Annotated in this window: 99 protein-coding genes, 4 tRNA genes, 3 rRNA genes and 1 other RNA gene (2 of these 107 running past the window's edge); 63 read left to right on the top strand and 44 right to left on the bottom strand. The window is 62.4% G+C overall.

Translation table 11 applies throughout. From position 1 onward, the window contains the following. From CEW87_RS11465 to CEW87_RS11425, 9 genes are all read left to right on the top strand, one after another. Positions 1–156, top strand: the end of a protein-coding gene (locus CEW87_RS11465) for a heavy metal-binding domain-containing protein (protein ID WP_108973121.1). The gene continues 162 nt to the left of window position 1, outside the view; only the last 156 of its 318 coding nucleotides appear in the window; its start codon lies beyond the left edge, outside the window; its stop codon occupies positions 154–156. Further along, the gene (gene ruvC / locus CEW87_RS11460; RefSeq protein ID WP_108973120.1) at positions 153–722 is read left to right on the top strand and encodes a crossover junction endodeoxyribonuclease RuvC; all 570 of its coding nucleotides are present in this window, start codon (positions 153–155) and stop codon (positions 720–722) included. The genes CEW87_RS11465 and ruvC overlap by 4 nt, the downstream gene beginning before the upstream one ends. A gap of 100 nt (positions 723–822) precedes the next feature. Further along, a tRNA-Lys gene (locus CEW87_RS11455) sits at positions 823–898 on the top strand. Positions 899–1,299: 401 nt separating this feature from the next. Continuing rightward, positions 1,300–3,906: a cytochrome c gene (locus CEW87_RS11450; protein WP_234421513.1), complete on the top strand. Its 2,607-nt coding sequence runs from the start codon at positions 1,300–1,302 to the stop codon at positions 3,904–3,906. A 15-nt stretch (positions 3,907–3,921) separates the two neighbouring features. Beyond that, positions 3,922–4,839: a hypothetical protein gene (locus CEW87_RS11445; RefSeq protein ID WP_234421512.1), complete on the top strand. Its 918-nt coding sequence runs from the start codon at positions 3,922–3,924 to the stop codon at positions 4,837–4,839. Positions 4,840–4,950: 111 nt separating this feature from the next. After that, entirely contained in the window at positions 4,951–7,080 is a 2,130-nt protein-coding gene (locus CEW87_RS11440; protein ID WP_108973116.1) for a hypothetical protein, read from the top strand. Then, entirely contained in the window at positions 7,077–8,597 is a 1,521-nt protein-coding gene (locus tag CEW87_RS11435; protein ID WP_108973114.1) for a c-type cytochrome, read from the top strand. Before CEW87_RS11440 ends, CEW87_RS11435 begins: the two co-directional genes overlap by 4 nt. 14 nt (positions 8,598–8,611) lie before the next feature. Then, the gene (locus tag CEW87_RS11430) at positions 8,612–10,084 is read left to right on the top strand and encodes a hypothetical protein (RefSeq protein ID WP_234421511.1); all 1,473 of its coding nucleotides are present in this window, start codon (positions 8,612–8,614) and stop codon (positions 10,082–10,084) included. A gap of 198 nt (positions 10,085–10,282) precedes the next feature. Next, complete coding sequence (locus tag CEW87_RS11425; RefSeq protein ID WP_108950868.1) at positions 10,283–12,076, top strand: monovalent cation:proton antiporter-2 (CPA2) family protein; 1,794 nt, start codon at positions 10,283–10,285, stop codon at positions 12,074–12,076. 25 nt (positions 12,077–12,101) lie between these two features. Here CEW87_RS11425 and CEW87_RS11420 read toward each other — a convergent pair whose 3' ends face one another. Beyond that, a complete protein-coding gene (locus CEW87_RS11420; RefSeq protein ID WP_108973112.1) occupies positions 12,102–12,440 on the bottom strand; it encodes a DUF86 domain-containing protein in 339 nt (112 codons plus the stop codon). Positions 12,441–12,664: 224 nt separating this feature from the next. On the opposite strand from CEW87_RS11420, the gene CEW87_RS11415 reads away from it, so the two are divergent. The 26 genes from CEW87_RS11415 to CEW87_RS11290 all read left to right on the top strand — a co-directional run bounded on the left by CEW87_RS11415 (position 12,665) and on the right by CEW87_RS11290 (position 32,078). Then, positions 12,665–14,371 carry a SagB/ThcOx family dehydrogenase gene (locus CEW87_RS11415; RefSeq protein WP_199917004.1) on the top strand — a complete coding sequence of 569 codons (1,707 nt, stop codon included), beginning with the start codon at positions 12,665–12,667 and terminating at the stop codon, positions 14,369–14,371. Then, complete coding sequence (locus CEW87_RS11410; protein ID WP_234421510.1) at positions 14,368–15,213, top strand: ankyrin repeat domain-containing protein; 846 nt, start codon at positions 14,368–14,370, stop codon at positions 15,211–15,213. The genes CEW87_RS11415 and CEW87_RS11410 overlap by 4 nt, the downstream gene beginning before the upstream one ends. Positions 15,214–15,221: 8 nt before the next feature. Further along, entirely contained in the window at positions 15,222–15,545 is a 324-nt protein-coding gene (locus tag CEW87_RS11405) for a hypothetical protein (RefSeq protein ID WP_159098150.1), read from the top strand. Positions 15,546–15,587: 42 nt separating this feature from the next. Continuing rightward, on the top strand, positions 15,588–16,130 hold the full coding sequence (locus CEW87_RS11400; RefSeq protein WP_108973109.1) for a flavodoxin: 543 nt from the start codon (positions 15,588–15,590) through the stop codon (positions 16,128–16,130). A gap of 68 nt (positions 16,131–16,198) precedes the next feature. After that, positions 16,199–16,522, top strand: coding sequence for a (2Fe-2S) ferredoxin domain-containing protein (locus CEW87_RS11395; protein WP_108973107.1), 324 nt, complete (start codon positions 16,199–16,201; stop codon positions 16,520–16,522). 5 nt (positions 16,523–16,527) lie between these two features. Next, positions 16,528–16,791 (top strand): nitrogen fixation protein NifZ, encoded by a 264-nt coding sequence (locus tag CEW87_RS11390; protein WP_108977141.1) that lies wholly within the window; start codon positions 16,528–16,530, stop codon positions 16,789–16,791. Positions 16,792–17,081: 290 nt separating this feature from the next. Beyond that, positions 17,082–17,864, top strand: a complete 783-nt coding sequence (locus tag CEW87_RS11385) for a 4Fe4S-binding leucine-rich repeat protein (RefSeq protein ID WP_108973105.1) — start codon at positions 17,082–17,084, stop codon at positions 17,862–17,864. A 45-nt stretch (positions 17,865–17,909) separates the two neighbouring features. Beyond that, entirely contained in the window at positions 17,910–18,884 is a 975-nt protein-coding gene (locus CEW87_RS11380) for a hypothetical protein (RefSeq protein ID WP_108973103.1), read from the top strand. Between the two features lie 165 nt (positions 18,885–19,049). Then, a complete protein-coding gene (gene nifE, locus CEW87_RS11375; RefSeq protein WP_108973101.1) occupies positions 19,050–20,537 on the top strand; it encodes a nitrogenase iron-molybdenum cofactor biosynthesis protein NifE in 1,488 nt (495 codons plus the stop codon). 11 nt (positions 20,538–20,548) lie between these two features. Next, positions 20,549–21,940 (top strand): nitrogenase iron-molybdenum cofactor biosynthesis protein NifN, encoded by a 1,392-nt coding sequence (nifN, locus tag CEW87_RS11370; protein ID WP_108973099.1) that lies wholly within the window; start codon positions 20,549–20,551, stop codon positions 21,938–21,940. A 16-nt stretch (positions 21,941–21,956) separates the two neighbouring features. After that, positions 21,957–22,385, top strand: a complete 429-nt coding sequence (locus tag CEW87_RS11365; RefSeq protein WP_234418917.1) for a NifB/NifX family molybdenum-iron cluster-binding protein — start codon at positions 21,957–21,959, stop codon at positions 22,383–22,385. Continuing rightward, positions 22,382–22,825: a SoxR reducing system RseC family protein gene (locus CEW87_RS11360; protein WP_108973097.1), complete on the top strand. Its 444-nt coding sequence runs from the start codon at positions 22,382–22,384 to the stop codon at positions 22,823–22,825. Before CEW87_RS11365 ends, CEW87_RS11360 begins: the two co-directional genes overlap by 4 nt. Continuing rightward, the gene (locus CEW87_RS11355) at positions 22,822–23,307 is read left to right on the top strand and encodes a NifX-associated nitrogen fixation protein (RefSeq protein WP_108950859.1); all 486 of its coding nucleotides are present in this window, start codon (positions 22,822–22,824) and stop codon (positions 23,305–23,307) included. Before CEW87_RS11360 ends, CEW87_RS11355 begins: the two co-directional genes overlap by 4 nt. A gap of 60 nt (positions 23,308–23,367) precedes the next feature. Further along, positions 23,368–23,583 carry a CCE_0567 family metalloprotein gene (locus CEW87_RS11350; RefSeq protein WP_108973096.1) on the top strand — a complete coding sequence of 72 codons (216 nt, stop codon included), beginning with the start codon at positions 23,368–23,370 and terminating at the stop codon, positions 23,581–23,583. A 66-nt stretch (positions 23,584–23,649) separates the two neighbouring features. Further along, positions 23,650–23,937, top strand: a complete 288-nt coding sequence (fdxB, locus tag CEW87_RS11345; protein WP_108950857.1) for a ferredoxin III, nif-specific — start codon at positions 23,650–23,652, stop codon at positions 23,935–23,937. A 20-nt stretch (positions 23,938–23,957) separates the two neighbouring features. Then, positions 23,958–24,347, top strand: coding sequence for a hypothetical protein (locus tag CEW87_RS11340; RefSeq protein ID WP_108950856.1), 390 nt, complete (start codon positions 23,958–23,960; stop codon positions 24,345–24,347). 221 nt (positions 24,348–24,568) lie between these two features. Continuing rightward, the gene (locus CEW87_RS11335) at positions 24,569–24,892 is read left to right on the top strand and encodes a HesB/IscA family protein (protein ID WP_108973094.1); all 324 of its coding nucleotides are present in this window, start codon (positions 24,569–24,571) and stop codon (positions 24,890–24,892) included. A 15-nt stretch (positions 24,893–24,907) separates the two neighbouring features. Next, positions 24,908–25,798: a Fe-S cluster assembly protein NifU gene (gene nifU / locus CEW87_RS11330; protein ID WP_108950854.1), complete on the top strand. Its 891-nt coding sequence runs from the start codon at positions 24,908–24,910 to the stop codon at positions 25,796–25,798. 62 nt (positions 25,799–25,860) lie between these two features. Next, on the top strand, positions 25,861–27,084 hold the full coding sequence (gene nifS, locus CEW87_RS11325) for a cysteine desulfurase NifS (RefSeq protein WP_108973092.1): 1,224 nt from the start codon (positions 25,861–25,863) through the stop codon (positions 27,082–27,084). A gap of 28 nt (positions 27,085–27,112) precedes the next feature. Further along, a complete protein-coding gene (gene nifV / locus CEW87_RS11320) occupies positions 27,113–28,306 on the top strand; it encodes a homocitrate synthase (RefSeq protein ID WP_108973090.1) in 1,194 nt (397 codons plus the stop codon). A 5-nt stretch (positions 28,307–28,311) separates the two neighbouring features. Continuing rightward, positions 28,312–29,157, top strand: coding sequence for a serine O-acetyltransferase (gene cysE / locus CEW87_RS11315; RefSeq protein ID WP_108973088.1), 846 nt, complete (start codon positions 28,312–28,314; stop codon positions 29,155–29,157). Further along, a complete protein-coding gene (locus CEW87_RS11310; RefSeq protein WP_108973086.1) occupies positions 29,157–29,675 on the top strand; it encodes a hypothetical protein in 519 nt (172 codons plus the stop codon). The genes cysE and CEW87_RS11310 overlap by 1 nt, the downstream gene beginning before the upstream one ends. A 15-nt stretch (positions 29,676–29,690) precedes the next feature. Continuing rightward, on the top strand, positions 29,691–30,005 hold the full coding sequence (gene nifW, locus CEW87_RS11305; RefSeq protein ID WP_108973084.1) for a nitrogenase-stabilizing/protective protein NifW: 315 nt from the start codon (positions 29,691–29,693) through the stop codon (positions 30,003–30,005). A gap of 27 nt (positions 30,006–30,032) precedes the next feature. Further along, the gene (locus CEW87_RS11300) at positions 30,033–30,527 is read left to right on the top strand and encodes a nitrogen fixation protein NifZ (protein ID WP_108950848.1); all 495 of its coding nucleotides are present in this window, start codon (positions 30,033–30,035) and stop codon (positions 30,525–30,527) included. Next, positions 30,524–31,375 (top strand): nitrogen fixation protein NifM, encoded by an 852-nt coding sequence (gene nifM / locus CEW87_RS11295; RefSeq protein ID WP_108973083.1) that lies wholly within the window; start codon positions 30,524–30,526, stop codon positions 31,373–31,375. The genes CEW87_RS11300 and nifM overlap by 4 nt, the downstream gene beginning before the upstream one ends. A gap of 94 nt (positions 31,376–31,469) precedes the next feature. Next, positions 31,470–32,078, top strand: coding sequence for a hypothetical protein (locus CEW87_RS11290; protein WP_108973081.1), 609 nt, complete (start codon positions 31,470–31,472; stop codon positions 32,076–32,078). Between the two features lie 444 nt (positions 32,079–32,522). On the opposite strand, the gene rrf is transcribed toward CEW87_RS11290, so the two are convergent. From rrf to CEW87_RS11265, 5 genes are all read right to left on the bottom strand, one after another. Further along, positions 32,523–32,636 (bottom strand): 5S ribosomal RNA (gene rrf, locus CEW87_RS11285). Positions 32,637–32,761: 125 nt separating this feature from the next. Beyond that, positions 32,762–35,649: ribosomal RNA gene (locus tag CEW87_RS11280) — 23S ribosomal RNA — on the bottom strand. Between the two features lie 316 nt (positions 35,650–35,965). Then, positions 35,966–36,041 (bottom strand) — tRNA-Ala (locus tag CEW87_RS11275). A 27-nt stretch (positions 36,042–36,068) separates the two neighbouring features. Further along, positions 36,069–36,145: transfer RNA gene (locus CEW87_RS11270), tRNA-Ile, on the bottom strand. Positions 36,146–36,215: 70 nt separating this feature from the next. Next, a 16S ribosomal RNA gene (locus CEW87_RS11265) occupies positions 36,216–37,753 on the bottom strand. Together the 16S, 23S and 5S rRNA genes with 2 tRNA genes alongside form the textbook arrangement of a ribosomal RNA operon. A gap of 82 nt (positions 37,754–37,835) precedes the next feature. On the opposite strand from CEW87_RS11265, the gene CEW87_RS11260 reads away from it, so the two are divergent. Next, positions 37,836–38,057: a hypothetical protein gene (locus CEW87_RS11260; protein WP_108973079.1), complete on the top strand. Its 222-nt coding sequence runs from the start codon at positions 37,836–37,838 to the stop codon at positions 38,055–38,057. 105 nt (positions 38,058–38,162) lie between these two features. Here CEW87_RS11260 and CEW87_RS11255 read toward each other — a convergent pair whose 3' ends face one another. After that, positions 38,163–39,518 carry a hypothetical protein gene (locus CEW87_RS11255; RefSeq protein WP_159098149.1) on the bottom strand — a complete coding sequence of 452 codons (1,356 nt, stop codon included), beginning with the start codon at positions 39,516–39,518 and terminating at the stop codon, positions 38,163–38,165. A gap of 217 nt (positions 39,519–39,735) precedes the next feature. Between CEW87_RS11255 and CEW87_RS11250 the strand changes: the two genes are divergently transcribed. Further along, on the top strand, positions 39,736–40,530 hold the full coding sequence (locus tag CEW87_RS11250; RefSeq protein ID WP_108973075.1) for a thymidylate synthase: 795 nt from the start codon (positions 39,736–39,738) through the stop codon (positions 40,528–40,530). Further along, complete coding sequence (locus CEW87_RS11245) at positions 40,527–41,027, top strand: dihydrofolate reductase (protein ID WP_108973073.1); 501 nt, start codon at positions 40,527–40,529, stop codon at positions 41,025–41,027. Before CEW87_RS11250 ends, CEW87_RS11245 begins: the two co-directional genes overlap by 4 nt. 71 nt (positions 41,028–41,098) lie before the next feature. On the opposite strand, the gene CEW87_RS11240 is transcribed toward CEW87_RS11245, so the two are convergent. The 3 genes from CEW87_RS11240 to apbC all read right to left on the bottom strand — a co-directional run bounded on the left by CEW87_RS11240 (position 41,099) and on the right by apbC (position 45,253). Continuing rightward, positions 41,099–43,345, bottom strand: a complete 2,247-nt coding sequence (locus tag CEW87_RS11240; protein WP_108950842.1) for an arginine/lysine/ornithine decarboxylase — start codon at positions 43,343–43,345, stop codon at positions 41,099–41,101. Between the two features lie 143 nt (positions 43,346–43,488). Beyond that, positions 43,489–44,055, bottom strand: coding sequence for a dCTP deaminase (dcd, locus tag CEW87_RS11235; protein WP_108950841.1), 567 nt, complete (start codon positions 44,053–44,055; stop codon positions 43,489–43,491). A 106-nt stretch (positions 44,056–44,161) separates the two neighbouring features. Further along, positions 44,162–45,253: an iron-sulfur cluster carrier protein ApbC gene (gene apbC / locus CEW87_RS11230; protein ID WP_108973071.1), complete on the bottom strand. Its 1,092-nt coding sequence runs from the start codon at positions 45,251–45,253 to the stop codon at positions 44,162–44,164. Positions 45,254–45,408: 155 nt separating this feature from the next. Here apbC and CEW87_RS11225 point away from each other — a divergent pair, with 155 nt between their 5' ends. The 3 genes from CEW87_RS11225 (at position 45,409) to CEW87_RS11215 (ending at position 50,063) form a co-directional block, all read left to right on the top strand. After that, positions 45,409–45,996, top strand: a complete 588-nt coding sequence (locus CEW87_RS11225) for an OmpA family protein (protein ID WP_108973069.1) — start codon at positions 45,409–45,411, stop codon at positions 45,994–45,996. Positions 45,997–46,110: 114 nt separating this feature from the next. Beyond that, positions 46,111–48,252, top strand: coding sequence for a methionine--tRNA ligase (metG, locus tag CEW87_RS11220; RefSeq protein ID WP_108973067.1), 2,142 nt, complete (start codon positions 46,111–46,113; stop codon positions 48,250–48,252). A gap of 119 nt (positions 48,253–48,371) precedes the next feature. Beyond that, positions 48,372–50,063, top strand: a complete 1,692-nt coding sequence (locus CEW87_RS11215) for a SulP family inorganic anion transporter (RefSeq protein ID WP_108973065.1) — start codon at positions 48,372–48,374, stop codon at positions 50,061–50,063. A 21-nt stretch (positions 50,064–50,084) separates the two neighbouring features. On the opposite strand, the gene CEW87_RS11210 is transcribed toward CEW87_RS11215, so the two are convergent. From CEW87_RS11210 to hemC, 4 genes are read right to left on the bottom strand one after another with little or no spacing between them, the layout of a single operon-like run. Then, positions 50,085–51,266, bottom strand: coding sequence for a heme biosynthesis HemY N-terminal domain-containing protein (locus tag CEW87_RS11210; protein WP_108951536.1), 1,182 nt, complete (start codon positions 51,264–51,266; stop codon positions 50,085–50,087). A gap of 10 nt (positions 51,267–51,276) precedes the next feature. Next, positions 51,277–52,617, bottom strand: coding sequence for a uroporphyrinogen-III C-methyltransferase (locus CEW87_RS11205; RefSeq protein ID WP_108973063.1), 1,341 nt, complete (start codon positions 52,615–52,617; stop codon positions 51,277–51,279). 9 nt (positions 52,618–52,626) lie between these two features. Further along, the gene (locus CEW87_RS11200; protein ID WP_234421509.1) at positions 52,627–53,415 is read right to left on the bottom strand and encodes a uroporphyrinogen-III synthase; all 789 of its coding nucleotides are present in this window, start codon (positions 53,413–53,415) and stop codon (positions 52,627–52,629) included. A gap of 18 nt (positions 53,416–53,433) precedes the next feature. Continuing rightward, positions 53,434–54,390 (bottom strand): hydroxymethylbilane synthase, encoded by a 957-nt coding sequence (gene hemC, locus CEW87_RS11195; RefSeq protein ID WP_234421508.1) that lies wholly within the window; start codon positions 54,388–54,390, stop codon positions 53,434–53,436. A 123-nt stretch (positions 54,391–54,513) separates the two neighbouring features. On the opposite strand from hemC, the gene CEW87_RS11190 reads away from it, so the two are divergent. Together CEW87_RS11190 and ppc are read left to right on the top strand one after the other, a co-directional pair. Then, positions 54,514–54,942, top strand: a complete 429-nt coding sequence (locus tag CEW87_RS11190) for a thioredoxin fold domain-containing protein (protein WP_108973059.1) — start codon at positions 54,514–54,516, stop codon at positions 54,940–54,942. 34 nt (positions 54,943–54,976) lie between these two features. After that, positions 54,977–57,730, top strand: a complete 2,754-nt coding sequence (gene ppc / locus CEW87_RS11185; RefSeq protein ID WP_108973057.1) for a phosphoenolpyruvate carboxylase — start codon at positions 54,977–54,979, stop codon at positions 57,728–57,730. A gap of 185 nt (positions 57,731–57,915) precedes the next feature. Here the strand turns inward: ppc and CEW87_RS11180 are convergent, their stop codons facing one another. From CEW87_RS11180 to CEW87_RS11155, 6 genes are read right to left on the bottom strand one after another with little or no spacing between them, the layout of a single operon-like run. Further along, on the bottom strand, positions 57,916–58,323 hold the full coding sequence (locus CEW87_RS11180) for a type IV pilin protein (RefSeq protein ID WP_108973055.1): 408 nt from the start codon (positions 58,321–58,323) through the stop codon (positions 57,916–57,918). A gap of 3 nt (positions 58,324–58,326) precedes the next feature. Further along, positions 58,327–62,574, bottom strand: a complete 4,248-nt coding sequence (locus CEW87_RS11175; protein ID WP_108973053.1) for a pilus assembly protein — start codon at positions 62,572–62,574, stop codon at positions 58,327–58,329. Between the two features lie 10 nt (positions 62,575–62,584). Continuing rightward, a complete protein-coding gene (locus CEW87_RS11170) occupies positions 62,585–63,154 on the bottom strand; it encodes a pilus assembly PilX family protein (RefSeq protein ID WP_108973051.1) in 570 nt (189 codons plus the stop codon). After that, on the bottom strand, positions 63,151–64,173 hold the full coding sequence (locus CEW87_RS11165; RefSeq protein WP_108977138.1) for a PilW family protein: 1,023 nt from the start codon (positions 64,171–64,173) through the stop codon (positions 63,151–63,153). The genes CEW87_RS11170 and CEW87_RS11165 overlap by 4 nt, the downstream gene beginning before the upstream one ends. Positions 64,174–64,178: 5 nt before the next feature. Further along, positions 64,179–64,643 carry a type IV pilus modification protein PilV gene (pilV, locus tag CEW87_RS11160; protein ID WP_108973050.1) on the bottom strand — a complete coding sequence of 155 codons (465 nt, stop codon included), beginning with the start codon at positions 64,641–64,643 and terminating at the stop codon, positions 64,179–64,181. Continuing rightward, entirely contained in the window at positions 64,633–65,061 is a 429-nt protein-coding gene (locus tag CEW87_RS11155; RefSeq protein ID WP_159098148.1) for a GspH/FimT family pseudopilin, read from the bottom strand. The genes pilV and CEW87_RS11155 overlap by 11 nt, the downstream gene beginning before the upstream one ends. On the opposite strand from CEW87_RS11155, the gene CEW87_RS11150 reads away from it, so the two are divergent. The 7 genes from CEW87_RS11150 to CEW87_RS11115 all read left to right on the top strand — a co-directional run bounded on the left by CEW87_RS11150 (position 65,054) and on the right by CEW87_RS11115 (position 73,052). Continuing rightward, positions 65,054–66,262 carry a sensor histidine kinase gene (locus CEW87_RS11150; RefSeq protein ID WP_159098147.1) on the top strand — a complete coding sequence of 403 codons (1,209 nt, stop codon included), beginning with the start codon at positions 65,054–65,056 and terminating at the stop codon, positions 66,260–66,262. The two genes, CEW87_RS11155 and CEW87_RS11150, sit on opposite strands and share 8 nt — an antisense overlap. Beyond that, entirely contained in the window at positions 66,259–66,987 is a 729-nt protein-coding gene (locus CEW87_RS11145; RefSeq protein WP_108973044.1) for a LytR/AlgR family response regulator transcription factor, read from the top strand. The genes CEW87_RS11150 and CEW87_RS11145 overlap by 4 nt, the downstream gene beginning before the upstream one ends. Before the next feature lie 134 nt (positions 66,988–67,121). Continuing rightward, complete coding sequence (argH, locus tag CEW87_RS11140; protein WP_108973042.1) at positions 67,122–68,540, top strand: argininosuccinate lyase; 1,419 nt, start codon at positions 67,122–67,124, stop codon at positions 68,538–68,540. A gap of 6 nt (positions 68,541–68,546) precedes the next feature. Continuing rightward, positions 68,547–69,833 (top strand): serine/threonine-protein kinase, encoded by a 1,287-nt coding sequence (locus tag CEW87_RS11135; protein ID WP_108950825.1) that lies wholly within the window; start codon positions 68,547–68,549, stop codon positions 69,831–69,833. 370 nt (positions 69,834–70,203) lie between these two features. Beyond that, entirely contained in the window at positions 70,204–70,794 is a 591-nt protein-coding gene (locus CEW87_RS22420) for a hypothetical protein (protein WP_159098146.1), read from the top strand. Positions 70,795–71,029: 235 nt separating this feature from the next. After that, entirely contained in the window at positions 71,030–71,977 is a 948-nt protein-coding gene (locus tag CEW87_RS11120) for an HprK-related kinase A (RefSeq protein WP_108950822.1), read from the top strand. Then, complete coding sequence (locus CEW87_RS11115; protein WP_159098145.1) at positions 71,916–73,052, top strand: nucleotidyltransferase family protein; 1,137 nt, start codon at positions 71,916–71,918, stop codon at positions 73,050–73,052. The genes CEW87_RS11120 and CEW87_RS11115 overlap by 62 nt, the downstream gene beginning before the upstream one ends. Before the next feature lie 42 nt (positions 73,053–73,094). On the opposite strand, the gene grxD is transcribed toward CEW87_RS11115, so the two are convergent. The 4 genes from grxD to hemA all read right to left on the bottom strand — a co-directional run bounded on the left by grxD (position 73,095) and on the right by hemA (position 76,736). Continuing rightward, the gene (grxD, locus tag CEW87_RS11110; protein ID WP_108973035.1) at positions 73,095–73,421 is read right to left on the bottom strand and encodes a Grx4 family monothiol glutaredoxin; all 327 of its coding nucleotides are present in this window, start codon (positions 73,419–73,421) and stop codon (positions 73,095–73,097) included. Between the two features lie 88 nt (positions 73,422–73,509). Continuing rightward, the gene (gene prmC / locus CEW87_RS11105; RefSeq protein WP_108973033.1) at positions 73,510–74,346 is read right to left on the bottom strand and encodes a peptide chain release factor N(5)-glutamine methyltransferase; all 837 of its coding nucleotides are present in this window, start codon (positions 74,344–74,346) and stop codon (positions 73,510–73,512) included. A 2-nt stretch (positions 74,347–74,348) separates the two neighbouring features. Beyond that, positions 74,349–75,428: a peptide chain release factor 1 gene (gene prfA, locus CEW87_RS11100; protein WP_108973031.1), complete on the bottom strand. Its 1,080-nt coding sequence runs from the start codon at positions 75,426–75,428 to the stop codon at positions 74,349–74,351. A gap of 54 nt (positions 75,429–75,482) precedes the next feature. Further along, positions 75,483–76,736: a glutamyl-tRNA reductase gene (gene hemA / locus CEW87_RS11095; RefSeq protein ID WP_108973029.1), complete on the bottom strand. Its 1,254-nt coding sequence runs from the start codon at positions 76,734–76,736 to the stop codon at positions 75,483–75,485. 344 nt (positions 76,737–77,080) lie between these two features. Between hemA and CEW87_RS11090 the strand changes: the two genes are divergently transcribed. After that, positions 77,081–81,901, top strand: a complete 4,821-nt coding sequence (locus CEW87_RS11090; protein WP_108973027.1) for an NAD-glutamate dehydrogenase — start codon at positions 77,081–77,083, stop codon at positions 81,899–81,901. 42 nt (positions 81,902–81,943) lie between these two features. On the opposite strand, the gene CEW87_RS11085 is transcribed toward CEW87_RS11090, so the two are convergent. After that, the gene (locus CEW87_RS11085; RefSeq protein WP_108973025.1) at positions 81,944–82,405 is read right to left on the bottom strand and encodes a DUF3429 domain-containing protein; all 462 of its coding nucleotides are present in this window, start codon (positions 82,403–82,405) and stop codon (positions 81,944–81,946) included. Positions 82,406–82,611: 206 nt separating this feature from the next. On the opposite strand from CEW87_RS11085, the gene CEW87_RS11080 reads away from it, so the two are divergent. The 3 genes from CEW87_RS11080 to CEW87_RS11070 are packed head-to-tail and all read left to right on the top strand — an operon-like array spanning position 82,612 to position 85,564. After that, entirely contained in the window at positions 82,612–82,755 is a 144-nt protein-coding gene (locus tag CEW87_RS11080; protein WP_108973023.1) for a DUF2256 domain-containing protein, read from the top strand. Beyond that, positions 82,752–84,041 carry a DASH family cryptochrome gene (locus CEW87_RS11075; protein WP_108973021.1) on the top strand — a complete coding sequence of 430 codons (1,290 nt, stop codon included), beginning with the start codon at positions 82,752–82,754 and terminating at the stop codon, positions 84,039–84,041. Before CEW87_RS11080 ends, CEW87_RS11075 begins: the two co-directional genes overlap by 4 nt. Further along, positions 84,038–85,564 carry a cryptochrome/photolyase family protein gene (locus CEW87_RS11070; RefSeq protein ID WP_108973019.1) on the top strand — a complete coding sequence of 509 codons (1,527 nt, stop codon included), beginning with the start codon at positions 84,038–84,040 and terminating at the stop codon, positions 85,562–85,564. Before CEW87_RS11075 ends, CEW87_RS11070 begins: the two co-directional genes overlap by 4 nt. Before the next feature lie 212 nt (positions 85,565–85,776). Here CEW87_RS11070 and CEW87_RS11065 read toward each other — a convergent pair. Then, positions 85,777–85,852 (bottom strand) — tRNA-Phe (locus CEW87_RS11065). Between the two features lie 150 nt (positions 85,853–86,002). Here CEW87_RS11065 and CEW87_RS11060 point away from each other — a divergent pair. Both CEW87_RS11060 and CEW87_RS11055 read left to right on the top strand, forming a co-directional pair. Next, complete coding sequence (locus tag CEW87_RS11060) at positions 86,003–86,656, top strand: response regulator transcription factor (RefSeq protein WP_108973018.1); 654 nt, start codon at positions 86,003–86,005, stop codon at positions 86,654–86,656. Between the two features lie 3 nt (positions 86,657–86,659). Further along, positions 86,660–88,072 carry a sensor histidine kinase gene (locus CEW87_RS11055; RefSeq protein WP_108973016.1) on the top strand — a complete coding sequence of 471 codons (1,413 nt, stop codon included), beginning with the start codon at positions 86,660–86,662 and terminating at the stop codon, positions 88,070–88,072. Positions 88,073–88,165: 93 nt separating this feature from the next. Here the strand turns inward: CEW87_RS11055 and CEW87_RS11050 are convergent, their stop codons facing one another. The 8 genes from CEW87_RS11050 to CEW87_RS11015 all read right to left on the bottom strand — a co-directional run bounded on the left by CEW87_RS11050 (position 88,166) and on the right by CEW87_RS11015 (position 97,749). Then, positions 88,166–89,884: a cation acetate symporter gene (locus CEW87_RS11050; protein WP_108973014.1), complete on the bottom strand. Its 1,719-nt coding sequence runs from the start codon at positions 89,882–89,884 to the stop codon at positions 88,166–88,168. Continuing rightward, positions 89,881–90,189, bottom strand: coding sequence for a DUF485 domain-containing protein (locus CEW87_RS11045; protein ID WP_108973012.1), 309 nt, complete (start codon positions 90,187–90,189; stop codon positions 89,881–89,883). Before CEW87_RS11045 ends, CEW87_RS11050 begins: the two co-directional genes overlap by 4 nt. A gap of 173 nt (positions 90,190–90,362) precedes the next feature. Then, entirely contained in the window at positions 90,363–91,847 is a 1,485-nt protein-coding gene (locus CEW87_RS11040; protein ID WP_108973010.1) for a sensor histidine kinase, read from the bottom strand. After that, positions 91,822–92,508 carry a response regulator transcription factor gene (locus tag CEW87_RS11035; protein WP_108973008.1) on the bottom strand — a complete coding sequence of 229 codons (687 nt, stop codon included), beginning with the start codon at positions 92,506–92,508 and terminating at the stop codon, positions 91,822–91,824. Before CEW87_RS11035 ends, CEW87_RS11040 begins: the two co-directional genes overlap by 26 nt. A gap of 313 nt (positions 92,509–92,821) precedes the next feature. Continuing rightward, positions 92,822–94,474 (bottom strand): chaperonin GroEL, encoded by a 1,653-nt coding sequence (gene groL, locus CEW87_RS11030; protein WP_108973006.1) that lies wholly within the window; start codon positions 94,472–94,474, stop codon positions 92,822–92,824. Between the two features lie 53 nt (positions 94,475–94,527). Continuing rightward, a complete protein-coding gene (groES, locus tag CEW87_RS11025; RefSeq protein ID WP_108950805.1) occupies positions 94,528–94,818 on the bottom strand; it encodes a co-chaperone GroES in 291 nt (96 codons plus the stop codon). Positions 94,819–95,000: 182 nt separating this feature from the next. Then, positions 95,001–96,701, bottom strand: a complete 1,701-nt coding sequence (locus CEW87_RS11020) for an autotransporter assembly complex protein TamA (protein ID WP_234421728.1) — start codon at positions 96,699–96,701, stop codon at positions 95,001–95,003. Positions 96,702–96,747: 46 nt separating this feature from the next. Next, a complete protein-coding gene (locus CEW87_RS11015) occupies positions 96,748–97,749 on the bottom strand; it encodes a class 1 fructose-bisphosphatase (protein ID WP_108973002.1) in 1,002 nt (333 codons plus the stop codon). A 172-nt stretch (positions 97,750–97,921) separates the two neighbouring features. Between CEW87_RS11015 and CEW87_RS11010 the strand changes: the two genes are divergently transcribed. Next, on the top strand, positions 97,922–99,184 hold the full coding sequence (locus tag CEW87_RS11010) for a D-amino acid dehydrogenase (RefSeq protein WP_108973001.1): 1,263 nt from the start codon (positions 97,922–97,924) through the stop codon (positions 99,182–99,184). Positions 99,185–99,211: 27 nt separating this feature from the next. Here CEW87_RS11010 and CEW87_RS11005 read toward each other — a convergent pair whose 3' ends face one another. Continuing rightward, positions 99,212–99,706 carry a hemerythrin domain-containing protein gene (locus tag CEW87_RS11005; protein ID WP_108972999.1) on the bottom strand — a complete coding sequence of 165 codons (495 nt, stop codon included), beginning with the start codon at positions 99,704–99,706 and terminating at the stop codon, positions 99,212–99,214. Between the two features lie 182 nt (positions 99,707–99,888). Between CEW87_RS11005 and CEW87_RS11000 the strand changes: the two genes are divergently transcribed. Then, positions 99,889–101,076 (top strand): glycosyltransferase, encoded by a 1,188-nt coding sequence (locus tag CEW87_RS11000; protein ID WP_108972997.1) that lies wholly within the window; start codon positions 99,889–99,891, stop codon positions 101,074–101,076. Positions 101,077–101,086: 10 nt separating this feature from the next. Here CEW87_RS11000 and CEW87_RS10995 read toward each other — a convergent pair whose 3' ends face one another. The 8 genes from CEW87_RS10995 to dnaX form a co-directional block, all read right to left on the bottom strand. Then, on the bottom strand, positions 101,087–101,557 hold the full coding sequence (locus CEW87_RS10995; protein WP_108972996.1) for a ClpXP protease specificity-enhancing factor: 471 nt from the start codon (positions 101,555–101,557) through the stop codon (positions 101,087–101,089). 67 nt (positions 101,558–101,624) lie between these two features. Next, a complete protein-coding gene (locus CEW87_RS10990; protein WP_108972994.1) occupies positions 101,625–102,221 on the bottom strand; it encodes a glutathione S-transferase N-terminal domain-containing protein in 597 nt (198 codons plus the stop codon). Between the two features lie 107 nt (positions 102,222–102,328). Continuing rightward, positions 102,329–103,069: a cytochrome c1 gene (locus CEW87_RS10985; RefSeq protein WP_108972992.1), complete on the bottom strand. Its 741-nt coding sequence runs from the start codon at positions 103,067–103,069 to the stop codon at positions 102,329–102,331. Further along, the gene (locus CEW87_RS10980) at positions 103,066–104,334 is read right to left on the bottom strand and encodes a cytochrome b (protein ID WP_108972990.1); all 1,269 of its coding nucleotides are present in this window, start codon (positions 104,332–104,334) and stop codon (positions 103,066–103,068) included. Before CEW87_RS10980 ends, CEW87_RS10985 begins: the two co-directional genes overlap by 4 nt. A 3-nt stretch (positions 104,335–104,337) precedes the next feature. Then, entirely contained in the window at positions 104,338–104,931 is a 594-nt protein-coding gene (petA, locus tag CEW87_RS10975; RefSeq protein ID WP_108972988.1) for a ubiquinol-cytochrome c reductase iron-sulfur subunit, read from the bottom strand. Between the two features lie 186 nt (positions 104,932–105,117). Further along, the gene (gene recR, locus CEW87_RS10970) at positions 105,118–105,711 is read right to left on the bottom strand and encodes a recombination mediator RecR (protein WP_108972986.1); all 594 of its coding nucleotides are present in this window, start codon (positions 105,709–105,711) and stop codon (positions 105,118–105,120) included. A gap of 5 nt (positions 105,712–105,716) precedes the next feature. Continuing rightward, complete coding sequence (locus CEW87_RS10965) at positions 105,717–106,040, bottom strand: YbaB/EbfC family nucleoid-associated protein (RefSeq protein ID WP_108950793.1); 324 nt, start codon at positions 106,038–106,040, stop codon at positions 105,717–105,719. A gap of 30 nt (positions 106,041–106,070) precedes the next feature. Next, complete coding sequence (gene dnaX / locus CEW87_RS10960; protein WP_108972984.1) at positions 106,071–108,098, bottom strand: DNA polymerase III subunit gamma/tau; 2,028 nt, start codon at positions 108,096–108,098, stop codon at positions 106,071–106,073. Positions 108,099–108,531: 433 nt separating this feature from the next. On the opposite strand from dnaX, the gene CEW87_RS10955 reads away from it, so the two are divergent. Then, a complete protein-coding gene (locus CEW87_RS10955; RefSeq protein ID WP_108972982.1) occupies positions 108,532–109,422 on the top strand; it encodes a ZIP family metal transporter in 891 nt (296 codons plus the stop codon). 74 nt (positions 109,423–109,496) lie between these two features. On the opposite strand, the gene ffs is transcribed toward CEW87_RS10955, so the two are convergent. Further along, positions 109,497–109,595: signal recognition particle sRNA small type (gene ffs / locus CEW87_RS10950), an RNA gene on the bottom strand. Between the two features lie 148 nt (positions 109,596–109,743). Here ffs and CEW87_RS10945 point away from each other — a divergent pair. From CEW87_RS10945 to CEW87_RS10930, 4 genes are all read left to right on the top strand, one after another. Next, complete coding sequence (locus CEW87_RS10945) at positions 109,744–110,565, top strand: nitroreductase family protein (protein ID WP_108972980.1); 822 nt, start codon at positions 109,744–109,746, stop codon at positions 110,563–110,565. A 66-nt stretch (positions 110,566–110,631) separates the two neighbouring features. Continuing rightward, on the top strand, positions 110,632–112,041 hold the full coding sequence (locus CEW87_RS10940) for a nicotinate-nucleotide adenylyltransferase (protein WP_108972978.1): 1,410 nt from the start codon (positions 110,632–110,634) through the stop codon (positions 112,039–112,041). A gap of 150 nt (positions 112,042–112,191) precedes the next feature. Next, the gene (locus CEW87_RS10935) at positions 112,192–113,823 is read left to right on the top strand and encodes a BCCT family transporter (RefSeq protein WP_108972976.1); all 1,632 of its coding nucleotides are present in this window, start codon (positions 112,192–112,194) and stop codon (positions 113,821–113,823) included. 91 nt (positions 113,824–113,914) lie between these two features. After that, positions 113,915–115,343, top strand: the 5' portion of a protein-coding gene (locus CEW87_RS10930) for a DUF294 nucleotidyltransferase-like domain-containing protein (RefSeq protein ID WP_108972974.1). It continues 449 nt past the right edge of the window; 1,429 of the gene's 1,878 nt are visible here — the first part of the coding sequence; it begins with the start codon at positions 113,915–113,917; its stop codon lies beyond the right edge, outside the window.

The following is a 115,343-nucleotide window of genomic DNA, read 5'->3' as shown; positions in this document are numbered from 1 at the left end:
GCCGATGCGCGTGAAATGGCGATGGAAGAAATGGCAGAACAGGCGGCCAGGCTCGGCGCCAACGCCGTCGTCGGCATCGACATCGACTACGAAGTGCTCGGCCAGGACAACGGCATGTTGATGGTGTGCGTCAGCGGTACTGCGGTGGTGGTTTGAGCCAGCTCAGCCCGGGCGGCACGGCATCACGCACGGTTGCCACCCGCATCCTCGGCCTCGACCCGGGGCTGCGCATCACCGGCTTCGGCGTCATCGACGTACTCGGCAGCCAGTTGCGCTATGTCGCCAGCGGCTGCATCAAGACCCGTGACGGCGAACTGCCGGGGCGCCTCAAGACGCTGCTAGACGGTGTGCGCGAAGTCATCGCCACCTATGCGCCGGACATGGTCGCGGTGGAAAAGGTGTTCGTGAACGTCAATCCGCAGTCCACCCTGCTTCTCGGCCAGGCCCGCGGTGCGGTGATCTGCGGCGCGGTGTCATGCGATCTGCCGGTGGCGGAATACACCGCACTCCAGGTCAAGCAATCGGTCGTGGGTCACGGCAAGGCCGCAAAGGAGCAGGTTCAGCACATGGTCCAGCGTCTGCTCGCCCTCGACGCATCGCCGAGCCCCGACGCCGCCGACGCCCTCGCCTGCGCCATCTGTCATGCCCACGGCAGTCAGGGCATGGGCGCCATCGCAGGCATCGGCACACGTCGCCGTGGCGGCCGCATACAGGCATCCTGAGCAATTTTTTCGCCGAAAAGCTTGCATATGCAAAGGCTATTGGCTATTATGCGCGCCTCTCGACGGAACAACATCCGGCGACGCCAGTAAAAACGGCAATGGGGGTATAGCTCAGTTGGTAGAGCAGCTGACTCTTAATCAGTAGGTCCTAGGTTCGAATCCTAGTGCCCCCACCAAAGAATTCAAGCACTTAGGCCAATCCGAAAGGGTTGGCCTTTTTGTTTTCCGGCGCACGAAAACGGCCTGTGGACGCGCAGTCGTGATGTGCACTTTCGGCCCGGTCACAGACCTTGTCTCGCCCCCGCGTTCCGGCCGCTTTGCGCGCCCGCGCCCTGAAACGAGCACGCATGCGCCTTGCAAACGTGCTATTTCCGGCTATGAATGAAGTACAAGAAATACAGGATAGGTCTGCCGTGCCGATGATGCGGCAGTCCCCCAGAGCCGACAGAGCGATTTGCTGCGTGCGTTCGTGACCACGAAAACGGCTTGTTCCTGATCCGGGAATCGAGCCGACTTCATTTGGTCGGGGGCACGCGCCCCGGCTCTCTGGCGGCCCGCAAACACCGGAGAGCAAATCATGAGGCGTGCGCTTCTCGTTGCCACTCTGCTCGCTGCGGTTCTTGCCGTTGCGCTTCCTTTGTCAGCAACCACTCAATCAGGACCGGCTTCGACATCAGCGGCCATCGACGCCAGCCCGGCACAGTCCGGCGCCGCACCCGATGCTCCGCCCCCACAACTGCCACGTATCGACCATGCACAGGATGCCCCCTATTACGAGGCCTGTGCGCGTGAGGGACTCAACGCATCCGAGTGTGCGGGCCGGCTGATCTGGTTCAAGGCCACAGCGGGCAATGAACGCTTTCATACCTACGTTTTCCAGCAGCGCGTTGGCGTGCTGATCGACTGGTATCGCGTGCTGCGTGGTGACGAGCGCGACGACCGTTTCCGCGCCTGGGGCATCATCAACGACCCATCCTGCTGCACGCCGGGCGAGCCGGACTGCCCGGCGAAATCGCTCGACGAGACCTATGGCCTCGACTGGTGCCCGGGCGACGAGGAGTTGCTAGGCTATGTCGGACGCCAGGGCTACCGCGACCCCGCCTGCGATTTCCGCGACGCGCCGCTCGGAGCCGACGACCCCCACGGCCCCACGGATCAGCGCCAGCCGGCCTGTGACTTGCGCTTCGGCACCTCGACTGGCGCGCTTGGCATCCGCAAGTTTCCAAACCCGCGCTTCGACAAGGCGGCATGGACGAAGCTCAACGGCAGCGCGGGAAGCTGGGAAGGATACAACCGCCCGATCGCTGCCGCGGGCGGACACCGCGACGCTGCGCGCTCGCACTTGCAGGACGGTTCCATCGAGCCGCCCTTCCTCATCGGCACCGCCTGCGGCTCATGCCATATCGCTTTCGATCCGCTCAATCCGCCCAGCGACCCGGCGCATCCGAAGTGGGAGAACATCAAGGGGCTGATCGGCAACCAGTACACCCGCATTTCCGAAATCATGGTGTCCGGCATGGCGAGCAACACGCTGGAATGGCAGATGTTCGCCCACGCGCGTCCCGGCGCCTCAGACACATCTGCCATCCCGACCGACCAGGTCAACAACCCTGGCACGATCAACGCGCTGATCAACATCGCCAAGCGCCCCACCTTCGCCAACGAGTCGGTGCTGAAGTGGCGCAAGGTCGAGTCGTGCGGCGACGACAGCAAGGAGGCGAGTTGCTGGTGCGAGCCGGGCCGTGACGGCAAGTGCTGGCAGAAATCGCTGCAGCAGGAAACCGTGCATCACATCCTGAAGGGCGGCGAAGACTCGATCGGTGCGCTCGAGGCGATACAGCGCGTGTATTTCAACATCGGCTCATGCTCCGAGCAATGCTGGATGAACCATCTGTCCGATCTGCGCCAGATCGACCCGCAGCAACGTGGATTCGGTCAGACGCCCTTCGATATCGGTCAGTGCCGACGCGACTGTCCGAACTTCCGCGCGATCGAGGACCGGCTGCCCAACATCCTCGACTTCTTCATGTCTGCCGAGGCACACGTAACCGATTTGCGCGACGCGCGCGAGAACGCCCTGCGTGTGGCTGCCCCCGGCTCGCGCTACACCGAGCAGGACCTGATTGCGGATCTCGAACAGTCCTTCGGCAAGGGTGCCGTTGCGCAGGGTCGAAACATCTATGCAAAGACCTGCGCACGCTGTCACTCAAGCCAGCAGGAAGCTGCGGACGGTGGATTCACCAATGTCGACTTCCACAAACTCGACCTCGAAACCGGGCTGCGCCAGGACTGGCTCGGGAACGACCGGCCAACGCCGGCATCGGAGGTTGGAACCTTCCGTTGCCGCGCACTGCACGCGAACCACATGAGCGGGCACATCTGGCAGGAATACGGCTCCGAAACCTTGCGCGCGCAGCCACCCGACCCCAATGTGAAGGAAGCGGGCGATGGCGGGCGAGGTCATTACCGCAATATCTCGCTGATCAACCTGTGGGCGCATGCCCCCTTCATGCACAACAATGCGGTGGGGCCAGAGCTCTGCGGCAAGCCGCGCAATCCCGCCAACGCCTTTTACGCCAAGCGCCCGCGCTACGTGGATGGGAACAACAGGCTCCTCCCGGCCGACCAGCAGCCCGCGTGTTTCGAATATGACCCGAGTGTCGAAGGCCGCTTCCGCCTGTACGTCGAGTCGATGCGCGAACTGCTAAACCCGGCCCAGCGCATCCCCAAGGTGACGCTGCTCAGCGAAGACATCACCCTGCGCATGGGGCCTCGTCTGTGGGATGGCTCCGACAAGGAAACCCTGCTCGGCTTCGAGCTCACCATCCCGAGCGAAATCGAAGGCCGTGGGGTGACCGCCGGCACCATCGGCAATTTCCAGCACAAACAGTTCATCGTTGATCTGGTCAGGGCGAAGACGGCGCCGAAAGCCCTGCAGACCGAGCTCGCCGAGCGCCTCGGCGCCGAAGCCGGAAACAGGGTCTTCACCGACCTCAAGGCCATCACCGGCGAACTGGTCGGCAAACCGAATGCGCTGGTCGCGGCCCTGCAAGCGCGTCCTTACCTGATCAAACAGGCCTATAGCAGCTGCACCGCCGAGATCGAGAACGAGGGCCACCGCTTCGGCGAAGACCTGTCGGATGCGGACAAGAACGCGCTGATCGCCTTCCTTGCGACGCTATGACCCATGGGGAACGCCATGATCAAAACCACCCTCCTCTCGCGTGCCGCCTGTGTCGCCCTGGCGCTGGCCACCACATCCTGTGGCTTTTTCGACAGCGCCGACAAGGCCGCGCCGGAGATTCCATTCGCCCCCTATGCAGAGGGCTACGCGGGCAAGCCCGATTTCGCTCAGCTTGAATACCAGCATCCGATTTCGACTGCCGATCTGTACAAGATCACGCCCAAGAACCTGTCGTACCTGGACCAGGAGCAGGTCGACCAGATCTATGCGCGGCTCACGGCCGGCCCGATTCCGGATGGCGCCTTCGAGGGCGACCTGTTCTTTCCGCGCGGGACCAGCGGCAAGCTGAGGCTGTCCGAGATCGCGGGCGGAGGCCTGAAAGGGCTGCTGGTCAACATCGCAGGGGCCAAGCTGGATCTGGCAGGCGAAATCCTGTGGAAGGGAAAGGTGTTCTACCGCGGGGAGCGTGTGCTGCGCAATCGCATCGAGGATCTGACCACCCTGAAGAAGCTCGGACTGGTCGAGGAGAGCGCGGACAATCCGCTGCAGAAAGCAACGTTCAACGGCAAGGACCAATGGCTGCTGTTCCCCGCCAAGCTCTATTGCGGACAAAGCCTTCTCGACGGCAGGCGCGAGTCGATCATCATTGATTACGCCTTTACCGACGAGCTCCCAGCCTACAGGCGCATGCCCGACATGCTTGCCGGTCGCAACGGCTTTGCCATCCGCGACGAGATCCGCATGGTGTATCCGGGCTTCTACCTCGGTCGCGCCTACATGGATCGCGCCTTCGTGGTGAACTTCGTCCTCTACAACAAGGAGATTTCCGAGCAGGCACGGGAGGCCTTCATGAAGACGGGGAAGGTCGAGGAGGACTGCTGGGGTGGCACGCAGCAACGCATGGTGCAGGCAAAGGACGCGAGCCACGGTTGACGGCGAACGTGCGAAATCCGGCCGGCTCCTGATGAACGCCCCGAACAGCTTCTTCGGCACCACTTCGCAGCTTCATTGCGGACACCCCCGGCGACACTCTGGAGACGAAGCATGCTCCGCTCAGCCACCCGACGCGCACGGCTTGCCCCGGTACTGCATCTGGTGCTGTGCTGCGTACCCTTCGTCGCCTTTCACGCCGCCGCAGCCGGCCCCCCGGGCGAGGACCTGCCCCCGGCAGGCCGCTCCCTGTTCGACCGTCTCATTGCAAACGAAAGCAGCGGCGAGGCCGGCGTGCCTTTCCCCTTTGGCAGCCTGATGCAGCGCATCTCCGCCCACCTCGATCGCAGCGCCCCGTCCGGTGGTCTCTCCGTGGTCCTGATCCCGCTCGGCCGTTCTCTGCAGCGGCATGCCGCAGGCGACGCTGAAGCCTTTCGCTACCCCCGCGTGGTAGCGGCCGCGACCGGTGAGCCTCCCGCTGACGCATTACCCGGCCACCCCTATCTGAAGGACCGGCTCTACATCGCCTTTCACGAAAAAGCTGCTGCGCTTGAAGTCATCAGCTACAACGACGAAGCAGCCCGCTTCGAGTTTCAGCTGGTGCGCAACTATCGGGCGGGCGCCACGGCAGAAGTCGGCTATGCCAACCGCAGCCTGTGCCTGTCCTGCCATCAGAATGCCGCACCGATCTTCTCCCGTCAGTCCTGGGACGAAACCAGCGCCAACCCGGACATTGCTGCCCGTCTGGCCGCCACCGGGCAGTCGTATTACGGATTGCAGTGGCGCCACGGCGTAGACGTGCCCGATGCGATCGATGGCGGCGTCAGGCGTGCCAACCTGCTGGCCACCGCGCAACGGCTCTGGCAGCACGGCTGCGCCGCCGCAACACGTGACGACACCGTCCGTTGCCGCGCCGCCGCCCTGAAGCAGGCGCTTCGCTACCGCCTTGGCGGCGAGCTGCCGGCAGTCTTTGCGGCAGAGACCGAACACGCGCTGACCCGCCCCCTGCTTGCTGCCTGGCACGAGCGCTGGCCAGCGGGCCTGCCGGTTCCCGACCCGCAGGTACCCAATCGCCTGCCCTTCGCCGGCATTGCGCCTGGCGAGCGCGCGCCGGACAAGGATGAGCTCTATCGCTATGCCGACATCGGCAGCGCCTTCGACCCGCTTGCGCTGCGTGCGCCCCTCGAAACCTGGCAAGGCCGCGACGCCCGCGATGTGCGGCGCTTCGTGCAGGCCTTGTCGATGTTCTTTTCACGCACCGATGTCCTGCAGATCGAGGGGCGCCTTGCCAGCTCTGAAGACATCCCCGGCCGCAGCCTCGAGCTGAACTGCAGCGAACGCAAAAGCACCGCGCGTACCCGCCTTGATCTCGACTGCCGCGGCGATCGCGGCACGCTGATGCTGGCGCGCCTCGATCTGCAAGGCGGAGGGGTATCGGGCGGAAGTATCGACCGGCTGCAACTCGGAGACGGCAGCAGCATCGGCTCCGTCGAACTCCGCGCACCATCCCGGGCAAACGGCAGCCCTCTCCGCTTTGAACTGACGCGGGCCGGCGGGCGCGTGCGCACACGGGCCGGCGACGCCATCCGCCGTCTGCACGTGAGCCTGGCAACAGACAGCCGCCCCGCCCGGGCGACGCTCGACCTCACCTCCGACCTGGTCCCGCTCGATCTCGCCATCGATGCGCTCGCCGTGGCCACGATCGCGGGAACCAGCGACGCCCTCGATGACGCCCCGCTGCGCAGAACCGCCGTCCTTGCCCCACTGTTCGAGCACCTCGGCATGCAGCCGGTCATGGCTCGCAAGCACACCGCACTCGCCCCTGCGCGTTCGACCGAGGCCGGAGCACAGCGTGCAGGCGCGTGGCCGATTGATCTGCAGCCCTTCGCGCGTCAGTGCAGCCAGTGCCACGCAGACGCAACGGCGTTTCCGCCGGGCTTCCTGCACGGCGACGACACACAGATCCGGCGCACGCTCGATACCTGCGCCGAGCGCATGCTTTACCGGCTCACGATGAACCTGACGCCGATCGGCGCACGCTCAAAAACGCCGATGCCGCCCCCTGCGGCAGTACACGCCCCCGCGTTCGCTCAATCTGCAGACCTGCCAGCCATGCTCGGACAACTCGACGCGATGCTGAAAGCGCGTGGAAGTACATCCACCGCCGTCATGGCCCGGACCTACGCCACGCTCCCGCCCTGTCGATACAGCGCGACCGACACGGCACAAGGAGATCCGTCGTGAGTTCGGATGCCCGCCCGGACACCGGCAAGCGTTCAGGCCTGCGCTGGCTGTGGCGCCTGCTGCTGTGGCTGCCCTGGATATTGATCGGAGCCGGCGCCCTCTACGCAGCGCTGCGTTTCCTGCCGGACAGGGCCGTGACTTACGACGACCCGGTCGCGCATTTCAAGTACGGCTCCACCGGTGGCGAGCGTGAATCAGGCTTCCCGTACTGGATCTGGCGCGCGCTTCCGCAAGTGTGTGCCGAACACCTGCCGGGGCCCGGATACGCATCTCTCGGTCTGAGCTTCGAGCCCGGCCACGACCTGCCGGTAGGTGTTTCCATGCGACGCAACCTCGGCATCGACCGTGTCTTTCTCAACTGCGCAGCATGTCACGCCAGCACTCTGCGGGAAGCGCCGGACAGCCCGCAGCGCCTGATCGTCGGCATGCCGGCGCACCGCTTCGACATCCGCGCCTTCGAGTCCTTCTTCTTCAACTGTGCCGCCGGACCGAAATTCTCATCCGGTTTCATCGTGCCTGAGATCGACCGTCTCGCTGGCGGCATCGGCCTCATCGACCGTTACCTGGTCTATCCGATTGCCATCTCGCTGATGCGGGAGCGCCTGCTGATGCTGCGCGGGCGGTTCGACTTCGTATTCGAACAACCAGACTGGGGTCCCGGGCGGGTCGACACATTCAACTCGGCGAAGGTGCTGTTCAACTTCCCCATGAAACAGCTTCCCGCACACGAACTGCTCGGCGCGTCGGACTTTCCGTCGATCTGGAACCAGCGCAAGCGCACCACCCGGGACGACGGCCAGCGCATGGAGTTGCACTGGGACGGCAACAACACCCACGCCGAAGAACGCAACAAGAGCGCGGCATTCGGCACCGGCACCACGCCGCCGACCATCGATCTCGATGCCATCGCCCGCGTGGAAGACTGGCTGCTCGACCTCACCCCACCGCCCTGGCCGTGGGCAATCGACGCGGCGCTGGCCAAGCGTGGCGCACCGCTCTACGCGGCATACTGCGCCAGTTGTCATGGCGCCAGCGGCCAGGACTTCAGCGGTGCGGCAGTCGGCCATGTCACGCCCATTGCCGAGATCGGCACCGACCGTGCCCGGCTCGACTCCTACAGCCGCGATCTGGCGGTGAACCAGGGCACGCTCTATGCCGGCTATCCGCATCGCTTCCAGCATTTCCGCAAGACCCACGGCTACGCCAACATGCCGCTGGACGGCATCTGGCTGCGCGCGCCCTACCTGCACAACGGCTCCGTGCCCACGCTGCGCGACCTGCTGGAGCCGGCAGAGAACCGGCCGGTGCGCTTTCACCGTGGCAGCGACGTGTACGACCCGTTGCGGGTCGGCTTCGCATCCGACAGCGTCGCCGCTGGCAACACTCATCCACCCACCTTCCTCTTCGACACCACGCTCCCGGGCAACGGAAATGGCGGACATGAAGGCGCGGCCTATGGCACAGCGCTTTCCGCCGCAGACAAGGATGCGCTGGTCGAGTACCTGAAAACGTTCTGACAAGGAGCATCGCCATGCCGCACGTTGTCCGAACCACCTGCCGCGGACGCAGTCTGGTCGCTGCACTCGTCGTAATGCTGGCGCTGGGGGCCGCGGGTGCAGCATTCGCCTGGTACAAGTTCTTCCGCGAGGAACCGCAACCCGAGTGGGTGACCAGCAACCCGGACATGCGCTTCAAGTACGGCTCCATCGGCGCCGAGCGCGACGCGGGCATCCCTTACTGGATCTTCTACGTCCTGCCTCGCATCTTTCCCGACAAACTGCCCGGACCAGGGGGGTATGCCTCGTTTGGCGTGGTGTGGGAGGAGGGCCAGGAACTGCCGGTGGGCTTTTCCAAGAAGGTGGTCGGCTTCCCGCGCGTGGCGAATAACTGTGCGGCCTGCCATACCACCAGTTACCGCGAAAGCGCCGACGCTTCCCCCGTCTTCGTGCCCACCGGCCCCAACCACACGCTCGACCTCTGGGCCTTCTTCCGCTTTCTGATCGACTGCGCCAAGGACCCGCGCTTCAACGCCGACAATCTGATGGCGGAAATCCGCCTGGTCACGGAGATGTCCTTCGTCGACCGCCTGATCTATCGCTTCCTCATCATCCCCATCACGAAGAAGACGCTGCTCGAACGCGAGGCACAGTTCGCCTGGCTCTACCGTGAAGACTTCCCGCCCTGGGGGCGCGGACGCGACGACGCCATGAACCTGACCAAATACTTCATGATCCGCTGGCCCATGGACGACAGCTTCGGCCCCACCGACATGCCTTCGCTGTGGAATCTGGGCAAGTACAAGCCGGAAAACGGCATGCGCATGAACTTCGCCGGTGACAGCCACGACCCCTATTCCGTCATCATCGACTCCGCCCTCGGCCTGCTCGGCGCACCGCCCAAGGACAACGATGCGTTTCTAGCCCAGGTGCGCTGGCTGCAGGACTACGTGTCGGCCAAACAGGCCCCGGCCTATCCGTTCGAAATCGACCAGACACTGGCCACGCAGGGAATGCGCGTGTTCGACGGCAGCTGCGCCAGCTGCCACGCCTCGCCCCGCACCGGCACCGTCGTGCCGATCTCCGAGGTCGGCACCGACCCGAACCGTATCGACACCTGGAATGAGAAAGCCGCCCGCGAGGCCAATGCAGTCGTGCGCGACATGGGCATCGAGCGCCCCGGACTGGTCGAGGCCCCCCTGACCGGCTACGTCGCCGCCTTCCTCGACGGCATCTGGCTGCGCGCGCCCTATCTTCACAACGGCTCGGTGCCAACCCTGCACGATCTGCTCGAACCGGTCGCCAGCAGGCCCACCGTGTTCTGGCGCGGCTACGACCTTTACGACCCCGAGCGCGTGGGCTTCGTCGCTCAGGGCGCGGAAGCGGAGCGCATCGGCTCGCGCCATGAAACCGCCGCCAAAGGTGGCGGCAATACGGGGCACACCTTCGGTACGGACCTGAGCGCACCTGACAAACAGGCCCTCATCGAGTACCTGAAGACCCTGTAGATGGCGGCGGCTGCGCGCTTCTGATGCCGCTTCCGGCACCCGCATGACGCCGCGGCGCTTTATTCGAGCCGACGTCTGACTCAAATCGCGGCATAATCGAAACCCTCTGTTCCTGATCGCCGGCAGCGACCGGCGCTCGGCAGCCACCCCGCAAAGGGCCGGAGACTTCGGACTCCATACACACCCGAATCGATCTCAATGCAATCAGTCGCCACCTTCGCTGCACTGCTCGCCGTTGCTGTTTTTCTCGTTCCTTTCTTCAAGCGCGCGGGGCTCGGCACCGTGCTGGGCTACCTCGTCGCGGGGGTGCTGATCGGCCCCTGGGGTGCGAGCGTGGTGCACGACCCCGAGAACCTGCTGCATACCGCAGAGCTCGGCGTCGTGCTGCTGCTGTTCATCATCGGCCTTGAGCTTCAGCCCAGCCGCCTGTGGGCATTACGCAAGCCGGTGTTCGGGCTCGGCGCGCTGCAGTTCTTCGGCGTGGGCGCGCTGCTCATCGGAGTTGCCAGGCTGCTGGGGCTGAGCTGGTCCGAGTCCGTTCTGGCCGGTCTGGCGCTGGCCCTGTCGTCTACGGCATTCGTGCTGCCGACACTGGCTGAACGCAATGAACTGCATAGCCGCTACGGCCGCGAAACCTTCGCCATCCTGCTGTTCCAGGATCTGATGGTCATCCCCTTGCTGGCGCTGCTGCCCCTGCTCGGTGCCGACAAGCCGGAAGGCGGCGTGTCGCCCGTCGTGGGACTGGTGGTGCTGGGTATCGTCATCGCCATCGGGCGACCGGTGCTCGACCGCATCTTCCGCCACGTCAGCCGCATCGACAGCCGCGAGATGTTTACCGCCGCGGCGCTCGCCACCGCGCTCGGCCTTGCCCTGCTGATGGAGGCCAGCGGCCTGTCGATGTCGCTCGGCGCCTTCGTCGCCGGCGTGCTGTTGTCCGACTCGGACTTCCGCCACGAACTCGAAGGCTCGATCGCGCCCTTCCAGGGCCTGCTGATGGGTTTCTTCTTCATCGCGGTGGGGATGAGCATCAACCTCGGCATGATCGTGCAGCACCCGATCAATGTCATCGCCTTCACCTTCGGCCTGCTCGCAATCAAGGGCTTCGGCCTGTACGGCCTGCGCAGGATGGTTGGCGGTGCAGCCAAAGTGTCGCGCATGCAAGCGCTGGCGCTCGCGCAGTGCGGCGAGTTCGCCTTCGTGCTGTTCGGCGCGGCGCGGGCAAATTCACTGCTGCCGGTCGATGTCGTCGAACAGCTGACGCTGTCGGTCGCGCTGTCAATGGCCATCGCCCCGCTGCTGTTCATTATCGGCGACCGCATCAACGCCAGGGAAGCGGCCAACCAGCCGGAACAGCCTGCCGACGACATGCCCGACGAACCCAACCCCGTCGTGATCGCCGGCTTCGGTCGCGTCGGCCAGATCATCGGCCGCATCCTGCGCCTGCGCGGCGTGCCCTTCACCGCCCTGGACAAGGACCGCGACGAAGTCGACGTGGTGCGCCGCTTCGGCGCCCAGGCCTACTACGGCAACGCGGCCCACCTGGAAGTGCTGGACGCCGCCCGCGTCGGCGAAGCCAAGGTGTTCGTGCTGGCCATCGACGACATCGAAACCTCGCTGCGCTGCGCCGAACTCGTGCGCAAGCATTTCCCCCACGTGCAGATCGTCGCCCGCGCGCGCGACCGCTTCCACGCCTACCGCCTGATGGACCTCGGCGTCACCCTGCAGATGCGTGAAACCTTCAAGTCCAGCCTCGCCCTGGCCTGCATGACCTTCGAAGCCCTCGGCAAGCCCCCCGAGGTCGCCAGCCAGATCATCGACCTGTTCGCCCGCAACGACCAGGAACTGCTCAAGCGGCAACAGGCGCTGTACCACGACGAGAGCCAGCTGATTCAATCCACCAAGGATGCGCACATGGAACTGGTGGCGCTGCTGGAGCAGGAGCTCGCTGCCGCCGGGCCGCCGGAAGCGGAACCAGAAAGCCCGAAGGCCTGAGCCAGGTCTGCCGCGCGGGCCTGGCTCAGGCCGCCTGGCGGTAGACACGCATCCATTGCAGGATCACGGCGGCACCTTCGGATGCGGCCTGCCATTCGCGCTCGGCACACAAAACGCCGTGTGCCAGAGCGTCCCCCAGGTCCAGCCAGCCGGCCCAGTCCACCTCGGGCATCGCCGCACGGCCTTCGGCAGGCAATGCCGACGCGGCGTCGGCGATTTCACGCAGACACGCCAGCGTCGCTGTTCGCGTCAGGCGGCTGCGGGCGAAATCGTCGGCACTGAGGCCTTCGACCAGGGTCAGGATGTCGGTCGCGGCCTCCTCGACCCGAACAAGAATATCGGTACGTATCTGCGCTGCACTCATGCGTTTCAGCTCCGGGAAGTGGCGTTACCGGCGTTACCCAGCAAGTTGAGCGCCAGGCTGCAAGCCCCGTGCGCACAGCGCCGCCCTGTCGCAAAGCCGACAAACCACCTGCTCACACGACAGTTTCCACACATCCCCTCCCCTGCTGAACAGCGCTGAGCCCAGCATTCACGCGATCTGCACGCGCACGGCCGAACTGGTATCGGATTTGCAAGGTGCGGTGCATGAAGCGCACCGACTCCGCCATCCCGGCTTCCCCCCCGACGCAATCGGACAGCGACGTCGTCCGGCTGTATCACGCCCGCAGCAAACACCGCTTCGAGGCCTATGCAGCCGGACCGGCGATGCTCGACTGGGATGCGCAGCCCGCACCTTTCCGCCACTACGATGGCGCCCCGATAGTGGCACTGCCATTGCTCGGGGAGCCAGGAGCAGCGGCGCCGCTGCGGGCATTGCTGGACAAGCCCTTTCCCTGTGCAGGCGCCCCGCGCTGCCCGCAGAAGCCGGGGCTGGAGAGCATCGGCATGCTCTTGCACCTGTCGCTCGGCATCACCGCATGGAAGGTCATGGGGCCGGACCGCTGGGCGGTGCGCGCCAACCCCTCCAGCGGCAACCTGCATCCGGTGGAAGCCTGGCTGATCGCGCGGGACATTCCGGGGCTTGCCGACGGGGTGTATCACTACCGGCCCGAAGACCACGTGCTGGAGTGCCGTGCGCTGGACAGGACAACCGCATCGGACGCGCCGCTGCTCGGCCTCGCACTCAGCACCGCGATGTGGCGCGAGGCGTGGAAATACGGTGAGCGCGGATTCCGCTACTGCCAGCTCGACGTCGGTCACGCTGCCAGCGCCCTCGCGCACGCAGCGGCACTGCTGGGCTGGTCGCTGGCCGAGCAGCCCGTGCCCACTGCATGCCTCGCGCATCGGCTCGGTCTCGACCGCGATGCAGACTTTCCGGGCAGCCGTCACCCGCAGGTCGAGCGTGAAGAGGCCGAACTCCTGCTCGCCGTCGGACTTGACGGGCACGGACCGGCTCCCGCCACACAAGCCCTGCAGCCGCCGGCGGACGACACGCTATGGTTCGGACGCGCTTCGCAGCTGGACCCGCTGCCGCGCTACCGCTGGCCCCTGATCGACGACGTCGCGGCAGCAACCCGGCACCGGGCAGAGGGCACAGCCCCCGCCACTGTGGCGGTCGCGCCCCCCTGGCAGCCCTCGGCGCAGCTGGCCGGCTTCGACAGCAGTGCGGCCCGGACCATGCTGAGCAGGCGCAGCGCGCAGCGTTTCGACGCCTCGCACCGGATGAGCCGGGCAGCCTTTCATAGCGTGCTCCATGTCCTTGGCGACAGCATGCGTCCAAGCAGCCTCTGGCCCCATGCCTCGGGAATGGTGGCCGCGCTGTTCGTGCACCGGGTCGACGCCTGCGCGCCCGGGCTGTACCTGCTGACGGCCGACGGCTGCGATGATGCAGGCGCTTTCGCCACCTCCGGTGAGCACGTGGAAACCATCGGGGACGGCCTGACACTGCGCCTGCATCGCAAGCTTGAGCAGGTCGAGCTCCATCGCCTCGCGCGCAGCCTGCACTGTCATCAGGACATCGCATCCAACGCCTGTCTGGCGCTCGGCCTGATCTCGCCCTTTGACGACGTCATCGCTGCCGACCCTGCGGCCTACCGCGATCTGTTCCGGGTGGCCGGACAGACGGGACAAGCCCTCTACCTTCTCGCCGAACTCCTCGGACTTCGCGGCACTGGCATCGGATGCTTTTTCGACGATCCGGTCCACGAAGCGCTGGGCCTCTCCGGCAGCAGTCATCAGACCCTGTACCACTTCACCATCGGTCTGCCGATTGACGACGCAAGAATCGAATCCGCCCCGGCCTATCCCGCCGACCGCGCCCTGCATCAGCCCGCCAACCGGACCCCAACATGATGAACACCGAAACCCTGACCGCCTCCGAACCAAGCAGCCGCCAGGCTCACCGCATCTCCGCCGCGGATGCGGCCGACATGCTCCTGCGCCACAGGGACGGTGTGCTGCCCGCCCTTGCGGTGTTCGATGTGCGCGACGAAAACAGCTATCGCGCGGCGCATATCGACGCAGCGATCCGCCTCGCCGAGGCCACTTTTCCGCAGCAGATCCGGGGCCTGAACCGCACCACGCCGGTTCTGATCTACTGCTATCACGGCAATGCCAGTCGCACCTGGGCGCAGTGGTTCGCAGATTTCCGCTTTCCCGAAGTGTATAGCGTGGATGGCGGCTACCCGGCCTTCTCCGACGCACTCGCTACACGCAGCGCCGGCCAGCAAGGCACGCCGGTCGCAGGCATGGATGCCCGCGCCGACCTCCTCGCATTCCTGCAGACGCACGGGTTCGACCCTTTCGACCTCAACGCACCGCGCCAGCACGGCCTGACAGCGCTGATGCGCGCGGCCCTCGCGGGGCATGAGGGCGTGGTCGACGCCCTCCTCGCCTGCGGTGCAGACATCTCCCGCCGCAACATGGACGGCAACAACGCCCTCTGGCTGGCCTGCGTATCGGGCAATGCCGCGATCGTGCGCAGGCTCGTGCAGGCAGGCATCGACATCGACAACCGCAACGACATGGGTGCGACCTGCCTGATGTACGCCGCCTCGGCCGGCAAGGCCGAGATGGTCGCACTCCTGCTCGAGTGCGGCGCCGACCCGCAGGTGCTCAATTTCGACGACGCCCGCGCAGTGGACCTCGCCGCCACCCGCAGCTGCCTCCAACTTCTTCGCCACACGATCGGATGACCGCCGCCATGACCAGCTCGATGCCCCCCAAGTACCGCGCCCTCTCCCATTTGCTGAGCACCCTGGAACACGCGCTCGAAGACGGCCTGATCGAACTCGATGAACGCTGGCGCGACAACGAGGAAGCCGTCGGTCTGCTGCTGCCGGGAGACGCAGCGCTTGCAGCCTTCGTGTTCACCTACGGTCAGCCGCCCGGGCGCTATGGGGTCGAACTCTCATTCCCCGACGCGGGCAGCCCGCCGCCCGCCGAGCCGCTGGTGCGGGAGGAGCTCAGCCTGGCGCGCCTGCTCGGCGTTCTGCGCACCCATTTCGGGCTGCCGGAAGCCGCCTGAGCAACCCCAGCCAATCTCACTGATCAAGACCAGGAGCACAGCATGGCAAACATCGGCATCTTCTTCGGCACCGACACCGGCCGCACCCGACGCATCGCCAAATCGATCGCGAAGAAACTCGGCGATGCAGCCGCCGACCCGCTCAACGTCAACAAGGCGACGGCCGACGATTTCCTCGCCTACGACGCCCTGATCATCGGCACCCCGACGCTGGGCGACGGCGAACTGCCCGGCCTCGAGTGCGGCGCCCAGACCGCAAGCTGGGCCGAATTCCTGCCTCAGCTCGACGGTGCCGACATGAGCGGCAAGGTCGTTGCCATCTTTGGACTCGGCGACCAGGAGAAATACGGCAACGAATTCTGCGATGCGATGGCCGATCTCTACGACTGCGTCACCACCTGCGGTGCAAACGTGATCGGCACCTGGCCGGTCGACGGCTACACCTTCAAGAGCTCCCAGGCCGTGATCGATGGCAGTTTTGTCGGTCTCGCACTCGACCAGGACAACCAGCCCACGCTTACCGACGAGCGTGTCGATGCCTGGCTGGCCGGGATCACGCCGGCACTGATGGCTGCCGCCGGCTGAGCGCCCCCTGTCCACGCCCGCGCCATGCGCGGGCACCCCGGAACACCCCCATCGTAAGGGAGCCCATCATGGCAAAACCCAAGAAACACGTTCTCGTCTGCGTCCAGGGCCGCCCCGCCGGCCACCCCCGCGGATCCTGTCAGCAGAAGGGCTGCAACGAGGTCTATCAGGGCTTCATGGAAGCCTTTCAGGCCCGTAACCTGTGGGCGGACTACGCCGTGACCAATACCGGCTGCATCGGTCCCTGCTCCAATGGCCCGAGCGTGCTGGTGTATCCGGAAGGCGTGATGTACTCGGGCGTGAGTGCAGCCGATGTCGGCAGCATCATCGACGAGCATCTCATCGGCGACACGCCGGTCGAGCGCCTGCTGGCGCCGGCCAGCGTGTGGTGACCGCCATGAGCGCCGCATTCTGCTCACCCGGCGACGTCGTGTTCGCTCTCGACGCCATCCACAACGACGGCAGCATTCCCGATATCGACGCCGGCGCGCTGCTAGCTGCGGCCGGAACCCGTGGCGTAGTGGTGAAGACCGGTCATGTCGAGGCAGCCCCCGACATCGACATCATCCTGGTGCGCTTCGAGGGCGAGGACGATGTGCTCGGCCCCCCGGTCGGATGCCTGGTCGAAGAGTTGCGGCTGGAGCCCGTCCTCACCAGCTAGACTGCGCTCACTGCCTGCTTGCAAGCCATGGGGTGTGACCGTCCCCAGGTCACGCGCCATGGATCACCGCTGCGCCTGCGCCGCATCCCCAGCCCGGCCCCAGTCCCGATCTCTGTCGGGTTTCCGACAATCGGCACGCGCCGGGATGTCGCAATCGGCGCACTTGGCCGGCCCCCGCGCAGCCGGACGGGCCAATTCGCGTATTCGGACGCCTGGCACGCTGCTTGCGCAAGGAGTCCATCGCCCCAGCTCAGGAGGTGTCGGCACGCGCATGCCGTCCGACTCAGGCCATGAACCATCCGCACAAACCCGAGACCGGTGACTACACGCCGCCGGAGAACCCCTGCCCACGATGTGCGCTGCGCAACAGCCTGCTCGCCGAAGGCCGTTGCGCGCCCGGCGACGCCTGTCTGTTCGTCCACAGCGGACGCCAGATCGACCGCTTCCTGGCGCGCAACCCGGCCTTTGCCGAAGGCTGTCTCAGCGACGATTTCTGGGAGCGCCGCGCAATCGCGGTCCGCTATGCGCCCGCCGAGGCCGCAGGCCGGCTGATCGACGACCCTGACGAAACCGTCCGGCGCGCGGTGGCGGTACGCGCCGAAGGCGAAGCCCTGCTTCACCTTGCCCGCGACGAGGATCGTGAAGTACGGGTGACCGTTGCCACCCGCCTGCCTCCGTCCGAACTCGGGCGCCTGATGCGCGACCCCGACTATGCCGTGCGCCTGCAGGTGGCCCGTCGTCTGCCGCACGGCAGTCTGCCGCAGATGACCGACGATCCCGATCCTGTCGTGCGCAAGGAGATCGCCCGCCGCCTGCCAGCCTTCGCACTCAGCCGCCTCGCCCGCGACGCCGACCCGGAAGTCCGCGCCCTTGCGGCAGGCCGCATGCTGCCGAACGATGCCGCCACCATGCTCTCCGACCCGCACTGGCTGGTGCGCGCCGCGGCCGTTCAGCAGGCGCCGCTCGAGGCGCTGGCTGCCGTCTCCGACGACCCGGAAGAAACCATCCGTCTGCTCGTGGCCGATCGCCTGACCGATGCAGCGGAAACCCCGCAGTCCGCACCCGACCAGTAACACCGCCACACCGCCGATCATTCCAGAGCCCATCAAGGAAGCCACATGAACTACGTCCCGCTCGCGCCCCCGCCCAAGACCAGGCCGGACCTCGCCCTCGACGACACCTTGCGCTACCTGTGCGCCACCCTCACCCCCTTGCCTGGACACGCCCCCTTGCTGGACGCCCTGCGTCACACCGGCGGACCCGACTTCAGCCTGCGCCTTTCGCGCGGAGGCTGGTTCCGGCCCGGCCGCATCATCGACGCTCAGGGCGACACCGTCGCCGAGGATGCGCTCGCCTGGCTGGAGCAGCACTGGGCAGCGTGCGGCGAGGATGGCGCGGCATTTGCCGACGAGTTCGGCGACAGCGGCTTGCGGCTCACGCTGGATCAGGGTGTGAGCCACTACTTCGTCTGTCCTTGCGGCAGCGAACCCTCGGATTATCACCAGCTTGAACTCGAGGAACTGCAGGAAGTCATCAGCCACGAGGTGGGACCACGCCACACCCCGGCGGATGCCGTCGAAGCGCTGCTCGACCGCCCCGCAGGAAGCCCGCCACCACAGGTACTGGGCGCGCCGCGCTACCGCTTCCGCCGCCTCACCGATATGCGCGCCTTTGTCACCCGCATCGAGATGCAGACGGGCAAACCGGCTCCGGTGTTGCGCTTCCTGCGCGAGTGGTCGGAGAGCAGCTCGGGACGACAAGGACATTTCAGCGATCACTGGATCCTTGCGCTGTCGGAGCACCTCGACCGCTACCGTCAGACTCGCGCCTCTGCCGTTCCGGTTGCCGCACACGCCCCGCAGTGGCCGCATGCCCCAGGTGCGCGCGGCACAGCCCTGGCACAGCAACTGCACGACTACGACCGCGACGCCGGCTACGGATTTGCATGGTATTTCCACATGGTCAGTGCGCACCGGGTACCGCGCAGCATCACCCGCGAAGTGTTCAATGACCTGCAGGACGACATGGCATACCTGCCCGAGCGCGACGCCAGTCTGATCCACGGCTGGATGCACGACCCCTACGCCCTCTGAGCGCACATGCAGGCCGTGCGCTGTCGTGTCACGGCCTGCACATTGTCGGTTTCGCGACAACACGAACAAAGCCGTCTTCCCTTTTCTTTCAGTCACTTGTCAGCAGAAGTCAGTGCGGCACGGAGCTTGCAGAAGAAAGCTCATTCATGCACACGGAGCCTGACCGTGAAAGCCGCCGACATTGCCGAACTGCTGAACGAACCTGCCTGCACGCACAACAAGAAGGAGAAATCCGGTTGTTCGCGCCCCACCCCCGGCGCCTCGGCCGGCGGCTGCGCCTTTGACGGCGCGCAGATCGCCTTGCTGCCGATTGCCGACGTGGCCCACGTGGTTCATGGCCCGATCGCCTGCAGCGGCAACTCCTGGGACAACCGCGGCACCGCCTCGTCCGGCCCCACCCTGTACAAGATCGGCATGACAACCGATCTGTCGGAACAGGACGTGATCATGGGTCGCGGCGAGAAGCGCCTGTTCCACGGCATCAAGCAGGCCATCGACACCCATGCCCCCGCGGCCGTCTTCGTCTACAACACCTGCGTGCCGGCACTGATCGGGGACGACATCGAGTCGGTCTGCAAGGCCGCCAGCGAGCGCTGGAACGTGCCTGTGGTGCCGATCGACTGCGCCGGTTTCTACGGCACGAAGAACCTCGGCAACCGCATCGCCGGCGAAGCCATGGTGAAGCACGTGATCGGCACCCGCGAGCCGGAACCGGTCGCAGCCGAGCTGGTTCCACCGGGCATCACCATCCACAGCATCAACCTCATCGGCGAATACAACATCGCCGGCGAGCTCTGGTACCTGACCCCGCTGTTCGACGAACTCGGCATCCGCATTCTGTGCACCCTGTCGGGCGATGCCCGCTTCCATGAAGTCCAGACCATGCACCGCGCGGAGGTCAGCATGCTGGTCTGCGCCAAGGCCATGATCAACGTCGCACGCAAGATGGAAGAGCGTTACGGCATCCCCTGGTTCGAGGGCAGCTTCTACGGCATCACCGACACCTCGGCCGCGCTGCGCGAGATCGCCCGCCTGATCGGCGACCCCGATCTGGTCCAGCGCACAGAAGCGCTGATCGAACGCGAGGAGAAGCGGGTCCGTGCCGAACTCGACGCCTGGCGCCCGCGCCTCGAAGGCAAGCGCGTCCTGCTCTTCACCGGCGGCGTCAAATCATGGTCGGTGGTGTCGGCGCTGCAGGACCTGGGCATGATCGTCGTCGCCAGCGGCACCAAGAAATCGACCGAGGAGGACAAGGCCCGCATCCTCGAACTGATGGGTGACAACACCATCATGCTCAACACCGAGGGCGCGCGCGATCTGCTCAATGCGGTGTACGAACTGAAGGCCGACATCCTGATTGCCGGCGGACGAAACCTCTACACCGCGCTCAAGGCCCGCCTGCCCTTCCTCGACATCAACCAGGAGCGCGAATTCGGCTACGCCGGCTACGACGGCATGAAAGAGCTGGTGCGCCAGCTCGCCCTCACGCTCGAGTCGCCCGTATGGGCCGCCGTCCGCAAGCCCGCCCCGTGGTCGCAGAAAGCGATGGTGATCGCCGGACCCGAGATGGGAGACAGCCCGGATGGCGGCGACGAGCCCGATGCGCATGCCCACGACCATGACCACACCGCGCCCGCCGGCGCCGCTGCCTGAGGACGCCCGCCATGGCCGAAATCATCCGTCACCCCAAGGCACTCGCGGTCAATCCGCTGAAGTCGTCGGCACCGGCCGGCGCCGCGCTGGCCTTTCTCGGCATCAACCGCTCGATGCCGATCTTTCATGGCTCGCAAGGATGCACGGCCTTTGCCAAGGTCTTCTTCGTGCGCCATTTCCGCGAACCCGTGCCGCTGCAGACCACGGCCATGGACCAGGTCGCCACGGTGATGAACGCCGACGGCAACGTCGTGCAGGCGCTTGCCACGGTATGCGGCAAGAGCAAGCCGGCCCTGGTCGGCCTCGCCACCACCGCGCTGGCAGAAACCCAGGGCACCGACATCCGGCGGCTCGTGCATGAGTTCCGGGCCAAGCACCCCCAGTTCGATCACATCCCGGTCGCAGCAGTGAATACGCCGGACTTCGCAGGCTGTCTCGAGACCGGCTATGCGAGCGCGGTAAAGGGCATCATCGAGGCCACGGTGCCCGACACGGCAGGCAGCGGCCTTGTCGGCAAGCGCAAGAAACAGGTCAACCTGCTGCTCGGCGCCCACCTCACCCCGGGCGACGTCGAAGCGATCAAGGAGTGGGTCGAACTCTTCGGCCTGCGCCCGCTGGCGGTGCCCGATCTTGCCGACTCGCTTGACGGTCACCTGATCGCGGAAGACTTTGTCCCGGTCACGCTTGGCGGCACCACCCTCTCCGAGCTCGCCACCCTAGGCGAGGCGGTCGCAACGATCGTCGTCGGGCGCTCACTCAAAGGTGCGGCCGACCTGCTGGCGGAGCGCACCGGCGTGCCCGACCACCGCTTCGATGGGCTCATCGGCCTGGACGCCTGTGATCGTTTCACCGCCACACTGGCAGAGATCGCCGGCATTGCGGTGCCCGAAAAGCTCGAGCGTCATCGTGCGCAGTTGCAGGACGCAATGGTCGACACCCATTTCATGACCGGGCTGCGCCGGGTCGCGATCGCGGCCGACCCCGACCTCCTGCTGCAGCTTTCCGAGCTCTTTGCCGGCATGGGCAGCGAAATCGTCAGCGCAGTGTCGCCGATCAAGGCCGCAAGCCTCGCCGGCGTGGCCGCCGGGCAGGTGCATGTCGGTGACCTGGAAGACCTCGAAAACCTCGCCCGCAGCGCCCACGCCGAACTGCTGGTGTCCAACTCGCATGCCGCGGCAACTGCTGCGCGGCTCGGCGTACCGCTGCTGCGCGCAGGCATGCCGCAATACGACCTGGTAGGCGGCTTCTGCAAGACCTGGGTGGGCTACCGGGGTACCCGGCAAGTCCTGTTCGATCTGGCCAACCTGGTACTGCAACATCATGACTCCATCACACCTCACCACTCCCGCTACAAGCAGCCCGCCCCCTCCGCGCCGCAGACAGCTGCGGCTGGTGGGCACTGAACAGGCGAGACCACTCATGAATGGCGTACGCATTGCCTTTGCCAGCACCGACCGCAGCACGGTGAACCAGCACTTCGGCTCCACCGAGGCGTTTGCCATTTTCGAGATCGGTGCAGACACCTGCCAGCTGGTGGAGGTCACCGAATTCATCGATACCTCGCAGGACGGCAACGAAAACAAGCTGCCGGCGAAGATCGCCACGCTTGCGGGCTGCGCTGCGGTGTACTGCCTCGCCGTCGGCGCGTCGGCCGTAAAGCAGTTGCTGGCGGCCGGTGTGCAGCCGATCCGGGTCGAGGAAGGTCGTGCCATCGACAGCCTGGTCGAAGAGCTTCAGGCCGAACTGGCCAGCGGCCCCGCGGGCTGGCTGGCGAAAGCCATCAAGGACAGGCAGCCGGCCGACAGCAGCCGCTTCGACGAGATGGAAGCCGAGGGCTGGCAGGAATGATGCAACGCAGCGGAAAAGTCCTCAGCGTGACCGACGACGGCGTGACCGTTCGTTTCGAACGCGCAGCGGCGTGCGGAGGCTGTCGCGCGGAAAAAGTCTGCGGCACTTCGAACACGACCGATCTCGTCCTCAGCGCCGCGGGCTGCGCGTCGCGCGCCGGCGAAGAGGTCATGGTCGAGATCGATGGCGGCATGGCATTGCGGGCCCTGTTCGTCACCCACTTGCTGCCGGTCCTCGGCCTGCTCGCCGGCATGGCCTTCGCCAGCCTGATCCAGCTCACCGATGCGGGTATCGCCGGCCTCAGTTTCGCCGGCCTCGGCCTCGGGCTCATCGCCTCGCGGCGGGTCGCACGCCACCCTGCACTGCAGCCCGCCCCCCGAATCACCTCCGATCCACTCAACCCAACGCGTGCAAGCCTGCACCAGGAGTCAGACACATGATCAGCATCGACACCAGCACCGCCCCCGCCGCCGTTCTCAGCCCCGAACTCGCCGACACCGATTTCATCAAGGAGATGAACCGCCAGGCGCGCGCACTCGACAGCTACGGCACCTACGACGGCTGGCCGGTCGATCGCGTCCTCGCCCCCTATGTGCTGACCAAGGAACAGCGGCGCCAGATTCCGGTGATCGGCGACCCCGACGACGTCACCATTTCCCGCGTCAAGGCATTCCATAACGCGATCGCGGCCCTGATTGAAAAGGAGTGCGGACTGATGGCCGTGCCGGTGATCAACATCACCCACGAAGGCTTCGGCCGCGGAATGATCACCGTCGGCAAGCTCGTCGTACTCGACCGTACCCTGCGCGACGTGCATCGCTTCGGCTTCGAGTCTTTCTCCAAGATGAAGGACGAGGCCGACAAGCACCTGTCCGTTGCGCTCGAGATCATCGGCAAGTACCCGGAAGTCGCCGGACTCTGAGCAACGCCCCCCATCGCCCGCGCCGGCAGCAGGGCGCGGGCATACGCCAAGGAGATCGACATGACCGATGAAGAACTCAGGAACCTCGAGAAGGAAGTCCGCAAACTCAAGCGCAAATCGCAGGAATGGGCCTCGCAGCTGCATGACCTGGTTGAAGACCGTCTCCCGGCCGGCTACGAGGAACTGCCCACGATGTCCCAGTCTGCATACGACGCATGCAAGGCATGGGCTGACGCCAACGCGCGCCTGATGGCCGCGACCGAAACCGCAAGCTGATCACCCGCCGTCAGCCCGCAGCAGCAAACACGCTATCAACTGCACAACGAAACAGAGGAACACACCATGGATCCGATCACCGGTCTCACTCGCGGCGGCACTGCCTGGACCCCGGAGTTCGTTCTCGAGCTGGACGGCAAGAAGTGCATCGGCTGCGGCCGCTGCTACAAGGTCTGCCCGCGCGACGTTTTCGACCTCGTTGAACGTGACGACGACATGGACGACGATCTCGACGACGACAACATGATGGTGATGACGCTTGCCAATGCGCTCGACTGCATCGGCTGTGGCGCCTGTAGCCGCGTCTGCCCCAAGGACTGTCACACGCACGGCGCATCGCCGGTAATGGCGTAAACCGCCGGGCCGACGCGTCCATGAACGACCTCGCCCTTGTCCTCTATCACAAGCAGTCCACCAGCGCCCGTCTGCGTTTTGCACGCTTCGGCGACTCCATCGTGGCGGCACGCCTCGCCGCGCCCGCAGGCGATGGCGTGCTTCCGCACCCTGGAACCCTGACCGCCAGAGCAACTGACCGGTTGGGCCTCCCGGCCGGCGCCCTGCAGATCGACACCGAGTTCGAAGCCGACATCCTCTCGCCCGATGGCACGCTGACCGTGCGCCTGGCCCACTTCACCGACATCGACCCGCCGTTCGATGCGGTGGCCAGCGCCGACGGACGCTTCGTCAGCATCACCGAGATGAGGGGCATTCCCGACACCGAGCGCGACGTGCTGCGCCTGGTGTACGAGCACGTGATCGGCTGAACTGCGCTGCGGCCACCCTCACCCAGACAGCGGCGCAATGCCGCTGTTTTCCATTGTCGTGCCAGCACTGTAGGAAATGCGACAAAGCCCCCCAGCCGTCCCCTTCGCGACACAACAAGCCCCAAACAGGCCGTTAATAATCAGCACCTTACGCATCGCATCCGAGTGGCACGCGGTTTGCGATAGGTCTCCCAGAGCCCTTTCCAACCGGAGACCCGAACATGATCACGCTTACCCCCACCGCACTGAAAGCCGTCAGCCGTTTCATCTCCACCTCCGCCGACCCGGTCGCCGGACTGCGGATCCACGTGCAAGGCGGCGGCTGCTCCGGCCTGCAGTACGGAATGAAGCTTGAAGCCGAAAAAGGCGAGGACGACACCATTGTCGAATTCGACGGTGTCACGCTTTTCGTCGATCCCTACTCCGCCCCGATGCTGGCCGGCGTCACCGTCGATTTCGTCGAGTCGCTGAGCGGCTCCGGCTTCAAGTTTGAAAACCCCAACGCCTCGGCCGGCTGTGCTTGCGGCCAGTCCTTCTCAGCCTGAGCCCGGGAGACCGCCATGTGGGATTACTCCGAAACCGTCAAAGAACACTTCTACAACCCGCGCAATGCCGGCGCTCTGCCTGATGCCAATGCTATTGGCGAGGTCGGCTCGATCTCCTGTGGCGATGCGCTGCGCCTGATGCTGAAGGTGGACCCGAGCAACGAGACCATCACCGATGCCAGTTTCCAGACCTTCGGCTGCGGTTCGGCCATCGCCTCAAGTTCGGCGCTGACCGAGATCATCAAGGGCAAGACGCTCGACCAGGCACTGGAAGTCAGCAACCAGGACATTGCCGACTTCCTCGGTGGGCTGCCTCCGGAAAAGATGCACTGCTCGGTCATGGGCCGTGAAGCCCTGCAGTCGGCCGTCGCCAATTACCGCGGTGAAGTCTGGAGCGACGATCACGAAGAGGGCGCACTGATCTGCAAGTGCTTCGCCGTCGATGCGGTGATGATCGAAGACACCATCCGCGCCAACAACCTGTGCAGCGTCGAACAGGTCACCAACTACACCAAGGCCGGTGGCGGCTGTTCGTCTTGCCACGAAGGCATCGAGGAAATCCTTGCCAAGGTGCTGGCCGAGCGCGGCGAATCCTTCACCGCCGCACCGCCGCCGGAGAAAAAGCAGCCGGGCAAGCTCACCACCCTCGAGCGTATCCGCAAGATCGAGCAGGTCATCGAGAAGGCACGCCCGAACCTGCAGCGCGACCACGGCGATATCGAACTCGTCGATGTCGATGGCAAGACCATCTACGTGTCAATGAAAGGCGCCTGCTCCGGTTGCCAGATGGAAGCGGTCACGCTTGGCGGCGTGCAGGCCCAGATGATCGAAGCCCTGGGCGAGATCGTGAAGGTCATCCCGGTCAAGGCCACTGCCAAGCTGGCGCCGAACTCGCTGCCCGCCTGACGACACACCCCTCCCCACCCCGGTGGGGAGCATCCACACACGGTAGCCCCGCGGAGAGAACGATGAGCATCCCCAACCTGACCCCGATCTATCTCGACAACAACGCCACCACCCGTTGCGCCCCCGAGGCGGTAACGGCGATGCTGCCCTACTTCACCGAACAGTTCGGCAACCCGTCCTCGATGCACAGCTTCGGCGCCAAGGTCGGCCACGCGGTCAAGGCGGCTCGCACGTCGCTGCAGAAGCTGCTGGGCGCCGAGTTCGACTCCGAGATCATCTACACAGCCGGTGGCACCGAAGCAGACAACACCGCCATCCTGTCGGCCCTCAAGGCCAATCCGGAGCGCAAGGAAATCATCACCACCACGGTCGAGCACCACGCCGTGCTCCATCTGTGCGACCAGCTCGAGAAAGAGGGTTACACCATCCACAAGCTCAAGGTGGACGGCAAGGGCCGGCTCGATCTGAACGAATACGCCAAGCTGCTCAGCGACAAGGTCGCGGTGGTGTCGGTGATGTGGGCCAACAACGAAACCGGTACCTTCTTCCCCGTCGTGAAGATGGCTGAGATGGCCAATGCCGCCGGGGTGCTGTTCCACACCGACGCCGTGCAGGCCGTTGGCAAGATCCCGCTCAAGCTCAAGGACACCGCCATCGACATGCTGTCGCTGTCCGGCCACAAGCTGCATGGTCCCAAGGGCATCGGCGCGCTTTACCTGCGTCGTGGCGCGCGCTTCCGCCCCCTCCTGCGCGGCGGCGGTCAGGAGCGCGGCCGTCGCGCCGGTACCGAAAACGTACCCGCGATCATCGGCATGGGTGTTGCAGCCCAGCTCGCACTTGAGCACATGGAGCTGGAAAACACCTACGTTCGTGCGCTGCGCGACAAGCTGCAGGCCGGCATTCTGGCCGCCGTGCCGCACGCATTCGTCACCGGCAATCCGGACGATCGCCTGCCCAACACGCTCAACGTTGCATTCGAGTACGTCGAAGGCGAAGCCATCCTGATGCTGCTCAACAAGCAGGGCATTGCGGCATCGAGCGGCTCGGCCTGCACCTCAGGCTCGCTGGAGCCCTCGCACGTGATGCGTGCAATGGGCATTCCCTACACCGCAGCGCACGGCACCATCCGCTTCTCGCTGTCGCACGAGAACACCGAGGCCGAGATGGACCGGGTGATCGCAGCCGTACCGTCGATCATTGCCCAGCTGCGCAAGCTGTCGCCCTACTGGGGCGAGAACGGGCCGGTCACCGACCCGGAAAAGGCCTTTGCACCGACCTACGCCTGAGTTCACACCACTTCCGGACGAGAACGCCATGTCGACCCCGATCATCATCGACGACACCACCCTTCGCGACGGAGAACAGTCCGCCGGGGTGGCATTCACCCGCAGCGAGAAATGCGGCATCGCCGCCATTCTCGCGTCGATCGGTGTTCCGGAACTGGAGATCGGCATCCCGGCCATGGGCGTCGAGGAGTGCGATGACATCCGCGCAGTTGCGCACACCCTGAGCGATACGACGCACGACACGAAGCTGATCGTCTGGGGCCGGCTGACCGGCACGGATATCGATGCCTGCCGCAGTCTTCCGGTGCACATGCTGGAGCTTTCCGTGCCGGTATCCGACCAGCAGATCCGGCACAAGCTCGGCTCCAATCGCAACGAGGTTCTGCAGCGCATCGCACGCTGGGTGCCGGTGGCGCGCGATGCCGGGTTTGAAGTGGGCCTCGGCGGCGAGGACGCATCGCGGGCCGACCCTGCCTTTCTTGAAGAAGTGCTTGCCGCTGCCGAAGCGGCAGGCGCCCGGCGCTTCCGTTTCGCCGACACCCTTGGCGTACTCGACCCCTTTGCCACCTTCGACGCCATTGCCCGCCTGCGCGCGGCCAGCGCGCTGGAGATCGAGATGCATGCGCATGACGACCTCGGACTCGCCACCGCGAACACGCTGGCAGCGGTGCGGGCCGGTGCCAGCCATGTCAACACTACGGTCAATGGCCTTGGTGAGCGCGCCGGCAATGCTGCACTGGAAGAGGTTGCACTCGGCCTGCGTCAGTTCCACGGCCTGGGTGAGCTGATCGATTTCCGCCGTCTCCTGGACGCATCAACCGCGGTCGCACAGGCCTCGGGCCGGCCGGTGGGATGGAGCAAGAGTGTGGTCGGTGAAGGTGTCTTTACTCACGAGGCGGGCATTCACGTCGATGGCCTGCTGAAGGACCCCGCAAACTACCAGAACATCGACCCGGCATTGCTCGGACGCAGCCACCGGCTGCTGCTGGGCAAGCACTCCGGCAGCCGTGGCGTGGCAGCAGCCTATGCAGGCCTCGGCATCATGCCGGATGAAAACCAGTTGCTGTGGTTGCTCGCGCGCGTACGTGAATTTACCGGCCGGACCAAGCGTACGCCCGAACGTGCCGACCTGGTCGCGTTCTGGGATTCGCTTCAGGCCAGCCAGGCGGACTGGTTTCCGCAACCGTTCATGACTGCCCCCGCCATCCCTGCCGGAGCCTGATCACCATGGCCACAGAAAGCGCAACCATGACCGCAGAAAACCTCGTGCCCACCCCAAGCCTGCCAAGTCTTCTGCGGGAGGACATTCGCTGCGTGTTCGGCCGCGACCCTGCTGCCCGCACGACCTGGGAAGTGCTCACCACCTACCCCGGCGTTCACGCCCTGATCACCTATCGCATTGCCCACGCCTTATGGCTGCGCAACTGGCGCTACCTGGCACGCCTGACGAGCTTCATCGGCCGGGTCCTGACCAATGTCGATATTCACCCGGGCGCCCGCATCGGCCGCCGTTTCTTCATCGATCACGGCGCGGGCGTCGTCGTCGGCGAGACCGCCGAGATCGGTGATGACGTCACGCTTTACCACGGGGTCACCCTGGGTGGCACCACCTGGAATCCGGGAAAACGTCACCCCACACTCGGCGACCACGTCGTCGTCGGCGCCGGCGCGAAGATTCTTGGTGCCATCACCATCGGCAGCCGGGTCCGGGTAGGCGCCAACTCCGTGGTGGTCAAGAACGTACCTTCGGATCGCACTGTGGTTGGCATTCCTGCAAAAGTCGTGCGCAGGGAAGGTCCGATCCTGAGCCCCACGGACGAACTCAACCTCGATCACCACCTGATGCCCGACCCGGTGGGCCATACGCTCAACTGCCTGCTCGACCGCATCAAGTCACTCGAGTCGCAGATTTCGGGCCTGCAGGCCAACGCCGAAGCGCCTCCACCGAAGAAGCCCCGCACGACAATTCCAGTGGTCGCGGTCAGCAACATCGACTGCGAGGCCAATACCGACCAGGCCTGTCCCGAATGTGCCTGCCAGCCTGAGAACGAACTCACGTCGGAGACACGTTGATGGACCTGCTGCACTTTGATCCCGAACCCCTGTACTTCGAAGATCCGCTCCCGGACGGTGTGCTCGAACTGATCGAACGCGCCGGCGAACACTACGGCGCGCCCGAAGCCGAACAGGCGCTTGCCGAAGCGGGCCTCAAGGCGCCGGATCACCTGCTGGTCCTCGTCGCGCGTTACCGCTATCACTTCTACCGTCACCAGATGGCGGAAGCACAGCGGGTCGTGTGGCATGCGATCGACGTCAGTGGCGCACGGGTTGGACTACCCGCGGACGGCAGCGGTATCGACGCTGACAAGGTCGCCACCGCAGCACACCGGTCAATGACGCTGACCCGCTTCTATCTCTCTGCGCTGAAGGCCGCAGCCTACATCCGGCTGCGCGAGGGCGACATCGGTGGCGCCATCCAGATCCTTCAGCCTCTGGTGCAGATCGACGATGCCGACCGCCTCGGCAGCAAGGTTCTGCTTGACGTTGCACGCGCAGCAGAAGAAGCCTCCCAAACCCCAATCGCCATCTGAATACGGAGCCTGATCATGGACGAACTCACTCTTGACGAAGCAATGGAAGAACTGTCCGCTGCGGAGGACTTTCTGGAGTACTTCGGCGTCAGTTACGAGCCTCAGGTCGTGCACGTGAACCGTCTGCACATCCTGCAGCGCTTCCACGACTACCTCTCCAACAATCCGGTCGAAGGCGACGATCAGGTTCGCTACACCCACCATCGCAACTTTCTCGAGATGGCTTACCGCGACTTCACGGTTTCCGACGCGGTTACCGAAAAGGTGTTCTCGGTATTCAAGAAGGCCAGTGGCACGGCCTTTGTTCCCCTCGGCGCCGTCCAGCGCTGACCCGTCAAAACCAGCGAGGCCAAACTCATGCGTCCTGAATTCGATTATGGCGATGCCGTTCGCGTCACCCGAAACGTGCGTGACGATGGCACCTACCCGGGCATGGCCGTGGGTGATCTGCTGGTACGACGGGGTTCCACCGGCACCGTCATAGGCGTGGGCACCTTCCTTCAGGACCAGATCATCTACACCGTGCACTTTCTCGAGATTGACCGCATCGTCGGTTGCCGTGCCGAGGAGGTCATCGCAGCCGATGCGCCATGGGCGCCAAGCCGCTTCGAGTCGCGGGACAAGGTGCTCGCGGGAAAAGCCTTCTCCGTGCGTGGAGAGGTCGTCGTGGAGAAAGGCGCGATCGGCGAGATCATCCGTGTCGTGCGTGACATGCCGGAAGGCGTTCATTACCACATCAACTTCCCCGGCTACATGCTGTGCATTCCCGAGAGCTCAGTCGAGCCCCTGCCCCAGCCCGTATCACGACGTCGCATGCACGCCGATACAGCTGAAGAGGAGCCCGCACCGTGACGCCCGACGCCTACTATGAGCTCAAGGCCGCCCTCGCCCTGTTCGGACGGGACTGCAGTGCGCTGACCGCCGACGAGCGCGTTCGCGCGAAGAACGTTGCACGCCAGTACGCTTCAATCGAGACGGTCGTGCTATCGAGCGACGAGGCCAGCGGCGTCTGCCTCTCGCCAGGCGCGGTAAAGAAAGCGCTCGGCGAACTCCGGGATCGTCATCAGGATGCGGACAGCTTTGCGGCCACCCTCGCGCACGCAGGCCTGACTGAAAGTCTGCTCGCCGACGCATTGCGCCGTGACCTTCTCGTGGATGCTGTCATGGCAAAAGTTGGCGCCGCCGCCGGACAGGTTGGTGCAACCGAAGCCGAGATCTTCTACTACACCCATCTCGATCGCTTCCATACCCCGGAGCGCAGAACGGCCCGTCACATCCTGATCACCATAAACGAGAACTTCCCGGAAAACACGAGCGAACGCGCAGCACAGCGCCTGAGAGAGATCGCAGGTCGCCTGAAAGCCAAACCCGGCCGCTTCGAGGAGCAGGCCATCAAGCACTCGGAATGCCCAACGGCACTCAACGGCGGCCAGCTTGGGGAGATCCGCCGCGGGCAGCTCTATCCCGAACTCGATGAAGCCCTGTTCCATCTTGCCGCAGGCCAACTCTCCGACGTTCTTCGCTCCGAGATGGGTTTTCACATCGTGCGCTGCGACGCAATCCATCCCGAAGGCACCGTTCCCTACGCTGAGGTCGCCGAAACGCTACGTCAGCGTCTGACCGAAGAGCGCGCCAGCAAGGATGCCAAACGCTGGCTGGCGGGCCTGCTCAAGAAGACCAGGACACCAGCCGCGGGTTAGCTGCAACACGACGCAGCGTGGCAGGAAGACGCCGACCTCACCCGCCTCAGGCCGCCGTACAAACAAGGTTTATTCAACTGAAAAAGAGCACGACATGCTTCTGAAAACTTACGAAGAGAAAGGCCTGCTGTTCAACAGCAACTTCACCGAACCGGCAGGCCCGGCAGACACGTTTGCCTACCGTGGAGACCTCGTGCTGGTCGAGGGCGACGTTGCGGACGCATCGGGCCGCCGCAAACCACCAACGGCGACTATCAGACAATCCGTCCTGCTCGCGCAAGGTGACAAGCTGCTCCTCGCAGCCGGTCTCTTCGACGACATTGCACGCCTTCCTGTGTTCGTCAAACGCTATGGCGCCGACTTCTCACCGGAAATGCACGCAGTCTTCTTCGTGTCGAATATCGCCAAGCCGATGAAGCTCAAACTGGAAGGGATTGAATTCGCCCTGATCCCGCTTGAAGACGGCATGGTGTGGAACGAATTGCTCGATGAACTCGGCATTGAAAAGAGCGAACTGAAGGGACAGTCGGCCGGTGAAAAGGTCGCAACGGTCCACGCAGCATTCAAGTCCCACGCATTGAAAGGCGCCGAACTCACGCTCGAAGCTGCACTGGAAAGTACCATCGAAGTGAAGCGTGGTGGAGCGGCCCCGTCTGACGCAGGCGCCTCTGATCTCACCCACGCCAATTCGGGGCACCAATAATGGTGCCCCGTTTTCCATGCCGCGCAGTCAGGATCAGCAAAGCCCTGCAAGCGAAGCGCATGGGCACGAGCTCATGTTCTTGAATCACCGAACCCAGCTGACTCACACCAAAGGACTCACACCAAAGCTGCTGGCCAGAAGGATGCCAGCATCCAGAGCCGCAGCGTCTCGACTGACCGCGGGCAGAGCGTGCGTGGCGTTCCCGGTCAAAACCACACCTTTGACGCCTCACGTCAGGCAATGCACCCGGACGCTGCGCGAACATCGCGACTGGCACAGCCCGGCTGGCTACAGCGCCTGCGTATGTAACGTACGGATGGTGCTGGCAACGCAGGCAGAAGTTCACTCAATCCAAGGGATTCGCCTCCCGCGTTGCAGCGTTGTGAGCCGTAGATGGCAAAAACCCCGCTGAGAGTAATCTCAGCGGGGTTAAGCGTGTGGTTAGTCTGACGATGACCTACTTTCACGAGAACGAATCTCACTATCATCGGCGCGATCTTGTTTCACGGTCCTGTTCGGGATGGGAAGGGGTGGGACCAAGACGCTATGGTCGTCAGACTATGACTTGTCACCTGCGCGTTGCAGGCCAAAGCGGGAAGAAGTATATGGGTGTTGTGATTGCGTCGATGGTTGGGCGAATTTGCTTCGTCCAACAACGAGTATCGACTGTTTTGTAAGGTTATAGGATCAAGCCTCACGGGCAATTAGTATCGGTTAGCTTAACGCATTACTGCGCTTCCACACCCGACCTATCAACGTGGTGGTCTTCCACGACCCTTCAGGGGGCTCTAGGCCCCAGGGAAGTCTCATCTTGAGGCGAGTTTCCCGCTTAGATGCTTTCAGCGGTTATCTCTTCCGCACTTAGCTACCCGGCGATGCGACTGGCGTCACAACCGGTACACCAGAGGTGCGTCCACTCCGGTCCTCTCGTACTAGGAGCAGGTCCACTCAAACTTCCAGCGCCCACGGCAGATAGGGACCAAACTGTCTCACGACGTTTTAAACCCAGCTCACGTACCACTTTAAATGGCGAACAGCCATACCCTTGGGACCGGCTACAGCCCCAGGATGTGATGAGCCGACATCGAGGTGCCAAACTCCGCCGTCGATGTGAACTCTTGGGCGGAATCAGCCTGTTATCCCCAGAGTACCTTTTATCCGTTGAGCGATGGCCCTTCCATACAGAACCACCGGATCACTATGTCCTGCTTTCGCACCTGCTCGACTTGTCGGTCTCGCAGTCAAGCCTCCTTTTGCCATTGCACTATCAGTACGATGTCCGACCGTACCTAGGAGACCTTCGAACTCCTCCGTTACCTTTTGGGAGGAGACCGCCCCAGTCAAACTGCCCACCATGCACTGTTCCCGACCCGGATTCACGGGCCTGGGTTAGAACCTCAACGACACCAGGGTGGTATTTCAAGGTTGGCTCCACGAGAACTAGCGTCCCCGCTTCAAAGCCTCCCACCTATCCTACACAAGTCCCGTCAAAGTCCAATGCAAAGCTACAGTAAAGGTTCATGGGGTCTTTCCGTCTAGCCGCGGGTAGATTGCATCTTCACAAACATTTCAACTTCGCTGAGTCTCAGGAGGAGACAGTGTGGCCATCGTTACGCCATTCGTGCAGGTCGGAACTTACCCGACAAGGAATTTCGCTACCTTAGGACCGTTATAGTTACGGCCGCCGTTTACCGGGGCTTCGATCAAGAGCTTGCACCCCATCACTTAACCTTCCGGCACCGGGCAGGCGTCACACCCTATACGTCCACTTTCGTGTTTGCAGAGTGCTGTGTTTTTAATAAACAGTCGCAGCCACCGATTCTCTGCGGCCCCTTCGCCCTTCGGATGTACTCCTACAAGCTACCGGGGCATACCTTCTCCCGAAGTTACGGTATCAATTTGCCGAGTTCCTTCTCCTGAGTTCTCTCAAGCGCCTTGGTATTTTCAACCTGCCCACCTGTGTCGGTTTGCGGTACGGTCGATTCTAGACTGAAGCTTAGAGGCTTTTCCTGGAAGCAGGGTATCAACCACTTCGTCTCACAAGGAGACTCGTCATCACGCCTCAGATAATCCCCGCGGATTTGCCTACGGGGTACTCCTACACGCTTAAACCAGGACTTCCAACACCCGGCTGGCCTAACCTTCTCCGTCCCCCCATCGCATCTAGAACCGGTACAGGAATATTGACCTGTTTCCCATCGACTACGCATTTCTGCCTCGCCTTAGGGGCCGACTCACCCTGCGCCGATGAACGTTGCGCAGGAAACCTTGGGCTTTCGGCGAGGGTGCTTTTCACACCCTTTATCGCTACTCATGTCAGCATTCGCACTTCCGATACCTCCAGCATCCCTCTCGAGACACCTTCGCAGGCTTACGGAACGCTCCCCTACCACGTGTCATAAGACACATCCGCAGCTTCGGTTCATGGCTTGAGCCCCGTTACATCTTCCGCGCAGGACGACTCGACTAGTGAGCTATTACGCTTTCTTTAAAGGGTGGCTGCTTCTAAGCCAACCTCCTAGCTGTCTATGCCTTCCCACTTCGTTTGCCACTTAGCCATGCATTTGGGACCTTAGCTGGCGGTCTGGGTTGTTTCCCTCTTGACAACGGACGTTAGCACCCGCTGTCTGTCTGCCGTATATCACTTTGCGGTATTCGGAGTTTGCTATCGCGGGGTAGATCGCATTGACCCCCCCAACGATTACAGTGCTCTACCCCCGCAAGTGTCCGTACGACGCACTACCTAAATAGTTTTCGGGGAGAACCAGCTATTTCCGGATTTGTTTAGCCTTTCACCCCTATCCACAGCTCATCCCCTAATTTTTCAACATTAGTGGGTTCGGACCTCCAGTGCGTGTTACCGCACCTTCATCCTGGCCATGGATAGATCATCCGGTTTCGGGTCTACGCCCAGAGACTATGTCGCCCTTATCAGACTCGCTTTCGCTACGCCTCCCCTATTCGGTTAAGCTCGCCACTGAACGTAAGTCGCTGACCCATTATACAAAAGGTACGCAGTCACCCCACAAGGAGGCTCCCACTGTTTGTATGCATGCGGTTTCAGGATCTATTTCACTCCCCTCCCGGGGTTCTTTTCGCCTTTCCCTCACGGTACTAGTTCACTATCGGTCGATCACGAGTATTTAGCCTTGGAGGATGGTCCCCCCATCTTCAGACAGGATTTCTCGTGTCCCGCCCTACTTGTCGCACGCTCAGACCCGCCACCTAATTTTCACATACGGGGCTATCACCCTGTGTTGCCGGACTTTCCAGACCGTTCTGCTAATTAGATGGTTTAGTCGTGCAGGCTGTTCCGTGTTCGCTCGCCACTACTTACGGAATCTCGGTTGATTTCTGTTCCTGCAGCTACTTAGATGTTTCAGTTCGCTGCGTTCGCCTCCACGTACCTATGTATTCAGTACGGGATACTCCTTGCGGAGTGGGTTTCCCCATTCGGATATCGGGGGATCAAAGCTCCATTGCCAGCTCCCCCCCGCTTTTCGCAGGCTTGCACGTCCTTCATCGCCTGTGATCGCCAAGGCATCCACCACATGCACTTAGTCGCTTGATCCTATAACCTTAGACCCTCAGACTTTCGCCCAAAGATCCGGTCACAGGTCGAACTCGTTTGTGCGAACCTCGTCGCGCCGCTGACACAGCACGCGAGATTCAATGCAATCACGCTACCCGTGCAACGCATCTACTGATACGCTGCACATATATATACTTCTTCCACTTTGTTAAAGAGCGAGCCAATCGAGAAGTTTGACCTTCCCGAGAAGTCAGGCATAAACACCAGAATCTTTCCTGGCCATGCATGACTGACTTCTCGAACCTCGTTGTGTGTCTGACTACTGTCTGACTAGCGTCTGGTTTGCATCAGATACTGGTGGAGCTTGTCGGGATCGAACCGACGACCTACGGCTTGCAAAGCCGCCGCTCTCCCAGCTGAGCTAAAGCCCCATTCTGACCAACGCACCTTCGATAGTTTGGTGGGTCTGGTTGGGTTCGAACCAACGACCCCCGCCTTATCAAGACGGTGCTCTAACCAGCTGAGCTACAGACCCTCACACTCGAGGCTCTTCGCTTGAACAACCGATAAGTTGTGGATACTTGACCACTGCGACCTTTCTCTTGAAAGGAGGTGATCCAGCCGCACCTTCCGATACGGCTACCTTGTTACGACTTCACCCCAGTCATGAATCTCACCGTGGTAAGCGCCCCCCCGAAGGTTAAGCTACCTACTTCTGGTGAAACCCACTCCCATGGTGTGACGGGCGGTGTGTACAAGACCCGGGAACGTATTCACCGCAGCATGCTGATCTGCGATTACTAGCGATTCCGACTTCACGTAGTCGAGTTGCAGACTACGATCCGGACTACGATCGGCTTTAAGAGATTAGCTCCACCTCGCGGCTTGGCAACCCTCTGTACCGACCATTGTATGACGTGTGAAGCCCTACCCATAAGGGCCATGAGGACTTGACGTCATCCCCACCTTCCTCCGGTTTGTCACCGGCAGTCTCATTAGAGTGCCCAACTAAATGATGGCAACTAATGACAAGGGTTGCGCTCGTTGCGGGACTTAACCCAACATCTCACGACACGAGCTGACGACAGCCATGCAGCACCTGTGTTCTGGCTCCCGAAGGCACCAAGTGATCTCTCACAAGTTCCAGACATGTCAAGGGTAGGTAAGGTTTTTCGCGTTGCATCGAATTAATCCACATCATCCACCGCTTGTGCGGGTCCCCGTCAATTCCTTTGAGTTTTAACCTTGCGGCCGTACTCCCCAGGCGGTCAACTTCACGCGTTAGCTGCGTTACTCAGAAAGTTACCTCTCCGAACAACTAGTTGACATCGTTTAGGGCGTGGACTACCAGGGTATCTAATCCTGTTTGCTCCCCACGCTTTCGTGCATGAGCGTCAGTACAGGCCCAGGGGGCTGCCTTCGCCATCGGTGTTCCTCCACATATCTACGCATTTCACTGCTACACGTGGAATTCCACCCCCCTCTGCCGTACTCTAGCCTTGCAGTCACAAACGCAGTTCCCAGGTTAAGCCCGGGGATTTCACATCTGTCTTACAAAACCGCCTGCGCACGCTTTACGCCCAGTAATTCCGATTAACGCTCGCACCCTACGTATTACCGCGGCTGCTGGCACGTAGTTAGCCGGTGCTTCTTGTCAAGGTACCGTCATCCGACAAAGATATTAGCCTTGCCGTTTTCTTCCCTTGCGAAAGAGCTTTACAACCCGAAGGCCTTCTTCACTCACGCGGCATGGCTGGATCAGGCTTGCGCCCATTGTCCAAAATTCCCCACTGCTGCCTCCCGTAGGAGTCTGGGCCGTGTCTCAGTCCCAGTGTGGCGGATCATCCTCTCAGACCCGCTACAGATCGTCGCCTTGGTGAGCCTTTACCTCACCAACTAGCTAATCTGACATCGGCCACTCCAATCACGTGAGGTCCTAAGATCCCCCACTTTCCCCCTCAGGGCGTATGCGGTATTAGCTACGCTTTCGCGTAGTTATCCCCCATGACTGGGCATGTTCCGATGCATTACTCACCCGTTCGCCACTCGCCGGCAGGTGCAAGCACCCCCGCTGCCGTTCGACTTGCATGTGTAAAGCATGCCGCCAGCGTTCAATCTGAGCCAGGATCAAACTCTTAAGTTTAATCCTACAAAGTACTCAAAATCATTTTACTGACATATGAGCACCTAATCTTTGTGAAACTCAAAACTGCCTAAGCAGTTTCATGGCCACAGCGATCAAGCACCCACACTTATCGATTGTTCAATTTTTTAAAGAACCGCTGCAGTTCCTGCAGCAGAGAAGCGAGATTATGATCAACTTAACTTATCTCGTCAACCCCTGTTTTCGTTTTATTTCAATAACCGCCGAAACAACAAAAACAGAAATCCGCTTCAAAAACACCTGCAAAAACAACCGCTTTCCTGCCATCACCCCGTTTCGCTAACTGCGTTTCGCGGTGAAGAGGTGCGCATTATAGACACCCCATGAACTAATGCAAGAAGAAAATGAAAATAAATTCAAAGCCGCCTATTGATAGGACTGGAACCGATCAGAGCACCTGATAGGCGCGGAGTTCAAAGCCCTGCCCGGCCATCGATCCTTCGAGTTGTTTGAGCTTGGAAACCCGCCCCTCTGCATTCACGAAGAGCGGGGCTCCTTCACGCAATACGCCCACAGGTGCGATGACCCTGACCGCCTCGCCCCTTTGTACCGGATCGCAGAAGAAGAGTTCGACCGGGACGCGTCCATCATCGACCCGCACCAGTTCGGGGCGGACGGACAAGGTTTCGATCCCGACCTCGGCGTCGCCCTTGGCAAAGCGGACGCGGCGCACGACACCAAGGTGCCAGCTCACCCCATCCTTGGGACGAAACGCAAGGAGTTCACCGGCCTCCGGCACTGGCTGAGTCTCTTCCTTGTAGATAAGGGCACCAACGCCGCCACGACTCAGATCGGTTATGAGCCATGCGCGGTTAGCCACCTCGCCCCTGGCTTCAAAGAGACCTTTGACGTTGACGTATCCCCGCACGACGAGCAACTGGCCGTCGACGATGTGGCGCTTGAAACGCCTGACAGGCGGGCGTGCCGACCAATGACGGCGCAGATGCAGGGCGGCGTCGCGCAACAGGCGCGGCTCGTGACCGGCAAGAACCGGGGGCAGCACCCCTCTGATCAACTGACCATGGAGCTCGGCGAGAAACTCGGCTGCGCCCGCCGGATGAAAGTACCAGACCGGCGCCGCAAAGGAACGAGACAAACGGACCGGCGTCGGTGAGGCGGGCGGATTCACAACGTAAAGGGCGCCATGCGCGTCACCGCGTCGCACCGAAAGAAAGGGCAGCACAAGGTCCACCAGGCGGCAAACCCCCACGGCACCCACCTGCTGCAACTGATCGAGCGCTGCAGACTGATAGGCAAGGGCCCGCAAATACTCGCGAACCACGCCGCCATCATCCGCGCTTGCCTGAACGCTGTCGACATCAGCGGACTCAACGAACAGCTGCCCGAGCAGCGCCCAGACATCAGGATCAGGGACGTGGCGATCGACGAGCTCCCAGCGCACGAACTGTGCGGCAATGCGCGCAAATCCCAGTGCTACGGCCGGCGGCAGCTTTTCACCCTGCCCCGCTACGAACGCCTGATAGGCCGAAAACACCTCGCCGACAGATTCACGTACGGCGCAGATCCATACACTCCAGTCCACATCCGGGCTGTGGCCGTCGCTCTGGAGCACGCCAAGCGGGACACTCTCATTGATGGCCCCGAAGAAATCGTCAATGAAGGCTGAGATTTCAGCCGATGCGTCGGCGGGCAGATGCTCCGGGCGCAACTGCACACACAGGATCTGCGCAGCCTCCTTGACGGCAGCAACAGGATCGCGGGTCGGGGCATGCCTCCTTCCCAAGGTAAAATCAAAGATGTCGCCCCTGCTTTTCACTGCCTTTCCTCCAGCGCCATCGGCAAGCGTATATCCCGGCGCGCGCCCGCCCATCGACGGCGCGCACCGTGCGAGCAATATCCTGACTCGCATACATACCCATTTGTCACAAACTGTGCAAGACCTCGCTACCGACAAGCCGTCCGTCAGCGGGTAGAATCCGGAACTTTAACCGGAAACAGCCATGAACCAATACCTCGACCTGATGCGGCACGTGCTCGAGCATGGCGATCGCAAGACCGATCGGACCGGCACAGGCACCCTGTCCGTATTCGGATGGCAAATGCGCTTCCCGCTCAGCCAGGGCTTTCCGTTGCTCACGACCAAGAAACTTCATACGCGCTCGATCATCCACGAATTGCTCTGGTTCCTGCAAGGCGACACGAATATTCGCTACCTGAAGGAAAACGGTGTCTCGATCTGGGACGAATGGGCTGATGAAGCGGGCGAACTCGGACCGGTATACGGAAAACAGTGGCGCCGATGGGAAACCGCGGACGGCCGCAGCATTGATCAGATCTCGCAAGTGGTCGAGGCGATCAAGCGCAATCCCGACTCGCGCCGTCACCTGGTGTCGGCCTGGAACCCTGGGGAAGTGGACAAGATGGCGCTGCCGCCATGTCACGCGCTGTTCCAGTTCTACGTTGCGAACGGCAAGCTTTCGTGCCAACTGTATCAGCGCAGCGCCGACATCTTCCTGGGCGTGCCCTTCAACATTGCGTCCTACGCCCTGCTGACGCTCATGGTGGCGCAGGTCTGCGATCTCGTACCGGGAGACTTCATCTGGACAGGCGGAGACTGCCACCTCTACCTCAATCACCTTGAGCAGACAAAAGAGCAGTTGTCCCGCACACCCCGGCCCCTGCCGACACTCGCGATCAACCCCGAGGTGAAGGACCTGTTCGCTTTCCGCTTCGAAGACTTCACCCTGAGCGGCTACGACCCACATCCCCACATCAAGGCACCGGTCGCAATATGAGCAGCAAACCGGAAATCATCCTGATCGCCGCAGTCGCCCGCAACGGCGTGATCGGCAACGAGAATGCACTGCCATGGCGACTGAAGGGTGATCTTGCGCACTTCAAGGCCGCCACGACCGGACACCCCGTGCTCATGGGCAGAAAGACCTGGGAGTCGCTCGGCCGCCCGCTTCCCGGGCGACGCAACATGGTCATCACCCGCAACGCTGATTACGTTGCTGCAGGCGCTGAGATCCATCCGGATCCGGAGAGTGCGCTGTGGGCGCTCGCTGAACTGCCGCGGGTGTTCGTGATCGGCGGCGCAGAGATCTACAGACAGATGCTGCCCATGGCCAACACGCTGATGCTGACGGAGGTCGCTGCCGACGTTCCGGGCGACGCACGCTTCCCCGCGTTTGACCGTGAGCACTTCGTCGAACTCAGCCGCCGGTCGTGCAAGGCAGACGCTGACAATGATCACGACTACGATTTCGTGGAGTACCGGCGAAAGGATTGAACCCGGACGCGTAAACGGAAAAGGGGCCGCAGACACGGCCCCTTTTCATTGCGCTGAAATACCGGAACGACTCAATCCAGACGCACGCAATCCACACAGTAGCGGCCATCCTCACCCTTCACCAGACCGTGGATATCGGTCTCGAAGCCGGGGAAGCGACCGTTGAAGTCACGCGCAAAACGCAGATAGCGCACGATGGTGGCGTTGAAGCGCTCGCCCGGAATCAGCAGCGGGATGCCCGGCGGATACGGCGTAAGCAGTATGGCCGTCACACGCCCCTCAAGCTCCTCGATCAGCACACGATCAATCTCGCGGTGCGCCATCTTGGCGAAGGCATCGGTCGGCTTCATTGCCGGCACCATGTCCGACAGGTACATCTCGGTCGTCAGTCGCGCAACGTCGTTCGCCTTGTAGAAGGAATGGATCTCGTTGCAAAGATCCTTCAGTCCGACACGCTCGTAGCGCGGGTGCTTGGCGATGAACTCGGGCATCACGCGCCACAGCGGCTGATTGCGATCGTAATCGTCCTTGAACTGCTGCAACTCGGTCACCATGGTGTTCCACCGCCCCTTGGTGATACCGATCGTGAACATGATGAAGAACGAGTACAGTCCGGTCTTCTCCACGATGATGCCGTGCTCGGCCAGATACTTGGTCACGATTGCAGCAGGAATCCCCGTGTGATCGGAGAAGTCGCCCTCCATGTCCAGTCCCGGCGTGATGATCGTCGCCTTGATCGGGTCGAGCATGTTGAAGCCCGGTGCCAGATCGCCGAAACCGTGCCAGCGATCGCCGGCATTCAGCATCCAGTCTTCGCGCTCACCCAGGCCTTCCTCGGCAAGGTACTCCGGCCCCCAGACCTTGAACCACCAGTCGGAGTCGCCGAACTCGGCGTCCACCTTGCGCATCGCGCGACGGAACTCGACCGCCTCGGACAGCGATTCGTTTACCAGTGCGGGGCCTCCCGGCGACTCCATCATTGCTGCCGCAACGTCGCACGACGCGATGATCGCGTACTGCGGCGACGTCGAGGTGTGCATCAGATAGGCCTCGTTGAAGACATCGCGGTCGAGCTTCCGGGTCTCCGAGTCCTGCACTAGGATCTGCGACGCCTGCGACAGCCCTGCGAGCAGCTTGTGCGTGGACTGGGTGGAGAACACCATCGACTCCTGACACCGCGGGCGGCCTTCGCCGATGGCATGGTAATCGCCGTAGAAGTCGTGGAACGCGGCATGCGGCAGCCAGGCTTCGTCGAAGTGCAGCGTGTCGATCTGACCGTCAAGCATCTCCTTGATGGTTTCGACGTTGTACACCACACCGTCGTAGGTCGACTGGGTGATGGTCAGGATGCGAGGCTTCTTGTTCTTGGCTTCGCGTGCGAACGGATTGGCTTCGATCTTGCGCTGAATGGTCTCCATCGAGAACTCGTTCAGCGAGATCGGGCCGATGATCCCGTAGTGGTTCCGCGTCGGCGTCAGGAACACCGGCACCGCGCCCGTCATGATGATCGAGTGCAGAATGGACTTGTGGCAATTGCGGTCGACCACCACGATGTCGCCCGGCGCAACCGTTGTATGCCAGACCATCTTGTTCGACGTCGACGTGCCGTTGGTGACGAAATACAGGTGGTCGCAATTGAAGATGCGCGCCGCGTTGCGCTCCGAGGCCGCCACCGGCCCGGTATGGTCGAGCAGCTGGCCGAGCTCATCCACTGCGTTGCATACGTCCGCACGCAGCATGTTCTCGCCAAAGAACTGGTGGAACATCTGGCCCACCGGGCTTTTCAGGAAAGCCACGCCACCCGAGTGCCCCGGACAGTGCCACGAATAGGAGCTGTCCGCCGCGTAATGGACCAGCGCACGGAAGAACGGGGGCGACAGCGACTCGAGGTAGTTGCGCGCTTCCCGCACCACATAGCGGGCGATGAACTCGGGCGTGTCCTCGAACATGTGGATGAAGCCGTGCATTTCGCGCAGAACATCATTCGGGATGTGCCGCGCCGTGCGGGTCTCGCCATGCAGGAAGATTGGGATGTCTGCGTTGCGGAAGCGGATTTCCTCAACGAAGGCACGCAAGCCCGAGATCGCCAGGGTCGAGGCTTCGGCAGAAGAGAACTCCTCGTCGTCAATCGAGAGGATGAAGGCGGAGCCTCTGCTCTGCTGCTGCGCAAACGAAGTCAGGTCACCGTAACTGGTGACGCCCAGCACTTCGACCCCTTCACCCTCGATGGCTTTCGCAAGCGCCCGGATACCCAGGCCCGACGTGTTCTCGGAACGGAAATCCTCATCGATGATGATGATCGGAAAATGGAATCGCATCCTTCAGGTCTCCAACGCGGCGCATGTGCGGGCAAACGGCGATGGTACTCCGCCATTCGTTTCCCGCTCGTTACCGGACATGTCCGGAAAAGACAAAAGGGCCGTCAGCCGGCCCTGTTCATTGCATTCACTCAAAACCAGACTCAGATCTTGGGCAAGGTCACGCCCGTCTGACCAAAGTACTTGCCACCACGATCCTTGTACGAGGTGTCGCAAACCTCGTCGGATTCGAAGAACAGCATCTGTGCAATCCCTTCATTGGCGTAGATCTTGGCGGGCAGCGGCGTGGTGTTGGAGAACTCGAGGGTGACGTGGCCCTCCCACTCGGGTTCGAGCGGCGTGACGTTCACGATGATGCCGCAACGCGCATAGGTGCTCTTGCCCAGGCACACCGTCAGCACACTGCGCGGAATCCGGAAGTACTCGACGGTGCGCGCCAGCGCGAAGGAGTTCGGCGGAATGATGCAGACATCACCGGTGAAATCGACGAAGTTGCGCTCGTCGAAATCCTTGGGATCGACGATCGTCGAATTGATGTTGGTGAAGATCTTGAACTCGTTGGCACAGCGGACATCGTAGCCGTAGCTTGAGGTGCCGTAGGACACAATCTTGCCGCCGTCATTGACCCGCACCAGATCCGGCGCGAAAGGCTCGATCATGCCTTGCTGTTCGGCCATACGGCGGATCCACTTATCGGACTTGATGGACATGAGGCAAATTTCCTGTGCGGCCAGCCGGAGAATCCGGCGTCGAAAAATCCGCGTAGTTTAGGGCAAGCGCCGCCGATGCGAAAGCAAGCGGCGGCGCAAATTTGTGTCAGGTGTTCTGGATCACGATATTGGGGAATTTGTGCGTCATGTCCTTGGACTTTTCGGCGATGCTGACGGCCACTTTACGCGCGATCGACTTGTACGTCGCAGCGATGCGCCCGTCCGGATCGGAAACGACCGTCGGCGCCCCCTCGTCGGCCTCCTGCCGGATCTGCATGTCGAGCGGCAAGGCACCGAGAAACGGAATACCGTAGTCGTCGCACATCGACTGTCCGCCGCCGGCACCGAAGATATGCTCCTCGTGGCCACACTTGGAACAGATGTGGATGCTCATGTTCTCCACCACCCCCAGAATGGGCACGCCAACCTTTTCGAACATCTTCAGGCCCTTGCGGGCATCAAGCAAGGCAATGTCCTGCGGCGTGGTCACGATCACGGCGCCGGTGACCGGCACGCTCTGCGACAGGGTGAGCTGGATGTCACCGGTGCCGGGCGGCATGTCGATCACCAGGTAATCGAGATCCTTCCAGTGTGTTTCCTTCAGCATCTGGTTGAGCGCCTGCGTCGCCATCGGTCCGCGCCAGACCATCGGCGTATCGATGTCGATCAGGAAGCCGATGGACATCGCCTGCAGACCGTAAGCCTCGATCGGCTCCATGGTCTTGCCGTCGAGCGACTCCGGGCGACGATCGCCAATCCCCAGCATCTGCGGCTGCGACGGACCGTAAATGTCTGCGTCGAGCATGCCGACGCGTGCGCCTTCCGCGGCAAGGGCCAGCGCCAGGTTGGCGGCAGTGGTACTCTTTCCCACCCCGCCCTTGCCCGAAGCCACGGCAATGATGTTCTTCACTCCCGGCAGCAACTTGACGCCCTGCTGAACCGAATGCGCCACCACCTTGCTGGACACCTCGATATCCACGCGCCCCACCCCGGCCAGGCCGGACAAGGCGTCACGCAACATCTGGCGGATCGGCTCGTGCTGACTCTTAGCCGGGTAACCGAGTTCGACCTCAAAGCGCACGTCGGCGCCATTGACAGCCAGGTTTCGAATGCAGCGTGTCGAAACAAGATCCTTTCCGGTATTCGGATCGATGACGGATTTCAGTGCTTCGGTAACGGCTTCCTGGGTCAGACTCATGTCAGCTTCCTTCAAGATCGGTGCATCCGCCAAACGGCGGGGTCGGGCGAAATCATACCGGACACCGGACTTTCACTCACCCTCTCCGGCATCAGGGTTTCCGATTACCCGAATTCGGCCGATAATATTCATTTTTCATAATCACGCGACAGACCATGCTCAACACCACCTCCGCCCGCCTTCGCAAACACCTTCTGCTGCCACTCTGCCTTGGAGCAGCGTTGCTGTCGGCCTGCGCAACCCCGGGCACCACGGGCGGCACCACATCGACATCCACCACGGCACCGGCCGCCAGACCAGTCCCCCGCATCGACTGGCCGGGACTGCGGCAAGGCCTCGACAAGGCACTTGGCAATGTTGCCGGCGCCGAAGTCGGCGCACCGACCGACAGCAGCCTGCATCTCCGCATTCCGGTGTCCGACGGGTTCAGTTCGGACAGCGTTGAACTTCGCGCACCGCTGGCCCGCGCACTCGACACGCTCATTCCCACCCTGAACGCCTACCCCGACGTCGCGATCCATATCGTTGGCCATACCGATAGTGTTGGCAGCGAGATGTACAACCTGCAGCTTTCGATCCGGCGCAGCGAAGCCGTCATGGAATACCTGCGTACCCGCGGCATTGCGCTCGATCGCATGTCGGCCGATGGCAAGGGCGAGGCCGAATCGATCGCCGACAACAGTCGCGAAGCCGGACGTGCGCGCAACCGCAGAGTGGAGTTTTTCCTGCGCCCGCTCGAATGAGCCCTGCGACGCGTCCCGGGAGGCGTCGATTCTTTGTACGGCCGACCTCATCCGGTGACGGGATAGGCGGCCGGCTTTGCTAAACTCTCACCTTTCGATTCAAGCAAAGCCATCATGTCCCGCAAGATCCTCGTCACCAACGCACTGCCCTACGCCAATGGCGATATCCATCTCGGCCACCTGGTCGGATACATCCAGTGCGATATCTGGGTGCGCTACCAGCGCATGCGGGGCAATACGGTGCACTACGTCTGCGCCGATGACACCCACGGCACGCCCGTCATGCTGCGCGCCGAAAAAGAAGGCATCACTCCCGAGGCGCTGATCAACCGCGTGCACGGCGAACATCTGCGCGATTTCACCGACTTTGGCGTTGCATTCGACCACTACCACTCGACGCACAGCCCTGAGAACCGCGCCTACGCCGAAGACATCTACGGCAAGCTCAATACGGCCGAGCTGATCGACACCCGCTCCATCGAGCAGTATTACGATCCGGTCAAGGAAATGTTCCTGCCCGACCGCTTCATCAAGGGCGAGTGCCCGAAGTGTGGCGCAGCCGACCAGTACGGCGACAACTGCGAGGTGTGTGGCGCCGCTTACGCACCGACCGAACTGAAGAATCCATACTCGGCCGTGTCGGGTGCAAAGCCGGTTCTCAAGACCTCCGAGCACTACTTCTTCCGCCTGTCTGACGAGCGTGCCGTGGCCTTCCTGCGCGAATGGACACGCGGCAGCAACGCGGCCGGCACGCGCCGCCTGCAGGCCGAGGCTGCCAACAAGATGAAGGAATGGCTGGGCGAAGAGGGCGAGAACAAGCTCTCGGACTGGGACATTTCGCGCGATGCGCCCTACTTCGGCTTCGAGATCCCCGGCGCACCGGGCAAGTACTTCTATGTCTGGCTCGACGCGCCGATCGGGTACCTGGCCAGCTTCAACAAGCTGGCACAGAAGCGCGGCGACATCAGTGTCGAGGATTTCACCGACGCTGCGCGGGCAGAAGCCAGCGGCACCGAGATGGTCCACTTCATCGGCAAGGACATTCTCTACTTCCACGCCCTGTTCTGGCCTGCCATGCTGAAGTTCGCCGGCTACCGCACCCCGAGCCAGTTGTGTGTCAACGGTTTCCTGACCGTAGACGGCGCCAAGATGTCCAAGAGCCGTGGAACCTTCATCACCGCGCGCTCCTACGTTGAGCAGAAGCTCAACCCCGAGTGGCTGCGCTACTACTTCGCGGGCAAGTCCAACGGCACCATGGAAGACGTCGACCTCAACCTCGACGACATGATCGCAAAGGTCAATTCCGACCTCGTGGGCAAGTTCGTGAACATCGCCAGCCGCTGCGCAGGCTTCATCACCAAGCGCTTCGATGCCCGCCTTGCTGCGCCGGACGCTGCAGCAATCGCCGAGTTCGCTGCTGCATGGAATTCGGGTTCGATCGCAAACTGTTTTGAAGAGCGCGACTACAGTCGTGCCCTGCGCGAGATCATGCATCTGGCCGACCTCGCAAACCAGTACGTCAACGAACACAAACCGTGGGAGCTGGCCAAGCAGGAAGGCCAGGAAGCACGCTTGCATGAAGTGTGCTCGACTGCACTGACCATGTTCCGCGACCTCACCCGATACCTCAAGCCGGTGCTGCCCGCGCTCGCAGGACAGGTCGAAGCCTTCCTGTCCGTTCCCGAGATGAACTGGACCGGCACCTGGGAACCGCTCCCCGCCGGTCACACCATCAATGCCTACACGCACCTGATGACCCGCATCGATCGCAAGCAGATCGACGCACTGCTCGAGGCCAATCGCGAATCGCTTGCACCGGCCGCCGCCGCGCCGGCAAAGGATGCCAAGACCGCGTCTTCGCAACAGCGCCATGCAGAAAAGCAGCAACACGCAGCGCCTGCGTCCGAAGCCGCGTCAGGTCATATTTCCATCGATGACTTTACCAAGGTGGACCTGAGGGTTGCGAAGATCGTCGACGCCAGCCATGTCGAAGGTGCAGACAAACTGATCCGGCTGCAACTCGATATCGGCGAGGAACGTCCGCGCCAGGTCTTTGCAGGCATCAAGTCGGCCTATGACCCGGCAACGCTCGTCGGGCGAATGACTGTAATGGTGGCCAACCTCGCGCCGCGCAAGATGAAATTTGGCATGAGTGAAGGCATGGTGCTTGCTGCATCCGACCCCGAAGGCAAGACCGGCGGGCTTTACATCCTGTCGCCCGACGGCGGTGCAGCACCCGGCATGCGGGTGAAGTAAGCCCATGCCGCTGACGCCCTCGAAACGCTGGATCGCGCTGCAACGCGCCGGCCGAGGGCGTCTGTCTCCGTAAGCATCAGCAACAGTGCCATGTCGCAAGACCGCATTACGGAGACATCATGAACATCAGGTTTCGCCCCAAACTGCTCGACACGCTGCACGGCTACGAACGCGTTGGCTTCACCCAGGACTTGTCGTCCGGCATTACCGTAGGCGTCCTTGCCCTGCCGCTGGCAATGGCATTTGCCATTGCGTCCGGGATGTCACCGACTGCGGGCATCTGGACCGCCATCGTCGCCGGCCTGCTGATCTCGCTGCTGGGTGGATCGCGGGTCCAGATCGGCGGCCCTACGGGTGCATTCATTCCGATCATCTACGCGATCGTGGTCGATCACGGCGTGCAGAACCTGCTGATCGCAACCATGATGTCGGGCGTCATGCTACTGGCGATGGGCGCCTTTCGCCTCGGCAGCATGATCCGCTTCATTCCGCTGTCGGTGGTCATCGGCTTTACCAACGGTATTGCGGTCGTGATCTTCATGTCGCAGATCAAGGACTTCCTCGGCCTCAAGATCGACAACCTCCCAGGCGAGTTCTTCGCCAAGCTCGAAGCACTCTACGCGGCACTCCCCACATTGCATCTGCCCACCATTGCAGTCGCATGTGCCTCGCTTGCCGTGCTGGTTCTGTGGAACAAGAGGGCGGTGCGTGTTCCATGGATGAAACGCCTTCCGGGCCCGCTTGCCGTGCTGATCATCGGCACCCTGGTGAATGCGGCCTTCAGTCTGCCGGTCGACACCATTGGCAGCCGCTTTGGCGGCATCCCTCAGGAACTGCCCGAGATCGGACTGCCCGAACTCTCGCTCGGCAGCCTCGGCAAACTGATCGCACCTGCGCTCACCATCGCGCTGCTGGGTGCAATCGAATCCCTCTTGTCGGCACGTGTCGCCGACAGCCAGATTGACGACCGTCATGACCCCAACCAGGAATTGATGGCGCAAGGTATCGCCAACGTGGTCGCCCCACTGTTCGGCGGCTTTGCCGCGACCGGCGCGATTGCCCGCACCGCCACCAACATCCGGACCGGCGGCCGGACGCCCGTTGCAGGCATCATCCACGCCTTGGTGCTGCTTGCCATCGTCCTCGTGCTGGCCCCGTTCGCAAGCTACATTCCGCTCGCCACCCTTTCGGCCATCGTCGTCGTGGTCTCGATCAACATGGGCGAGTGGCACGCCTTTTCGCCGAACCAGCTCGCGCGCTACACCCTGGCCTATCGCACCATTCTGCTGGGCACCTTCTTCATCACCGTGATCTTCGACCTGACACTCGCAGTGGAGCTGGGCATGGTCATGGCCAGCCTGTTCTTCATCTACCGGATGTCAGACCTGACCCGTATCGAACGCATTCCGCTTGAGGAGCATTACGGCGTGGCGGGGGTGAGGCGGGCAGACGGCACGCCCCGGATTCTGGCCTACCGCATGTTCGGCAGCCTGTTCTTCGGCGCCGCCAACAAGCTCGAGAACCTGCTGCTGATGCAGGACGGCCATCCCGATGTCGTCATCCTGGATACCGACAAGGTCATCAACATCGACACCACGGGCCTGGACATCCTGCAGACGCTGCACCGGAATCTGCAAAAGCGGGGGGCGACACTGATTCTGTGCGGACTGAATTCGCAGCCGGGTTCGCTGGTTTTCCGTTCCGGGTTTCTCGACCAGCTCGGCGACGACAATGTCACATCGAACATTACCGAAGCCCTGATCCGGGCCCAGCGCATTCGTGGCGCCGGACCCGAAATCGCTTATGCCTGAAGCCTCCTGACGGAGGCAGGCTTATACCGAAACCCGCTCGGCTGCGGCGCGGTAATGGCGTTGAGCGTCCTGCGGCCGCTCAAGCTGCTCAAGCAGGCGCGCCAGCGCAAGATGGGTTTCAACCGTCGGCTGGAGATTGAGCGAGGCTTCGAGGTAACTCTGCGCCTTGCCCCACAGTTGCGAAGCAATGCACAGGCGGCCCAGCGCAAACAGCAACCCGGCATCGCGCGGGTGTGACTTGAGCCAGCCCTCGGCTTTCGCGAGACAGGCCACCTCGTCCCCCTCGCCCTCACCGCATCCCGCATACAGACGGGCAAGTCCGTCGTCCCACTCGGCATCGAGCAGGCGCTCAAGCGTGCGACGCGCCAGCGCTCCCTGACCCGCTGCGGCCAGCAGGGGCACGGCGCGCTCGACCAGGCGGCGGTCGGCCAGTTCGTCCGCAGGAATTTCGGACCACAGATGGGCAAGTGCCGCACCGTCACCCGCACATTCCTGCAGGCGCTCGATATGCGCCCGTCGCAGCAGAGGCAGCGCCTGTTCTGCCGACAAGGCCTTGTGCTTGCGCAACTGGCGGGTCAGCTTCAATGCCTCTTCCCAGCGCTTGAGCGCCGACGCGACACGCAGCGACAACCGCAGGGCGGCAATATGCCGGTGCCCCGCAAGCTTCAGCGTTTCCAGCGTTTCGGCCGCCTCGACAAAGCGCCTCTGCTCGATCGCGAGCTCAGCCTCGGTCATCAAGCGTGCAACCCGGGCGTCCTCGCCCTGGTCCGCCGCACGTCCAAGCCAGATCCGGTAGCGGGTATCGTCATGCAGGGCGTGCGCCGCACGTGCGGCCACCAGTGCAGCCATCGCCGGACTCTCGCCGGAGGAAAACGCCGACGAAGCGAACTTGAGCGACTGCGTGAAACGCCCCTCGAACAGGGTCCGCAGCGCATCGCGCAGGGCCTGCCCAGCTTTCTCCCTGCGACGGCGCTCGCGCCACTGACCGACGACCGATGGCAAGGCCAGGGTGCGCCGAACCAGGCGGATCACGAAGTAGCCGAGCATGAAGCCCAGCACGAGCAGGACCAGCAACAGGTTGAGTGACAACTGCGCCCGCCAGGGCGGGAACACGACAAGCACGTAGCCGTCATTGGCGCCGGCCAGCATGGCCGCGCCAGCGGCAAGTGCGAATATGGCGATCAGCCAGAGCAGGGCTCGCATGTTCCGGCCCTCAGGACTGTGGCGCCGCAGCGGGCTTGTCGCCAGCCGGAGCGGGTTGAGCGGGGACGGCATCCGGAGCCGGATTCGCAGGCGCTGGCGTGACGGGCGGCGTCGCCGGAGCCGACGGCGCAGGCTCCGCAGCAGCAGCCGGAGGCACCGCCGCAGGCTTCGCAGCAGGCGCAGGCGCGGCACGTGCCGGAGCCTCACCGCCGCGCGACTGCAGCAGTCGCAACGCGGCAAAGCTGTTGGTCAGCCCCTTGCGCTCAATGCTCACCGGCATCGCCTCAAGCGTGCGCAACTCCTCAAGCACGAAATTCACGCGCTCGTCGCGCACATCGAAGAAACGCTCAACCCAGCTTCGCGCCTGTGCGAGATCGGCGGCATACGTCCGCCCATCGTGGGCCAGCAAGGCCAGACGTGCGGTCAGCAGGCGAATCTTGAGGTTCTCGCGCAGAAAGGTACTTTGTGCCGGCGCCAGCAGAACAGGCTCGGCAGCCGGGTCAAGGCGCTCGACACGCACAAGGCCGCGCAGATCGTGCCAGACATCCAGTGCGAGCTGTTTGGCGAAGTCCAGCGCCGGAATGCCGCTGCTCTGCTCCACCTTTTCAGGCTCGCCCTCCGCGCCCTGCGGCCCACCGACAAAGGCCAGCGGTAAGGCATCGGCACCTTCCAGCAGTCGTTCCAGACGCAGCGCCATTCCGGGCACATCAACCACGGGCGTCTGCTTGAGCTGTTCGATGTCGCTGACAAGCGCCCTGCGCAGCGGCGCGAGCTGCCCGCGATCATGCATCGCCAGCCGGGTCTCTGCGCCCTGCAGGGCAATCAGTGCTGCCTCGAGGTTGCCGGCCAGCTGAAGCTGCTGAGCGGCAATGGACACCGCCTGTTCGATTTCGGCCATCACGCCGTCTTCGCGCGAGCGGGAGAACTGCTGATACAGGGTTTCCAGCGCCGCGGCCTGGCCCTCGGTCTCCTCGACCTTGGACTCAAGCGCACCCAGCTTGCCCTGCAGACTCGAGATCAGCTCCTGCTGCTGGCGCGCAATGGCACGTGCCTCGGTTGCGACAGTGTCACCCTGCGTCAGCCTGCTTGCGAGCTCTTCGCGCAGGCCTGAGGCCTGCCCGCGGAACTCCCACGACTGCCACACGGCAAAGCCCGCGCCGCCAATGGCAATGATGGCCAGCAGCAAGGCCCAGCCGGCCACACCGCTCTTGCGCGCAGGCTGCTCGGTGTTTGGTGTTTCGTCCCGACCGGACGTCTCCGGCGCATGTTCAGGGGCCGCTTCGGCTTTCGGAGCGGAGGACTGAGTCGCCTCTGGAGGCGGCTGAATGAGCGCAGGCGTTTCTTCTTTCATGCCGAGAGTTTAACCAAAATAGGAAATTATCGTGCGCAATGCGCCCTCGTCACCTGCCCCGGCTTCGATAACCCGGGCAAATCCGAGCTCACGACATTGCGCTGCTATGCGCGGATGCGATGCAAAAACGGGCACATCCGAAAGCAGCACCATCCCCGCCGCCCCGACGATATCCGCCAGATTCCGCGCCCCCTCGCTGCTACTGAGCAGCACCCCATCAACCTCACGCCGCTTCACCGGTTCGAGCAGGCGATCAGGCTCGACGTCCGGACAAAAACGTCTGTAACAGCTTAGATACTCGACCTCGGCGCCTCGCGCAACAAGGGTTTCACCCAAGAGATCACGGCCACCATCTCCGCGCAGGACCAGAATCCGCCGTCCGCGCACGGCTGCGGGCGCAAACGCCGACAGCGCGAGGACCGACTCCGAATCAAACCCGGACTCAGGCGCGATCACCCTGCCGAAGCCACGCGCCGCCAGCGCACGCTCACTCCCCTTGCCGACTGTTGCCACACGCAGCGATGCAGGCCAGTCGCGCGCCACCAGCAAGCCATCGAGCGCATACCTCACCGCGTTCGGACTGACAAAAAAAGCCAGATCGAAGGTGTCCAGCCGACCGGCAACCTGCTCGATCTCCGAGCGATCCGCAAGCGGACCGATCCCGATCACGGGAAAGCGCAAGGCAGTGCCACCGCGCTGCTCGATCGCCCTGCACAGGCTTTCCGCCTGTTCCTGCGGCCGGGTGACGACGATCGTGCGCCCGTTCAGCGCATCCGATATCCGCTCGACCGCCTCCACGACCGCGGCTCGCCCGTTTCAGCCCAGCTCGGCCAGAATCTCCTCCGCGCCCTGGGCGCGAAGATCCTCGGCCAGCTCACGACCAATCTTTTCGGCATCCTCAACGGCGCCCTCTCGCTCGGAGCGCAGGATGCGGCTGCCGTCCGGCAGCGCCACGAAACCGCGCAACCACAGCGCGCCAGCGCGGACTTCCGCATAGGCGCCGAGCGGCACCTCGCAACTGCCGGCAAGCGCACGCGCGACGGCGCGCTCCGCACGAACGCAGGCAGAGGTGTCCGCGTCATTGAGCGGCTGCAGGCACTCGACGATGTCGCTGCGAGTGGCCAGGCATTCGATGCCGAGCGCGCCCTGACCTGCAGACGGCAACGAAATCTCGGCGGGCAAGGTGGAGCGGATGCGCTCGCCGAGGCCAAGACGCTTCAGGCCGGCGGCAGCGAGGATGATGGCATCGTACTGCCCCTCATCGAGCTTGCGCAGGCGTGTGTCGAGATTGCCGCGCAGGCTGGTGACGGCTAGAAACGGGTACTGTGCATGCAATTGCGACTCGCGACGCAGCGACGAGGTCCCCACCACCGTGCCCGGCGGCATGTCGGCCAGCGATTCATAACGGTTCGAGACGAAGGCGTCGAGTGGAATCTCGCGCGCCGAAATGCAGCCCAGCGTGAACTCATCGCCAAGCGTCATGGGCACGTCTTTCATCGAATGCACGGCAATATCGGCCGTCCCGTCGAGCAGCGCCGTCTCGAGTTCCTTGACAAACAGACCCTTGCCACCAACCTTGGCAAGCGGACGATCGAGGATCTGGTCACCGCGCGTAGTCATGCCCAGAAGCTCGACCCGACAGGCGGGATACAATGCCTCGAGTCGCGCCTTCACATGCTCCGCCTGCCAGAGGGCAAGGCGGCTCTCACGGGTCGCAATGACGATGCGTTCGGGGGCGGAGATCGAAGAAGATGCAGGGGCGGAAAGGCTCACGTTAGGAGGACTCATGCTGGGAGAACGATTGTCATGCTGCTGAAGGCACATTTTTGCGGCAACGCAGCATCAGGGTTCGCACCAATGGCGCGCAGGCTGCTCGCAATTCTAGCATGCGTACCAATGACCCTGAGTGCAGCGCAGGGACTGCCCGCAGCGGAGAACCTGGCACAGGACGCAAGACGGATGCGCGCCGAGGCGCTGCCGATGGTGGTGCTCTACAGTCAGGCCGGTTGCACCTGGTGTGAAGAAGCCCGTCGCTATCTGGTGCCAATGTCGTCGGCTGCCGAAACCCGCGATCACGCACTTTACCGGCAGGTTGATATCGACTCCGATGCCGCGATTGTCGACTTCGAGGGCACCCGCACGACGCATCGCGAGTTTGCACGCGTCAGAAAGGTGCGCCTGACCCCGACCGTCGTGGTCTATGGGCCGGATGGTGCCAGAATCGGCGAGGCCATTGTCGGCATGAGGCTGCCCGACTTTTACGGGCAATACCTCAGCAACGCGGTTGATGCTGCGCGCACTACGCTGAACTCGAGAACACGCTGAAACCCCCTTCAACCCGACCCTCTTCAGACCGCTCATGACTCAAGACAAGGACGCGCCCCTGCGCGAAGACATCCGGCTGCTAGGCCGCCTGCTCGGTGACACGGTTCGTGACCAGCAGGGCGAATCGAGCTTCGATCTCATCGAGCGCATCCGCCAGACCTCGGTGCGTTTCAGGCGCGACGACGACCTCGCCGCACGCCGCGAACTCGAGGGCATTCTGGACGCCCTGTCACGCGAGCAGACCATCCAGGTCGTGCGTGCATTCAGCTATTTCTCGCACCTTGCCAACATCGCCGAGGATCAGCACCATATCCGCCGCTCCCGCGCTCACCTGCTGGCCGGCTCAGCCCCCCGCGAAGGCAGCCTGGCGCACGCGATCGGCCACGCCATCGATCAGGACATTGCCAGCCCTGCGGAGCTCGCAGCCTTCTTCGACACCGCGCTGATTTCGCCGGTGCTGACCGCACACCCCACCGAAGTCCAGCGCAAGAGCATCCTCAACTGCCAGACCGTGGTCGCCAGGCTGCTGGACGAGCGCGACCGCATGCAGCTGACGCCGGAAGAAGCCGAAAACAACCTCGAAGCCCTGCGCCGCGCGGTACTCACGCTGTGGCAGACCCGCATGCTGCGTCCGACCCGGCTGTCGGTGATCGACGAGGTCAGCAACGGCGTGTCCTACTTCGAAAGCACCTTCCTGCGCGAGCTTCCCCGGCTCTACGCCAGCCTGGAAGACCGTCTGAGCAAGGCTGATTCAGCCCTGGGTGCACTCGAACTGCCCCCATTCCTGCAGGTGGGGAGCTGGATCGGCGGCGACCGCGACGGCAACCCCTTCGTCACCGCCGAAGTGCTCGAACAGGCCCTGAAGATGCAGGCCGCCGCTGCGCTGGGATACTACCTGGACGAATTGCACACGCTGGGCTCGCAGCTGTCGCTGGCGCACGGCCTCGTCAGCGCGTCGGACGCGCTGCTGGCCCTCGCCGAGCGCTCGCACGACAGCTCTCCGCACCGCAGCGACGAACCTTACCGGCGTGCCATTTCCGGCATCTACGCCCGCCTCTCGGCAACACACCGTGCGCTCCTCGGTAGCGACCCGATACGCCATGCCGTGGCCGATGCCGAGCCCTACCTGAACGTCGAAGCCTTTTCGGATGATCTCGACATCCTTCACCGCTCGCTGCAGGCGAATGGCAGCGCTGCGCTTGCACGCGGGCGTCTGCGCCACCTGCGCCGGGCACTGCGGGTCTTCGGCTTCCACCTGGCACCGATCGACCTGCGGCAGAACTCCGATGTCCACGAAAGAGTCATCGCAGAGCTGCTCGAAGTCGCCCGTCCGGGCACGGCCTACCTGGAGCAGGACGAGGAAGGCCGCTGCGCGCTGCTCCTAGAAGAACTCGCCACCGCCCGCCCGCTCGCGTCGCCGCACGTTCAGTACTCGGACGACTCGGAATCGGAACTCGCCATTTTCCGCGCAGCACGTGCTGCGCACCTGCGCTACGGCAAGGCCGCGATCCGCAACTGCATCATCTCCAAGACCGACAGCGTGTCCGATCTTCTCGAGCTCGCGGTACTGCTCAAGGAAGCTGGCCTGCTGCGACCGCTGGAGAACGCGCTGGACGTCAACCTCGTGCCGCTGTTCGAGACCATCGACGACCTGGAGAACGCCTCCGTCATCATGGATCGCATGTTCTCGATCCCGAGCTACCGCAAACTGCTGAGCGACGCGCGCCAGGACACTCAGGAAGTGATGCTGGGCTACTCTGACAGCAACAAGGACGGCGGCTTCCTGACCTCGGGCTGGGCGCTATACAAGGCCGAAGGCGAACTGGTCGAAACCTTCGCGCGCCACGGAGTCCGCCTGTGCCTGTTCCACGGCCGCGGCGGCTCGGTTGGCCGCGGTGGCGGCCCGAGCTACCAGGCGATCCTGGCCCAGCCCGAAGGCGCGGTGCAGGGACAGATCCGACTCACCGAACAGGGCGAAGTGATCGCCGCCAAGTACGGCCACCCGGAGGTAGGACGGCGCAACCTTGAAGTCCTGGTTGCCGCCACCGTCGAGAGCAGCTTGCGCCCGGCGGGCGCCGACACCACCCCGGCCGCCTTCCTCGAGGCAATGCAGGCCTTGTCGGACACTGCGTTCAAGGCCTATCGCGGCCTGGTTTACGAAACACCGGGCTTCGAACAGTACTTCTGGGAGTCGACGGTCATCTCGGAGATCGCCGGCCTCAACATCGGCTCACGTCCGGCGTCGCGCAAGAAAGGTACGCATATCGAAGACCTGCGTGCGATTCCCTGGGTCTTTTCGTGGTCGCAGTGCCGGCTGATGCTGCCGGGCTGGTTCGGCTTCGGCTCGGCGGTCAAGGCCTGGCTGAACGCCAATCCCGACGATGGCCTCGCCAGACTGCAGACGATGTACCGCGACTGGTCCTTCTTCGCCAGCCTGCTGTCGAACATGGACATGGTGCTGGCAAAGACCGACCTCGCGATCGCCTCGCGCTATGCGGCACTTGTAAAGGACGCCGACCTGCGCACGAGCATCTTCGACCGCATCCGGGCCGAATGGAAGGACACGGTCGAGGTCCTGCTGGCGATCACCGGCCAGGACGAACTGCTTGCGGCCAACCCGCTGCTGAAGCGCTCGATCCGCAACCGCTTCCCTTACCTCGACCCGCTCAACCACGTGCAGGTCGAACTGCTCAGACGCCACCGCGAGCAGTCGGGAGACGAGCGCATCCGCCTTGGCATTCACATCTCCATCAACGGCGTCGCCGCGGGCTTGCGCAACAGCGGGTAGTCATGCCCAATGCTGCCAAGGCCGCGGCGCACCACACTTCATCGGCAGGGTAACTCGGGGACCGCAAACGCGCCCCGTCGATGAGGAGCGCCCAATAGCCGCCGGCAAGCCAATAGAAATGCCCGCTGACAATATTCATGTCAGCGGGCATTTCGTTTCAGGCACAGGGATCTGCTCCCCGCATTTCACCAGCAGTCTGAAGGAGTCCCCGTTCCCGATTCGGTTTTGGTTCCCACCTGATTGATACCAAGCGTCCCACATCGTGTGTCTGAGGTCTGCGTGCCTTGTGGCGTCGCCTCGATCAAATAGGTTGTTGCCGACACCGGCGTTCCCGCATTGAACCCAAAGTTATAGAAGCCACTCAATTCCGACGTGCAAGACACGGCAGGAAGCACCGCTCCAACGTAGGTCATGTTTGTTGTGTAGTAACGCTCCATGAACTGTGCATGCCCAAGCAGACATCCTGCTGCTGCAGCCCGCCGGGTCTTCAGCACATGCTGCTGGTAACTCGGGTAGGCCACTGCTGCAAGAATGCCGACGATCGCAACCACGATCATCACTTCAACCAGGGTAAAACCTTTCTGGCCCTTCATTACTCAGTCCCTCACAATTTCGCGCCAGGAGATACGCCCGGTCCGCTTCAGCCCAAGGTTGATCCGCATATCGGCAATACCGCCACTCGAACCAGAAACGATGAGTTGATCGCCAACGATCGTCGCCTCTCCCGGCATACCGATCTTCGGATCGAAGGAACCAACCACGGCGCCAGACAGCTTGTCGTTGCCATCAAACTTGCCGTCGTCATCGAGATCGAAGGGAGAGTACTCTAGCCGAGCACCGGTGTAGGGGTTGATTGCATTCACATAGCCGCTACCCCCCGCCTCACACGGATCCGGGTCAGGGATGATGCTGCTGGCCAGCAGCACTGGCTCAAGGAATCCGTAGACGATCGAGCGTGTCACGATGCGCTCGCCCCTTGCGGTCGGATCCTTCAGATCAATGTACCAGCCCTTCTTGCCGCTCATGTCGTTGCTGCTGGCTTCCGAAAACACACGTACGCCATAACCACTAACTGAACCGGTGGTCTGGATCGTGCGCTGCACAAGGTCCGATCGCGACGCCACCTTTGTGTCCTCGTCGATTACGCCATACCAGGACTGCACCTGCTTGTCGTTGGGATCGCTGCCATACACATAGCTGCCGGTTCCGAAGAGCACGAAGGTCTTGCCGTAGTTCACGTCGCTCTTCACGGAATTGACCGAAACAGTCAATTGCGCATTGATCGGTTGCACCACCCCGCTCGAATCCTTCGCAGTAAACAGCGGCTGCGGCGTACTTCCGGAGAGGAAGTAGGACTTCCAGGTCCCCGAACTATTCCCGCTCACATCAAAACGCCAGACGTTGCCTTTCAGGTCGCCCGCGTAGATCTTGTCGATCTTGCCGTTGCCGTCGGAGTCGAGCAGGGTTGGCGTCGACATTCCGTTGTCGCTGCCCACCTTGGTGTCGATCTTCTTCAGCAAGACGCCTGTTTCAAGGTTGAATATATACAGCATCGCATAACCATTGACGCTGTTATGCCCGTTCCCCACCACCGCGACGGTATCACCGCTCTCGAGGGTTCCAATCTGGGGGCGACCTAGCACGTAGCCCAAGTCGTTGTCAGAAGCCCCGCTGTACTCCCACAATGCATTCGATTTCGAGAATGAAGCCGGCGTGGTCACATTAAGACCGAACAGGCCCTTCGCACCACGACCTGCAGACGCCACCAGGATGTTCTTTCCAGGGGTCTGCGTCAGCGTCGATACGGCAATATCACCGTCGGCAAAGAACGTGTGGCTATAGGTGGTCGCGGCCAGCGTTGAGAGTTTGCTGAAGGTGAGTCCGGGGACATAGCCGAACAACTCGGTACCGGTGGTGGCCGAAAACGCGTGCAACATGCCGTCGTTGCCACCGACAAACACCGTGTCGCTGTCCTTGACGTAATATGGCGACGAATGAACGATGTCCCCCAGCAACTTGCTGCGCGTGCGATAGATGCCGGCGTTCTGAACCTCCTTGGACTGATCTCCCCTGAGGAAATTAAGCACATCCTCCGAACCAAGTGCGGTCTTCTGCGAACTGGACAGTTTTCCCCATTCGAACTCGATACCCGTCGCAGCGCCAGTATCCCAGGAGACCAGCTTTCTCGACCCTGCCGCCGGAATGCCACTCGACCCTTTCCACGCCGCCGTCGTACTCACCCCCGACGATGTAATGGAGTAGGCAAACAACTCGCCTTCCCAGGTCTTGCTGTTGAACTGGGTCTGGAACACCTTGCTGTCGGTCTGCAGCTGCTGACCGTTCGAGGTGATGTTGCCTGCACTTGCACTGCGGTCGACGATGGTGTCAAAGCTCTTCTTCAACGACTCCTTGAGCTTGAGCGGGTTCTGCACCAGGAAATAGGTATCGGGAACGCCGTTGCCGTCTGCATCCCACTCCTGAGTCAGGTCAGGCTTGTTGTTGTTGTTGCTGTCGACAAAACCGCCCCACTTCGCCGCGTACCACAGCGGATCCTTCAGCAGACTCGCGCTTGAGGACCCCGGCGTGAAAGTGCGGTCGCTGGTGCCCTTGCCGGTGTAAGGCAGCTTGTTACAATCAACAGGCGGATTGGTAACATCACAGCCGCCCGGGTCCATCCCTACCGGCACGTTCAGATGATAAAAGCGATCCGAACTTTCATCCTGGACGACGAGGTACACACCGTCCTTGCTTGTGCCTGAAATGACATAACCCATGCTGTGCTGTATGCCGCCGGCCTGATACTCGGGAGTCAGCTTGACCCTCAACTCACCGTTGGCCTCCGCCGAAATCTCGTAGACGACAATCGCATCCATGTCATGGTCTGCGCCCTGCTCGACGTCTTCGAAGTTGATGCGGAACTTTGCGTAATAGCGGCCACTATTGATGGACGCGTCGTAATCGGCACCCGATGCCCCCGACGAGTTCGCAATGGTATCGACGTAAAAGTCGACAATCTGGTTCGTCGGCTGAAAGCTGCCCTTGCTGTTGGAGATGCTTGAACCACCGACCGACTTTGCGAAGGGGACCACAGTGATCGTGCTGCCGGACGAGGTCTTCGCCTCGATGCGCGGCAAGGGCGAACTCAGCACCACGGCGTAGGTATCAACGGTCTGGGTACCCTTGAGGTCACTGCGCACACTGTTGACCTTGCCGAAATGGGCAACCGAGGCAGAATAGAAGCTGCCCTGCTTGGTCGGCTCCTCGGGCGCCAGGCCACGGATGTTGCCCAGCGTCGTGACGGTCTTGGCAGTCGGCGCCCCATCGTAGTTCGTGCCGACCTGGCCGATGTAGCGGCTACCGGCAATTCCCGACTCGCCCGAAGTAATCGAATTGGCGATATCCGACACGTTCATTCCGCTCATGTCACCCGAGAACGAACCAAAACTGGTCCCCGGCAACTGATCGGAGTCAAAAGAGGGGTTGATACCCGAAACCACGAGCATGTTCGGACGCGCACACCACTGCGCAGCTGCCGCACTGCTACTCTGGTAGGGGTCATCCCAAGTCGCAGCAGACAGACCAATATCAGCGTCATAACTGCCGGACGTCGAGAAATCCGAGGTGGCCGATTTCTTCCCGGCAAAATACCGCAAGGCTTCATACATCATCTCACCGGTCGGATTGCCCCAGTCGACGAACTCGCCCTCCTTCATCGCCCGGGTCGTCACCCAGCCACCACGATAGGCATTGTCGGTACGGCTGTTGTTGAAATCCCGAATGCGCAGACTGTTGAGCGCATTGACGATTGTTGCCGATGTCGTGAATTGGCCGGTGGAGGTATCGACCTCGTTCTTGAATGACGACACCACCTTGCGCAGCACCCCGCCCGACATGCTCTTGTTGTAGCTGCCGGAAATCAGGCCAAAGAGCATGGCCTCGTTCTCGCCATACTCATGCAGCAGGCCGATCGGCTTCAGACTCCCATTCGGATAGGACTTGCACCCACTGTTATAGGTCGAAGTGCAGACCTCGACCCGCACCGTATAGTCGGTGCGCGAGGCGCCACCGTGATCGTTGTCTCTCAACACGGGACGCTCGGTAGACGCCCACTCCCAGACCCTGCGAGTACTGTTCTGCACGACTCGGAGCAAGGGCGGCTTGTCACTGCAATTGGAAAGCGTCGCGCAATTCACGCCCGCCGTCGCGGTCAGGTTGCCAAAGAAATGACGCTTGCCGCTGCTCGGTTTGGATAGTGGCGTGTAGTCGCTGATATCGTAGCCGTCAACACTTGAGCTTGTATATTCCTTGGCCCACGAGTGCGCATCCTGCGGCACATAGGCCCGACGCAGCACGGTTTTTGCAGTGGTATCGACATCGCGATAGCCGCCGTAGAAAACCTTGCGCAAGGCATCGATACGGCTGGTCGTGGCATAGTTCAGCCAGTTGCCCGACCACTTCCCTCCGGAACATTTCCCCAAAGTGCCCGCCGTCGCTGCGGGGGTAAAGAGGTCGGAGTTGGTGGCGCCGCTCGAGTGCGAGTAGCACAGCGTCGAGTCAAACAAGCCGTAATACGTGATGGCTGGCTTGAACCGGGTATCCAGCGTGCCGTCACTGTCAATGTCGCTGGCGTCGTTATAGGCTTCGTAGAACAGCGTGTGGTCCCGGCCGACGACCATCATGCTCAAGGGCACCGCCGATTGGGTCGCGACCAGCGGCGTCTCCGGAATTGTTGGCGCCGCAGCACCAGTCAGCGAGACGCCAAGACCGCCAGCCAGCATTGCGGCAGCCAGGACGCTGCGCATGCGCAGCTCCGGGGTCGAACGGTTATCAGCATTGGTTTTCATTGTGCACCTCTCATTCGGCCGCATAGATCGACTGCAGGATGACGTTTGCGCGATCGCCGCCACTATTGCTGCGAGCAGTCACGCGGTAACGCTTGCAGTTCTGCGCACCACTGGTCGGATCATCGATATTGCAGGGGAAATTGCCACCAAGATATTCGACGAAATACTGTGGCGTTTCGGCAAGCGCGCCCAGACTGAGCCCGCCTGCGTTGACCCAACCCCCGAACGCACTGTCGAGCCACCGGACACCACAATCCTTGTCCGGCTGCGAGCACAGCCCCCCCTGACACGGGGACACGCCACAGGAGCTGTCGCTGTCCGAGTACACACCGGCGCTGTCGAAGCCCGGGTTGGCTGGCGCAGCATCCGCCTGCACCTGGGCAACAGCCTCTCCGACGCGCAAGGCCGACTCCGCCCCCTGGAAACCCAGGCTGCGGTCGTATGTATTGGCCGTCATGCGCTCTTCCTGAGCAACCGTCCGAATACTGGACAAGCCGAGCAAGGTCAGCACAATCAGCAGGATGAGGGAAACGATCAGCGCGGCTCCGCGCTGAGCCCTCGGCGTCAATGCCGTTTTCATTCCACGATCTCCCGATGTCTAAGGCTGACCACATGCATCATTTGCCGCTTGAGCGTGGCCGCATCGGTACCCACCGCATCACGGGACTCGAGATCGAGAATGACTCTCACCGCAACAACCTGAGTCGCCGCGGGGGGGTTGTCCCACGATGTCACGGCAGATGCATCGACATAGGAACCGGCCGGATTCGTGCCCGTCCTTGTCAGATACTGCAACTGCATGTCCGTGACACCTTGAGCGATCTCCTCAGGCGACCCCGTTGCACCATTGACGATACGGAACAGCGAACGACCACCCTGCGCATTGTTGCCAACATACCAGGCGGTCGACCTGAACTTTGTCAGAAAGCCATTATTGGAAAAATCGTACTGATTCCCGGTCACCGAACTGCAATCGGTCGGAAAGCCCAGCCCCTTGCTGCAGTTTCCCGGCGTTCCGGTCCCGGTGTTGTGCACGATGGTCACGTTGGTCGCAGAGGCACTTGTCACCTGAAAAATGGCGGCCTGCTTGTAGTCGCACACCATCAGCATGTCACCATCTGCGATGCCATGCGCTGTCGTATTGACCTTGAACTGTGCCGAGGCAGTATCGTGCTCGGTAATGACAATATTGTTGTTCATCGACCCGGTACGGATCGTAACGGCATCGGTCCCCGCAACCCTTGCTCCGGTTGTCGTACCGAACGCCTTGCCGGGAAGCGCAACGTTGCTTTCGTAGCCCAGAATTCCGCCGGTATCCCAGTCAAGCCAAGACGAGGTGCTGGCGCCGTTCACGACATTCGCCACCTGCGTCGTACCGCAGGGATTCCCCCCTGCCTCGCGAATCTCCCGCGCCATCAGTTCGAACGCCACCCGGGTGTTGTTCTGCATCTGGGAGAGGTTCTCATTGACTCTGAACGACTGCCGCTGCGCCAGGAACACATTGGTCAGGCCAAGCAGCAAGAACAGGCCGAGCGTCATTGCAATCATCAGCTCGACCAGCGTCAGACCGGCCTGGGAGTTGGGTAGATTTCTCGACATCGTCATCACAGCCGCGTTGAGGTTTGGAACATTTGCGTCGAAGAGCCGCCTGTACCGCGACCGTCGTCCCAGTAGATGCGCACGGTGCAGGTGGTGCCGGCACAGGTGATCTCACCACAGGTGCCATTGTCGTTCGCGATGTTGTCCTTGAGCGCCTGTACCCAGAAGTGACGATCGTTGGACACCAGGGATCCGCCGACGGCTGGCACTGCGCAGGTCTTCACCATGTTGTAGTTGCCGTTGAGCGCATCCGTGCGGTTGGTCCTCATCGAATCGAGCATGAAGTAGCTGAGCATGATTGCCTGGGTACGCTGGAAGCTGCTCTGGTTGTTCTTCATCGCGTTGATCTGCAGCGCCGCCATGCCGAGCAGGCCGATCGACAACACGAGAACGGAAACGAGCACCTCGATCAGGGTGAATCCCCCCTGAGCATTCTTGAATATCTGGCGGTTGCGCCTGTCAGCCGGCATGAATCACCCCCACTCGAACATTGACGACCTTGTTGGCAGTCCCCGCCAGGCTAAGCGTGACCGTGCCCGCAGTGATCAGATTCGTTACGCCATACGACAAACCGTCTGCCTTGAAACGCACACATGAATTGTTCGCAACGGAAGAAGTATCGAGTCCAGTCGTGTTGATACCAATGGCGGCGTGAAGCTCGCCGACCCTGAGGTCCGTTCCGGCGAGGTCCGCCACCCGCCATGCGCCCGTTGTGGGATTGATACAGAAGCGAATGGACGCATTCCGCTTGATGGCTTCGTTCTTGGCGGCATACATGCCCGATACGACGTCGCTGGACGCAGCCGCGATGCGGCTGTTGGCGATCATGCCCTGAAAGCTTGGCACACCGACACCGATGAGGATCGCGAGGACAGCGAGCGTGACCATCAGTTCGATCAGCGAAAATCCCTTCGCACGGCGGTGCCGGCGAAGAAGATACTGCCCTGACATCAAGTTTGAATTTTCTGGCATTGCACTTGGACTTACCATTACGCGTGAATTTACGTTAGCGCATGCCGAACGGCGGAGACAAGCACTGATGGACGGACGGTCGTTTTTTCAGGATAAGCGGGATGCAGGCGCCTGGCAGGCCGGTTGTCGGGTGGAGGGACTGCTCGTCTGCATTGCCTTGGGCATGGCCGTCGCCGCACTGCTCGCAGTCGCGCCGGGCGCGCCGGGCAATCGCTGGGAACGCTTTGGTCTCTTTGGGTTTTTTGGCCTGTGGATCGTACTCCCCTGGTACTTCCTTGTATGTGCGTTTTTGCGCCCTTTGCAGCTCAAAGCCCGCTTCAAGGCGGCAGGCGCCCTGGCCATGCTGTTTACATGGTCGCTGGTGATCGGCAGCGTCACACATGCACTGATGCGCCCCCTGGACATCGTGGAGGAGAGCCAGTGGGCTTTTTTGCAAGATGTCGGAATGATCGGGGGGATTCTCGCGCTGTCCCTCGGGCTGGTGAGCTGGCAGGCATCCCGTCTTCGCCACTGGCGAACGCGGTCGTCCGCCGCCGAACTGGAAGCATGGAGCGCGCGAATGCGCCCTCACTTCCTGTTCAACAGCCTCAACGGCATCACCGAACTCGTTGCAACCGATGCATCGCGCGCGGAGGAAATGATCGAAGCCCTCGCGCGGATGCTGCGAGCCAGCCTCGAAACCGGTGCCTCGGTACCCATCGCTCAAGAGCTCGAGGTGGTCCGCGATTACCTCGCACTCGAGTCCATGCGCCTGGAGGAGCGCCTGCGCGTGACCTGGACGCTGCCTGAGCATCTTCCCGAGATCGAAGTACCCGCACTCTGCCTGCAGACCCTGGTCGAGAATGCTGTCCGCCACGGCGTGTGCAAGCGCGCTGAGGGCGGCGACATCAGCATTTCCATTGAGACCGGCGCTGACACCCTCGTCGTCGCCATCGGCAACGATGTTGCATCTGCTGCGCCAGGCGCTCACCCCGCGGAGGGGAACGGGATCGGGCTCAACAGCACCCGGACGCGGATCGATGCGTTATATGGCGCGCGTGCATCGCTGCAGACCGGGAGCCAGGATGGGCGCTTCTTTGCCCGCCTCAGCCTACCCATCGCGGAACGGAAATCATGAAGGCACTCGAAGTCCTGATCGTCGACGACGAACGACTGGCGCGCGCACGACTGCGGCGGCTACTGGCGGATCAAGCCGACATCCGAATCACCGGCGAGGCCGATGGCGCGGAGAGCCTGCGCGAGCACATCCGCAAGCACGTGCCTCATGTGGTCATCCTCGACATCGAAATGCAGGGCGAAGATGGCATCTCGCTGGGGCACTGGCTGGCGGAACTCGCCAACCCGCCGGCAGTGATCTTCCTGACCGCGCACCGCGAATTCGCCCTCGATGCGTTTTCGGCACGGGCCGCGGGATACCTGCTCAAGCCCGTCAGCGCAGCGCAATTGATCGATGCGCTGCATACGGTGCAACGCCCTACGCGCGCCACCCAGACCACAAACCAGGACGCACCTTTGCCCATGCTTTCGGTTCTTGCCGGACGACGCTCGCGCCTGGTCCCTGCGGACGAAATCCTGGCCTTCCGGGCTGAAGACAAGGGCGTGACCGCGTTCACCCGTCAGGGCCGGTTCTTCGTCGATGACAGCCTGAAGGAACTCGAAGCCCGCTTCGAGCCCGCAGGTTTCCTGCGCGCTCACCGTGCCTGGCTGATCTCCCGTGCAGCCGTGCGCTCGATCGAGCGCGATGCGGTCGGACACCACTGGCTTGAGATGGACGAAGTAGGCGAACCCGTTCCCGTCAGCCGGAGGCAGTTATCGCGCCTGCAGGCGTCGTTACGCCCTTAGCGCCCCACCCTGGGGACGAAACAGAGTGCTCCCTTCCTCTATACTGTCGGTCTAGCACAGGCCGGCGAAAACGATCGCCCACCGCGAACGACGCCGACCGCACCTCAGCCCGCACTCTCAAAGTATCAGACATCATGACAGACGCTACCTCATCTCAGCCCGCCAAAGCCTGGTCGGGTCGCTTTTCCGAACCGGTATCGGACCTGGTCAAGCGCTACACCGCATCGGTTACTTTCGACCAGCGCATGGCCGCGCAGGACATCCGCGGCTCGCTCGCCCACGCAAAGATGCTCGCCCGGCAAGGCATTATCGGCGCCAGCGATTTTGCGGACATCGAGCGCGGCATGGCCCAGATTGCGGGCGAGATCGAGCGCGGTGATTTCGTCTGGAGCCTTGACGACGAAGACGTCCACCTGAACATCGAGAAGCGCCTCACCGCGCTCGTCGGCGACGCTGGCAAGCGCCTGCACACCGGCCGCAGCCGCAACGACCAGGTCGCAACCGACATCCGCCTGTGGTTGCGCGATGCAATCGACCAGACGCTTGAGCTGATCGGCGACTTCCAGCGCAACCTGCTCGACATTGCCGAACAGCACGCGGACACGCCGATGCCCGGCTTCACTCACCTGCAGGTGGCGCAGCCGGTTACCTTCGGTCATCACCTGATGGCCTATTACGAGATGAGCCGACGCGACGCCGAGCGCTTCGCCGACTGCCGCAAGCGCGTCAACCGCCTGCCGCTGGGCTCGGCCGCGCTCGCCGGAACCAGCTACCCGATCGACCGCGAATTCGTGGCCGCCGAACTCGGCTTCGACGAGGTCTGCTACAACTCGCTCGACGCCGTCAGCGATCGCGACTTTGCCATCGAGTTCTGTGCCGCAGCCGCACTGCTGATGACGCATCTGTCGCGCCTGTCCGAAGAACTCATTCTGTGGATGAGCCCGCGCGTCGGCTTCATCGACCTCGCCGACCGCTTCTGCACCGGCTCAAGCATCATGCCGCAGAAGAAAAACCCCGACGTCCCCGAACTCGTGCGCGGCAAAACGGGGCGTACCAACGGCAACCTGATTGCACTGCTGACCCTGATGAAGGGGCAGCCGCTGGCCTACAACAAGGACAATCAGGAAGACAAGGAGCCGCTGTACGACACCGCCGACACCGTCATCGACACGCTGCGCATCTATGCCGACATGATTACCGGCATCCGGGTCAAGGCAGACAACATGCGCGGCGCACTGTCGCAGGGCTTTGCCACCGCGACCGACCTCGCCGACTATCTCGTCAAGCAGGGCCTGCCCTTCCGCGACGCGCATGAAGCCGTTGCGCTGGCAGTACGTGCTGCCGAGCAACGCGGCTGCGACCTGCCCCAGTTCACCCTGGACGAGTTGCGCGCAGCCATGGCCGAAGTGCCCGGTGCGGCCGAGCGCGCAGGCCCGGAAATCTTCGCGGTACTCACCATCGAAGGCTCACTCGCATCCCGTAATCATGTGGGTGGCACCGCACCCGATCGGGTGCGGGCAGCCATTTCGCGCGCGCGCAAGCAGCTGGGCTGAGGGATCATGCAGGTGGAGCGGATCGGAAAGTACGAGATTCGCAGCCTTCTTGGCGAAGGGGCGACCAGTGCCGTCTATCTGGCATGGGACGCCTTCCACCAGCGTGAAGTCGCACTCAAGCAGCTGTATCCGGAGCTCGTCAGCGACCGCGACCGCGGCCGCCTCTATCGTCAGCTCATGCTCAACGAGGCGGCCCTCGCCGGCAAACTCACCCACCCGCACATCGCCCAGATCTACGATGCAGTCATCGACGACAACGACGCCTATGTGGTGATGGAGTTCGTGCCGGGCGGAACGCTCGAGGCGCTGGTGCGCCCCGACAGCCTGCCGCCATTCGAGCGCCTGATCGAGATCATCTTCAAGTGCAGCCGGGCGCTCGATTACGCCTTCCACCAGGGCGTCACCCACCGCGACATCAAGCCCGCCAACATCCTGCTGTGCAAGCCCGACGGCAGCGACATCCGCATCTCGGACTTCGGTGCGGCCCTGCAAAAGGCAAGCGAGACCACCCAGATCGCGGGCATCGGCTCTCCAGCCTACATGTCGCCGCAGCAGGTGCGCGAAATGCCGCTGGATCATCGCACCGACATCTATTCGCTCGGCGTGGTGATGTACCAGATGCTGACCGGCCGCCTGCCTTTCGAGGCCGACAACAACTACAGCCTGATCTACCGCATCGCCAACGACACCCCACAGCCGCCGATCGAACTGCGGCCCGAGATCCCCGAGGCACTCGACGCCATCGTGCGTCGCGCGATGGAAAAGGAACTCGACCGCCGCTACCAGACCTGGGCCGAGTTCTCGCACGATCTGGCACTGGCGTTTCGCAACCGCAGCATCGCGCTGGACCGGAAGACGCTCCCCGAAGCCGAGAAGTTCCAGACCTTGCGCAGCATTGCCTTCTTTCGCGAGTTCGCCGATGCGGAGTTGTGGGAGATCATCACGCTGACGCAATGGAGCCACCTGCAGCCCGGCACCATGATCATGAAGGAAGGCGAAGCGGGCGATCACTTCTGCTTTCTTGCCGAAGGCGAGGCACGAGTCAAGAAACGGGGCAAATTGCTGAATGTGCTCAGCGCCGGCGAGTGCTTCGGCGAGATGGCATTGTTCTCGGCCGGCGGCGGCATCCGCTCGGCCTCAATCGAAGCCGCCACCGAGGTCGAGGTCATCACCATGCGCGCACGGGCACTGCAACGCGCATCCGACACCTGCCGCATGCATTTCTACAAGGCGTTTCTGGAAGTGCTGTCTACACGGCTGTCGCTGATGAGTGCGCGGATTGCGAACCTTTGAATCCGTGGATGCGGCTGGCCAGCAGCGTCTTCCATCAGTTCGAATCTGTCGGTGTTTTTTACACTATCGCCTAAGAGATACATCCTCCACGCTCGGCCCGACGCGGGGTGCAATGGATGTACGCTTCTCCCGCTCAAACCCGGCGCTGCAATTCATGGGAGGAAAGCTCAAGGAATACATGGCGTTGTACGCGAACGATGACAGGCATGGCGCCAAACCAATGCGCGCTGGCGCATTTCCAATCAAAACCGCATAGCATCAAGGCATCAAATTTGCTTCCAATCGTGGAAACGTGCATTTTGCCGCAAACAGCGCGTAGCACCGCCTGTTAAAATGCGACACGCGCAGCAGAAAAATTCCGGAGCACGCCATGAATAACGAACCTGATCTGCACTCTGAAGACTCACCTGAGCAACCCGGCAGCTTGAGCCGTCGTTCGGCACTAAAACGCGCGGCAGGGGCAGGCATCATCATGAGTTCCCTCGCGTCGGGAAGCGCACTTGCGTCCATCAGCTGCCAGAAATATTCAAACTGGATGTCTGGAAAGCTCAATAGTGGAAGCCCTGGCAGGCCGGATACCTTCACTTGTGCGCTGGGGAGATCGCCCGGCTTCTGGAAGAATTCAGTCAAGGCCAATGGAAGCTGCTCCACTGCCTTGAACAACAACTTTTCAGGCATGTGCGATGCGGTCAAGGCCGTATACAACGCATCGTTTTCCACGGTTTTCGCGGGTGGCAGCAGCCAGACCTTCGGGCACATCCTCAAGAATGAGGGACAGAACTTCGGAAGCGGCATCAACGTCGATCGCGCGTTCTGTGCAGCCTATTTCAATACGCGCTTTTTCTCGGGTTATCCGCTTACCACAGCCGACCTGACGGTATTGTTTTCCAAGATTGGGACACCGGGCTTTGACGGAGAGGACGTCAAGGACTACCTTGAATCGACCTATGAGGCCGGTTGAAATCGAACGGTAGGCGAAGTGCCCCCCCTCCAGCATGACAGGTGCGTACCGGCCACCCGAGTCTCTTTAAAGTCATCAGTTGTTTCATCGGCGGTGCACGACGGCGAACGTGCGCTGCTTGACTTGGGTACAGGCAGGATCATCGTCGTTGACGAAATGGAATACTGTCGCATGCAGAACAGTGCAAACGCACCCGAACTGCTGCTATATGAAGATCTAGCAAGGGCAGGTTTCATTGAGCACCCCGACACCGTTCGACAAACTCGCTAATATCGACGAATCGAGAACTATCGCAGCGCTTGGCGGACCAGGTCTGATTCTCGACCTTGGCCCCTTGCTCGCGAGAGTTCGCGTGCGCAACCGTCAGGTTGCCCGGCAACTCCTAAGCCTCTACGGTGAGTTTCCCTCCACCCTCGAAGATGGCTTTGCTCACCTCGATGTAGAAGTCGGCCGCAGACCATGGCCGACAAGCCTGTTCAAACCGCAAGCCCGCTTCATCAGCGACGGCCACGAACCATTTGTCCCCCTACCCGAAGCGCACGCACTTCCGCTCATTGAGTGGGGCATGAACTGGACGATCGCAACCAGGGTCCCAAACTTCCTGATCGTCCACGCTGCCGTTATCGCACTGGACGATCGGGCAATCGTGCTGCCCGGAATCCCGGGCGCAGGGAAAAGCACCCTCTGTGCCGCGCTTGTCGCAGCAGGCTGGCGCCTTCTTTCCGATGAATTCGCGCTGATTCACCCCGATACGCTACAGATACATCCCATTCCGCGCCCGATCAGTCTCAAGAACGCCTCGATCGACATTATTCGCGCCCGCTGGCCGGACGCCTGGAGCTCCCCTCCCGTCCTCGATACGAGCAAGGGTTCTGTGTCACTATTCCGACCACCGACTGAAAGCGTGCATTCGATGAAACGCACCGCTTCGGCAACGAGCGTGATTTTTCCGAAGTACGCTTCCGGAAAAGACCTGAGTTTCGAGGCAATTCCAAGAGCACGCGCCTTGGCAAGACTCTCTGAGCACGTGGTCAACTTCACCGAACTCCCACGCAAACATTTCGGCGTAATGGACCGCTTGTTCAAATTTTGCCAAGCGGCCGACCTGGAGTACTCGGACCTTGACCAAGCCATCAGCCATCTTGGATCACTTATCCGGTCGGACAATGAGCAGAATGCTTGAAGAAGTTCTACTGGAGCCCTCACGCAGCCTCAAGCTGAGTCTCACGGAATGGGACCAACTCATTGCCAGCGCCCGCTCTGCGCAATTGCTCGCGCGCCTGGCTTGGCTCATGCGAACACACGAACTTGGACCTGCACTCCCCGAGGTGATATCCGACTTTCTGCTCGCCCATGAGGCACTTGCAGACGCACAGCATGAAGCCGTTCACCTGGAAGCTCACGAAATTCTTCGAGCGGTAGCAAAGACAGACTGCCCCGTCATTTTCCTGAAAGGCAGTGCTTACGTCCTGTCCGGCCAGCCCGTCAGGCATGGACGCTTGCTCGGGGACATCGACATCATGGTTCCCCGCAACCAGATCGCTGATGTCGAACTGATGCTGAAGCTCAGCGGCTGGAGCAACGCACATCATTCGCCGTACGATCAGCGCTACTATCGCCAGTGGATGCACGAGCTTCCCGCGATGATCCACCGGACCCGTGGCGTCGTGCTCGACGTGCACCATACGATTCTGCCACCCACGTCTCGCTCACAGCTGAACGCCGGAAAGCTGTTCAGTCACGCCAGGCCTCTCGATGGGCTGCACAATGCATTCGTTCTGAGCGAGATCGACTCGCTCATACATTGCGCCACACACCTGTTTCACGAAGGCGAGTTCGAAAAAGGCCTCCGCGACCTTCACGACTTCCACCTACTTCTTGAAGCAGCAATAGAAAGTGGCCTTGACGAATCGGGACTCGCCGAGCGCGCCAGGGAACTTGATCTTGCCTGGCCGCTTTACCTCGCACTCCGATACAACCAGCGGATTTTTGGCACTTCAGTCGCGGCGCGTGCGTTGGAGTTGCTCCACAAGAGCTGCACGCCCTCGCAAGCGCGAGTGCGATTGCTGGACAGTCTCTACGAGCGCGCACTGCGTGCCCATCACCCCCGCGCCCAAAATACCAATTCGGGGTTTGCGCTGTGGTTGCTGTTCGTGCGGTCACACTGGTTGCGCATGCCGCCCCACCTTCTGACCTACCACCTGAGCCGCAAGGCGATCACGCGAATGATGGGCAGCAGCAGCGAAGGGCATGGCTGACAGAGCAATCTGCGCACACCCCGCTGCTTAACACTCTCAGGATCAGGCTTCGACGATACCTGCATCCTTCAGCATCTGCTGCATCTCGCCGCTCTGGTACATCTCACGCATGATGTCCGATCCGCCGACAAACTCGCCGTTAACGTAGAGCTGCGGAATGGTCGGCCAGTTGGCGAACTGCTTGATGCCCTGGCGGATGGCTTCGTCTGCGAGCACGTTCACGGTGTGGAGATTCTTCACGCCACATGCGCTGAGAATCTGCACTGCGGTCGACGAAAAGCCGCACTGCGGGAACTGCGGCGTACCCTTCATGTAGAGCACGACGGGGTTGGTGGTGACTTGTTCGCGGATGACGTCCTGAGTGTCCATTTTTCGTACCCGTAAAAGTTGAGTTAAATAGTCGGGTAAATTTTAGGCCTGCGTCTGCCGACCGTCAATGACTCAGACAACAACGGCGTCAGACGCGGCCAAGCCAGCGTCCGCCTGATACCCGTTCGATACCGGCAAGATCCTTCCACGAGGCAATCGCAGCAAAACCCGCATCTGCCAGCAGACCCCGCACGGCCGACGCCTGATCGTAGCCGTGCTCAAGGAAGAGCCAGCCCTCTGCCTCCAGATGGGCCGGTGCGCGGGCGACGATTTCTGCCAGATCATCGAGACCCGCAGGCCCGGCAGCAAGCGCGGTGCGGGGCTCGAAACGCAGGTCGCCCTGCTCCAGATGCTCATCGGCCGATGCGATATAGGGCGGATTGGCGACGATGAGCTGGAAGCGCTCCTCGCCCAGTCCGGCAAACCAGTCGCTTTGCACGAAGGACACGCTCGCCCCCAGACGCGCGGCATTGGCCATCGCCACCCACAGCGCCTCGCGCGAGCGGTCGATTGCGGTGACATCCGCGCCCTCGAGTTCGAGCGCAAGCGTAATGGCGAGCGCGCCCGACCCCGTGCCCAGATCGAGCAAACGCGCTCGCTGCATGCCCGAAACATGTGCCACGGCCAGTTCGACCAGCAGTTCGGTATCCGGGCGGGGAATCAGCACGGCGGGGGTGACCATGAATTCGCGCCCGTAGAACTCGCGCTCGCCGGTGAGGTAGGCCACGGGCTCGCCGGCTACGCGGCGCTCGACCAGCTCGCGGTAACGGGCCCAGTCTTCGGGCTCGAGCCTGGTCTCGGGCCACGCGATCAGGCGCGACGCCGGGCACTGGAGCACGTGGCGCAACAGCACACGCGCCTCCATCAGGTCGATGCGCTGCTTTGCCCAGCCGAGGGCTCCGGCGATGTCGGTCATCGCGCTCATGCTCAATCGTCCGCCAGCGCGGCAAGCAGATCTGCCTGGTGCTCGAGCACCAGCGCGTCGATCAGCTCGTCCAGATCGCCTTCCATGACCGCATCGAGCCGGTAGAGCGTCAGGTTGATGCGATGATCGGTCACCCGGCCCTGCGGAAAGTTGTAGGTGCGGATGCGCTCTGAGCGGTCACCGCTGCCAACCAGACTTTTCCGGGTTGCCGCCTCGGAGGCCTGACGGGCGCGCAACTGGGCATCATTGAGCCGCGCCGCCAGCACCGCCATGGCCTGCGCCTTGTTGCGGTGCTGCGACCGGTCGTCCTGACACTCCACGACCAGCCCGGTGGGTACGTGGGTAATACGCACGGCGGAGTCGGTCTTGTTGATGTGCTGGCCGCCCGCGCCGGAGGCACGGAAGGTGTCGATGCGCAGATCGGCAGGATTGATCTCGATGGCGTCGAGTTCGTCCGCCTCCGGCATGACCGCCACCGTACACGCCGAGGTGTGAATGCGGCCCTGGGTCTCGGTGACCGGGATACGCTGTACCCGGTGCCCGCCCGACTCGAACTTCAGCTTCGAGTAGGCACCGTTGCCCACCACCCGCGCAATGACCTCGCGGTAGCCACCGAGATCGGATTCGTTCGCCGACACGATCTCGACCTTCCAGCGCTGGCGCTCGGCAAAGCGGGTGTACATGCGCAGCAGATCGCCGGCAAACAGCGCGGCCTCGTCGCCGCCCGTACCGGCGCGGATCTCCAGAAAGAGGTTGCGCTCATCATTCGGATCGCGCGGCAACAGCGCAAGCTGGAGTGCATCTTCGAGTTCGGCAATGCGCGCCTCACCCGACTCCAGCTCCATTCGGCCCAGCTCACGCATCTCGGGGTCGTCGAGCATCTCGCGCGCCGTTGCGCAGTCGGCTTCGGCCTGGCGACAGGACTGGTACAGCGCGACCACCGGTTCGATTTCGGAACGTTCCCGCGACAGATCACGGAACGCGTTCATGTCGCGCGCACCATCCTCCGACGAGAGCTCGCGATCGAGCTCTTCCAGACGCCCGGTAAGATGTTCCAGCTTGTCGCGAATGCTCTGCTTCATCGGATCAACGAGATGCACCCGGACGCCTCGGCGTCCGTGGCGGCCGAACTTCGGCTAGTGGTGAGACGGAAGATTGAAGAGTTGCTGAACGAGCCGCCCGGCCTCGGCATGCTGCTCGCCTTCGGACTGGTTCAGGAAGCGCGTGGGGCCGTGCATCAACTTGTTGGTGAGGCCATGCGACAGCGCCTCAAGCACCTGCTGCGGGTCATCGCCCCGAGCGAGCAGACGGAGCGCGCGCTCAACCTCGGCTTCGCGAACGCCCTCAGCGTGCTGACGCAGTGCGCGGATGGTCGGCACCGCACCGCGGACCTGCATCCAGTGCAGGAAACCATCGACGCGCGTATCGATGATGCCCTCGGCCTCGATCACGGCCTGCTGCCGCGACTCCATGCCTGCGTCGACCACCTGGGCCAGGTCGTCGACCGTATAGAGGAAGACATCATCCAGCCCCGCGATCTCTGGTTCAATGTCGCGCGGCACGGCAAGATCGACCATCACCATCGGGCGATGACGGCGCGCCTTGACCGCACGTTCGGCCATGCCCAGGCCGACGATCGGCAAGGGCGAGGCCGTACAGGACACAACGACGTCGAAGCGCGGCAGCATCTCGCCGATGCGGTCGATGCGCATGGTGTCCGCGCCGAACCGGCCGGCCACCGCAAGTGCGCGCTCCTCGGTGCGATTGGCAACCGTCATCGACTTGGGGTTTGCGCCAGCAAAGTGAGCCGCACAGAGCTCGACCATCTCGCCCGCACCGATGAACAGCACGTGCTGGTCGGACACCTGACCAAAAATGCGTTCGGTGAGGTTGACCGCCGCCGCAGCCATCGACACCGTATTGGCCCCGATTGCCGTCGTCGAGCGCACTTCCTTGGCAACGGCGAAGGTGCTCTGGAACAACTTGTGCAGCAAGGTGCCCATGGTCCCGGCCTGCTCTGCACGCCGAACGGCATCCTTGACCTGCCCGAGAATCTGGGGCTCGCCAATCACCATGGAATCGAGCCCGCTCGCCACCCGGAATACATGTCTGATGGCGTCGCGCTCGGGATGCGAGTAAAGATAGGGGGCAACCTCGTTGAGCGGCAGCCGATGGAAATCGGCAAGCCAGTCGGCCGCGTGCTGCGGTTGCTCGGCGGCAAAATACAGCTCAGTGCGGTTGCAGGTGGACAGAATCGCCGCTTCGCGCACGGCCGACCCCTGCGTCAGGTCATGCAGCGCCTGGTCGAGCCGCTCAGGCTGAAACGCCACGCGCTCACGAATGGCGAGCGGTGCGGTATGGTGATTCAGGCCGAGAGCGTAGAGTTGCATTCAGGAAGTGGGGCCAAGCGTCAGGGCGAATTATATCAAACCGAAAATGCAGCCAAGAATGCGCTAAATCAAGCGTTTCCGGGAACGCCAAAAGAAAACGGGCCAGCACTCATGGTGGCCCGCTCGTTCCAGCCTCAAGCGAAATCACACTCACCGACGCGCTGCGCCGGCCGTGCTCTGATCGGGTGATTATAGCGCAAACACCAACTTCCCCCCCTCGCCAGAGTGGGGTAGGCTCATTGAATAAATGAGCCTACCGGCCACGAAAAGAACATCAGGTGCACACAGACTGCACCACGCCGGAGGCCATCCAGGCATGTTCAAACAACGAGGAGACAGCCGTGATGCCCGCATCCACCGACGCAGCCAGCAACAGCCAGATCGAAGACGTCGTGGCACTGATCCACGCAAAACTGCCCGCTGACCAGGCCGAAGCAGCTGAACCATTCGTTCGCAAGTACTTCAGCCAGGTCGATGTCGATGACCTCGCCGAGCGCGACGTCGCCGATCTGTACGGCGCGGTGCTGAGCCACTGGCAGTTTGTGCGGCAACACGACGATGGCCTGAAGCTGCGGGTGTACAACCCCCGTATCGACGAGCACGGATGGGAGTCCACCCACACGGTCATCGAAATGGTCGGCAAGGACATGCCCTTCCTCGTCGATTCGATCGGCATCGAGGTCAATCGGCAGGGACTCACCCTGCACCTGATCATTCACCCGGTCATCCCGGTGATACGCGATGCACAGGGACTCCTCGTCAGGGTTGCGGATGCAGCCGATGAAGACGGCGCACACTACGAGTCGATCATCCATGTCGAAGTCGACCGCCGCACCAATCCGGACGAACTGGATGCGATCCGGACCGGCATCACCCGCGTGCTCCAGGATGTGAACGCCGCAGTTGCCGACTGGCCGGCCATGAAACAGCGTCTCGACGACGTGATTGCCGAAACTGCCACCACCACGGCCCCGGAAACCCCGGAGGACATCGCCGAAGCCCACGCCTTCCTGGAATGGATGGCGGATGACAACTTCGTGCTGCTCGGCTGTCGCGACTACGATCTGGTCAGCGAAGCCGGTGAAAACGAGTTGCGCATTCGCAGCGGCTCCGGCATCGGCCTGCTGCGTGAATCGGGCGACAGCCTTCAATCCCAATCATTCGCGGCCCTGCCGCCCCAGCTCAAGGCGCAGGCCCACCTCCCAACCCTGCTGACCATCACAAAGTCGAATACACGCTCGACCATCCACCGTCAGGGCTATCTCGACCACGTCAGCGTCAAGACTTTCGACGCCGAGGGGCGTGTCACCGGCGAGCGTCGCATCATCGGCCTGCTCACCTCCACCGCCTACAACACCAACCCCAAACGCATCCCGCTACTCCGGCGCAAACTGCAGACCGTGATCGCACAGGCGGGCCTGCTGCCAGGCAGCCACGCTGGCAAGGCGCTGGCAACAATTCTCGAGCAGTATCCGCGCGATGAGCTGTTTCAGAGCTCGACCGACGAGTTGTTCAACACCGCGACCGGCATCCTCCGTCTCGGCGAGCGTCAGCGCATCCGTCTGTTCGTGCGCTGCGATGCCTTTGCCCGCTTCGTTTCCTGCCTGATCTACGTCCCGCGGGAGAACTACAACACCGAGCAGCGCAAGCGCATGCAGGCGGTGCTCATGGAGTCCTTTGCCGGCGTTGCATCCGAATTCGAGGTGCACTTCTCCGAATCCGCCCTGGCCCGGGTGCTGATTACCGTCCGCACCAAAGACTCGACGATTCCGCCCTTTGACGTACGCGAGGTCGAAGCTCGCCTGGTCAGCGTGGCGCGACGCTGGGAAGACGGCCTGCAGCAGGCCTTGCTAGAACATCACGGGGAAGAGCGGGGCATGTCGTTGTGCCGGCGTTACCTCAACGCATTTCCCGCCGGCTACCGCGAGGACTACGCTGCGCGCAACGCGGTGCACGACATCGAACTCATGGAGTCGATCGAGGCCAACGACGGTCTGGCCATGAACCTGTACGTGCCGCTTGAGGCGCCTGCCGGCCGCCTCCACTTCAAGCTGCTCTATGCGGATACGCCAGTCCCGCTCTCGCTGAGCCTGCCCATGCTGGAGCGCACCGGAGTCAAGGTGGTCGAAGAGCGCCCTTACCGCATCGAGCGCCAGGACGGCTCCCTGGTGTGGATGCACGACTTCGGCATGACCTTTGCCGGCGTCGACAAACTGAATCTGGAACAACTGCGACCGCTGTTTCACGCTGTGTTCCGGCGCGCCTGGCAAGGCGCGATCGAGAACGACGACTTCAACCGCCTGACCCTGCTGGCCAGCCTCGACTGGCGCGAGATCAGCATGCTGCGCGCCTACGCCAAGCACATGAAGCAGGCAGCCTTCACTTTCAGCCAGACCTACATGGAGCAAACCCTGGCCAACTACCCGGCGCTCACCGCGCAGCTGGCCAGGCTGTTCCGCGCGCGCTTCGACCCCGCCGGAGAGAGCGGACGCAGCGCCCGCTGCGAGCGTATCGTGGAAGAGATCAACGCCACCCTCGACAGCGTTGCGAACCTCGACGAGGATCGCATCCTGCGTCAGTTCCTGGCCATGATCCAGGCCACGCTGCGCACCAACTTCTACCAGCCCGGCAAGGACGGCGAACCCAAGCCCTACCTTTCGTTCAAGCTTGACCCCTCGCAGATTCCCAACCTGCCGCAGCCTAAGCCGATGTTCGAGATCTTCGTCTACTCGCCGCGGATCGAAGGGGTGCACCTGCGCGGCGGCAAGGTCGCACGTGGCGGCCTGCGCTGGTCGGACCGGATGGAAGACTTCCGAACCGAGATTCTCGGCCTGGTGAAAGCTCAGATCGTCAAGAATGCCGTGATCGTACCGGTGGGATCCAAGGGTGGCTTCGTCGTCAAGAACGCACCCACGAGCGGCGGTCGCGAAGCCATGCAGGCCGAAGGCATTGCCTGCTACCGCATCTTCCTGTCCGGCCTGCTCGATCTCACGGACAACCTGGTGCAGGGCAAGGTAGTACCGCCCGAGAACGTGGTCCGCCATGACGAGGACGACCCCTATCTGGTGGTCGCGGCCGACAAGGGCACGGCAACCTTCTCCGACATCGCCAATGGCGTGGCGAGCGACTATGGCTTCTGGCTCGGCGACGCCTTCGCCTCGGGCGGATCGGTCGGCTATGACCACAAAAAGATGGGGATCACCGCTCGCGGCGCCTGGGAATCGGTCAAGCGCCACTTCCGCGAGATGGGCATCAACACCCAGGAGGAAGCGTTCACGGTGGTGGGTGTCGGCGACATGTCGGGCGACGTGTTCGGCAACGGCATGCTGTTGTCGAAACAGATCAAGCTGCTTGCCGCCTTCGACCACCGCCATATCTTCATCGACCCCAGCCCCGATCCGGAAACCAGCTGGAACGAACGCGCCCGCCTCTTCGCCCTGCCGCGCTCATCGTGGGAGGACTACGATGCCAAGCTGATCTCCGCTGGCGGCGGAATCTGGCCACGGAGCGTAAAGTCGATCGCCCTGACCCCGCAGATGCGCGAGATCCTGGGTACCGACGCCGAGTTTCTGCCCCCCTCCGAACTGATGCGCTGCATCCTCAAGGCACCTGCCGACCTGCTCTACAACGGCGGCATCGGCACCTACATCAAGGCCAGCAGCGAAACCGACGCCTCGGTAGGTGACCGTGCCAACGATGCAATCCGCGTGAATGGCAACGAACTGCAGTGCAAGGTCGTCGGCGAAGGCGGCAATCTGGGGGCCACCCAGCTCGGCCGTATCGAGTTCGCACTGAAGGGCGGCCGCATCTGCACCGATGCCATCGACAACTCGGGCGGCGTGGATTGCTCGGACCACGAGGTCAACATCAAGATCCTGCTCAATGCGGTGATGACCGAGGGCGAACTCACCGAGAAGCAGCGCAACAAGCTGCTGCTTGAAATGACCGATGAAGTGGCCGACCTGGTCTTGCGCGACAACTACTTCCAGACGCAGAACCTGTCTGTCGCAAGAACCCGCGGCGTCGAACTGCTCGACGAGCAGGCGCGTTACATGCGCAAGCTGGGCAACGCCGGGCGCCTCAACCGCAAACTCGAGTTCCTGCCCTTCGACGAGGAAATCGCCGAGCGCAAGATTGCGCATACCGGCCTGACCTCCCCCGAACTCGCAGTGCTGCTGGCCTACAGCAAGATCGAGCTATACGACGCGGTGCTTGCATCGAATCTGCCGGAGGATCCCTTCATCTCGCAGGCCCTGATGCGCTACTTCCCGAAAGCCCTGTGCGAGCGCTACGCCGATCACATTCAGCGTCACCCGCTGCAGCGCGAGATCATTGCCACGCACGTCATCAACAGCATGATCAACCGCGTCGGCGCCACATTCGTAAGCCGCCTGCAGGAAGAAACCGGCGCGACCGCCCCTGACATTGTTCGCGCCTATCTGGCAACGCGGGAGGTGTTCCACCTGGTCTCGCTGTGGGAGGAAATCGAAGCGCTCGACAACCAGGTGGCGGACGCCGTGCAGACGGCCATGATCATCGACTCCAGCCGTCTCGTACTGCGCGGCACGCTGTGGTTCCTGCGCCATCCCGAACTCACCCGCGACCTCTCGGTCACGCTCGAGCGCTTCCGCCCCGGCGCGACCGAACTCGCCCACACCCTGCACGAGGTCGTCACCCCCGCTTACCGCGCAGAGCTCGACCAGATGGCAGGCAGTTACATCGAACAAGGCGTACCCGAGTCACTTGCGCAACGGGTTGCGGGGCTCGGCGAGCTCTACTCGGCACTCGACCTGGTGGAAGTGGCTGCAGAAACTGGGCGCGCTCAGCAGATCGTCGCCAGCGTGTACTTCGCGCTCGGCGGTCGCTTCGACCTGCACTGGCTGGGCAAACAGATTTCCGCCCTGCCCGCCGAGACGCACTGGCAAGGCTTGGCGCGAACCGCACTGCGGGACGACCTCTCCGCGCAGGCGAGACACCTCGCCGGAAACGTCTTGCGCCTGTCGCCCGATCTGGACGACCCGGAGGCCCTGGTCGCCGCATGGGAGAACCAGCGCTGCACCCAGATCGAACGCAGCCGCCTGCTCTTTGCCGACATCAAGAGCTCGACCGTCATCGACATGCCGATGCTGTCGGTCACACTGAGGGAGTTGCGCAACCTGGCGTAACAGCACACAGCCCCGCGCCGGGATTCTGGCGCGGGGTTGCTGTCAGCGCCCCACCTGACCCAGCAGCAGGCTGACGGAAAGACACGCACACGCCACGACACTCAGCTGCAGGCGCAAAGGCAGATACCAGGCCGGCAACTCCGCGCGCCGTGCAAGGCGAAGATCCTGCACGTAATGGGCGATGAATCCGCAAACCAGGACGGGTACCGCAACGCTGTCTGCCAGCCAGATTGCCGGCCACGCCAGCAGCGCCGGCACCGTGCTCCAGACAAAGGCCTCCGTGCGTTGCGGGGCGGTAAGCCTTGAAAGGACCATTGCGAAGCCCCAATGCAGGGCGCCGACAAAGCTGAGGATCACCGCGCCGTACCCAATCAGGGCTTCACGGAAGAACGCGCCCCCATCAACATCGACAGCAAGCAGCGCCGTCAGCATCACGAATGGCAACAGGCCGCCATAACCCAGCCATGCAACCGCCTGCGGCCGGGAATCAGGAAACGAATTCATCAGACGCTCTCCACAACAGGGCTTGAAGCTCACTCTCGGCCGCTGACATACGTCCACGACAAATATTGAACATCAATCATAATTTCAGCTTAGGCGTTCTGATATTATGAACATCAATACGCTTTGTCCAGGACAAACAAGGATAACCATCGCTCTGCGCTCACATCGGCTGACCGAGTTCGACGCCTTCCTTGCTGTTGCAAACCATGCTCAAGAAATCCGATTTACCGACCAGGATCTGCGCGTGCTGCAGTCGTCCCTTCACCTGGCGAAAGAAGTGGGCGCGCTGCTGGGAAGAGGTCAAATACTGCTCCGTCCGCTGCAGCAGGCAGCGCAAGGCTGACGCATGACGCCCATCATCTACTGGTTCCGAAACGATCTGCGACTGCATGACAACCCCGCGTTCGAAAAGGCGTGCTGTCTGGCTGAGCAGAGCCGCTGCGAACTCGTTCCGGTCTACTGCCACGCAATCGAGCAGACAACCCGATGGGGTTTCACGCGAATTGGCCCGCACCGGCGCCACTTCGTCTCCACCGCCGTTGCCGGCCTCTCGGAGGCAATCACTTCGGCCGGCAGCCGCCTGATCGAACTGACAGGCCCTTGCGCTGAAGCCCTTCCGGGGCTGGCCCGATCGCTGGGTGCAGAAAGAATCGTCTGCGAAACCATCGCAGCGCCCGAAGAAGAGGACGAGGTCGCAGCCTTGCGCCAGGCAGGCATGATGGTCGATGAGGTCTGGCAATCCACCCTGCTCGAGCCCGGCACGCTGCCCTTCGCGAGCAAGGACCTGCCCGATGTGTTCACCGAATTTCGCCGCGTGGTCGAAAAAGCGGCAATCAGACCTCGGCGCCCCCTGCCGGAGCGCGACCGGCTTCCGCCCTTGCCAACGGGTTTGGTGCCCTCCCGGGCGAGCACAAGCATCCCGTCAATGACGCCAGATCCACGCGCCGCCTTTCCCTGCACCCGCCCGGAATATCACGGCAGCGAGTCCGCTGCCCTTGCGCACCTTCGACGCTACATGGCACGTCAGTTGCCACACAGCTACAAGTTGACCCGCAACAAGCTTGCCGGCCTCGACGACTCCAGCAAGTTCTCTCCATGGCTGGCAGTCGGCGCGCTCTCCGCCCCGCAGATCCATGCGCATCTCGTGACTTTCGAAGCCGAACACGGTGCCAGCGAGAGCAGCTACTGGCTGTGGTTCGAGCTGCTGTGGCGCGACTACTTTCGCCTGCTTCAGCGTAAATACGGCCGCCGTCTGTTCCGCGCCAGCGGGCTCAAGGGGAATGCGTCTCCGCCGCATGACACAAGCGCCTTCGAACGCTGGCGCTGCGGTCAGACGGGTCACGCCCTGATCGACGCCGGAATGCGGGAGCTTGCAGCAACGGGCTATATCTCGAATCGCATGCGCCAGATCGTGGCCAGCTATCTCATCCATGAACTCGGTTGTGACTGGCGCGCAGGTGCCGCCTGGTTCGAATCCTGCCTCATCGACTTCGACATCTGCAGCAACCAGGGCAACTGGCTGTATATCGCCGGCTACGGCACCGATCCGCGCGGAGGGCGCCGCTTCAACCCCGACAAGCAGGCGGCGGAACACGATCCCGACGGGAACTACCGCGCACTCTGGAGTGCGCCATGACAACGCTGCGCCTCATTCTCGGCGACCAGCTCAACCCTGGGCACAGCTGGTTCGCCACCACCTCTCCCGATGTGGTTTACGTACTGATGGAGATCCGCCAGGAGACCGACTACGTCCTGCATCATGCGCAGAAGATCATCGGCATCTTTGCTGCCATGCGAGACGTCGCCAGAACCTTGTCCGGGGCAGGACACCGGGTCGTCTATCTGGCCATCGATGCCCCTGAAAATCTCCAATCACTACCCGCCAACCTCGACATGCTGGTCAAAGAGCATGGCATCACCCACTTCGAGTATCAGGCGCCTGACGAATGGCGTCTCGACCGCCAACTCGCCGACTACCTGAAGCAGTCTGCGCTCAAGGGCGGCATGGTCGATAGCGAACACTTCTACACCACCCGCAATGAGGCTACGGACATCTTTGCACAGCGCAAGCAGTGGCTGATGGAGCATTTCTACCGCCAGATGCGCAGCCGGCACCAGGTGCTGATGACCGGCAACAAGCCGCTGGGCGGCAAGTGGAACTTCGACCAGGACAACCGCAAACCCTGGCCCGGCTACCCTGCAGAACCGACCGACCGCCGGCCTCGCCATGATCACACCGCCCTGTGGCAGACCATCGTCGATGCGGGCGTCGGCCACTTCGGAAACCCCTCGGCAGACCGCTTCACCTGGCCGCTGAACCGTGCGGAAGCCCTGCAGCAACTGGATGATTTCATCCGCGACGGCCTGCCCCACTTTGGCGACTTCCAGGACGCGCTCACCTACCGCGCGTGGCGCCTGTTCCACTCCTTGCTCTCATTCGCACTCAACACCAAGATGCTCAACCCGCGCGAGGTCGTGCAGCGAGCCGAAACCGCCCACCTCGAAGGCAAGGTGCCACTGCCTGCCGCAGAAGGCTTCATTCGCCAGATCCTCGGCTGGCGCGAATACGTGCGCGGCGTGTATTGGGCGAACATGCCTGACTACGTCAGCCATAACTTTTTCGGACACGACCGCCCGCTTCCATCGTGGTTCTGGACCGGCGAGACGCGAATGCGCTGCCTCGCCCACAGCATCAGCCAGTCGCTGGAACATGCCTATGCCCACCACATCCAGCGCCTGATGGTAATCGGCAACTTCGCCCTCCTCGCCGGCCTCGACCCGGTGGCCGTGCACCGCTGGTACCTCGGCATCTACATCGACGCCTTCGAATGGGTGGAACTACCAAACACGCTTGGCATGAGCCAGTACGCAGACGGCGGTGGCCTTGCGACGAAACCTTATGTATCGAGTGCAGCCTACATTGACCGCATGAGCGATTACTGCAAAGGCTGCGCGTACGACCGCAGCGCACGAACCGGAGAGAAGGCCTGTCCGTTCAACGCGCTGTATTGGGACTTCTTTGAGCGGAATCGTGTAGTACTTGAGACAAATCATCGGCTGGGGATGGTCTATCGGCAACTGGGGAAATTCGATGAGGCAGCACGCGACGCTATCCACCAACGTGCAGCCTCCGTGAGAACCGGGCTTGAGAAGCTGTGAATGCCGGAGTGCAGGATTCCAGAGCGAGACGCTGCCGTTCAAGAAGCTGCCACGCAGTCTTGTCGTCCAGCATGAATCCGCACTCTCTCTCTCGTCCGGGTGATAGAAAGAATTGGAGAACGGCAGCAAATTCGCCAGCATGACTCCCACGCGGACTTCCTGATCGTGAACGCAAAAACGCCGACCCAATGGATCGGCGTTTTTGCTTGTTCTGGTGGCCAGTCGCGGAATCGAACCACGGACACGCGGATTTTCAATCCGCTGCTCTACCAACTGAGCTAACTGGCCAACGAGGAGCGCATTATAGCGGAAGATTTTCTGTCGTCAATGCATAATCGCATTCAAATTCACTTGTTTCTTCTCCAGACGCATGCGCACCGTGTCAGCACAGCGTGCTGGTGCCGCGTTAGAGCGTGACCGACTCACCTTGAGACAACCATGCGCGTACTACTGGTCGAAGACGACCCCGAGCTGTCAGACGGCATCGCAAGTTTTCTGCGCGGCCAGGGCGATACCGTCATGCAGGAGAGCGACGGGATGCGCGCGGATCAGCTGCTGCAGGCGGAATCCATTGATTTCGCGCTGGTCGATGTCGGCCTTCCCGGGCTTGGTGGCTATGAACTGGTGCGACGCATTCGCAGCCGTCAGCAGGCGGTTCCGGTGATGCTGATCACCGCACGCGATGCCCTCGACGACCGCATCTACGGCCTCGACCTTGGCGCCGACGACTATCTGGCCAAGCCATTCCAGCTTGCCGAGCTCACAGCGCGGATGCGGGCGGTACTGCGGCGAGGCAAGTATGCGACAACGCAGTCGATTTCCTTCGGCCCCCTGACGCTCGACCTTGACGGCAGACTGGCTGCGCTGAACGGCGAACCGCTGAACCTCACCGCGCGTGAATGGACGCTGCTCGAAGCCCTTGCGGCAGCCGACGGCCGTACCGTACCCAAAGACCACTTGCAGGCAGACGCCAGCGGCAATGCAGTCGAAGTGTACATCTCGCGCCTGCGCCCCCGCCTCGAGCCTGCGGGCCTGCTGATCCGCACGGTGCGCGGCTTCGGCTACAGGCTGGAACTCGGCCCCGGCCACTAGGCCATGCAGACAAGCCTTTATCGGCGCCTGCTGCAGAACTTTGCCGGCCCTACCTTCCTGCTGCTGATTACGGCCGGAGGCATCAGCTACGGTATCGCGAAGAGCGTGATCGGTACCGCATACGACCAGAACCTGATCAACCTCGCACATGGGGCGGCAAACCATGTCCTGCTGCGGGATGGGCAGATCACGCTCGACCTCACGGGCGGCGCCGAGCAGGTCCTGCGGACGGACACCATCGACGACATCTACTTTCGCGTCAGAACCGGAAACGGAAGCATCCTGGGTGGTGATACGGACCTGCCCTCACTCGGCAGTGAGCGCTCACGCAACGGCACGGGTGCCACGGAGCTGCAGCCGAACGTCGAGAGCCTGCCCGCGCACCACCTCGCCGCACCGCAGTTCTTCGACAGCCACTATCGCGACACGCCGATTCGTGCCGTGCGCCTGCAGCAGACCCTCGGTCACCACACCATCTACATTACCGTTGGCGAGACGCTGAACAAGCGCCAGCAGGCACTAGAGCGCCTGCTGCTTGGATTCGGATCGGCTGCGGTCATGCTGCTGGCTGCGGCCACGCTGGCCGTACGCCTGGGCATTCCGTCCAGCCTGGCCCCATTGAAGCGGCTCGAAGATGAACTGCGTGGGCGCACCGGCACCGATCTTTCGCCGCTGTCGCCCGAGAGCGTGCCGCTGGAGATTCGCGAGGTCGTCCGCGCACTCAACGCCCTGTTCGACCGTCTGCGCGCGGCCAATACCGGACAGCGACAGTTTCTGCAGGATGCGGCACATCAACTGCGTACCCCGCTCGCCGGGCTGCAGATGCAGATTGAGCTGCTTGAGTCGCACCCTGCCGACGATGCCGCACTGGCGCGACTGAAGCGCTCCATTCAGCGGGTGACGCGTCTTGCCAACCAGTTGCTCGCGCTGGCGCGCGCGGAGGCCGGTGCGCAACTGATGGTCAATGCATCGACGGTCGATTTCGCTCATCTGATCGACGACATGGTCGAGGAGTGGCTGGAGAAGGCTGATGCGCGCTCGATCGACCTCGGCATCGCGCGCGAACCGGTCTCCATCGTCGGCGACCCTACGCTGCTGCGCGAACTGATCGCCAACCTGATGGACAACGCCTTGCGTTACACACCCGACGGTGGCGAGGTCTCGCTGCGCTGTGCGGCGGCGGACGGGATGCTTGAACTTGAGGTCAGCGACACGGGCCCGGGGATTCCGGAAGACCGGTGCGAAGCCGTCTTCGAGCGCTTCTATCGCCTGCCCGAAACGAGCCTGTCGGGAAGCGGCCTCGGACTGCCTATCGCACGCGAGATTGCGCGCTGTCATCATGGGAGCATCAGGATCTCCGCCTCGCCACGCGGCAAGGGCACGCGGGTGCAAGTGCGCTTGCCGCTGACGCAGTAAAAAAGGCTGCAGCGGGCATCACCCACTGCAGCCTGGTGTCTTGCAGCACGCTCACCGCAGACTCCTGCGAATGAGCGCACACGTTGAAGCACATCAGTGACCAGAAGCCCCCGACGCGCCGATGCCGGTCTCCGAGCGCACCTTCTGCGCCAGATAGCCCGCACGGTCGACCTTCGCACGCTCGCTGTTGTCCAGCACCGAGAACAGCCAGATTCCGATGAAGCCTGCCGCCATCGAAAACAGGGCCGGCGAGGTGTAGGGGAAGAGCGCCGAACCCTTGGGGTTGCCCAGCGTCGCTTCCCACACCGAAGGCGACACCACCGTAAGCGCAACCGCAGTGGTCAGACCGAGGAAGCCGCCGATGGCCGCGCCACGCGTCGTGCAATCCTTCCACAACACGGACATGAACAGCACCGGGAAGTTGGCCGATGCCGCAATCGCGAAGGCCAGTGACACCATGAAGGCGATGTTCTGCTTCTCGAAGGCAATCCCCAGCACCACCGCGACCACACCAAGCGCAAGCGTGGTAATGCGCGACACACGCAGCTCGGAAGCAGAGTCGGCATTGCCTTTCTTGAACACCGTGGCGTACAAGTCGTGCGAGACAGCCGATGCACCGGACAGCGTCAGACCGGCAACCACGGCCAGAATCGTGGCAAAAGCGACTGCGGAGATAAAACCGAGGAACACGTTGCCGCCCACCGCGTTAGCCAGGTGGATGGCCGCCATGTTGTTGCCGCCGATCAGACCGCCCTTCGCGTCAAGGAAGCCCGGATTGGTCGACACCAGCACGATCGCGCCAAAGCCGATGATGAAGGTCAGCACGTAGAAATAGCCGATCCAGGTGGTGGCCCAGAACACCGACTTGCGCGCTTCCTTTGCATCGGGGACGGTGAAGAAGCGCATCAGGATGTGCGGCAGGCCAGCGGTGCCGAACATCAGCGCCATGCCGAAGGAGATCGCCGAAATCGGGTCCTTGATGAAGGACCCTGGCCCCATGATCGCCTGCCCGAGAATCCCCGCCTCCTCGATCGTCTTGCCTGCAGCCACGGCAGTCGTTGCCTTGACCTGTACCGATGCGGCAAACAGCGCTTCCGGCGAGAAGCCGTACTGCGCCATCACCATGAAGGCCATGAAGGACGCACCGGCCAGCAGCAGGCAAGCCTTGATGATCTGCACCCAGGTGGTCGCCGTCATGCCGCCGAACAACACATAGACCATCATCAGCGCGCCAACGATGACCACCGCCATCCAGTACTCCAGACCAAACAGCAGCTTGATCAACTGGCCCGCGCCGACCATCTGCGCGATCAGGTAGAAGGACACCACCACCAGCGTACCGGATGCGGCAAAAGCCCGGATCGGGGTTTGCTTGAAGCGGTAGGCGGCAACGTCGGCGAAGGTGAACTTGCCCAGGTTGCGCAGCCGCTCCGCCATCAGGAAGGTGATCACCGGCCAGCCCACGAGAAAGCCGATCGAGTAGATCAGACCATCGTAGCCGCTCGCCATCACCGCGGCCGAGATACCGAGGAAGGACGCGGCCGACATGTAGTCACCGGCAATCGCCAGACCGTTCTGAAAGCCGGTGATGCCGCCACCTGCGGTGTAGAAGTCTGCAGCGGACTTGGTCTTGGCCGCTGCCCACTTGGTGATGAACAGGGTAAGCACCACAAAACCACCGAACATGCTGATTGCAGTCCAGTTGGTGGCCTGCTTCTCGGCCTGTCCGAGGTCGCCACCGGCCGCCAGCACGGCTGCGGACAAAAGGGCAAGCGCAACGCCGCCCAGAATATTCAGATGGCGGGCGTTCATTTGCCTGCCTCCCTGACGACTTCTTCAGTCAGCTTGTCGAACTCGGAGTTCGCACGGCGCACGTAGATGCCGGTAATGATGATCGTAAAGACGATCACACCAAAACCGACGGGGATACCTACGCTGGTCACACCTTCGCCAAGCCGGGCCGCAAGCACTTCCTTGTCGAAGGCGATGATCGCGATATAGCCGTAGTAGACGACCATCATGATCGCCGTCAGCAGCCAGCCAAATTTCGAGCGCGTGCTTACCAGGCGCTGATACTTCGGGTTGGCAATGATTTTTGCCACCGAATCGTTTTCCATGTCTCCCCCTCCATGCGGGCATTGATCGCACCGGGCATGCGCCCGGCCAGCGACAAGGTAGAGAGGGAGACTTACGACGAGCTTACGAAAACTCGTTTTTATTCTTTTATATCAATACCTTAATAGTTACTGAACAACAGCTTAACGCACAACCGGAAAACGCGTCGCTCCGCTCAGCCCAGTGGAAAATAGTCCCCGTGAACCGGCGGCGGCAGCTGCAGCTGGCTGCGCGGAAAGACGACCTGCGCGACGGTCCCCTGCCCCGCCGGATTGGGGCTCAGGCTGACCGTGGCGCGATGCAGCTCGGCAATCTCACGCACGATGGGCAACCCCAGCCCCGAACCGTCCGCGCCGCTGCCCAGCACCCGATAGAAGCGCTCGAATACGCGCTCGCGATCCGCCTCGGGGATACCCTCGCCGGTGTCCTCGACTTCGAAAATCGGCGCGCCGGCGTGACGGGTGCGTGCAGTCACGCTGCCACCGCGCGGGGTGTATTTGATGGCGTTGTCCATCAGGTTCTTGACCATCTCGCGCAACAGCACCGGGTTGCCCTCGACCAGCATGCCCTGCCCGCTGCTCTCCACCCCGAGATCGATGCCCTTGGCAAGCGCACGCGGGAACAGATCCTGCCCCACCTCACGCACCATCGCCTCGACATCGACCGGTTCGACCGCGTAGAGCTTCTCGAAGCTGGCCTCGGCGCGGGCAAGCGAAAGCAACTGATTGATCAGGTGCCCGGCGCGTTCGGTGCTGTCAGCGATCTGCGTCAGCGAATTACGCAGTTGCTCGGGGTCGCTCTCGAGCAGCGCCAGTTCGGTCTGCATGCGCAAACCGGTCAGCGGCGTGCGCATCTGGTGCGCGGCATCGGCAATGAAGCGTTGCTGCGCCTGCAGGTTCTCTTCAAGGCGGGCCATCATGTCGTTGAAGGCGATGATCAGCGGCCGCACCTCCTCCGGAACGCTGGCCGGCACGATCGGCGACAGGTCGGTCGGGCGTCGTCGCCGGATCAGGCTTTGCAGGCGGTTGAGCGGCGCAATGCCGCGCGTCAGCCCCACCCACACCAGTACCACGGCCAGCGGGATGATTGCGAACTGCGGCAGCAGCACCCCGGTCACCACCCGCGAGGCGAGGTCAGAGCGCTTGTTGCGGGTTTCGGCAACCTGCACCAGCACCAGCGGACTGGCAGGCTCCGGCCACGCGCGCAGAAACTGATAGGCGACCCTCACCTCCTCGCCATGGATGACCTCGTCGCGGTAACGCACCTCCTCACCCAGCACCGACGCGGGCGGCGCCACCCAGGGGATCTCGCGGTCACCGGTGATGGTCTCGCCGCCCTGATCTGCGACCTGATAGTAGACGGTGTCGTCCTGATCGGCCCTGAACAGCGCACGCGGCGGTGCCGGAAAATGCACCACCACCTTGCCATCCTCCACCTTGACCAGTCGCGCGAGTGCGCGCGCACTGTCGGCCAGCGCCCGGTCGTAGGGCTGGTTGGCGATGTTGTCGGCAACGTTGTGGGTGACGATGATCGAAATCGGCCACAGGAACAGCAAGGGCGCGAGCAGCCAGTCGAGGATTTCGCCGAACAGCGAGTTGGGCTGCCCGGGAGCGCGCTGCCCGGTCGGCTTGCGGTCAGGCCTTCGTAGCCGGGACAGCATCCGGATTTTCCAGGCAATAGCCCAGACCGCGAACGGTCACGATACGGACGCCACTATCCTCGAGCTTCTTCCGCAGTCGATGCACATAGACCTCGATCGCATTGCTCGACACTTCCTCACCCCAGCCACACAAGTGGTCCACCAGCTGGTCCTTGCTCACCAGCCGCCCGACCCGCAGGATGAAGACCTCCAGCAATCCGACTTCGCGCGCGGAGAGTTCGACCATCTGACCATTGATCTTGACCACATGATCGGCCTGATCGTAAGTCAGGTTGCCCACCTCGATACAGCGCGGCTGGCCGGTACCGCGCCGGGTATGAGCACGCACACGGGCCTCGAGCTCGGGCAAGGCGAAGGGCTTTGTCATGTAGTCGTCCGCGCCCGCATCAAGGCCGCGCACACGGTCCTCGACACCGTCCTGCGCGGTGAGGATCAGGACCGGTATTGCAGACTTGCGGCTCCGCAATCGCTTGAGCACCTCAATACCTGGCAACTTCGGGAGTCCGAGGTCGAGAATCAGCAGATCGTAGGGCTGCGAGGCCAGCGCTGCATCCGCGTCTGCACCATTGGCAACATGGTCGATTGCATACCCGCCACGTTTGAGCGCCCTGCCGATTCCGTCGGCGATGACTGGGTCATCTTCCGCGAGAAGAATGCGCATAGGATTCCGGATGTAAGTTGAATGTAAGCGGAACCCATTAAATTCAGTCCCGCTGTTCTCCTTTTACTCGGTCTTCGGGAACGCACGCGTTCAGCAGCGCACGCGTTCCGGGGAGCGTCGCGCGCATGGCGCCGATGCTCCCTGCCGTCTTTTCCTTTCTCCGCGATTATCCCACGCCTGAGTCATTGCGCGTAGCGCTTTGCCCCACGCGCGGTTGCGCCCGCCCGAATCCTCTGAGCCGCAGATCACGACAGGCGAAAAAAAGCCCCGCCGAAGCGGGGCCTTTGAGCTTGACCGTGAGGTCAGCGGGCAATTACATGCCCATACCGCCCATACCGCCCATACCACCCATGCCGCCCATGTCGGGCATGCCGCCACCAGCCTTGTCGTCAGCCAGTTCAGCAACCATGCAGTCGGTGGTGAGCATCAGGCCAGCAACCGAAGCTGCGTTCTGCAGCGCGGTGCGGGTCACCTTGGTGGGATCCAGCACGCCCATTTCGACCATGTCGCCGTACTCGCCGGTTGCAGCGTTGTAGCCGAAGTTGCCTTCACCTTCGGTTACGCGGTTCACCACCACCGAGGGCTCGTCGCCAGCGTTGGAAACGATTTCGCGCAGCGGCTGTTCCATGGCGCGCAGCACGATCTTGATGCCGGCGTCCTGGTCATGGTTGTCACCCTTGAGGCCGGTGAGGTTGGCACGAGCACGCAGCAGGGCAACGCCGCCGCCGGGAACGATACCTTCTTCAACAGCAGCACGGGTGGCGTGCAGTGCGTCTTCGACGCGCGCCTTCTTTTCCTTCATTTCGACTTCGGTCGCAGCGCCAACCTTGATCAGAGCAACGCCGCCGGCCAGCTTGGCCACGCGCTCTTGCAGCTTCTCGCGATCGTAGTCGGAGGTCGCTTCTTCGATCTGAACACGGATCTGCTTGACGCGTGCTTCGATGCGCTCACCGTCGCCGGCACCGTCGATAACGATGGTGTTTTCCTTGCCGACTTCGATACGCTTGGCCTGGCCCAGCTCTTCCAGCGTGCACTTCTCGAGGGTCAGACCCACTTCTTCTGCGATCACCTGGCCGCCGGTCAGGACAGCGATGTCCTCCAGCATGGCCTTGCGGCGGTCACCGAAGCCCGGAGCCTTGACGGCGCAGGTCTTGAGGATGCCACGGATGTTGTTCACCACGAGGGTCGCCAGCGCTTCGCCATCGACATCTTCAGCGATGATCAGCAGCGGACGGCCGGCCTTGGCAACTTGCTCCAGTACCGGCAGCAGGTCACGGATGTTGGAGATCTTCTTGTCGAACAGCAGGACGAACGGGTTGTCGAGGATGGCAACCTGCTTGTCCGGGTTGTTGATGAAGTAGGGCGACAGGTAGCCGCGGTCGAACTGCATGCCTTCGACGACGTCGAGTTCGTTGGCGAGGCTCTTGCCGTCTTCAACGGTGATCACGCCTTCCTTGCCGACCTTGTCCATGGCGCGGGCGATGATCTCACCGATGTCCGCGTCGGAGTTGGCGGAGATCGAACCGACCTGGGCGATTTCCTTGTTGGTCGAGCAGGGCTTCGACAGCTTCTTCAGCTCGTCGATGGTGGCGATGACAGCCTTGTCGATGCCGCGCTTCAGATCCATCGGGTTCATGCCGGCAGCAACGAACTTCATGCCTTCACGAACGATCGACTGAGCCAGCACGGTTGCCGTGGTGGTGCCGTCACCGGCGATGTCGGAGGTCTTGGAAGCAACTTCCTTGACCATCTGCGCGCCCATGTTTTCGAACTTGTCCTTCAGTTCGATTTCCTTGGCGACGGAAACGCCGTCCTTGGTCACGGTCGGGGCGCCGAAGGAGCGCTCGAGCACGACGTTGCGACCCTTGGGGCCGAGGGTGACCTTGACCGCGTTGGCCAGGGTGTTGATACCAGCAACCATGCGCTCGCGCGCGGAATCACCGAATTTGACTTCTTTAGCAGCCATTCTTTAGAACTCCTGAATTATTTCGAATCGAGAATCGTGGGATTGCGGGAGGCTCAGCCTTCAACCACGCCCATGATGTCTTCTTCGCGCATGACGAGCAGTTCGTCGCCTTCGACCTTCACGGACTGGCCGGCGTACTTGCCGAACAGCACCTTGTCGCCCACCTTGACGGCCATCGGACGCACGTTGCCGTCGTCCAGGATCTTGCCGTTGCCGACAGCCAGCACTTCGCCCTGGTCGGGCTTTTCACCGGCGGAATCGGGGATCACGATACCGCTGGCGGTCTTGCGTTCGGCTTCCAGACGCTTGACGATCACGCGATCGTGCAGGGGACGAATCTTCATCGAGTTCACTCCTTAGTACTGTTTAAACTGTGGCGGGACCATCCCGCCGGAAAATTCGCAGTGGTCGCGGCTTGCGCCGGACTGTTAGCACTCACTGCCAACGAGTGCTAATAATAGGGGCGGGGTTTCGCTATTTCAAGAGCGGAGACGGAAGAAAAATTTGCTGCGCCGCAGCGGCGAGCTCAGAACGCGACCGCTACGCCAAAGTGCAGACGCAGCCGGGCGTCGTCGTGGCCCCATGCGAGGTCGATTGCAAGAGGCCCTGCCGGGCTGCGCCAGCGCGCGCCCAGACCGTAGCCGGTGCGCAGTCGGAACTCACTGCGTGAATCCGCGGCATCGCCGGCATCGACGAAGGCCGCAACGCCCCAGTCACGACGAAACCAATGCACGTACTCGCCACTGAGGGTCCCCAGATAACGGCCACCCACGGTCGCATCGCCTTCAGTTACGCCGAGGCTCTGATAGGCATAGCCTCGCACCGATTGCGAGCCGCCGGCGCGGAACAGGAAATCCTGCGGGATACCGTCGCGGGAAGGCGCGAGCGTGGCACCCAGCTCTCCGCGCAGGGTCAGCATGTCGGCCTCGCCGATCGGAAAATAGTGCTGATAGCGGCCATAGAGTCGCACGAAGTCCTGCTCCGCAAGCGCGATACTCGAGCCGCCGCCAATCTGCACCTCGAGGACGTGCCCGCGCCGCGGATCGAGCACGTTATCCACCGCTCGCTGCACCCAGGTCCAGTTTGCCGTCAGCGTTGTCAGGCTGGAGGGATCGGCGCCATCGGGATGCAGGGACTCATGCTGCAACCGCAGGGCAATCTGGGTTTCGATATCACCGCGGATGGTGGTCCGACCGATACCGATCGCCTGGCTTTCGGTCTTCAGTCCTTCGAGATCGCTGTTGTCGATCAGCGCACCGATGCTGTCGCGATGACCGTCCGGCGCCGGCGGAAAGAACAGATCGGCGAAAAGCGACTGGCGCAACTGCTCGAGACGGATGCCCGATGACAGTTCCCATCCGCGCGAAAGAATATTGACGTCGCGATACGCAGCCTCGACCCGATAACCGGTATTGCTCGATACACCTGCACCAAAACTCAGGCGCCGCGACTGGGCCTCTGCCACTTGCACACGCACGGGCACGGCAGCAGCCAGTGCCGGGTCACGCTCGATATCGACCACCACCGACGCAAACTGGGGCGCACCCTGCAAGGCCTCCTGCAAGGCAAGCAAGGCGTCCTGATCGTAGATATCGCCCGCCTCGACCGTGCTGTAGCGCGTAACAAGATCGGCCGGCAGTCGGCTCAAACCACTGACTGCGAGTTCGCCAAGTCTGAAAGTCGGGCCGCTGTCGATCACGACCGACAGCGCCACTTCGGTGCCGGCCTCATTGACTTCGGCACGGGTACTCAGTGTGCGCGCCGCAGCGTAACGGCGGCGACTGACCGCATCGAGCAGTTGCTGTTTGGCACTATCCCATTCGGACTGACGAAAGGGCTTGCCCACCGACAAGGCCCAATTTTCGCGCAGACTGTCGCGCAAGGCTGCCGCCTCGGCTTCGCTCGCACTCGCCAGTTCGCCTTCGAAACCGATATCGACGGCAGTAATGGCAGCCCGTACGCCAGGCTCCACGGTCAGCGTCCATTTGTCCCCGCTACGCCGATCGAGCCTCACTTCGGGGTTGAAATAGCCCTCCGTGGAGAGCAGATCGACAACTTCCCGCCGTGTGCGTCGCACCAGCGCGGTCTGATCGGGCCCGACCTCGGGCACCGTCAGCTCGGCCGACTTAAGCAGGCGCACGTGCTGACGCAGGAGCACGCTGACCGTTTCCGGCGCTTCGAGCGCTACGCTGACACGATCCTGTGCCCTGGCGCTGTTTCCCCACAAGAGGAAACACCCCAGGGCCAGGAGGCTCAAGGCACGGAGAAGCGAATCAAGCTTCAAGATGGTATGAAGTCACGCGTTCGACCTCGCTCTTCGAGCCGAGCACGACGGGTACGCGCTGATGCAGCTTGTCGGGCTGGATATCGAGGATGCGCTCGCGCCCGGTGGTGGCCGCGCCACCGGCCTGCTCGATCAGCATGGCCATCGGGTTGGCTTCGTACATGAGCCGCAGCTTGCCGCCCTGGGCACGACATTTCTCGTCGAGCGGGTACATGAAGATGCCGCCACGGGTCAGCACACGGTGCACGTCAGCCACCATCGACGCCACCCAGCGCATGTTGAAATCGACGCCACGGGGGCCAGCCTTGCCTTCCTGCAGCTCTGAGATGTAGCGCTGAACCGGCGCCTCCCAGTGGCGGGCGTTGGAGGCGTTGATCGCGAACTCGCGGGTTTCCTCGGGTACCGTCATGTAGGGAGTGGTATAGATGAAGCTGCCCATTTCGCGGTCGAGCGTGAAGGCGTGAACGCCCTTGCCCACTGTGAGCACGAGCTGGGTGGAGGGGCCGTAGATCGCATAGCCGGCTGCCACCTGCTCCCGACCGGGCTGCATGAAGCTTTCCTCGGTCGGATCACCCTCGCCCTCGGGGTTGCGCAGCACGGAAAAGATCGTACCCACGGTGACGTTGATGTCGATGTTTGACGAGCCGTCGAGCGGATCGAACATCAGCAGATAGCCGCCCTTGGGAAAGTCGAACGGGATCTGATGCACGGTTTCGACCTCTTCGGACGCCATTGCCGCAAGGTGGCCGCCCCATTCGTTGGCCTGCAGCAGAATCTCGTTGGCAATCACGTCGAGCTTCTTCTGTGCCTCGCCCTGCACGTTGTCGGTACCGGCCTCACCCAGCACACCGGCAAGCGCCCCTTTGGACACATTGACTCCGATCGCCTTGCACGCGCGAGCCACGACCTCGAGCAAGAGCCGCAGATCGGCCGATACGCGTCCGGCGCGCTGCTGCTCGATCAGGAATTGGGTAAGGGTGACGCGACGCATGTGCAAAACTCCCGGAGACGGATGATTGAAGATGTCAGACCCGATTATCCCGTTTCCGGGACGTCTGCGCACCACGAGTTGCACGCTGGCGGTTATCATTTACGGCTTGGCGGTTCGCCGCCCTGCCCCGCACACGCACTGGGCAGCCTCTCTGGAGCACAAAAGCCAAGTTATGCATGTGATGGTTCTCGGCGCCGGCATCACCGGCGTCACCACCGCCTGGTACCTGAAGCAGGCGGGGTTCGAGGTCAGCGTGATAGACCGCCAGCCGCAAGCTGGACAGGAAACGAGCTTTGCCAATGGTGGCCAGATCTCGGTCAGCCATCCCGAGCCCTGGGCCAACCCGGCGGCCCCCTTTCTGGCGCTGCGCTGGCTTGGCAAACACGACGCCCCGCTGCGCTTCAGCCCTCAGGCAAGCCTCGACCAATGGCGCTGGGCGCTGTCCTTTCTGCATGAGTGCCTGCCGTGGCGTGCGAAGCGCAACACCGAGGCGATTGCTGCGCTTGCCATCCACAGTCAGCGCGAACTGCACCGGGTACGCGCAGCCGCCGGCATCGAGAACGACTACGATGCGCGCGAGCAGGGCATCCTTCACCTTTTTTTCAGCGCCTCGGATTTCGCTCATGCACCGGCACGCGCAGAGCAGCTGATGCAACTCGGCATTGAAGCCCGGGCTTGCTCGGCTGCCGAATGCCTTGCAATCGAGCCCGCGCTCGCGACACTCGCACCAACACTGGCGGGCGGTCTGTATGCGCCCGGCGACGAAAACGGCGACGCGATGCGCTTTACCGGTGCGCTGGCGGGGGTGCTTGCGCGCGACGGCGTGCAGTTTCACTATCAGACGACGATCGAACGCCTGACCCACACCGGCGGCCTGATCGACGGTGTCGAGGTGCGTGACCGTGAAGGGCGGGCTGGCACCCTGACCGCGAACGCCTATGTGGTATGCCTCGGCAGCTTCAGCCCCCTCATGGTGCATGCGCTTGGCGAGCGCCTGCCAATCTACCCGGTGAAGGGCTATTCGATTACAGCACCGGTTGCAGATCCCGCGCGGGCGCCGCAGGTCAGCCTGACCGACGAGTCCCGCCGCATCGTCTGCTCCCGTCTCGGAGACCGGCTTCGTATCGCCGGCACTGCCGAGCTCAACGGTTTCGATCTCACGATCGATCCAGAACGCGGCCGTGCCATTCTGGACTGGGCACGGACACGGCTGCCAGGCGCAATCGACCCGGAACAGGCGCAACTGTGGACGGGACTCCGCCCCGCCACCCCGAGTAACCTGCCCATCATCGGCAAGGGCCGCGGCGTCAACCTCTGGTACAACACCGGTCACGGCACACTGGGCTGGACCCTGGCCTGCGGCTCGGCCGAGATTCTCGCGGGCCTGATGCATGGGCGCGCACCGACAGTGCGCTTCCCCGTCCGACACCCCTGACACTGCAGGGGTATCGCGGGGCGTGGCTTAGACCTGTTCGGCGCCGGCCCGGGCAGGCGCCGACGTACAGGCACAACCGCCTGCGTTTGCACTGCCGCTGCAGTCACCCTCAGGCGGGGTAATCACGCCGGTCTCGACGTCGAATCCGATACTGTCCAGATGAAAGGCCAGCGCGGCATCCATGCCGCTGACGTGATTATCGAACCAGGCCGGCAACTCCTCCATCAAGCGCTTGCCAAGAAACGCATCACCGCGCTCAATGCGGTTGCGAACGTCACGCATCACCACCAGCACCCGGTCGTGTTCCGCACGGTGGCAACCGGGAAAGTTCACCTGCTCCATCCAGCGATTTTCCTGATCGAAGTGTGCTTCGGTGTGGGCGATGAAGTCATCGAGCCGCGCTAGAAACTGCTCGGGCGCCGCCTCGACAACGGCGTTGTAGTGGCTCACGAACTCCTCGTGGGTCTTGTCCATCTTTCCGAGACCGAGCTGAAGCTGCTCGTTCCATTGCATCAGTGCCATCCTTGCATTCTCCTGAACATCGGCCCGCGCGGGCCTTGCGGTGCCGCTTTATAACGCAGAATCGTCACCGGACCGATGATGTGGGTCAACCGGAAACTGTAACAACCCATCCTCACCCGAGGTCTGCAATGAAGCAGTCATCGGAACAGACTAGATTGGGCCTACGGCAACCGGCACAGACCATGAATATCCTGATGATTTCAGACGTGTTCTTCCCTCGCATAAACGGGGTCAGCACATCGATAGAGACCTTCCGCAACTCACTCAAGGCACACGGCATCCACTCCAGCCTGATTGCTCCCGCCTATCCGCAGGACGGTGGCAGGAGCACGGACGACCTGATCCGGATTCCCTCGCGCTTCATCCCCCTCGACCCCGAGGACCGGATGATGCGGCGCAGCGCCATCCGCGAGCAGATCGAATCATTGAAACAGCAGCACTTCGACCTGGTACATATCCACACCCCGTTCGTGGCCCACTACGCCGGACTCGAACTGGCGAAGGCGCTCGACCTTCCCTGCGTCGGCACGTATCACACCTTCTTCGAGGAATATCTCTTCCACTACGTGCCCTTCGTGCCACGCGCATGGCTGCGTGGCGCCGCAAGACGATTCTCGCGCCAGCAATGCAACGGACTCGACGCCGTCATCGTGCCCTCGCGAGCGATGGCCGACACACTGGCGGGCTATGGCGTGAATGCGCCCGTACACATCCTCCCCACTGGTATTCCGGAACACCAGTTCCACGGCGGTGACGGCTGTCACTTCCGTCAGCGCTACGACATCCCCAAAAGCAGGCGTCTGCTGCTCTTTGTCGGTCGGGTGGCGCACGAGAAGAACATCGACTTCCTCATCGACATGGTGGGCGAATTGCGCAAGACCGAACCCGCTGCAATGCTGCTCGTTACCGGTGAAGGCCCTGCACTGGGCAGCCTGCGAACAAAGGTCGAACGTGCAGGACTCAGCGAGCACATCCGCTTCCTGGGCTACCTCGACCGTCACAACGAATTGCACGACTGCTATCGGGCCGCAGATGTCTTTGTGTTCGCGTCGCGCACCGAAACGCAGGGACTGGTACTGCTGGAAGCGATGGCACTGGGTACGCCGGTAGTGGCCCTTGCCGAAATGGGGACCGTAGACATCCTTGCGCCACAACAGGGCTGCAGGATCGCACCAAACAACCCGGCCCGGTTCGCGGAGGTCGTCGGCCAGTTGCTGAGCGACTGCCGGCAATTGCAGCAGCTGGGCGTCGATGCGCGGGAATATGCACAACAGTGGCACACCGAAGAAATGAGTCGGCGGCTTGGCGCGCTGTACGAGACGTGGGTGGCAGATCACCAACGTCAGGCTGCGCAATTGAGCGCCGCCTGACGGGTGGGTATTACTTGACGACCTTCAGATGCCCGCCGCGGGGGGGCGGCTGGCGATCGTCACCGGACTTGGGCGACTCGGACGGCTCGGACGATGCCAAAGGCTCCGGCGCAAGCTCGAGCCCGGTCGCATCGGCGTCATCCGCAGCATCTTCCTCGAACGGCTCGCCCTCATCGATGTCCGCCTCGAACGCCATCCCCTGGCCGTTCTCGCGCGCATAGACGGCAAGAACATTGCTCATCGGAATCAGGATGTGCTGCACCGAGCCATTGAAACGCGCCTGAAAGCTGATCGACTCATTGTCCATCGACAGCTTGTTGGTCGCGTCCGACCCGACGTTGAGCACGATCTGGCCGTCCTTGGCGTAGCCGGGTGGCACACGGGTGCTGGAATCGACCCGGGCGGCAAGGTAGGGCGTAAAACCCTGATCAGAACACCATTCGTAGATGGCACGAACCAGGTAGGGCTTGGTGGATACCATGTCTTGCGTGTCCTAAGTTCCGCCCGACCGGAGGGGACGCGCCCCAGCCGGTCCAGGCGTCTTCATGTCAGCGCCGCATTACCTTCTCGGAAGGCGTCAGCGCGTCGATGAAACCCTGACGACTGAAAATGCGCTCTGCGTACTTCATCATCGGAGCAGCCGCTTTCGGCAGCTCGATTCCGTAGTGCTCAAGACGCCACAGCAAGGGCGCAATCGCCACATCCAGCATGGAGAACTCGTCGCCCAGCATGAACTTCTGCTTGGTGAAGATCGGCGCGAGCTGTGTCAGGTGGTCGCGCACATGAGCACGGGTCTTGTCCACGCCCTTCTGGTTGGCCTCGAGTGCAGCGATGTGAGCAAACAGTTCGTGCTCGAACGTATGCAGCAGTTGCCGCGCACGCGCACGCAGGATGGGATCCGGCGGCATCAACTGCGGGTGCGGGAAACGCTCGTCGATATATTCATTGATGATGTTCGACTCGTACAGCACGAGATCGCGATCCACCAGCACCGGCACTCGGCCGTAGGGGTTGATGACCGCAATATCTTCGGGCTTGTTGTAGAGGTCGACATCGATCACCTCGAAATCCATGCCCTTTTCGAAGAGCACGATCCGGCAACGGTGACTGAAGGGATCGGTCGTACCGGAATAAAGATTCATCATGATGTTGCGACTCCGGATGCAAAAAACAAAAGCGCACCACGCATTGATTTGCGCGGTGCGTCTGGAGAGAAGCGAGTGTCAGGCCTTACGGCCATTCACCGATCCGCTCAATGAATATCCTTCCAGTAGTTCTTCTTCAGCGCGAACGCAAGAACGAACAAACCTGCAAGGAAGGCAAGTACGAACATGCCGATGGTCTTGCGCTTCTCGGCGACGGGTTCTCCCATCCAGACAATGTAGGACACGAGATCCGCGATGGCATTGTCGTACTCTTCGGCGGTCAGCTTGCCCGGCTTGACCAGTTCGAGCGTCGAACCATGCTCGCCGGCCTTCGCCACCTGCTCACCCTGAAGCTCCCACAGCACGTGCGGCATGCCGACGTTCGGGAAAACCAGGTTGTTCCAGCCCGTCGGACGGTTCGGGTCACGATGGAACTGGCGCAGGTAGGTGTAGAGCCAGTCGGCACCGCTGCCGAACTCTGAAGCACGGGCACGTGCAACCAGGGTCAGGTCGGGAGGCGCTGCGCCAAACCACTGCTTGGCCTCTTCACGGCGCATCGAGATCTTCATCAGATCGCCGGTCTTTTCACCGGTGAACATCAGATTGTCGCGAATTGACTCCTCGGACAGACCAATGTCCTGCAGCCTGTTGTAGCGCAGGAAAGAAGCGCCGTGACAGTTCAGACAGTAGTTGACGAAGAGCTTGGCACCGTGCTGCAGCGCAGCCGGCTCCGTGCTCACCGGCGCCTTGTCGAGGTGCAGAACAGCACCGGCAGCCATCGCCATTGCCGGCGCAAACAGCACGACGGCAGCGGCACGCTTGATGAAATTGATTACACGCGATTTCATTTGAAAGTCACCCTTTCCGGTTCGGGTTTGCACTTGTCGAGCTTGCTGTACCACGGCATGGCCAGGAAGAAGGCGAAGTACAGGACCGAGCAGATCTGCGAAACCAGGGTACGGCCCGGGGTCGGCGGGAGCACACCCAGGTAACCGAGAATGGCGAAGCAGACCACGAAAATCGCAACAGCGCCCTTGAAGATCACGCCCTTGTAGCGCATCGACTTGACCGGGCTGCGGTCCAGCCACGGCAGGAAGGCAATGATCACCACCGATGCGCCCATCGCCACCACGCCCCAGAACTTGGCGTCGAGACCGAACAGCGGATAGGTCACGGCACGCAGGATCGAGTAGAACGGCGTGAAGTACCACACCGGCGCGATGTGCGGCGGGGTCACCAGCGGGTCGGCCGGCAGGAAGTTGTTGAACTCGAGGAAGTAACCACCTGCTTCAGGCGCAAAGAACACCACTGCGCTGAAGAAGAACAGGAAGGCCACCACGCCGACGATGTCCTTGACCGTGTAGTACGGATGGAAGGGAATGCCGTCGAGCGGGATGCCGTTGGCGTCCTTCTTCTTCTTGATTTCCACACCGTCCGGGTTGTTGGAGCCGACTTCGTGCAGCGCCACGATGTGGGCAGCAACGAGGCCGATCAGCACCAGCGGCACGGCAATGACGTGGAAGGAGAAGAAGCGGTTCAGGGTGGCGTCCGAAACGACGAAGTCACCACGAATCACCAGCGACAGGTCGGGTCCGATCAGCGGAATGGCCGAGAACAGGTTCACGATCACCTGCGCACCCCAGAACGACATCTGCCCCCATGGCAACAGATAGCCCATGAACGCTTCGGCCATCAGCACCAGGAAAATCAGGGTACCGAAGATCCAGATCAGCTCGCGCGGCTTGCGATACGAGCCATAGAGCAGACCGCGGAACATGTGGAGATAGACCACGATGAAGAATGCGGAGGCACCGGTCGAGTGCAGGTAACGGATGATCCAGCCACCCGGCACATCGCGCATGATGTACTCGACGCTGGCAAAAGCCACCGGCACACCAGCTGCGTTCAGCGAGGCATCGGGCTTGTAGTGCATGACCAGGAAGATACCGGTCACGATCTGGATCACCAGAACCATGAGCGCCAGCGAGCCGAAGAAATACCAGAAGTTGAAGTTCTTCGGTGCGTAGTACTCGGTCAGGTGACCCTTGATCGACGAGGTCAGCGGAAAACGCTCATCGACCCAGTTCAGCAAGGCTTGAGATTTGGTCGTCATCACTTACGCCTTTCCGTCGTCGCCAACGAGGATAGTGGTGTCCGCAAGGTACTTGTGCGGCGGAATTTCGAGGTTGTCCGGCGCCGGCATGCTCTTGTACACGCGGCCAGCCAGATCGAACATCGAACCGTGACAGGGGCACAGGAAACCGCCCGGCCAGTCAGCAGACATGCCTGCTTCCGCGCCCGGCTTGAACTTCTCCGACGGCGAGCAACCGAGGTGCGTGCAAATACCGACCGCGACCAGATACTCCGGCTTGATCGAACGGTGCTGGTTCTTTGCGTACTCGGGCTGCTGCTGCTTCTCCGAACCCGGGTCGCTGAGGTTGGGTTCGGCTTTCGCAAGCGCCTCCAACATCTCGGGGGTGCGACGGAGCACCCAGACCGGCTTGCCGCGCCACTCGACCGTCATCATCTCGCCCGGAGCGAGCTTGCCCACATCCACCTCAACCGGCGCGCCTGCTGCCTTGGCGCGCTCGGACGGCGTCAGACTGGCAACGAACGGCACTGCCGTCGCCACGGCGGCAGCGCCACCTACGGCAGACGTTGCCAGCAACAATGTGCGGCGACCGCTGTCCATCTTTTGTTCAACGCTCATGACCCTCTTCCCAGTATGGAAAACGAAAGACCTGGATACAAAAACCCAAGGATTATAGCGAACTCACTGCAACAGAGAAAGCCATAGACCGCTCAAGACCTTGAGCAGTCAAGGATTTCAAGCCCCTGCGCACGCCGGACGACGCCTCGAAGGCCCCGCACATGCCGCGGCGCACCATATCAGCCATCAAAGCCCCCGTCGCTCGACCAGGGCCTGGGCGATCGTGCCAATGTCGGTATGCTCAAGCTCGCCGCCCACCGGCACACCGCGCGACAGCCTGCTCACGGACAGTCCCCGCGCGCCCAGCAAGGTGGCAAGTGTATGCGCGGTTGCCTCACCTTCGTTGGTGAAGTTGGTGGCAAGAATCACTTCCCGCACACTGCCATCGCCCGCCCGGGCAAGGAGCTTGTCGAGCTTCAGCTCGCGCGGCCCGACGCCGTCCAGAGGCGACAGGCGCCCCATCAGGACGTAGTACAGCCCGTTATAGGACTGTGTCTGCTCGATCATCGCAAGATCGGCAGGCATCTCGACCACGCACAGCAGACTGGCATCACGCCGCGGACTGGCGCAGCGCTGGCACACAGCCTCTTCGGTGAAGGTGTTGCAGCGGTCGCAATGACGCAGCACTTCGAGTGCATGACCCATCGCACGCGCCAGGCGGCCTGCGCCACGCTGATCACGCTGCAACAGGTGATAGGCCATGCGTTGCGCCGACTTGGGGCCAACCCCGGGCAGGCAACGCAGGGCGTCGATCAGTTCGTCAAGACTCGAAGGCTGCATTGGAATCAGAACGGCAGCTTGAATCCGGGCGGCAGGTTCAGGCCCGAGGTAAAGCCGGCCATGCGCTCCTGAGTGGTGCTCTCGACCTTGCGCACGGCGTCATTGACAGCCGCAGCGACGAGATCCTCAAGCATTTCCTTGTCGTCCATGACCGAGTCGTCGATCGAGACCCGGCGCACATCGTACTTACAGGTCATGACGACCTTGACCATGCCGGCACCGGACTGGCCGTCGACTTCGACGCTGGCCAACTGGTCCTGCATTTTCTTCATGTTTTCCTGCATCTGCTGGGCCTGTTTCATCAGGCCTCCGAGACCGCCTTTCATCATGGTGACAACTCCCCAAAGTGAGATGGATGGTTAGAAGGGTTTGACTGTGGCTTCGACCAGCGTGGCATCGAAGCGCTCGATCAGTTCGCGCACGAAGGGGTCGCTTTCGAGCGCAGCCACCGCGACCGCATGGCGCGCGCGACGCTCGATTTCATCACGCTGGGCGGGTGTCTCGCCGGTGATTGCACCGACATCGACCCGAATTCTGAGCGGGCGCGACAGTGCGGACGCAAGCTGGTCCTGCACGCGCTCGACCGCAGCCCGGTTCATGTCGAGCAGATGGCGATGGGTATCGGACAGGCGCAGGACCAGCAGGTCATCGACACATTCGACCCACTCGCAGTGCTGCGCAAGCTCGCGCACCAGCCCACCGATACCGAGCAACCGGACCACCGTGCGCCAGTCACTTGCGGCAAATGCGGCAGCCAGATCGGCATCAGCGTGGGCATCCCGCGGCGCAGGAGTCGCTGCAGGTGCGCCTGGCACAACAATCGGCGACTCAGGCGCCGGCGTGTGCGCAGACGCCTCGGGTCGCGCGGCAGCCTTATCCGCAGGCGTTGCTGGCGGAGCCGGAACCGCGGGCGCTGCATCCGCCTCGTCGTCGAAGGCATTGGCGCCCCCCGAATACGCGTCGTCATGCATCATCGCCTCGGGCGGCAGATCCTCCCAGGGCGCCAGGTCGCGACTGGCCGGCTTTGGGCCGGACCCAGACTCGACCTTCGGCTTGATCTCAGGCTGCGGCTCGGGCTTTCTTTCGACCGGCGCGGTCATGGCAGGCTGCAAGACAGGTGGGGGCGAGACCGGCTGAGGCGCGGGCGATGGTGCCGCACTGCGCTCGGCGACGGAGGCTGCGGATGAAGCCGGTGTCGCAGCCGCAACCGGACGCGTTTCAGCCCCCCCAGAAACCGGTGAAACCGTCCTCGCCTCGCCGCTGCCGCCGCTCCCCGCAAGCGCAGGAGAGCCCATCGCAGCAGGCTGATCAGGCCGGAACGCGTGCAAACGCAACAGCGTCATGCTGAAGCCGGTGTATTCGTCAGGCGCCAGCGCCAACTCGTCGCGACCGTGGATCGCGATCTGGTACGCCAACTGGAGAAACTCGGCATCGAATTTTTCGGCATGCGGTGCCAGACGCTGACGTTCTACGTCGTCGGAAATGGCGCCAGGTGCGAACTGAAACAGCGCGATTCGACCCAGCATCGAAGCCAGTGCCTGCAGCGCTGCATCGAAAGAAAGACTGCGTGCTTCCATGCCGTCGGCGACCGCCAGCATCGCGGCGACATCACCCGCTGCGAGCGCATCGAGCAATGCATGCAGGTGGTCGTCTCCGACCGTGCCGAGCATGTGCGTGACCGGCTCCTCGACCACCTTCCCCGCGCCGTGGGCAATGGCCTGATCCAGCAGCGACAGCGCGTCGCGCATCGAACCGTTTGCCGCCTTGGCAATATGGCGCAGCGCGCCGGGCTCGAACACAACCTCTTCGGCCGCAAGCACACCCGACAGATGGTCAACGATACTGCCCTGCGGCATCTGCTTCAGGTTGAACTGCAGACAGCGCGACAACACGGTGACCGGAATCTTCTGCGGATCGGTCGTCGCAAGAATGAACTTGACGTGCTCCGGCGGCTCTTCGAGCGTCTTCAGCATCGCATTGAAGGCATGGCCGGTGAGCATGTGCACTTCGTCGATCATGTAGACCTTGTAGCGCCCCTGCACCGGTGCATAGACCGCCTTGTCCAGCAAGGCCGCCATGTCGTCGACACCGCGATTGGACGCGGCATCCATCTCGACGTAGTCGGGGAAGCGGTCGGCGTCGATCGCCCGACAGGCGTCACACACGCCGCACGGTTCGGCGGTGATACCGGTCTCGCAGTTGAGCGCCTTGGCAAGAATGCGCGAAATGGTGGTCTTTCCCACCCCCCGCGTTCCCGTAAACAACCAGGCGTGATGCAGCCTGCCGGTGGTCAGCGCGTGCGAAAGCGCGCGGACCACATGCTCCTGTCCGACCAGCGTACCGAAGGACTTCGGCCGCCATTTACGTGCGAGAACCTGATAGCTCATGGGCAGCGATTCTATCAGAGCAACCCCGGCTCTCCGGGAGAGCTTGATGGCAAGACCCTTCGATAATTAACAACCATCAAAACAATACATTCAATCGATTGGCGCTATCAAAAGACGCCGCTTATTCTGGCGCCGTAACCCAGACAACGGACACCCCGGAGACCAGAAAGCCATGACCACATCGAACTTCAACTACCAGACACTGCTGGAAACCCTGCGCGAGATCTGTGCCGATTTCGCTTACACAGTCTGAGCCCCCCCTTCCCTCGGATGCGCTGCCGGCCGCTGCACTCAAGGGCCTGAATGCACGATGCCGATACCACCCACCTATCACATCAATCATTACGTTCAATTTTTACTATAGAAACACCAGGGCCATACTAAGCCTGCGCCCTGACACGTCGCCCGGGCAAAGATTCAGGGAGGTACTGCCATGATCGCTCGAGTTGCCCGACTGCATTTCCAGCCCAACAGCACAGCGGGCGCCTTGCGCGCCGCCGGCGGCTGGCTGATCGCCCTGATCGGTTTCAGTCTGCTGGCCACCCGCATCGCGTCCGGACTGACGGCGCTCGACGGTCCGCTCGCCGACGCGGTTGCGGGTGGGGCGATGGCCGCCGCCGCGACCGCGCTCGGGGCCGTCCCCTTGCTGGTCATGCGCCGGATCAGTTCCGGCATGCAAGGCATGCTGCTCGGATTCGGCGCGGGCGTCATGCTTGCAGCCAGTGTGTTTTCACTGCTGATACCGGCCTTCAGCGCCGCACAGGTTCAAGGCGCGAGCAGCACCGACGCCGCCTTGCTCGTTGCCGCAGGACTCGCCCTCGGCGCCGGCCTGTTACTGGCAATGGATCGCATGCTGCCGCACACCCACGCACCGGACGGATCGAAGTCGGCGACAGCCGTATGGCTCTTCGTTTTCGCCATTGCGGTTCACAACATTCCGGAAGGGCTCGCCATCGGCGTGGCCAGCGGAACCGCCAGCAGCGGCAACGCGGTCGCGACCGGCATCTCGCTGCAGAACGTCCCCGAAGGCCTGATCGTGGCGATTGCGCTGGCAACGGCCGGTTATTCGCGCCTGCTCGCGTTCGCGGTTGCGGCCTTGTCGGGACTGATCGAACCGATCGCGGCGGTGGCCGGCTCGCTGATGGTGACGGTGTCTTCGGCATTGCTGCCCTGGGGGCTGGCTGGCGCTGCGGGCGCGATGCTGTTCGTCGTCAGCCACGAGATCATCCCCGAGTCGCATCGCAAGGGGCACGAAACACTGGCGACCAGCGGCCTCATGATCGGCTTCGTGGCCATGATGCTGATGGACACGCTCCTCGCCTGAACCGACCAGCCGGGGTCGGATGGCACGAACGAAAAAAGGGCGTCACCTTTCGGAGACGCCCTTTCTAGAATGAGGGTGGCGAGCCCGACCCCCGGCACTTGCAGGGAACGGCTGTGGCTGCTGCCTTCCGGCCCTGACCAGGTTCACCGCGCTGCAATGCGGGGAGACCCGCCACGGCGCGCACTATAACAGTGATCGCCCGCAACGTCAGCCACTATGAACGGAACCTCCTCAAGCACGTATACTCGGAGCCTTCTCGCAGCAGTGCGCTGCGACACGGAATCCGGCGAATCGCCCCCCCATATTGAACAGGACAATTACATGAGCGACACGCAGTCTCGCCTCGACATCCGTTACGGCAGCAATGCCATGCCCGCCCCCCAAAGCTGGAGCCCGGTCATCGACAGCCTGCTTGGCCATTGCTCGGTGCGCAGCTATCTGCCCACCCCGGTCAGCGACGACCAGCTGACCGCCATCATCGCCGCAGCGCAGTCGGCCTCCAGTTCATCGAACCTGCAGGCATGGAGCGTGGTGGCCGTGCGCGATCCCGCCGCACGTGCAGCGCTCGCCGAATGCGCAGGGGGGCAGGCACATGTGCGCGATGCACCGCTGCAACTGGTGTGGCTTGCCGACCTTGCCCGCCTCGAAGGCCTGGCGACATCGAACGAGCGCCCGAGTGCTGCGCTCGATTACATGGAGATGTTCCTGGTTGGCGTCATCGACGCGGCACTGGCCGCGCAGAACGCTGCCGCCGCAGCCGAATCGATCGGACTGGGCACGGTGTATATCGGCGGCATGCGCAACAAGCCCGAAGCCGTGGCAGAACTGCTGAACCTGCCGCCTCGCGTTGTCGCCGTATTCGGCATGTGCGTGGGCACGCCCGATCCGGCCAAACCGGCTGCGGTCAAGCCGCGCCCACCACAGTCGGTTGTCATGCATCACGAACGCTATTCGCTGCCGGCGCAAGCGCCTGGCATCGAGGCCTACAATGCGGCGATGGCGAGCTTCTACGAAGAACAGAAGATGAATGTCCACGGTACCTGGGCCATTCACTCGGCCAAGAGAATCGCCGGCCCGGAGACGCTTTCCGGCCGCGATCACCTCGTCGAAGCGCTGCACAAGCGCGGCTTCGAACTGAAATAAGCCTAGCCTTGCGGCGACGGGCGCGTTCGCGTCCGTCGCCCTGTCCTAACGTACGGAGCCGACCCGATGCGCAAACGCGACACCATCCTCTCGACCGATCAGAAGGCACTCGCCCTCAACCTGGACAAGTTCAAGTACGGTTCCATCGTGGAAATCGGTGCAGGACAGGAAGTCGCGCGCCGCTTCTTCCATGCCGGTGCGGCTGCGGGTACGGTGGCCAAGACCATGTCAGCCTACGACATGGCGGTCAGCGACGATATTTACGGCCATGTCGATCGCTATGTCAGTCGCGCACGACTGATGCAGATGCTGGACAAGGAGTTCACTCAGGTCGTCGACCGGCTCACCCATGTCCGCCCCAAGAACACCACCTTCTTTGCTTACGCAGCCACGGTTACCGCGCGCAGCTTCAAGCAAAAGAACGAATGCCACGGCTGGATCGGCATCCGCCTGCAACTTCACCCGGGCGCGCAGCCGAGCGACGTGATCCTGCATGTGCGCATGCTCGACAACGACAACGCCCTCCAGTCCGAAGCCCTCGGCATTCTCGGCGTGAACCTGATCCACGGCGCATTCTTCAACCACGACCAGCCCGAATGGGTGATCGAGGGCCTGGCTGACGGACTCTCCCCGGAGCGTATCGAGGTCGACCTGATCCACTTCTCCGGCCCATATTTCGAGGAAGTCGAAAACCGGCTGATGAACCTGCACCTGATCAGCAGCTGGCTGACCCGTGCGATCATCTTCAACCCCGCAGGCGAGGTTGTCGTGCCCGGCGAGCTGCTCTACCGCAAGCCGATGCTGGTCATCCGTGGCAGCTTCAAGCCGGTGACCTGCGTCAATATCGACATGATGCTGGGCGGACAAAAACAGTTCAGCCAGGAATCGGCGGTGGCCGAACAGGAAGTCCTGTCGCTGGCCGAGATCACGATGAATTCACTCGCCAGCGGCGACAGCATCGACGGTGCGGATTTTCTTGCGCGCATCGACCTGCTCGCCTCGCAGGGATACACGGTGATGATCTCGGACTACGTGCGTTTCTTCCGCCTGCGCGCCTACCTGCGTCGCTACACGCAGAAACCCATCGGCATCGTCATGAGCGTGCGCGATCTCGAAGTGCTGTTCGACGAGAAATACTACGACGGACTCGAAGGCGGCATCCTCGAGGCCTTCGGCAAGCTGTTCCCGGACAACACGCACGTCTACGTCTACCCTTCCCGCCCCCACGGCGCGGCAGAAATGATCACGCTCGACAACGTCCCGGTACCCGAGCACCTGCGCCACCTGCTCGCTTACCTCAAGGAGAACGGCAAGCTGGTCGCAATCGAACCCCAGGACGCCGGCCACCTCGAGATCGACGCCGCCGAAACCCTCGCCGGTCTTCGCCGCGGGCGGGGCAACTGGGAGAAAGACGTACCCGAGGGCGTGACTCAGCGGATCATCGAACAAAGGCTGCTTGGCTTCGATTCCGAGTGAGTTGGTGCGTCATGAGCCCAATCGGCGCATGTCGCACCTGCGCAGGCCGACTTTCATGCATGGTAGACTTCAGCCGCTAAGTAGCATCAGCCTAGTACCTTGTATCTGGCGATCCACCCCTCTCAGTCGTCCCCAACAAGGAAGCCTCCCATGACAAAAAAAAGGGATCCCATGATCCCCGACGGTGACGTCAACCCGATCGATACCGACTACAAGATCGGTCAGGACAACATCCTGGTCAATGTCGGTCCCTTCGGCCTCGACATCCACAACCGGGTATTTGCAATCTCGGCCATCGCAGTCATCGCCTTCGTGGCCCTGACCCTGATGTTCCAGGCTCAGGTCGAACCCATGTTCGGCAGCATGCGCGGCTGGCTGACCTCGAACCTCGACTGGTTCTTCATCGGCGCCGGCAACATTTTCGTTCTGGTCTGCATCGGACTGGCGATCTCTCCGCTGGGCAAGGTCCGCCTCGGTGGTACAGAAGCGAAACCCGACTACACCTACACCGGCTGGTTCTCCATGCTGTTTGCCGCCGGCATGGGCATCGGTCTGATGTTCTTCGGCGTGTCCGAACCGCTCTCGCACTTCGGCAGTTCGCTCGGTGGCACCGCGATGGAGAACGGCGTGCGCACCGACTGGGCACCGCTGGGTGCCGCGGCCGGTGATGCTGCGGGCGCTTCACGCCTCGCGATGGCCGCTACGATCTACCACTGGGGCCTGCACCCATGGGCGATCTACGCCATCCTCGCGCTGGGTCTGGCACTGTTCTCCTTCAACAAGGGGCTGCCGCTGACGATCCGCTCTGTGTTCTACCCCCTGCTCGGTGAACGCGTGTGGGGCTGGCCGGGTCACGTGATCGACATCCTCGCGGTGCTCGCGACCCTGTTTGGTCTCGCCACCTCGCTCGGCTTCGGCGCCTCGCAAGCGGCCGCCGGCCTCAACTACCTGTTCGGCATCCCGCTGGGCAACACCACGCAGATCGTGCTGGTGGTGGGCATTACTGCCATTGCGCTGGTTTCGGTGCTGGCCGGACTCGACGCCGGCGTGAAGCGTCTGTCCGAGATCAACATGGTGCTCGCCGTTGTTCTGCTTGCCTTCGTGATCATGGTCGGCCCGACGCTGGCCATCATGACCGGCTTTGTCGACAACCTCGGCGCCTACCTCGAGTATCTGCCCGCACTGGCCAATCCGATCAACCGTGAAGACGTGAACTTCTCCCAGGGCTGGACGGCCTTCTACTGGGCGTGGTGGATTTCCTGGTCACCCTTCGTCGGCATGTTCATCGCCCGCGTTTCGCGTGGTCGCACGGTACGTGAGTTCATCGTCTCGGTGCTGCTCGTGCCTTCGCTTGCCTGCGTGCTGTGGATGACGGTATTCGGCGGCACTGCGATCAGCCAGCTGGTCAAGGACGGTTACGAGGCTGCGGCCAACGCCGACCTGCCGCTGCAACTGTTCTACATGCTTGATGTCCTGCCGCTGGCGCAGATCACCTCCTTCCTCGCGATCATCCTCGTGGTGGTGTTCTTCGTCACCTCGTCCGACTCCGGCTCACTGGTGATCGACGTCATCGCTGCAGGCGGCAAGGTCGATGCGCCCACACCGCAACGCGTCTTCTGGTGCACCTTCGAAGGCCTGGTCGCAATTGCACTGATTCTGGGCGGCGGTCTGGTGGCGCTTCAGGCGATGGCGGTATCGACCGGCTTCCCGTTCACCATCGTGCTTCTCGTTGCCACGATATCGGTGATCAAGGGTCTGGCGTCGGAGCCCAGGGCCTCCTGACCCAACGCCTGCCTCATGGCAGCCAAACCGGGCGAGCGCTTGATGAACAAGTGCCCGCCCGTTTTTTTTCACACTCACCGTGGCCACTCAGATGCAGGACGAACAGCTAGAGATCCTTGATTTTCTGCGCCGTTATCCGCCGTTCCAGGAACTGCCGGAAGAGACCCTGCACGTCGTCGCACAGTCGGTGGACGTGCGCTACTTCAAGGCCGGCGCCCGCATCCTCGAGTTCGGCGAGGAGGCGCTTGCCTGGTATGTGGTGCGCAGCGGCGCGGTGGAAGTCTTCCGCCGCAACGGCACGCTATACAACCGTCTGACAGAAGGCGGTTACTTCGGCGAGTTCGGCCTCCTGCATCGCAAACAGGTACGCTTTCCGGCTGCGGCGCTCGAAGACACCCTTGTCTATCTGATCCCCGAGCCGGTGTTCACCGACCTGTTCGAGAACAACGAACAATTCGCCGATCTGGTCGAAGTCGAGGACCGCACCCGCCTGCGCCAGGTCGTGTCCCGCCGCGAAGACGCGAATCAGCTGATGTCGGCGACCGTCGATGTGCTGATCAGTCGCGAGCCGGTCATGCTCGGGCGCGGCTCGACCGCGATGGATGCCGCGCGCTGCATGACCGACGAAGGGGTCTCTTCACTTCTGATCATCGACGAGTCCGATGCAGCGTCGTCGACGCCAAGCATGGCCGGCATCATCACCGACCGCGACATCCGCGTGCGGCTGGTGTCGCAGGGCCTGAGCTACGACACGCCGGTCACCGACATCATGTCGTCGGAGCTGGTCTGGGTCGAACACAATCAGCTCGTGTTCGAAGCCATGCTGCAGATGCTGCGCAACAACGTGCACCATCTGCCGGTGCTCAAGAATCATCGCCCGATCGGTGTGGTCGCGCTGTCGGACATCATTCGCTACGAGTCGCGCAACAGCCTGTTCGTGGTCAGCAGCATTTTCCGCCAGCAAAGCGTCGATGAACTCGCGGCGCTCACCGCCGACGTCCACGCCTGCTTCTCGCGCATGGTGACCGAGGATGCGAGTTCGCGCATGATCGGCAGCGCGATGGCGGTGATCGGGCGCAGCTTCAAGCAGCGTCTGCTCGAACTCGCGGAGGAACATCTTGGGCCGCCGCCCGTCCCCTACTGCTTTCTGGCGCTGGGTTCGATGGCGAGACAGGAACAGCTCATCGTCACCGATCAGGACAACGCGCTGGTGCTCGACAACAGTTTCGATCCGGCACGCCACGACGACTACTTCAAGTCGCTGGCCGCCTTCGTCAGCGACGGCCTGGCGCGCTGCGGCTACACCTACTGCACCGGCGGGGTGATGGCGACCAATGCAAAGTGGCGCCAGCCGCTGCGCGAGTGGGAGCGTTACTTCACCGAGTGGATCGAGAAACCGACGCCGGAGTCGCTGCTCAACAGCGGCATCTTTTTCGACCTCGATGGCGTCTGGGGCAAGACTGAATGGATCGATGGCCTGCGCCGCCTCATCTCCCGCAAGGCCAAGGGCAACTCGCGCT

The sequence above is a fragment of the Parazoarcus communis genome (genome assembly GCF_003111665.1).
Lineage (GTDB): Bacteria > Pseudomonadota > Gammaproteobacteria > Burkholderiales > Rhodocyclaceae > Parazoarcus > Parazoarcus communis_B.
The sequence above is the reverse complement of the archived record's forward strand: the minus strand, read 5'-3'. Positions and strand labels throughout refer to the sequence as shown.

Coding starts and splice junctions, on each gene's coding strand:
- CEW87_RS11450 (WP_234421513.1), top strand. CDS start 1,300: ATGAGGCGTGCGCTTCTCGTTGCCACTCTGCTCGCTGCGGTTCTTGCC.
- CEW87_RS11445 (WP_234421512.1), top strand. CDS start 3,922: ATGATCAAAACCACCCTCCTCTCGCGTGCCGCCTGTGTCGCCCTGGCG.
- CEW87_RS11440 (WP_108973116.1), top strand. CDS start 4,951: ATGCTCCGCTCAGCCACCCGACGCGCACGGCTTGCCCCGGTACTGCAT.
- CEW87_RS11430 (WP_234421511.1), top strand. CDS start 8,612: ATGCCGCACGTTGTCCGAACCACCTGCCGCGGACGCAGTCTGGTCGCT.
- CEW87_RS11425 (WP_108950868.1), top strand. CDS start 10,283: ATGCAATCAGTCGCCACCTTCGCTGCACTGCTCGCCGTTGCTGTTTTT.
- CEW87_RS11420 (WP_108973112.1), bottom strand. CDS start 12,440: ATGAGTGCAGCGCAGATACGTACCGATATTCTTGTTCGGGTCGAGGAG.
- CEW87_RS11415 (WP_199917004.1), top strand. CDS start 12,665: ATGAAGCGCACCGACTCCGCCATCCCGGCTTCCCCCCCGACGCAATCG.
- CEW87_RS11410 (WP_234421510.1), top strand. CDS start 14,368: ATGATGAACACCGAAACCCTGACCGCCTCCGAACCAAGCAGCCGCCAG.
- CEW87_RS11405 (WP_159098150.1), top strand. CDS start 15,222: ATGACCAGCTCGATGCCCCCCAAGTACCGCGCCCTCTCCCATTTGCTG.
- CEW87_RS11400 (WP_108973109.1), top strand. CDS start 15,588: ATGGCAAACATCGGCATCTTCTTCGGCACCGACACCGGCCGCACCCGA.
- CEW87_RS11395 (WP_108973107.1), top strand. CDS start 16,199: ATGGCAAAACCCAAGAAACACGTTCTCGTCTGCGTCCAGGGCCGCCCC.
- CEW87_RS11390 (WP_108977141.1), top strand. CDS start 16,528: ATGAGCGCCGCATTCTGCTCACCCGGCGACGTCGTGTTCGCTCTCGAC.
- CEW87_RS11385 (WP_108973105.1), top strand. CDS start 17,082: ATGAACCATCCGCACAAACCCGAGACCGGTGACTACACGCCGCCGGAG.
- CEW87_RS11380 (WP_108973103.1), top strand. CDS start 17,910: ATGAACTACGTCCCGCTCGCGCCCCCGCCCAAGACCAGGCCGGACCTC.
- nifN (WP_108973099.1), top strand. CDS start 20,549: ATGGCCGAAATCATCCGTCACCCCAAGGCACTCGCGGTCAATCCGCTG.
- CEW87_RS11365 (WP_234418917.1), top strand. CDS start 21,957: ATGAATGGCGTACGCATTGCCTTTGCCAGCACCGACCGCAGCACGGTG.
- CEW87_RS11360 (WP_108973097.1), top strand. CDS start 22,382: ATGATGCAACGCAGCGGAAAAGTCCTCAGCGTGACCGACGACGGCGTG.
- CEW87_RS11355 (WP_108950859.1), top strand. CDS start 22,822: ATGATCAGCATCGACACCAGCACCGCCCCCGCCGCCGTTCTCAGCCCC.
- CEW87_RS11350 (WP_108973096.1), top strand. CDS start 23,368: ATGACCGATGAAGAACTCAGGAACCTCGAGAAGGAAGTCCGCAAACTC.
- fdxB (WP_108950857.1), top strand. CDS start 23,650: ATGGATCCGATCACCGGTCTCACTCGCGGCGGCACTGCCTGGACCCCG.
- CEW87_RS11340 (WP_108950856.1), top strand. CDS start 23,958: ATGAACGACCTCGCCCTTGTCCTCTATCACAAGCAGTCCACCAGCGCC.
- CEW87_RS11335 (WP_108973094.1), top strand. CDS start 24,569: ATGATCACGCTTACCCCCACCGCACTGAAAGCCGTCAGCCGTTTCATC.
- nifU (WP_108950854.1), top strand. CDS start 24,908: ATGTGGGATTACTCCGAAACCGTCAAAGAACACTTCTACAACCCGCGC.
- nifS (WP_108973092.1), top strand. CDS start 25,861: ATGAGCATCCCCAACCTGACCCCGATCTATCTCGACAACAACGCCACC.
- nifV (WP_108973090.1), top strand. CDS start 27,113: ATGTCGACCCCGATCATCATCGACGACACCACCCTTCGCGACGGAGAA.
- cysE (WP_108973088.1), top strand. CDS start 28,312: ATGGCCACAGAAAGCGCAACCATGACCGCAGAAAACCTCGTGCCCACC.
- CEW87_RS11310 (WP_108973086.1), top strand. CDS start 29,157: ATGGACCTGCTGCACTTTGATCCCGAACCCCTGTACTTCGAAGATCCG.
- nifW (WP_108973084.1), top strand. CDS start 29,691: ATGGACGAACTCACTCTTGACGAAGCAATGGAAGAACTGTCCGCTGCG.
- CEW87_RS11300 (WP_108950848.1), top strand. CDS start 30,033: ATGCGTCCTGAATTCGATTATGGCGATGCCGTTCGCGTCACCCGAAAC.
- CEW87_RS11290 (WP_108973081.1), top strand. CDS start 31,470: ATGCTTCTGAAAACTTACGAAGAGAAAGGCCTGCTGTTCAACAGCAAC.
- CEW87_RS11260 (WP_108973079.1), top strand. CDS start 37,836: ATGGCCACAGCGATCAAGCACCCACACTTATCGATTGTTCAATTTTTT.
- CEW87_RS11250 (WP_108973075.1), top strand. CDS start 39,736: ATGAACCAATACCTCGACCTGATGCGGCACGTGCTCGAGCATGGCGAT.
- CEW87_RS11245 (WP_108973073.1), top strand. CDS start 40,527: ATGAGCAGCAAACCGGAAATCATCCTGATCGCCGCAGTCGCCCGCAAC.
- CEW87_RS11240 (WP_108950842.1), bottom strand. CDS start 43,345: ATGCGATTCCATTTTCCGATCATCATCATCGATGAGGATTTCCGTTCC.
- dcd (WP_108950841.1), bottom strand. CDS start 44,055: ATGTCCATCAAGTCCGATAAGTGGATCCGCCGTATGGCCGAACAGCAA.
- apbC (WP_108973071.1), bottom strand. CDS start 45,253: ATGAGTCTGACCCAGGAAGCCGTTACCGAAGCACTGAAATCCGTCATC.
- CEW87_RS11225 (WP_108973069.1), top strand. CDS start 45,409: ATGCTCAACACCACCTCCGCCCGCCTTCGCAAACACCTTCTGCTGCCA.
- metG (WP_108973067.1), top strand. CDS start 46,111: ATGTCCCGCAAGATCCTCGTCACCAACGCACTGCCCTACGCCAATGGC.
- CEW87_RS11215 (WP_108973065.1), top strand. CDS start 48,372: ATGAACATCAGGTTTCGCCCCAAACTGCTCGACACGCTGCACGGCTAC.
- CEW87_RS11210 (WP_108951536.1), bottom strand. CDS start 51,266: ATGCGAGCCCTGCTCTGGCTGATCGCCATATTCGCACTTGCCGCTGGC.
- CEW87_RS11205 (WP_108973063.1), bottom strand. CDS start 52,617: ATGAAAGAAGAAACGCCTGCGCTCATTCAGCCGCCTCCAGAGGCGACT.
- CEW87_RS11190 (WP_108973059.1), top strand. CDS start 54,514: ATGACCCTGAGTGCAGCGCAGGGACTGCCCGCAGCGGAGAACCTGGCA.
- ppc (WP_108973057.1), top strand. CDS start 54,977: ATGACTCAAGACAAGGACGCGCCCCTGCGCGAAGACATCCGGCTGCTA.
- CEW87_RS11180 (WP_108973055.1), bottom strand. CDS start 58,323: ATGAAGGGCCAGAAAGGTTTTACCCTGGTTGAAGTGATGATCGTGGTT.
- CEW87_RS11175 (WP_108973053.1), bottom strand. CDS start 62,574: ATGAAAACCAATGCTGATAACCGTTCGACCCCGGAGCTGCGCATGCGC.
- CEW87_RS11170 (WP_108973051.1), bottom strand. CDS start 63,154: ATGAAAACGGCATTGACGCCGAGGGCTCAGCGCGGAGCCGCGCTGATC.
- CEW87_RS11165 (WP_108977138.1), bottom strand. CDS start 64,173: ATGTCGAGAAATCTACCCAACTCCCAGGCCGGTCTGACGCTGGTCGAG.
- pilV (WP_108973050.1), bottom strand. CDS start 64,643: ATGCCGGCTGACAGGCGCAACCGCCAGATATTCAAGAATGCTCAGGGG.
- CEW87_RS11155 (WP_159098148.1), bottom strand. CDS start 65,061: ATGGTCACGCTCGCTGTCCTCGCGATCCTCATCGGTGTCGGTGTGCCA.
- CEW87_RS11145 (WP_108973044.1), top strand. CDS start 66,259: ATGAAGGCACTCGAAGTCCTGATCGTCGACGACGAACGACTGGCGCGC.
- argH (WP_108973042.1), top strand. CDS start 67,122: ATGACAGACGCTACCTCATCTCAGCCCGCCAAAGCCTGGTCGGGTCGC.
- CEW87_RS11135 (WP_108950825.1), top strand. CDS start 68,547: ATGCAGGTGGAGCGGATCGGAAAGTACGAGATTCGCAGCCTTCTTGGC.
- CEW87_RS22420 (WP_159098146.1), top strand. CDS start 70,204: ATGAATAACGAACCTGATCTGCACTCTGAAGACTCACCTGAGCAACCC.
- grxD (WP_108973035.1), bottom strand. CDS start 73,421: ATGGACACTCAGGACGTCATCCGCGAACAAGTCACCACCAACCCCGTC.
- prmC (WP_108973033.1), bottom strand. CDS start 74,346: ATGAGCGCGATGACCGACATCGCCGGAGCCCTCGGCTGGGCAAAGCAG.
- prfA (WP_108973031.1), bottom strand. CDS start 75,428: ATGAAGCAGAGCATTCGCGACAAGCTGGAACATCTTACCGGGCGTCTG.
- hemA (WP_108973029.1), bottom strand. CDS start 76,736: ATGCAACTCTACGCTCTCGGCCTGAATCACCATACCGCACCGCTCGCC.
- CEW87_RS11090 (WP_108973027.1), top strand. CDS start 77,081: ATGCCCGCATCCACCGACGCAGCCAGCAACAGCCAGATCGAAGACGTC.
- CEW87_RS11085 (WP_108973025.1), bottom strand. CDS start 82,405: ATGAATTCGTTTCCTGATTCCCGGCCGCAGGCGGTTGCATGGCTGGGT.
- CEW87_RS11080 (WP_108973023.1), top strand. CDS start 82,612: ATGCTCAAGAAATCCGATTTACCGACCAGGATCTGCGCGTGCTGCAGT.
- CEW87_RS11075 (WP_108973021.1), top strand. CDS start 82,752: ATGACGCCCATCATCTACTGGTTCCGAAACGATCTGCGACTGCATGAC.
- CEW87_RS11070 (WP_108973019.1), top strand. CDS start 84,038: ATGACAACGCTGCGCCTCATTCTCGGCGACCAGCTCAACCCTGGGCAC.
- CEW87_RS11060 (WP_108973018.1), top strand. CDS start 86,003: ATGCGCGTACTACTGGTCGAAGACGACCCCGAGCTGTCAGACGGCATC.
- CEW87_RS11055 (WP_108973016.1), top strand. CDS start 86,660: ATGCAGACAAGCCTTTATCGGCGCCTGCTGCAGAACTTTGCCGGCCCT.
- CEW87_RS11050 (WP_108973014.1), bottom strand. CDS start 89,884: ATGAACGCCCGCCATCTGAATATTCTGGGCGGCGTTGCGCTTGCCCTT.
- CEW87_RS11045 (WP_108973012.1), bottom strand. CDS start 90,189: ATGGAAAACGATTCGGTGGCAAAAATCATTGCCAACCCGAAGTATCAG.
- CEW87_RS11040 (WP_108973010.1), bottom strand. CDS start 91,847: ATGCTGTCCCGGCTACGAAGGCCTGACCGCAAGCCGACCGGGCAGCGC.
- CEW87_RS11035 (WP_108973008.1), bottom strand. CDS start 92,508: ATGCGCATTCTTCTCGCGGAAGATGACCCAGTCATCGCCGACGGAATC.
- groL (WP_108973006.1), bottom strand. CDS start 94,474: ATGGCTGCTAAAGAAGTCAAATTCGGTGATTCCGCGCGCGAGCGCATG.
- groES (WP_108950805.1), bottom strand. CDS start 94,818: ATGAAGATTCGTCCCCTGCACGATCGCGTGATCGTCAAGCGTCTGGAA.
- CEW87_RS11015 (WP_108973002.1), bottom strand. CDS start 97,749: ATGCGTCGCGTCACCCTTACCCAATTCCTGATCGAGCAGCAGCGCGCC.
- CEW87_RS11010 (WP_108973001.1), top strand. CDS start 97,922: ATGCATGTGATGGTTCTCGGCGCCGGCATCACCGGCGTCACCACCGCC.
- CEW87_RS11005 (WP_108972999.1), bottom strand. CDS start 99,706: ATGGCACTGATGCAATGGAACGAGCAGCTTCAGCTCGGTCTCGGAAAG.
- CEW87_RS11000 (WP_108972997.1), top strand. CDS start 99,889: ATGAATATCCTGATGATTTCAGACGTGTTCTTCCCTCGCATAAACGGG.
- CEW87_RS10995 (WP_108972996.1), bottom strand. CDS start 101,557: ATGGTATCCACCAAGCCCTACCTGGTTCGTGCCATCTACGAATGGTGT.
- CEW87_RS10990 (WP_108972994.1), bottom strand. CDS start 102,221: ATGATGAATCTTTATTCCGGTACGACCGATCCCTTCAGTCACCGTTGC.
- CEW87_RS10985 (WP_108972992.1), bottom strand. CDS start 103,069: ATGAAATCGCGTGTAATCAATTTCATCAAGCGTGCCGCTGCCGTCGTG.
- CEW87_RS10980 (WP_108972990.1), bottom strand. CDS start 104,334: ATGACGACCAAATCTCAAGCCTTGCTGAACTGGGTCGATGAGCGTTTT.
- petA (WP_108972988.1), bottom strand. CDS start 104,931: ATGAGCGTTGAACAAAAGATGGACAGCGGTCGCCGCACATTGTTGCTG.
- recR (WP_108972986.1), bottom strand. CDS start 105,711: ATGCAGCCTTCGAGTCTTGACGAACTGATCGACGCCCTGCGTTGCCTG.
- CEW87_RS10965 (WP_108950793.1), bottom strand. CDS start 106,040: ATGATGAAAGGCGGTCTCGGAGGCCTGATGAAACAGGCCCAGCAGATG.
- dnaX (WP_108972984.1), bottom strand. CDS start 108,098: ATGAGCTATCAGGTTCTCGCACGTAAATGGCGGCCGAAGTCCTTCGGT.
- CEW87_RS10955 (WP_108972982.1), top strand. CDS start 108,532: ATGATCGCTCGAGTTGCCCGACTGCATTTCCAGCCCAACAGCACAGCG.
- CEW87_RS10945 (WP_108972980.1), top strand. CDS start 109,744: ATGAGCGACACGCAGTCTCGCCTCGACATCCGTTACGGCAGCAATGCC.
- CEW87_RS10940 (WP_108972978.1), top strand. CDS start 110,632: ATGCGCAAACGCGACACCATCCTCTCGACCGATCAGAAGGCACTCGCC.
- CEW87_RS10935 (WP_108972976.1), top strand. CDS start 112,192: ATGACAAAAAAAAGGGATCCCATGATCCCCGACGGTGACGTCAACCCG.